Annotated in this window: 102 protein-coding genes, 1 tRNA gene, 3 rRNA genes, 3 pseudogenes and 2 riboswitches (2 of these 111 cut by a window edge); of the genes and pseudogenes, 33 read left to right on the forward strand and 76 right to left on the reverse strand. The window is 69.5% G+C overall.

The genetic code is table 11. The annotated features are described in order from the left end of the window. Positions 1-242, forward strand: the final stretch of a protein-coding gene (locus QE392_RS13580; protein WP_307452614.1) for an Mrp/NBP35 family ATP-binding protein. It extends 907 nt beyond the left edge of the window; only the last 242 of its 1,149 coding nucleotides appear in the window; the start codon falls outside the window, past its left edge; its stop codon occupies positions 240-242. Positions 243-288: 46 nt separating this feature from the next. Here the strand turns inward: QE392_RS13580 and QE392_RS13585 are convergent, their stop codons facing one another. Then, positions 289-660, reverse strand: a complete 372-nt coding sequence (locus QE392_RS13585; protein ID WP_307452615.1) for a Sec-independent protein translocase TatB — start codon at positions 658-660, stop codon at positions 289-291. 72 nt (positions 661-732) lie between these two features. Here QE392_RS13585 and QE392_RS13590 point away from each other — a divergent pair, with 72 nt between their 5' ends. Beyond that, positions 733-1,371, forward strand: a complete 639-nt coding sequence (locus QE392_RS13590; protein WP_307452618.1) for an O-methyltransferase — start codon at positions 733-735, stop codon at positions 1,369-1,371. A 130-nt stretch (positions 1,372-1,501) separates the two neighbouring features. Here the strand turns inward: QE392_RS13590 and QE392_RS13595 are convergent, their stop codons facing one another. From QE392_RS13595 to dapE, 3 genes are all read right to left on the reverse strand, one after another. Further along, entirely contained in the window at positions 1,502-1,672 is a 171-nt protein-coding gene (locus QE392_RS13595; protein ID WP_074615842.1) for a DUF3117 domain-containing protein, read from the reverse strand. Between the two features lie 90 nt (positions 1,673-1,762). Continuing rightward, entirely contained in the window at positions 1,763-2,998 is a 1,236-nt protein-coding gene (locus QE392_RS13600; protein WP_307452620.1) for a hypothetical protein, read from the reverse strand. After that, positions 2,980-4,056: a succinyl-diaminopimelate desuccinylase gene (dapE, locus tag QE392_RS13605; protein ID WP_307452622.1), complete on the reverse strand. Its 1,077-nt coding sequence runs from the start codon at positions 4,054-4,056 to the stop codon at positions 2,980-2,982. Before dapE ends, QE392_RS13600 begins: the two co-directional genes overlap by 19 nt. A 44-nt stretch (positions 4,057-4,100) precedes the next feature. On the opposite strand from dapE, the gene dapD reads away from it, so the two are divergent. Continuing rightward, a complete protein-coding gene (gene dapD, locus QE392_RS13610; RefSeq protein ID WP_307452624.1) occupies positions 4,101-5,021 on the forward strand; it encodes a 2,3,4,5-tetrahydropyridine-2,6-dicarboxylate N-succinyltransferase in 921 nt (306 codons plus the stop codon). A 70-nt stretch (positions 5,022-5,091) separates the two neighbouring features. Here the strand turns inward: dapD and QE392_RS13615 are convergent, their stop codons facing one another. The 8 genes from QE392_RS13615 to QE392_RS13650 all read right to left on the reverse strand — a co-directional run bounded on the left by QE392_RS13615 (position 5,092) and on the right by QE392_RS13650 (position 11,296). Next, positions 5,092-5,616 carry a hypothetical protein gene (locus QE392_RS13615; protein WP_307452626.1) on the reverse strand — a complete coding sequence of 175 codons (525 nt, stop codon included), beginning with the start codon at positions 5,614-5,616 and terminating at the stop codon, positions 5,092-5,094. After that, complete coding sequence (gene ddaH, locus QE392_RS13620; RefSeq protein ID WP_307452628.1) at positions 5,613-6,374, reverse strand: dimethylargininase; 762 nt, start codon at positions 6,372-6,374, stop codon at positions 5,613-5,615. Before ddaH ends, QE392_RS13615 begins: the two co-directional genes overlap by 4 nt. A gap of 372 nt (positions 6,375-6,746) precedes the next feature. Further along, positions 6,747-8,042 carry a citrate synthase gene (locus tag QE392_RS13625; RefSeq protein WP_307452630.1) on the reverse strand — a complete coding sequence of 432 codons (1,296 nt, stop codon included), beginning with the start codon at positions 8,040-8,042 and terminating at the stop codon, positions 6,747-6,749. A gap of 283 nt (positions 8,043-8,325) precedes the next feature. Then, positions 8,326-9,429 (reverse strand): succinyldiaminopimelate transaminase, encoded by a 1,104-nt coding sequence (dapC, locus tag QE392_RS13630; protein ID WP_307452633.1) that lies wholly within the window; start codon positions 9,427-9,429, stop codon positions 8,326-8,328. Positions 9,430-9,432: 3 nt separating this feature from the next. Next, positions 9,433-9,753: a ferredoxin gene (fdxA, locus tag QE392_RS13635; protein WP_307452635.1), complete on the reverse strand. Its 321-nt coding sequence runs from the start codon at positions 9,751-9,753 to the stop codon at positions 9,433-9,435. A gap of 52 nt (positions 9,754-9,805) precedes the next feature. Then, on the reverse strand, positions 9,806-10,204 hold the full coding sequence (locus QE392_RS13640) for a DUF6113 family protein (RefSeq protein WP_307452637.1): 399 nt from the start codon (positions 10,202-10,204) through the stop codon (positions 9,806-9,808). Positions 10,205-10,256: 52 nt separating this feature from the next. Beyond that, positions 10,257-10,571 carry an AzlD domain-containing protein gene (locus tag QE392_RS13645; protein WP_307452640.1) on the reverse strand — a complete coding sequence of 105 codons (315 nt, stop codon included), beginning with the start codon at positions 10,569-10,571 and terminating at the stop codon, positions 10,257-10,259. Further along, a complete protein-coding gene (locus QE392_RS13650) occupies positions 10,568-11,296 on the reverse strand; it encodes an AzlC family ABC transporter permease (RefSeq protein WP_307452642.1) in 729 nt (242 codons plus the stop codon). The genes QE392_RS13645 and QE392_RS13650 overlap by 4 nt, the downstream gene beginning before the upstream one ends. A gap of 65 nt (positions 11,297-11,361) precedes the next feature. On the opposite strand from QE392_RS13650, the gene QE392_RS13655 reads away from it, so the two are divergent. Further along, positions 11,362-11,913: a helix-turn-helix domain-containing protein gene (locus QE392_RS13655; RefSeq protein ID WP_307452644.1), complete on the forward strand. Its 552-nt coding sequence runs from the start codon at positions 11,362-11,364 to the stop codon at positions 11,911-11,913. Between the two features lie 181 nt (positions 11,914-12,094). On the opposite strand, the gene typA is transcribed toward QE392_RS13655, so the two are convergent. From typA to QE392_RS13705, 10 genes are all read right to left on the reverse strand, one after another. Next, the gene (gene typA / locus QE392_RS13660; protein WP_307452646.1) at positions 12,095-14,008 is read right to left on the reverse strand and encodes a translational GTPase TypA; all 1,914 of its coding nucleotides are present in this window, start codon (positions 14,006-14,008) and stop codon (positions 12,095-12,097) included. Positions 14,009-14,164: 156 nt separating this feature from the next. Next, positions 14,165-15,841, reverse strand: a complete 1,677-nt coding sequence (locus QE392_RS13665; protein WP_307452648.1) for an ABC transporter family substrate-binding protein — start codon at positions 15,839-15,841, stop codon at positions 14,165-14,167. Between the two features lie 4 nt (positions 15,842-15,845). Then, entirely contained in the window at positions 15,846-18,038 is a 2,193-nt protein-coding gene (locus tag QE392_RS13670) for an ABC transporter ATP-binding protein (protein WP_307452651.1), read from the reverse strand. After that, positions 18,031-18,954 (reverse strand): ABC transporter permease, encoded by a 924-nt coding sequence (locus QE392_RS13675; protein ID WP_307452654.1) that lies wholly within the window; start codon positions 18,952-18,954, stop codon positions 18,031-18,033. Before QE392_RS13675 ends, QE392_RS13670 begins: the two co-directional genes overlap by 8 nt. 1 nt (position 18,955) lies before the next feature. Further along, positions 18,956-19,936 carry an ABC transporter permease gene (locus tag QE392_RS13680; protein ID WP_307452656.1) on the reverse strand — a complete coding sequence of 327 codons (981 nt, stop codon included), beginning with the start codon at positions 19,934-19,936 and terminating at the stop codon, positions 18,956-18,958. Between the two features lie 222 nt (positions 19,937-20,158). Then, positions 20,159-20,707, reverse strand: coding sequence for a PH domain-containing protein (locus QE392_RS13685; protein ID WP_307452658.1), 549 nt, complete (start codon positions 20,705-20,707; stop codon positions 20,159-20,161). A 38-nt stretch (positions 20,708-20,745) separates the two neighbouring features. After that, on the reverse strand, positions 20,746-22,404 hold the full coding sequence (locus tag QE392_RS13690) for a dipeptide ABC transporter ATP-binding protein (protein WP_307452660.1): 1,659 nt from the start codon (positions 22,402-22,404) through the stop codon (positions 20,746-20,748). Then, complete coding sequence (locus QE392_RS13695; RefSeq protein ID WP_307452663.1) at positions 22,401-23,351, reverse strand: ABC transporter permease; 951 nt, start codon at positions 23,349-23,351, stop codon at positions 22,401-22,403. Before QE392_RS13695 ends, QE392_RS13690 begins: the two co-directional genes overlap by 4 nt. Next, positions 23,341-24,270 (reverse strand): ABC transporter permease, encoded by a 930-nt coding sequence (locus QE392_RS13700; RefSeq protein WP_307452665.1) that lies wholly within the window; start codon positions 24,268-24,270, stop codon positions 23,341-23,343. Before QE392_RS13700 ends, QE392_RS13695 begins: the two co-directional genes overlap by 11 nt. 146 nt (positions 24,271-24,416) lie before the next feature. After that, complete coding sequence (locus tag QE392_RS13705; protein ID WP_307452667.1) at positions 24,417-26,039, reverse strand: peptide ABC transporter substrate-binding protein; 1,623 nt, start codon at positions 26,037-26,039, stop codon at positions 24,417-24,419. 165 nt (positions 26,040-26,204) lie between these two features. Here QE392_RS13705 and QE392_RS13710 point away from each other — a divergent pair, with 165 nt between their 5' ends. Then, positions 26,205-27,071 carry a CPBP family intramembrane glutamic endopeptidase gene (locus QE392_RS13710; RefSeq protein WP_307452669.1) on the forward strand — a complete coding sequence of 289 codons (867 nt, stop codon included), beginning with the start codon at positions 26,205-26,207 and terminating at the stop codon, positions 27,069-27,071. 3 nt (positions 27,072-27,074) lie between these two features. Here QE392_RS13710 and QE392_RS13715 read toward each other — a convergent pair whose 3' ends face one another. From QE392_RS13715 to QE392_RS13735, 5 genes are all read right to left on the reverse strand, one after another. Beyond that, on the reverse strand, positions 27,075-28,916 hold the full coding sequence (locus tag QE392_RS13715) for an ABC transporter substrate-binding protein (RefSeq protein WP_307452671.1): 1,842 nt from the start codon (positions 28,914-28,916) through the stop codon (positions 27,075-27,077). 22 nt (positions 28,917-28,938) lie between these two features. Further along, positions 28,939-31,848: an aminomethyl-transferring glycine dehydrogenase gene (gene gcvP, locus QE392_RS13720; RefSeq protein WP_307452673.1), complete on the reverse strand. Its 2,910-nt coding sequence runs from the start codon at positions 31,846-31,848 to the stop codon at positions 28,939-28,941. Next, positions 31,845-32,219, reverse strand: a complete 375-nt coding sequence (gcvH, locus tag QE392_RS13725; RefSeq protein WP_307452677.1) for a glycine cleavage system protein GcvH — start codon at positions 32,217-32,219, stop codon at positions 31,845-31,847. Before gcvH ends, gcvP begins: the two co-directional genes overlap by 4 nt. Next, complete coding sequence (locus QE392_RS13730; protein WP_307452680.1) at positions 32,216-33,514, reverse strand: glycine cleavage system aminomethyltransferase GcvT; 1,299 nt, start codon at positions 33,512-33,514, stop codon at positions 32,216-32,218. Before QE392_RS13730 ends, gcvH begins: the two co-directional genes overlap by 4 nt. Positions 33,515-33,562: 48 nt before the next feature. Further along, positions 33,563-33,666: riboswitch (glycine riboswitch) on the reverse strand. Then, positions 33,667-33,761, reverse strand: a riboswitch (glycine riboswitch). It lies immediately after the preceding riboswitch. Positions 33,762-33,985: 224 nt separating this feature from the next. Then, positions 33,986-35,161: a MarP family serine protease gene (locus QE392_RS13735; RefSeq protein WP_307452682.1), complete on the reverse strand. Its 1,176-nt coding sequence runs from the start codon at positions 35,159-35,161 to the stop codon at positions 33,986-33,988. 396 nt (positions 35,162-35,557) lie between these two features. Between QE392_RS13735 and QE392_RS13740 the strand changes: the two genes are divergently transcribed. From QE392_RS13740 to QE392_RS13765, 6 genes are read left to right on the forward strand one after another with little or no spacing between them, the layout of a single operon-like run. Beyond that, positions 35,558-36,283, forward strand: coding sequence for an NUDIX hydrolase (locus QE392_RS13740; protein WP_373426475.1), 726 nt, complete (start codon positions 35,558-35,560; stop codon positions 36,281-36,283). An 11-nt stretch (positions 36,284-36,294) separates the two neighbouring features. After that, complete coding sequence (gene nadA / locus QE392_RS13745; protein WP_307452686.1) at positions 36,295-37,626, forward strand: quinolinate synthase NadA; 1,332 nt, start codon at positions 36,295-36,297, stop codon at positions 37,624-37,626. Next, on the forward strand, positions 37,623-39,311 hold the full coding sequence (nadB, locus tag QE392_RS13750) for an L-aspartate oxidase (protein ID WP_307452689.1): 1,689 nt from the start codon (positions 37,623-37,625) through the stop codon (positions 39,309-39,311). Before nadA ends, nadB begins: the two co-directional genes overlap by 4 nt. Continuing rightward, entirely contained in the window at positions 39,305-40,162 is an 858-nt protein-coding gene (gene nadC / locus QE392_RS13755; RefSeq protein WP_307452692.1) for a carboxylating nicotinate-nucleotide diphosphorylase, read from the forward strand. Before nadB ends, nadC begins: the two co-directional genes overlap by 7 nt. Then, a complete protein-coding gene (locus QE392_RS13760) occupies positions 40,159-41,289 on the forward strand; it encodes a cysteine desulfurase family protein (protein ID WP_307452694.1) in 1,131 nt (376 codons plus the stop codon). Before nadC ends, QE392_RS13760 begins: the two co-directional genes overlap by 4 nt. Then, positions 41,286-42,200 (forward strand): glycosyltransferase family 2 protein, encoded by a 915-nt coding sequence (locus QE392_RS13765; protein ID WP_307452697.1) that lies wholly within the window; start codon positions 41,286-41,288, stop codon positions 42,198-42,200. The genes QE392_RS13760 and QE392_RS13765 overlap by 4 nt, the downstream gene beginning before the upstream one ends. Before the next feature lie 282 nt (positions 42,201-42,482). On the opposite strand, the gene QE392_RS13770 is transcribed toward QE392_RS13765, so the two are convergent. Next, positions 42,483-44,426 carry an ABC transporter ATP-binding protein gene (locus QE392_RS13770; RefSeq protein ID WP_307452699.1) on the reverse strand — a complete coding sequence of 648 codons (1,944 nt, stop codon included), beginning with the start codon at positions 44,424-44,426 and terminating at the stop codon, positions 42,483-42,485. Between the two features lie 205 nt (positions 44,427-44,631). Here QE392_RS13770 and QE392_RS13775 point away from each other — a divergent pair, with 205 nt between their 5' ends. Beyond that, the gene (locus QE392_RS13775; RefSeq protein WP_307452701.1) at positions 44,632-46,113 is read left to right on the forward strand and encodes an MDR family MFS transporter; all 1,482 of its coding nucleotides are present in this window, start codon (positions 44,632-44,634) and stop codon (positions 46,111-46,113) included. 262 nt (positions 46,114-46,375) lie between these two features. Here QE392_RS13775 and QE392_RS13780 read toward each other — a convergent pair whose 3' ends face one another. Then, entirely contained in the window at positions 46,376-46,513 is a 138-nt protein-coding gene (locus tag QE392_RS13780; protein ID WP_307452703.1) for a hypothetical protein, read from the reverse strand. A 174-nt stretch (positions 46,514-46,687) separates the two neighbouring features. Between QE392_RS13780 and QE392_RS13785 the strand changes: the two genes are divergently transcribed. Continuing rightward, positions 46,688-47,236, forward strand: a complete 549-nt coding sequence (locus QE392_RS13785) for a type 1 glutamine amidotransferase domain-containing protein (protein ID WP_307452705.1) — start codon at positions 46,688-46,690, stop codon at positions 47,234-47,236. A 164-nt stretch (positions 47,237-47,400) separates the two neighbouring features. Here the strand turns inward: QE392_RS13785 and QE392_RS13790 are convergent, their stop codons facing one another. Together QE392_RS13790 and QE392_RS13795 are read right to left on the reverse strand one after the other, a co-directional pair. Then, the gene (locus QE392_RS13790) at positions 47,401-48,243 is read right to left on the reverse strand and encodes a DNA-formamidopyrimidine glycosylase family protein (RefSeq protein WP_307452707.1); all 843 of its coding nucleotides are present in this window, start codon (positions 48,241-48,243) and stop codon (positions 47,401-47,403) included. Positions 48,244-48,253: 10 nt separating this feature from the next. Then, positions 48,254-49,678: a flotillin family protein gene (locus QE392_RS13795; protein WP_307452709.1), complete on the reverse strand. Its 1,425-nt coding sequence runs from the start codon at positions 49,676-49,678 to the stop codon at positions 48,254-48,256. A gap of 166 nt (positions 49,679-49,844) precedes the next feature. Here QE392_RS13795 and QE392_RS13800 point away from each other — a divergent pair, with 166 nt between their 5' ends. Beyond that, on the forward strand, positions 49,845-50,255 hold the full coding sequence (locus tag QE392_RS13800) for a glucose-6-phosphate dehydrogenase (RefSeq protein WP_307452712.1): 411 nt from the start codon (positions 49,845-49,847) through the stop codon (positions 50,253-50,255). A gap of 63 nt (positions 50,256-50,318) precedes the next feature. Here QE392_RS13800 and QE392_RS13805 read toward each other — a convergent pair whose 3' ends face one another. Together QE392_RS13805 and QE392_RS13810 are read right to left on the reverse strand one after the other, a co-directional pair. Beyond that, a complete protein-coding gene (locus QE392_RS13805) occupies positions 50,319-51,287 on the reverse strand; it encodes an aldose 1-epimerase family protein (RefSeq protein WP_307452714.1) in 969 nt (322 codons plus the stop codon). Between the two features lie 108 nt (positions 51,288-51,395). Beyond that, complete coding sequence (locus QE392_RS13810) at positions 51,396-51,566, reverse strand: CsbD family protein (protein WP_307452715.1); 171 nt, start codon at positions 51,564-51,566, stop codon at positions 51,396-51,398. A 174-nt stretch (positions 51,567-51,740) separates the two neighbouring features. Here QE392_RS13810 and QE392_RS13815 point away from each other — a divergent pair, with 174 nt between their 5' ends. Further along, positions 51,741-53,048 carry a D-alanyl-D-alanine carboxypeptidase family protein gene (locus QE392_RS13815; RefSeq protein ID WP_307452716.1) on the forward strand — a complete coding sequence of 436 codons (1,308 nt, stop codon included), beginning with the start codon at positions 51,741-51,743 and terminating at the stop codon, positions 53,046-53,048. An 87-nt stretch (positions 53,049-53,135) separates the two neighbouring features. Here the strand turns inward: QE392_RS13815 and QE392_RS13820 are convergent, their stop codons facing one another. Next, positions 53,136-53,816, reverse strand: a complete 681-nt coding sequence (locus tag QE392_RS13820) for a hypothetical protein (protein WP_307452719.1) — start codon at positions 53,814-53,816, stop codon at positions 53,136-53,138. A gap of 228 nt (positions 53,817-54,044) precedes the next feature. On the opposite strand from QE392_RS13820, the gene QE392_RS13825 reads away from it, so the two are divergent. Beyond that, positions 54,045-54,290, forward strand: coding sequence for a hypothetical protein (locus tag QE392_RS13825; protein ID WP_307452721.1), 246 nt, complete (start codon positions 54,045-54,047; stop codon positions 54,288-54,290). 72 nt (positions 54,291-54,362) lie between these two features. Here the strand turns inward: QE392_RS13825 and QE392_RS13830 are convergent, their stop codons facing one another. The 5 genes from QE392_RS13830 to QE392_RS13850 all read right to left on the reverse strand — a co-directional run bounded on the left by QE392_RS13830 (position 54,363) and on the right by QE392_RS13850 (position 57,479). Further along, complete coding sequence (locus QE392_RS13830; protein WP_307452723.1) at positions 54,363-54,764, reverse strand: hypothetical protein; 402 nt, start codon at positions 54,762-54,764, stop codon at positions 54,363-54,365. A gap of 103 nt (positions 54,765-54,867) precedes the next feature. Then, positions 54,868-55,134 (reverse strand): hypothetical protein, encoded by a 267-nt coding sequence (locus QE392_RS13835; RefSeq protein ID WP_307452725.1) that lies wholly within the window; start codon positions 55,132-55,134, stop codon positions 54,868-54,870. A gap of 111 nt (positions 55,135-55,245) precedes the next feature. Next, complete coding sequence (locus tag QE392_RS13840; RefSeq protein WP_307452728.1) at positions 55,246-55,584, reverse strand: hypothetical protein; 339 nt, start codon at positions 55,582-55,584, stop codon at positions 55,246-55,248. Between the two features lie 32 nt (positions 55,585-55,616). Continuing rightward, positions 55,617-56,690: a redox-regulated ATPase YchF gene (gene ychF / locus QE392_RS13845; RefSeq protein ID WP_307452730.1), complete on the reverse strand. Its 1,074-nt coding sequence runs from the start codon at positions 56,688-56,690 to the stop codon at positions 55,617-55,619. Between the two features lie 39 nt (positions 56,691-56,729). Further along, positions 56,730-57,479: a class I SAM-dependent methyltransferase gene (locus QE392_RS13850; RefSeq protein ID WP_307452731.1), complete on the reverse strand. Its 750-nt coding sequence runs from the start codon at positions 57,477-57,479 to the stop codon at positions 56,730-56,732. Between the two features lie 372 nt (positions 57,480-57,851). Here QE392_RS13850 and QE392_RS13855 point away from each other — a divergent pair, with 372 nt between their 5' ends. Beyond that, on the forward strand, positions 57,852-58,445 hold the full coding sequence (locus tag QE392_RS13855; protein ID WP_307452733.1) for a 3'-5' exonuclease: 594 nt from the start codon (positions 57,852-57,854) through the stop codon (positions 58,443-58,445). 54 nt (positions 58,446-58,499) lie between these two features. Continuing rightward, complete coding sequence (locus tag QE392_RS13860; RefSeq protein ID WP_307452735.1) at positions 58,500-59,837, forward strand: DNA recombination protein RmuC; 1,338 nt, start codon at positions 58,500-58,502, stop codon at positions 59,835-59,837. A gap of 114 nt (positions 59,838-59,951) precedes the next feature. Here the strand turns inward: QE392_RS13860 and QE392_RS13865 are convergent, their stop codons facing one another. Then, on the reverse strand, positions 59,952-60,164 hold the full coding sequence (locus QE392_RS13865; RefSeq protein WP_307452737.1) for a UDP-N-acetylmuramyl pentapeptide phosphotransferase: 213 nt from the start codon (positions 60,162-60,164) through the stop codon (positions 59,952-59,954). Between the two features lie 268 nt (positions 60,165-60,432). Then, entirely contained in the window at positions 60,433-61,422 is a 990-nt protein-coding gene (gene glpX, locus QE392_RS13870; RefSeq protein WP_307452739.1) for a class II fructose-bisphosphatase, read from the reverse strand. Between the two features lie 177 nt (positions 61,423-61,599). Between glpX and fbaA the strand changes: the two genes are divergently transcribed. Next, entirely contained in the window at positions 61,600-62,628 is a 1,029-nt protein-coding gene (gene fbaA / locus QE392_RS13875) for a class II fructose-bisphosphate aldolase (protein ID WP_307452742.1), read from the forward strand. Between the two features lie 179 nt (positions 62,629-62,807). Here fbaA and QE392_RS13880 read toward each other — a convergent pair whose 3' ends face one another. From QE392_RS13880 to QE392_RS13900, 5 genes are all read right to left on the reverse strand, one after another. Beyond that, positions 62,808-63,353: an MOSC domain-containing protein gene (locus QE392_RS13880; protein ID WP_307452745.1), complete on the reverse strand. Its 546-nt coding sequence runs from the start codon at positions 63,351-63,353 to the stop codon at positions 62,808-62,810. A gap of 41 nt (positions 63,354-63,394) precedes the next feature. Next, on the reverse strand, positions 63,395-64,096 hold the full coding sequence (locus QE392_RS13885; RefSeq protein WP_307452746.1) for a zf-HC2 domain-containing protein: 702 nt from the start codon (positions 64,094-64,096) through the stop codon (positions 63,395-63,397). After that, positions 64,093-64,581, reverse strand: coding sequence for a sigma-70 family RNA polymerase sigma factor (locus QE392_RS13890; RefSeq protein WP_307452748.1), 489 nt, complete (start codon positions 64,579-64,581; stop codon positions 64,093-64,095). Before QE392_RS13890 ends, QE392_RS13885 begins: the two co-directional genes overlap by 4 nt. 79 nt (positions 64,582-64,660) lie before the next feature. Then, on the reverse strand, positions 64,661-65,230 hold the full coding sequence (locus QE392_RS13895) for a DUF6264 family protein (protein ID WP_307452750.1): 570 nt from the start codon (positions 65,228-65,230) through the stop codon (positions 64,661-64,663). After that, on the reverse strand, positions 65,227-66,288 hold the full coding sequence (locus tag QE392_RS13900; RefSeq protein ID WP_307452753.1) for a 4-hydroxy-3-methylbut-2-enyl diphosphate reductase: 1,062 nt from the start codon (positions 66,286-66,288) through the stop codon (positions 65,227-65,229). Before QE392_RS13900 ends, QE392_RS13895 begins: the two co-directional genes overlap by 4 nt. A 139-nt stretch (positions 66,289-66,427) precedes the next feature. Between QE392_RS13900 and xseA the strand changes: the two genes are divergently transcribed. The 7 genes from xseA to QE392_RS13935 are packed head-to-tail and all read left to right on the forward strand — an operon-like array spanning position 66,428 to position 72,918. Beyond that, on the forward strand, positions 66,428-67,825 hold the full coding sequence (gene xseA, locus QE392_RS13905; RefSeq protein ID WP_307452755.1) for an exodeoxyribonuclease VII large subunit: 1,398 nt from the start codon (positions 66,428-66,430) through the stop codon (positions 67,823-67,825). 10 nt (positions 67,826-67,835) lie between these two features. After that, positions 67,836-68,063, forward strand: coding sequence for an exodeoxyribonuclease VII small subunit (locus QE392_RS13910; RefSeq protein ID WP_307452758.1), 228 nt, complete (start codon positions 67,836-67,838; stop codon positions 68,061-68,063). Next, positions 68,063-68,695, forward strand: a complete 633-nt coding sequence (locus QE392_RS13915) for a DUF4245 family protein (RefSeq protein ID WP_307452761.1) — start codon at positions 68,063-68,065, stop codon at positions 68,693-68,695. Before QE392_RS13910 ends, QE392_RS13915 begins: the two co-directional genes overlap by 1 nt. Further along, a complete protein-coding gene (locus tag QE392_RS13920; protein ID WP_373426476.1) occupies positions 68,692-69,363 on the forward strand; it encodes a carbonic anhydrase in 672 nt (223 codons plus the stop codon). The genes QE392_RS13915 and QE392_RS13920 overlap by 4 nt, the downstream gene beginning before the upstream one ends. 33 nt (positions 69,364-69,396) lie before the next feature. After that, complete coding sequence (locus tag QE392_RS13925; RefSeq protein ID WP_307452765.1) at positions 69,397-70,791, forward strand: class II fumarate hydratase; 1,395 nt, start codon at positions 69,397-69,399, stop codon at positions 70,789-70,791. Positions 70,792-70,849: 58 nt separating this feature from the next. Further along, entirely contained in the window at positions 70,850-72,265 is a 1,416-nt protein-coding gene (locus QE392_RS13930) for a sensor histidine kinase (RefSeq protein WP_307452767.1), read from the forward strand. Continuing rightward, positions 72,262-72,918 carry a response regulator transcription factor gene (locus QE392_RS13935; protein WP_307452769.1) on the forward strand — a complete coding sequence of 219 codons (657 nt, stop codon included), beginning with the start codon at positions 72,262-72,264 and terminating at the stop codon, positions 72,916-72,918. Before QE392_RS13930 ends, QE392_RS13935 begins: the two co-directional genes overlap by 4 nt. Before the next feature lie 304 nt (positions 72,919-73,222). Here QE392_RS13935 and QE392_RS13940 read toward each other — a convergent pair whose 3' ends face one another. Both QE392_RS13940 and QE392_RS13945 read right to left on the reverse strand, forming a co-directional pair. Then, on the reverse strand, positions 73,223-74,584 hold the full coding sequence (locus QE392_RS13940) for a PhoH family protein (protein WP_307452771.1): 1,362 nt from the start codon (positions 74,582-74,584) through the stop codon (positions 73,223-73,225). 275 nt (positions 74,585-74,859) lie between these two features. Beyond that, positions 74,860-75,572, reverse strand: a pseudogene (locus tag QE392_RS13945) (isoprenyl transferase). A 229-nt stretch (positions 75,573-75,801) separates the two neighbouring features. Here QE392_RS13945 and trhA point away from each other — a divergent pair. Beyond that, a complete protein-coding gene (gene trhA / locus QE392_RS13950; protein WP_307454151.1) occupies positions 75,802-76,494 on the forward strand; it encodes a PAQR family membrane homeostasis protein TrhA in 693 nt (230 codons plus the stop codon). Positions 76,495-76,645: 151 nt separating this feature from the next. On the opposite strand, the gene QE392_RS13955 is transcribed toward trhA, so the two are convergent. After that, positions 76,646-76,918, reverse strand: a complete 273-nt coding sequence (locus QE392_RS13955) for a hypothetical protein (RefSeq protein ID WP_307452774.1) — start codon at positions 76,916-76,918, stop codon at positions 76,646-76,648. 63 nt (positions 76,919-76,981) lie between these two features. Between QE392_RS13955 and QE392_RS13960 the strand changes: the two genes are divergently transcribed. Continuing rightward, positions 76,982-77,377, forward strand: a complete 396-nt coding sequence (locus QE392_RS13960) for a DUF4307 domain-containing protein (protein WP_307452776.1) — start codon at positions 76,982-76,984, stop codon at positions 77,375-77,377. 98 nt (positions 77,378-77,475) lie between these two features. Further along, complete coding sequence (gene greA / locus QE392_RS13965) at positions 77,476-77,967, forward strand: transcription elongation factor GreA (RefSeq protein WP_307452778.1); 492 nt, start codon at positions 77,476-77,478, stop codon at positions 77,965-77,967. Positions 77,968-78,256: 289 nt separating this feature from the next. Here greA and ilvA read toward each other — a convergent pair whose 3' ends face one another. Both ilvA and QE392_RS13975 read right to left on the reverse strand, forming a co-directional pair. Then, positions 78,257-79,486 (reverse strand): threonine ammonia-lyase, encoded by a 1,230-nt coding sequence (gene ilvA / locus QE392_RS13970; RefSeq protein ID WP_307452780.1) that lies wholly within the window; start codon positions 79,484-79,486, stop codon positions 78,257-78,259. Then, entirely contained in the window at positions 79,483-80,673 is a 1,191-nt protein-coding gene (locus tag QE392_RS13975; RefSeq protein ID WP_307452782.1) for an AI-2E family transporter, read from the reverse strand. The genes ilvA and QE392_RS13975 overlap by 4 nt, the downstream gene beginning before the upstream one ends. Positions 80,674-80,747: 74 nt before the next feature. Between QE392_RS13975 and QE392_RS13980 the strand changes: the two genes are divergently transcribed. Then, positions 80,748-81,989 (forward strand): winged helix-turn-helix domain-containing protein, encoded by a 1,242-nt coding sequence (locus QE392_RS13980; RefSeq protein ID WP_307452784.1) that lies wholly within the window; start codon positions 80,748-80,750, stop codon positions 81,987-81,989. Positions 81,990-82,026: 37 nt separating this feature from the next. On the opposite strand, the gene QE392_RS13985 is transcribed toward QE392_RS13980, so the two are convergent. The 12 genes and pseudogenes from QE392_RS13985 to QE392_RS14040 form a co-directional block, all read right to left on the reverse strand. Further along, a complete protein-coding gene (locus QE392_RS13985) occupies positions 82,027-82,614 on the reverse strand; it encodes a LemA family protein (RefSeq protein ID WP_373426477.1) in 588 nt (195 codons plus the stop codon). A 120-nt stretch (positions 82,615-82,734) separates the two neighbouring features. Then, positions 82,735-82,808 (reverse strand) — tRNA-Leu (locus QE392_RS13990). A gap of 206 nt (positions 82,809-83,014) precedes the next feature. Continuing rightward, positions 83,015-84,415, reverse strand: coding sequence for an NAD(P)/FAD-dependent oxidoreductase (locus tag QE392_RS13995; RefSeq protein ID WP_307452786.1), 1,401 nt, complete (start codon positions 84,413-84,415; stop codon positions 83,015-83,017). Next, positions 84,412-85,768, reverse strand: a pseudogene (locus tag QE392_RS14000) (S8 family serine peptidase). The gene QE392_RS13995 and the pseudogene QE392_RS14000 overlap by 4 nt, the downstream one beginning before the upstream one ends. After that, positions 85,765-86,283 (reverse strand): DUF501 domain-containing protein, encoded by a 519-nt coding sequence (locus QE392_RS14005; protein ID WP_307452788.1) that lies wholly within the window; start codon positions 86,281-86,283, stop codon positions 85,765-85,767. Before QE392_RS14005 ends, QE392_RS14000 begins: the two are co-directional and overlap by 4 nt. A gap of 129 nt (positions 86,284-86,412) precedes the next feature. Next, complete coding sequence (locus tag QE392_RS14010) at positions 86,413-86,883, reverse strand: FtsB family cell division protein (protein ID WP_307452790.1); 471 nt, start codon at positions 86,881-86,883, stop codon at positions 86,413-86,415. 593 nt (positions 86,884-87,476) lie between these two features. Further along, positions 87,477-88,757, reverse strand: coding sequence for a phosphopyruvate hydratase (eno, locus tag QE392_RS14015; protein WP_307452792.1), 1,281 nt, complete (start codon positions 88,755-88,757; stop codon positions 87,477-87,479). A 542-nt stretch (positions 88,758-89,299) separates the two neighbouring features. Then, positions 89,300-89,980, reverse strand: coding sequence for an O-methyltransferase (locus tag QE392_RS14020; protein WP_307452794.1), 681 nt, complete (start codon positions 89,978-89,980; stop codon positions 89,300-89,302). A 55-nt stretch (positions 89,981-90,035) separates the two neighbouring features. Beyond that, on the reverse strand, positions 90,036-90,902 hold the full coding sequence (locus tag QE392_RS14025; RefSeq protein WP_307452796.1) for a cytochrome c oxidase assembly protein: 867 nt from the start codon (positions 90,900-90,902) through the stop codon (positions 90,036-90,038). 14 nt (positions 90,903-90,916) lie between these two features. Then, positions 90,917-91,240 (reverse strand): hypothetical protein, encoded by a 324-nt coding sequence (locus QE392_RS14030; protein ID WP_307452798.1) that lies wholly within the window; start codon positions 91,238-91,240, stop codon positions 90,917-90,919. Beyond that, complete coding sequence (locus QE392_RS14035; RefSeq protein WP_307452800.1) at positions 91,159-92,064, reverse strand: SGNH/GDSL hydrolase family protein; 906 nt, start codon at positions 92,062-92,064, stop codon at positions 91,159-91,161. The genes QE392_RS14030 and QE392_RS14035 overlap by 82 nt, the downstream gene beginning before the upstream one ends. Positions 92,065-92,384: 320 nt before the next feature. Then, positions 92,385-93,827, reverse strand: coding sequence for an MFS transporter (locus tag QE392_RS14040; RefSeq protein WP_307452802.1), 1,443 nt, complete (start codon positions 93,825-93,827; stop codon positions 92,385-92,387). Between the two features lie 126 nt (positions 93,828-93,953). Here QE392_RS14040 and QE392_RS14045 point away from each other — a divergent pair, with 126 nt between their 5' ends. Next, on the forward strand, positions 93,954-94,811 hold the full coding sequence (locus tag QE392_RS14045; protein WP_307452804.1) for a helix-turn-helix transcriptional regulator: 858 nt from the start codon (positions 93,954-93,956) through the stop codon (positions 94,809-94,811). Positions 94,812-94,838: 27 nt separating this feature from the next. On the opposite strand, the gene hisS is transcribed toward QE392_RS14045, so the two are convergent. Together hisS and QE392_RS14055 are read right to left on the reverse strand one after the other, a co-directional pair. After that, positions 94,839-96,086: a histidine--tRNA ligase gene (gene hisS / locus QE392_RS14050; protein ID WP_307454153.1), complete on the reverse strand. Its 1,248-nt coding sequence runs from the start codon at positions 96,084-96,086 to the stop codon at positions 94,839-94,841. Positions 96,087-96,383: 297 nt separating this feature from the next. Further along, on the reverse strand, positions 96,384-96,998 hold the full coding sequence (locus QE392_RS14055) for a MazG nucleotide pyrophosphohydrolase domain-containing protein (RefSeq protein WP_307454154.1): 615 nt from the start codon (positions 96,996-96,998) through the stop codon (positions 96,384-96,386). 462 nt (positions 96,999-97,460) lie between these two features. On the opposite strand from QE392_RS14055, the pseudogene QE392_RS14060 reads away from it, so the two are divergent. Further along, positions 97,461-100,134 (forward strand): annotated as a pseudogene (locus QE392_RS14060) (phosphoenolpyruvate carboxylase). Between the two features lie 100 nt (positions 100,135-100,234). Here QE392_RS14060 and QE392_RS14065 read toward each other — a convergent pair. From QE392_RS14065 to rpsA, 6 genes are all read right to left on the reverse strand, one after another. Beyond that, positions 100,235-100,834 (reverse strand): gamma carbonic anhydrase family protein, encoded by a 600-nt coding sequence (locus QE392_RS14065; protein ID WP_307452806.1) that lies wholly within the window; start codon positions 100,832-100,834, stop codon positions 100,235-100,237. Between the two features lie 341 nt (positions 100,835-101,175). After that, positions 101,176-101,292, reverse strand: a 5S ribosomal RNA gene (gene rrf, locus QE392_RS14070). Between the two features lie 100 nt (positions 101,293-101,392). Further along, a 23S ribosomal RNA gene (locus QE392_RS14075) occupies positions 101,393-104,507 on the reverse strand. 426 nt (positions 104,508-104,933) lie between these two features. Further along, positions 104,934-106,455: ribosomal RNA gene (locus QE392_RS14080) — 16S ribosomal RNA — on the reverse strand. Together the 16S, 23S and 5S rRNA genes form the textbook arrangement of a ribosomal RNA operon. 575 nt (positions 106,456-107,030) lie before the next feature. Next, the gene (locus QE392_RS14085; RefSeq protein WP_307452809.1) at positions 107,031-107,204 is read right to left on the reverse strand and encodes a hypothetical protein; all 174 of its coding nucleotides are present in this window, start codon (positions 107,202-107,204) and stop codon (positions 107,031-107,033) included. A 102-nt stretch (positions 107,205-107,306) separates the two neighbouring features. Continuing rightward, the gene (rpsA, locus tag QE392_RS14090) at positions 107,307-108,761 is read right to left on the reverse strand and encodes a 30S ribosomal protein S1 (RefSeq protein ID WP_307452811.1); all 1,455 of its coding nucleotides are present in this window, start codon (positions 108,759-108,761) and stop codon (positions 107,307-107,309) included. A 425-nt stretch (positions 108,762-109,186) separates the two neighbouring features. On the opposite strand from rpsA, the gene QE392_RS14095 reads away from it, so the two are divergent. Next, positions 109,187-110,179: a lytic transglycosylase domain-containing protein gene (locus QE392_RS14095; protein ID WP_307452813.1), complete on the forward strand. Its 993-nt coding sequence runs from the start codon at positions 109,187-109,189 to the stop codon at positions 110,177-110,179. A gap of 75 nt (positions 110,180-110,254) precedes the next feature. Here the strand turns inward: QE392_RS14095 and QE392_RS14100 are convergent, their stop codons facing one another. The 5 genes from QE392_RS14100 to QE392_RS14120 form a co-directional block, all read right to left on the reverse strand. Then, positions 110,255-111,847, reverse strand: a complete 1,593-nt coding sequence (locus QE392_RS14100) for an ABC transporter substrate-binding protein (protein ID WP_307452814.1) — start codon at positions 111,845-111,847, stop codon at positions 110,255-110,257. 65 nt (positions 111,848-111,912) lie between these two features. Next, positions 111,913-112,671, reverse strand: a complete 759-nt coding sequence (locus tag QE392_RS14105; RefSeq protein WP_307452816.1) for an ABC transporter ATP-binding protein — start codon at positions 112,669-112,671, stop codon at positions 111,913-111,915. After that, positions 112,668-113,636: an ABC transporter ATP-binding protein gene (locus QE392_RS14110; protein WP_307452818.1), complete on the reverse strand. Its 969-nt coding sequence runs from the start codon at positions 113,634-113,636 to the stop codon at positions 112,668-112,670. The genes QE392_RS14105 and QE392_RS14110 overlap by 4 nt, the downstream gene beginning before the upstream one ends. Beyond that, complete coding sequence (locus tag QE392_RS14115; protein WP_307452820.1) at positions 113,633-114,520, reverse strand: ABC transporter permease; 888 nt, start codon at positions 114,518-114,520, stop codon at positions 113,633-113,635. Before QE392_RS14115 ends, QE392_RS14110 begins: the two co-directional genes overlap by 4 nt. Beyond that, positions 114,517-115,343 carry the 3' portion of an ABC transporter permease gene (locus QE392_RS14120; protein ID WP_307452823.1) on the reverse strand. It continues 118 nt past the right edge of the window, so 827 of the gene's 945 nt are visible here — the last part of the coding sequence; its start codon lies beyond the right edge, outside the window; the stop codon is at positions 114,517-114,519. The genes QE392_RS14115 and QE392_RS14120 overlap by 4 nt, the downstream gene beginning before the upstream one ends.

The raw sequence follows: 115,343 nt of genomic DNA on the forward strand, positions 1-115,343 counted from the left end.
ATCTGTTCGGCGCCGGCGGCGGCCAGGAGGTCGCCCGCGCGCTGTCGAGCGAGGGTGACGACGTGCCCCTGTTGGCATCCGTTCCCCTGAGCACCGCGCTGCGCACGGGCGGTGACGACGGGCGTCCGGTGGTCATCGCCCGGCCCGACGACCCCGCCGCTCGTGCGATCGATGCCGCCGCCGCCGCGCTGGCTGTTCGCCCGCGCGGTCTCGCCGGCAAGCCGCTGCGCCTCGGCGTCTGACGCCGGCTGCGCGCCGACCCGCGGCACGCGTCCGGATTCGGCGGCGTCAGGTCGCCTCGTCGTCGAACGGGGGTCGCTCCCCCGCGACGAAGGGCGTCGTGTCCGGCTTCTCGCGGGCGGCGAGGGCCGCCGCCCCCGCCGCGCGCATCGTGGCGGTGGGGGTGTCGTCGAGCAGCGCCTCGCGGATGATGCGGCGCGGGTCGTACTGACGCGGATCGAGCTTCTTCCAGTCGACGTCGTCGAACTCGGGACCCATCTCGTCGCGCATCCGCGACCGCGCTCCCTGCAACGTCTCTTTCGCGCGTTTGGTGAACTTCGCGAGCGCCTCCGCATAACGGGGCAGGCGCTCGGGTCCGATGAGGACCGCGGCGATCACGCCGATCAGCATCAGCTTCTCGATCGTGAGGCCGAAGAACATGGCTCCAGATTACCGGCCGCGCCTGGGGGTCCCGCGCGGATGAGCCGTCTAGCCTGAAGAGTGGAGGTCCATGTGAGCGGTCAAGAGGCGAACGAGCGGTTCGTACAGGAGTCGACGGTCGAGCCCGAGCACATCGCTCGCGCGCGGGCGCACGCGCTCGAACTCGGCGCGGGGCCCATCAGCGCGGCGGTCGGCGCTCAGGCGGCCGTGATCGCGGCCGCATCCCGCGCCCTCAACATCGTCGAGGTGGGAACCGGCGGAGGCGTCTCGGGGCTCTGGCTCCTGCACGGTTCTCCCCGCGCCACCTTGACGACCATCGACAAAGAACCCGAGCACCTCGGTGCTGCGCGCTCGGCGTTCATCGACGCGCGCATTCCCGCCGCACGAGCACGCTTCATCACCGGGCGCGCGTCCGAGGTCCTGCCGCGCATGAACGAAGCCTCCTACGACATCGTCTTCATCGACGCGGACCCGGAGGGCGTGATCGAATACGTCGAGCACGGTTTGCGCCTCGTCCGCGCCGGCGGCACCGTCCTCATCCCTCGCATCCTTGCGAACGGTGCCGTCGCCGATCCGGTCCGGCGCGACGCGGTGACGACGGCCTACCGCTCGCTCATCCAGGAGGTGCAGTCTTCGCCCGCCGTCATCGGCGCTCTCTCGACCACCGGCGAAGGTCTGCTGCAGCTCACGACGCGCCCCGCCGACGCCTGAGTTCAGGACGCCACGACAGCCCGCCCCCGCGGGTCGTCACGACCTCGCAAGGCCCACCAGGCGTACGTGCGATCGCGGAGACGCAGAAGGCCGGACCCTCGCGGGACCGGCCTTCATGGCGTGATGATCGTCAGGCGGTGACGACGCCACCGAGGACGTCGTAGAGTTCTTTCGCCTCGGCATCGTTCACGGATACGACGAGTCGCCCGCCCCCCTCGAGCGGAACCCGCACGATGATCAACCGACCCTCCTTCACGGCCTCCATCGGTCCGTCACCGGTACGCGGCTTCATGGCTGCCATCGCGGCCCCCTTCTCGTGATTGCTCTGCGTCCAGTTTAGTCGGTCGTCGGAGCGGCCCGCCGTCCGGGTGACATGCGAAGGCGCGCGAGGTCAGGGAATCTGCCAGTACGTATTGCCCAGCGCGTACATGTTGTAGATCCACCACCACTGTCCGACCAGGGCGAGACCGAGCACCCCGAGACGCCACGCGAGCGAACGGGGAACCGCGAACGCTCCCCACAGGGGCGAAATCGGAACGAACAGCCGGAACACGCTCGACTGCGGGAAGAACACCAGCAGCAGGTAGATCAGATAGCTGGCGGACCATAGGCGCACCTCGATGCCGAGCCTCTTCACCTGCGGGAGCAGGAGCAACGCCGCGGCGACGGCGATCACGAGCAGGCACAACGCGATGTAGCCCATCTCGGGCCCCAGACCCCACTGCGTGAACCAGAACCCGGCGGCGGTGATCCAGCCGTCGACGGGGACGAAGCCGGTCTCGCCGCCGAGCCAGTTCCGTCGCCAGGCGAGCTCTGTGGCCAGATACGCGCCGGGGGTGCCGGTCACCGCGGCCGCGATCCCCTGCCACGAGAAGCCGACGAACGTCGCGAGCGCCCCCAGCGACACGATGTGGACGACGTCGCGGACCGGAAGCGCGTCCGTCCGCCGACGGAGGAAGCGATGGATGCCGTACAAGCCGAGGAAGAGCGCGAACGCCAGGATGCCGGGACGGGTGTAGCCCATCAGCGGTACGAGCAGGTACAGCCATCCCCACCGACGGCGTTGCACGCACCGGATCGACAAGAACAGCAGGAACAGGAAGAGCGTCTCGGCGTACCCCACCTGGAAGAGGGCGGCGAGAGGGCCGCAGGAGAAGAACACGACGGCCCACAGGGCGGCCCCCTCGCCGATGCGCTCGTGCAGCATCCGGTAGAGCACCACGCACGCACCGAAGCCCGAGAGCAGGGAGACGACCACGGCGCCCGCGCCCCACGACCCGAGAACCAGACCGAGGGCGGCCGAGACACCGGCGTACAGCGGCATGAACGCCCACGCGTTCTCGGCGACGTGTCCGGCATCCGCCAGGGGCAGCTGCGACGGGTATCCCGCGACCGCGACGGTCCAGTACCACTGGGCGTCCCACCCGACGGCGAGGTCCGACAGCGACGGCGCGAGCCCGAAACGCGATCCCTCCGCCGACAGCGACGCGGCGAAGAGGAAGAACGTCGTCGTGATCAGGCGAGCGATCACGTAGACGACGGCGATGCGCGCCGCGACCGGCAGACGCATCCACGCGCGTTCCGGCGCGGAAACCGCGACCGTGGCGGTCACCGCGCGCTCAGCCACGCTCGCAGTCCGCGCTCGACATCGTCGATCTGGGTGACCGGCACGCGCTCTTCGTCGTGGTGCGCGAGGTGCGGGTCGCCGGGGCCGTAGTTGACGGCCGGGATGCCGAGCGCAGAGAACCGCGCCACGTCGGTCCAGCCGTACTTGGGCTTGGGCGTGGCGCCCACGGCATCCACGAACTCCCTCGCCAGCTCGGCGTCGAGCCCCGGGCGAGCGCCCTCCGCGACGTCGACGATGTCGATCTCGAACCCGGTGAAGACATCGCGCACCACGCGCACGGCGGCCTCGGCGTCGCGGCTGGGCGCGAAGCGGTAGTTGACCTCGACCTCGCACGCGTCGGGGATGACGTTGCCGGCCACCCCGCCCGAGATCCGCACCGCGTTGAGCCCCTCGCGGTACACGAGACCCTCGACCTCGATCTCGCGGGCACGGTACTCGGCGAGACGGGCCAGGATGGGGGCGGCCTTGTGGATGGCGTTCTCGCCGATCCAGGAGCGCGCACTGTGCGCGCGGACGCCGTCGGTGCGGATCAGCGCGCGCAGCGTGCCGTTGCAGCCGCCCTCGACCTCGCCGTTGCTGGGTTCGCCGAGGATGGCGAAGTCGCCCTCGAACAGGTCGGGGCGGTTGCGTGACAGGCGACCGAGGCCGTTGAGCGAGGAGTCGACTTCTTCGTGGTCGTACCACATCCAGGTGATGTCGACCGCGGGATCGGTGAGCTCCGCGGCGAGTTTGAGCTGCACCGCGACGCCGGCCTTCATGTCCACGGTGCCGCGCCCCCAGATGACGTCCTGCCCGTCGACCACGCGGTCTTCGACCGGGAGGTTGCGGTTGATCGGCACGGTGTCGATGTGACCCGCGATGACGACGCGGCGGCTGCGGCCGAGCCTCGTGCGCGCCACGATCGTGTCGCCGTCGCGGATCACCTCGAGGTGGTCGTAGGCCGAGACGGCAGCCTCGATGGCATCCGCAAGACGGGTCTCATCGTCGGACTCGCTGGGGATGTCGCAGATCGCCCTGGTGAGGTCGACGGACGAGGCGGTGAGGTCGAGCACGGGCATGCCCCCGATCATTCCACACACCCCCGCGCCGGTAGCCTGAAGGGGTGAGCAACGAACGACGCATCAGCGCTGCCGGCCTCTCCACGCGAACCGCAGACGGGACGGTGCTCGACGCCTGGTTCCCGAAGCCGGTCCTCGGCGCGTCCCCCGATCAGGATGCCGAGAAGTCGCACCTCGAGACCTCGACCGGCCCCGATGAGCGGCGAGGAGTCGTCGTGGAGGCGATCACGCTGACCATCGATGCCGATGAGGCGCCTGCCTCCACCGCCGACGCATACCTGCGCCTGCACGCGCTCTCCCACCTGCTGGTGCGTCCGAACGACATCAACCTCGACGGCATCTTCGGTCACCTCCCCAACGTCGCGTGGACGAACGCCGGGCCCATGCACCCCGACGACGCGGCACGCCTTCTGCCGCAGCTCAAGCGTCACGGCATCCAGCTCCAGGGTCTCGACAAGTTCCCCCGCCTCACCGACTATGTGCTCCCCGCGGGTGTGCGCATCGCCGACGCCTCCCGGGTGCGCCTGGGCGCCCACCTCTCCCCCGGCACGACCGTCATGCACGAGGGCTTCGTGAACTTCAATGCCGGCACCCTCGGGTCGTCCATGATCGAGGGCCGCGTATCGCAGGGCGTCGTGATCGGCGACGGCACCGACATCGGCGGAGGTGCCTCGATCATGGGCACCCTCTCCGGCGGCGGCACGCACCGCGTCTCCATCGGCGCGCGGACGCTCCTCGGCGCCAACGCCGGCATCGGGATCTCGCTCGGCGACGACTGCGTCGTGGAGGCGGGCCTCTACGTCACGGCCGGCACCAAGGTGCGCGTCGGCGACGAGACGGTCAAGGCGGGCGAGCTGTCGGGGCGCAACGGCATCCTGTTCCGCCGCAACTCCCTCACCGGCGCCGTCGAAGCCTCCGCACGCGCGGGCGTCGGCGTCACGCTGAACGAGGCACTGCACGCCTGAGTCCCGGCCGGCTCGAGGTCGACACTTCTCACGGACCGACACCGTTCGCGCACGACGCGGCGACGGCCGTTCACGCTCGCGCCTCCCGCTCATCGGGGTGCCCCCGGGGCTCATCGTGATCCTCGGTCGTTGCGTCGATACGCCGCCGTGCGGCAGCCAGGGCGTGCTCCGACGAGGCGCGCAACGTCGGATCGGCGTCGCGACGCAGGGCCAGGGCGCGTGCGAAGTCCGCCACCGCGGCGTGGGTCCGCCCCGCAGCGAGCAGCACCTTTCCGCGATGCTGTCGGATCACGGCTTCTCGGGAGGTCCCTGCGACCTCGTCGACCAACGCGTCGTAGACGGTCAGAGCGGCCGCGGTGTCACCGGTGGCGGCGAGACAATCGGCGTGCAGAGCGCGCATCCTGATCGTGGTCGGATCGCCCAGGAGTCGAAGAGCGCGCTCGGGTTCGCCGTTCCACAGGGCCTCGATCACGTCGGCCAGGGCGTCGCCCTCGAGCCCCGCGCGGAAGACCGCGGCATCCGTGATCCGCGGGCGAAGATCGCCGCCGATGACCCAGCCCGGCCCCCCGGCGACATCCCCGGGTTCCGGTGTCAATCGCGCACCCGCACCGACAGGCAGGTGACGCAGCCCTCGAGCTTCTCGAACTCGCTGACGTCGACGGTGACGACGTCGAGGCCGCGGGCGCGGTGTGCGTCGGCCGTTTCCGGCGCATCCGACGACATCAGCACGGTGTGCTCATCGAGCACGACGACGGCCGTTCCGTGCTCCTCGGGGACGCCCGCGAATGCCGGGAACAGGGCCGGATCGTCCACGAGCGGCTCGTACCCGATCACGGTTCCGTCGGGGAGGGCCGTCACCCCCGACTTCAGGTGCAGCACCTTCGTCACCGGGATCTCGCGCACCTCCCACCCCCGCGGCTCGAGCAGCGCCCGGAGCTGAGCGATCCCGTCCGCGTTCGTGCGGGCGGACGCCCCGACGTACACGACGCGGCCGACCTTGAGCACGTCGCCCCCGTCGAGCGTTCCCGGCTCGACGATGTCGGCGGTCTCGATCCCGGATGCCGTGACCCCGGCGCGCACGGTCTCCGCCTCGCCGCGGCGGGAGCCGGCGCCTGCCCGGCACAGCACCGCGAGATCGCCGAAGACGACCACGGCATCCTCGACGAAGACGCCGTCGGGCTGCGCATCGGCGGGCTCGATCTCGACGACATCCCAGCCGCGCGAGCGGAAGGCGTCGACGTAGGCGCGCCACTGGGCGAGCGCGAGATCGGCGTCGACCGGGACGCGATCGAGATGGGTCAACTCGCCATCGGCGAGGCGCGGAGAGGGACGACGGACGAGCAGACGCGGCATGCCCCGACCTTACTGGTTCGCTTCGTCCACGTCGGGGCGGCCACTGGCATCCATTGCCCGTCGAGCATCCCCGGCCAGGCCGTGCCGCCACACCCGAGAGGTGACGCCCCACACGAGCCGCATCGTCCGCTCCGGCACGCATAAACGCGATTCGTGACGATAAACACGTGCACGGCGTGTTTATGCGCAGAAATTGTGTTTATGCATGCGGGACATCGCGGGGCGCGCGACTCCGCACCGCGCGGCACGGACACGGCGCCGGGCGACGCAACGGCACGGCACGACGCAACGCGGCACGGCGCCGCAGGCGGGTGACCGGCGCAACGCCAAACGCCCCGCCCCAGGAAAGGGACGGGGCGTTCCGGCGCCGGCTCAGACGCCCGGGTAGTGCCGCTCGGGGGCTCCCGTGTACAGCTGCTGCGGGCGACCGATCTTGGTCTGCGGATCGGTGATGGCCTCGCGCCACTGGGCCAGCCAGCCGGGCAGACGGCCGATGGCGAACAGCACGGTGAACATGCGGGTCGGGAAGCCCATCGCCTTGTAGATCACGCCGGTGTAGAAGTCGACGTTCGGGTAGAGGCGGCGCTCCTTGAAGTAGTCGTCTTCGAGGGCGATCTGCTCGAGCTCCTTGGCGAGGTCGAGCAACGGGTCGCTGACGCCGAGGGCCTCGAGCACCTCGTCGGCGGCTTCCTTCACCAGCTTGGCGCGCGGGTCGTAGTTCTTGTAGACCCGGTGCCCGAAGCCCATGAGCTTGACGCCCTGCTCCTTGTTCTTGACGCGCTCGACGAAACGCTCGACGCTCTCGCCCGAGTCGCGGATGCGGCCGAGCATCTGCAGCACGGCCTCGTTGGCACCGCCGTGGAGCGGTCCGGACAGGGCCTGGATGCCGGCCGAGATCGACGCGAACTGGTTGGCTCCGGTGGAGCCCACGAGACGCACGGTCGAGGTGGAGGCGTTCTGCTCGTGATCCGCGTGCAGCATGAGGAGGAGGTCGAGGGCCTTGGTCATGACCGGGTTGACCTTGTAGATCTCACTCAGCACACCGAAGTTGAGCTTGAGGAAGTTGTCGACGAATCCAAGCGAGTTGTCGGGGTACAGGAACGCCTGCCCGATGCTCTTCTTGTGAGCGTAGGCCGCGATCACGGGGAGCTTGGCGAGCATGCGCACCGTGTTGAGCTCGACGTGCTCGGGGTTGTGCGGGTCGGACTCCGACTCGTAGTAGGTCGACAGCGTCGCGGTCGCCGCCGACAGCACCGACATGGGGTGCGCGGTCGGAGGCAGCGACGAGAAGAAGCGCTTGAGGTCTTCGTGCAGGAGCGTGTGACGGCGGATGCGCTCGTCGAACGACGCCAGCTCGGATGCCGAGGGCAGCTCGCCGTAGATGAGCAGCCAGGCGACCTCGAGATAGGTGCTGTTCTTCGCGAGCTGCTCGATCGGGTAGCCGCGATAACGCAGGATGCCCTGGTCACCGTCGATGTACGTGATGTCCGACTTCGTCGACGCCGTGTTGACGAATCCGTAGTCGATCGTGGTGTGGCCGGTCTGCCTCGTCAGCGAGGCGATGTCGATGCTGGGAACGCCGTCGGTCCCGTGCAGCACCGGGAATTCGGCGGTCTTGTCCCCCACCGTGAGGGTGGCCTTGTCGTGCTCGGTCCCCGCGTCGCTCACCGCGCCTCCTTGCGATTTCTGGTCGCCCGTGTGGTCGATCGCGGGTCCTGAGGCTCCCGCGGCTATTCGACCGGTGGATGCCACGGGTGTGTCATCCGGGTCGGCACGCGCACGGAGGGTGACCCGCGCACAGTGCTTCTACAGCCTAGTAGTCACGCCGATGTACAGATGACATCGCCAAAGGAGGCCCCCATCGAATGGAGGGATCCTCCTGATCACCGCCCTCGATGAGAGCGCGCGACCGCACGTCGAGTTCGGGGCCGCACGTCGACGACAGGGGTGCTCAGCGAGCGAGACGCGCCGCCGCGGCGGCGATCCGCTCGTCGGTCGCCGTCAGCGAGAACCGCACGTGGTTCGGGAAATGCGTGCCGTAGAAGTGGCCCGGACCGACCAGGATGCCGAGATCGGCGAGGCGTCCGACGCTCTCCCACGCGTCGCGGCCCTCCGTGGCCCAGAGGTACAGGCCGCCTTCGCTGCGGTCGACCGTGAAACCCGCCGCTTCGACCGCGGGCTTCAGCACAGCCCGCCGACGGGCGTAGCGTTCCCGCTGCTCCGCGACGTGCCGGTCGTCGCCGAGCGCGACGGTCATGGCCCGCTGCACGGGTGCCGGCGGCATCAGACCGAGGTGCTTGCGCCCGGTGAGCAGACGCGCGACGAGCGCCTCGTCGCCGGCGAGGAATGCCGCTCGATAGCCGGCGAGGTTCGACTGCTTGCTGAGCGAGTACACCGACAGCACGCCCGACAGGTCGTCACCGACGACCGCGGGGTCGAGCACGCTGGGCACCCGTTCGCGGTCCCAGGGGGCGTCCCATCCGAGTTCGGCGTAGCACTCGTCGGAGGCGAGGACGGCTCCGAGCTCTCGCGCCCGGGTGACGGCATCCGTCAGCCCCGCCACCGACAGCACACGACCGTCGGGGTTGCCGGGCGAGTTGACCCACACGAGCTTCGTGTTCGCGGGCCAGTCGGCCGGATCGTCGGATGCCACCGGCTCGGCGCCCACGAGACGGGCACCGACCTCGTAGGTGGGGTACGCGGCGCGCGGGTGAACGACGACGTCGCCGGGTCCGAGACCGAGCAGCAGCGGCAGAAGCGCGACGAGCTCCTTCGACCCGACGGTGGGCAGCACGTGCGCCGCCGTCAGACCCGGAACACCCCGCCGGCGGGCGTACCAGTCGGCGATCGCCTCGCGCAGCGCCGGGGTTCCCGCGGTCTGGGGATAGGCGTGCGCGTCGGTTGCGTCGGCGAGAGCCCGCGCGACCACGTCGGGCGTCGGGTCCACGGGTGAGCCGATGGACAGGTCGACGATGCCGTCAGGATGACGCCGAGCACGCTCCGCGTAGGGGGCGACGGCATCCCAGGGGTAGTCGGCGAGGTCGGCGACGCCCACGGGTCAGTGGCTCTGCGGGGGAAGCTCTGCGATGACCGGGTGATCCTTGGCGATCACGCCGACCTTGGCGGCGCCACCGGGAGAGCCGATGTCGTCGAAGAACTCGACGTTCGCCTTGTAGTAGTCGGACCACTCCTCGGGCAGGTCGTCTTCGTAGTAGATCGCCTCGACGGGGCAGACCGGTTCGCACGCACCGCAGTCGACGCATTCGTCGGGGTGGATGTAGAGCGAGCGTTCGCCCTCGTAGATGCAGTCGACGGGGCACTCGTCGATGCAGGCGCGGTCCTTCACATCGACACACGGGAGGGCGATCACGTAAGTCACCCGCTCAGTCTAATCGCGCCGGGGCACCCGGCCCTGCCGCACGGCTGGGCGGTTACGATCCGGCGGGACGCGAGGCGCGGCGCGGGGTGGAGAAGTCGGGCCACAGCGCGACGAGCACCATCAGCGCCGGCCCCACCACCGTCCACACCAACGGCACCCATTCCGTTCCCGCCGTGGGCGCGGCGACGATCGCCGACCCGCCCGGTCCGACCTGGGAGAACATGAACGTAGCCAGCGTGATCCCCAGGCCCCCGGCGAGGGCGTTCGTCCGATCGCCTGTGAGGGTGCGCAGGGCGATCAGCAGCGCGGCGCTTCCGATCGTGGCGACGACCAGACCCACCGGGATCGGGCCCAGCAGGAACGCCTGGCCGACCGTCCCGGCGGTGCCGTAGAACGCTCCGATCACGAGCGCAACGGCCCACCCGGCGATGCGAACGATCGTGGAAGTCACCGCGTCAGTCTAAAAGGGCGTAGCGATGGCAGACCTGTGAGCGGGACGACGCTCAGGCAGCCCAGCCCCACAGCCGCAGGAACGCGGCCGTGAGCGCGGCGGCGGCGACCACCACGAGGAACGGCGCACGGGCCCGCAGCAGCAGCGCCGCCACCGCGACCGCCGGCAGCCGCGCATCGACCACGATGGCGGGGCCATTCGCCAGCGTCTGCACCACGACCAGCGCCGCGAGCAGCGCCACCGTCAACAGGTCGGCGATCCGCGCGGGGCGTGGCGCCTCGAGCCACCGCGCCGGGAGCACGTACCCCACCGCTTTCAAGGCGACGCAAACGACGGATGCCAGCAGCACGGCGGTCCAGAGGGTCACGGCATCCCCTTCTCTTCCGGTGTGCCGGACGGCGCGGGTGTCGGTCGCCGCGGGTCGAACAGCCCCACGGCGACCGCGACGACCGCCGCAGCGATGACCGGGATGCCGGGCATCAGCAGCGGAGTGAGCACCGCCGCGACGACCGCCGCACCGACGGCGACCGCGACCGGCTGGCGCCCGCGCAGCCGCGGCCACAACAGAGCGAGGAACGCGGCCGCCGCCGCGGCGTCGAGGCCGTAGGCACGAGGATCACCCAGCACGTCGCCCAGCAACGCACCGACAAGCGTCGACAGATTCCACCCGACCCAGATCGCCACTCCGGTGACCCAGAACCCGGCCTGCCGCGCGCGCGGGGTGTCCTGGGACAGGCCGACGGCGACGGACTCGTCGATGGTGAATTGCGTGGCCGCGGCCTTGCGCCAGAAGCCGCCCGCGACGACGGGCGCCATCCGCATCGCGTACGCGGCGTTGCGCACCCCCAGCAAGGCCGACGACGCGATCGCGGCCGGAGCCGCCGCAAGACCGCCCGCGGCGATGACTCCGACGAAGGCGAACTGCGAGCCGCCGGTGAACATGAGCAGGCTCAAGACGCAGGTCTGCCAGACGTCGAGACCGGACGCCACCGACAGCGCACCGAACGAGATGCCGTAGGCGCTCGTCGCGAGCGCGACCGCGAGACCCTGCCGTGTCGCGACACCCTCGGGTGTTCGGTAGAACGAACGCATGGACATCATCGTGAACGGTTCACGTCTGTTCGTCAAGTCGAACGAACGGTGAGCATAATGAACGCATGACGGATCTCGGCGACCGCATCGCGACGACCCTTCGACGCGAGCGCGAGCGACGCGACCTCAGCGTCTCCGAGTTGGCGCGACGGGCCGGTGTCGCCAAAGCGACGGTCTCGCAGCTCGAGAACGGCGGGGGGAACCCTTCCGTCGAGACACTGTGGGCCCTGGCATCCGCCCTCGACATCCCGTTCGCGGTGCTCGTCGACGAGGGGGTCCGCTCCCCCACCCTGATCCGCGCGGGCGAGGCCGCCACGGCGGTGCCGTCATCGGCATCCGCCTATCTCGCCGTGCTGCTGTCCGCGAGCCCGCCGCACGCGCGCCGGGACATCTACCTGCTGTCCGCCGAGCCCGGGTCGCCGCGCCAGTCCGACCCTCACCCCCGGGGCACGGTCGAACACCTGGTGATGGTGACCGGTCGTGGCCGGGTCGGGCCGGCCGACGACCCGTACGAGCTCTCCCCCGGCGATTACCTCTCGTATCCCGGCGACGCGCCGCACGTCTTCGAGGCCCTCACCCCCGGCATGAGCGCCGTATGCGTGGTCGAGTCGCACTGAGCCCCACGACCGCCGGCTCCGCCGCGGGCGCCGGGCTGTCGCGACGAGCGCTGACACGATGCAGGAGAAGCGTCTGCGGCCGGCCGCGACGAACGGGCCGGGCGGCGCCCTGGCCACCGGACTCCACGCGGAACGGCCCCGCCGAGCGTGAGCTCAGCGGGGCCGTGACAGGCGGAAACGCTTACGCGTTGGCATCCTGACGCTTCAGGCGCGAGGCGGCACGGCCGCGCTCGGTCGCGTCGAGCACGACCTTGCGGATGCGCACCTTCTCGGGCGTGACCTCGACGCATTCGTCGTCGCGGGCGAACTCGAGCGACTCCTCCAGCGTGAGCACGCGCGGGGGCGTCATCGACTCGAAGGAGTCGGAGGTCGACGAACGCATGTTCGTCAGCTTCTTCTCCTTGGTGATGTTGACGTCCATGTCGTCGGCGCGCGAGTTCTCGCCGATGACCATGCCCTCGTAGACCTCTTCGGTGGGCTGGACGAAGAAGCTCATGCGCTCCTGCAGGGCGATCATGGCGAACGGGGTGACGACGCCCATGCGGTCGGCGACGATCGAGCCGTTCTGACGGGTCGTGATGGAGCCGGCCCAGTCGTCGTAGCCGTGCGAGATCGCGTTCGCGATGCCGGTGCCGCGCGTGATCGTGAGGAACTCGCTGCGGAAACCGATGAGACCGCGCGAGGGCACGACGAACTCCATGCGCACCCAGCCGGTGCCGTGGTTGGTCATGTTGTCCATGCGGCCCTTGCGAGCGGCCATGAGCTGCGTGATCGCGCCGAGGTGCTCCTCGGGTGCGTCGATCGTCAGGTGCTCGAAGGGCTCCTTGAGCTTGCCGTCGTCGCCGCGCTTGGTGACCACCTGGGGCTTGCCGACGGTGAGCTCGAAGCCCTCGCGGCGCATGTTCTCGACGAGGATCGCGAGCGCGAGCTCGCCGCGGCCCTGGACCTCCCAGGCATCCGGGCGTCCGATGTCGACGACCTTCAGCGAGACGTTACCGATGAGCTCGCGGTCGAGGCGGTCCTTCACCATGCGGGCGGTGAGCTTGTGGCCCTTGACCTTGCCCATGAGGGGCGAGGTGTTCGTGCCGATCGTCATCGAGATGGCGGGGTCGTCGACCGTGATGGCCGGGAGGGGCCGCACGTCTTCGGGGTCGGCGATGGTCTCGCCGATCGTGATGTCGGGGAAACCGGCGATCGCGACGATGTCGCCGGGGCCGGCGTCTTCGGCGGGGAAGCGCTCGAGGGCCCGCGTCTTCAGCAGCTCGGTGACACGCGCGTTGCTGGTGGTGCCGTCGGAGCGCACCCAGGCCACGGTCTGGCCCTTCTTCAGCGTGCCGTTGAACACGCGCAGCAGCGCGAGGCGGCCGAGGAACGGCGAGGAGTCGAGGTTGGTCACCCACGCCTGCAGCGGCGCCTCGTCGTCGTACGCGGGGGCGGGGACGTGCTCGAGGATCGCACCGAACAGCGGCTCGAGGTCATCGTTGTCGGGCAGCGCGCCATTGGCGGGACGGTTAAGGGATGCCGCCCCCGCACGGCCCGAGGCGTAGACGACCGGCACATCGAGCAGGGCGTCGACGTCGAGGTCGGGCACGTCGTCGACGAGGTCGGATGCCAGGCCCAGGAGCAGGTCGTGCGCCTCTTCTTCGACCTCGGCGATGCGCGCATCGGGGCGGTCGGTCTTGTTGACCAGCAGGATGACGGGGAGCTTGGCCTCGAGGGCCTTGCGCAGCACGAAGCGGGTCTGGGGCAGCGGGCCCTCGGACGCGTCGACCAGCAGCACGACGCCGTCGACCATCGACAGACCGCGCTCGACCTCGCCACCGAAGTCGGCGTGGCCGGGGGTGTCGATCACGTTGATCGTGACGGGCACGTCGGTGTGGGCACCGTTGTACTCGATCGCCGTGTTCTTGGCGAGGATCGTGATGCCCTTCTCGCGCTCGAGGTCGTTGGAGTCCATCGCGCGCTCTTCGACGTGCGCGTGGTCGCCGAACGAGCCGGTCTGGCGGAGCATGGCGTCGACGAGGGTCGTCTTGCCGTGGTCGACGTGCGCGACGATCGCGACGTTGCGGAGGTCAGGACGAAGGGCGTGCGCCATGGAGGGTCTCCAGGAAAATTCGGGGTGGCGCCCGGAATCGGGCCGTCACAGTCTACCGGGCGGCTGCGACACTCCCGGCAGGGGACGCTCAGGAACGGCCCGGGCACGCGAAAGGGGCGGGATCCCGCGGGATCCCGCCCCTCCGTCAGAGCGGGCTTACGCGTTCGCGAAGCCCACGATCGTCCAGTCGATGGTCTCGAACTGACGCGCGCCCCAGTTCACCAGACCCTCGGACACGGCGTAGACCTCGGGCAGGGGTGCGATCGGGATGATCGGCACGTACTCCCACAGCACCTTGTCGATCTCCTCCGCGGTCTCAAGACGCGCAGCGGGGTCGAGCTCGGTGTTGGCCTCCTCCCAGAGACCGGCGAGGCGGTCGTCGGTGATGCCGGTGTAGTTCTGCGCCGAGTCGACGGGCGAGAACAGCGACTCGCTCGACGAGATCGGGTAGGGCGTGCCGCGCCACGAGAAGGTCACCATCTCGAAGTCGCCGGGGATGACGTACTCGCTGAAGTATCCGCCCACGGGAACGGCGGTCAGCTCGACGGGAATGCCCGCCTCGCCGAGGTCGGCCTGGATCTGCTCCGCACGCTGGACGTTCGTCGCGGTGTCGGCGGGGACGGTCACGGTCAGCGTCAGCGGCGTTCCGTCCTTCACCCAGGAGTCGCCGTCCTTGGTGTAGCCGGCGTCCTCGAGGTACTGCGCCCCCGCGTCGACGTCGTAGGGCAGCGCCTCGTCGGTGTAGCCGTCCTGACCGGGCATGAAGACGTAGCTACCCTGCGTGATGGCGGGCACGCCCACGGGCGAGTTCGCCGTGTTGGCGATCTGCTCGCGGTTGACGAGGGATGCCACGGCCTTGCGCACGTTGACGTCGGCGAGCGGGCCGTCCGAGGCGCGCATGGTGATGTGCGTCCAGGTCAGACCGTTGGACGCCTGGATCTGCGCGCCCGCGACGTTCTGCGCCGTCTGGTACAGATCGGCGTTGGCCGAGATGTTCAGAGCGTCGATCTCGCCGTTGCTGAACGACGTGCCCTGCTGGTCCTGGCTCACCGCGCGGAAGACGACGGTCTCGAGCTTGGGGGTCGCACCCCACCAGTTCGGGTTGCGATCGAGCGTGGCGATGCCCGCGGTGCTGTCGAGCGAGGCGAGCTTGAACGGCCCGGACGAGGGCAGTGCCGTCGTCAGATATGCCGTGTTGAAGGTCGTCGGGTCGTTGCCCACGCTGGCGGGCAGCACCTGGCTGAGCAGGCCCTGCCAGTCGGCGTACACCGACGAGAAGGTCATGATGACGTCGAACTCGTTCTCACCCTGCTCCACGGAGGCGATCTGGTCCCAGCCCGTGGTCGAGATGACGACGTAGTCGGGGTTGGTGCCGTTGTTTGCCTTCCAGGTCGCCTGGTAGTCGGCCACCGTGATGGGCGTGCCGTCCTCCCACTTGGCATCCGGGTTCAGTGTGATCTCGACGGTCTGGGGGCTCTCGTTGGTCAGCTCGACCGAGGAGGCGTAGTTCTCGTCGACGACGGGCTTGCCCGACTCGTCGATCTTGATGGGCCCACCCTGCATCGCCGCGACGATGTCGTTGGTGTTGGCCTCGTTGCCGTCGATGTGGAAGTTGTTCCAGTTGACCGGGAGGGAGTCGACGGCGAGCACCAGGCTGCCACCGTCCTGCACGTCGGCTGCGTCGGCGCGCTGCCACGCGGTCGAGGGCAGCGAGTTCTGGTCTTCGGGATTGGCCGAGGGAGCTGCGGTGTTGCCCGGTGCGCACCCGGCGATCGCCAGGGCGGCGGCACCCAGCAGCGCGAGCGCGCTGAGGCCTTTCGCTTTGCGGATCATGTGATCATTCCTCTCGTTGGTGATCGGTGAGGGCCCCCGGCGACGTGGTGCCGTCGGTCGGGGACGTTCGGGGGGATGTGGCCGTCGCCGTCTCGAAGACGAGGTCGGACCGTTCGGCGTAGTGGCACGCCACCCGCGAGTGCGCCTGTGGGCGCAGTCCCGGGTCGTCGGAGTCGCACCGGCGCCGGTCGGCGTCGGGCAGCAGGCGGTACAGCGGGCACCGCGTGCGGAAACGGCATCCCGAGATCTCCTGCGTGGGGCTCGGCAGGTCGCCGTCGAGCAGGATGCGGGTGCGCCCCCGCTCGATGCGCGGGTCGGGGATGGGCGCGGCCGAGATGAGCGCCTTGGTGTACGGATGCCGGGGGTCGTCGAACACCGCGTCGACCGGCCCCTGCTCGACGATGCGTCCGAGGTACATGACCGAGACGTCGTCGGCGATCTGGCGTACGACGGCGAGGTCGTGCGCGACGAAGAGGAACGACAGCCCGAGACGTTCCTTGAGGTCTTCGAGCAGGTTGATGACACCGGCCTGGATGGACACGTCGAGGGCCGAGACCGGCTCGTCGAGGATGACGACGGCGGGGTCGGTGGCCAGCGCTCGGGCGATGCCGATGCGCTGGCGCTGACCGCCCGAGAACTCGTGCGGGTAGCGGTCGGACATCGCCGGGTCGAGGCCGACGAGTTCCAGCAGCTCCGTCATCTTGGCGTCGCGCTCGGCCCGCGGGACCCCCTGCACCAGAAGCGGCTCGGTGATGACCTCGCCCACCGGAAGGCGCGGGTCGATCGCGCCCATCGGGTCTTGGAACACGATCTGGATGCCGCGCCGCAGTGCGGCCTTCTCTTTCCGGCTGACGCTCGCGACGTCGGTGCCGTTGATGCGGATCGAGCCGCCTTGAGGGGCGATCATCTCCATGATCTCGAGGATCGTCGTGGTCTTGCCGCAGCCGGACTCCCCCACCAAGCCCATGGTGCGCCCGGGCTGGATGGAGAACGAGATGCCGTCGACAGCGCGGACGGTGCCGATCCGGCGCGGGAAGACGGCGCCCTTCATGAGCGGGAAGTGCTTGGTGAGGTCGGCGACCTCGACCGCGGGCGTCACGTCGGGCCGCGGCGGCGGCACCTCGCCGAGCGCCTCGGGTCGGGGGAAGATCTCGGGCCGGGCGAGAGCCCCGGAGGCGATCTCGTCGGCGCGGATGCAGGCGGCGACGTGGTCGGCCATTACCCCGTGGGCCACGAGCTCCGGCTCGACCTCGCGGCACGCGTCGATCGCGATGGGGCACCGCGCGGCGAACGGGCAGCCCGTCGGCAGGGCGGCCAGGGACGGCGGCCGACCCTCGAGAGGGACGAGGCGGTGCGAGCCCGCGGTGCGCATGTTCGGCACCGAGCGCAGCAGTCCCACGGTGTAGGGCATGTGGGGGTCGTGGAAGATCTCGTCGACCGAGCCCCGCTCGACGAGCGTGCCGGCGTACATGACTCCGACGCGGTCGGCGTGACCGGCGACGACGCCGAGGTCGTGCGTGATGAGCACGACGGCCGCTCCCGTCACCTCGCGCGCCTTCTGCAGCACCTCGAGGATCTGCGCCTGGATCGTCACGTCGAGGGCGGTCGTGGGCTCGTCGGCGATGATCACGCGCGGATCGTTGGCGATCGCCATCGCGATCATGGCCCGCTGGCGCATCCCACCCGAGAACTCGTGCGGATACGCACGCGCCCGCCGCTCGGCATCCGGGATCCCGACGAGCTTGAGCAGCTCGACGCTGCGCGCGTGCGCGGCCTGCGCACTCAGGGCGCGGTCGTGGAGGCGCAGCCCCTCGGAGATCTGATCGCCGACGGTGTAGACCGGGGTCAGCGCCGACAGGGGGTCTTGGAAGACCATGGCCAGTTCCGCGCCGCGGATCTTCGACAGCTGCGCGTCGTTCATCGACAGCAGCGACCGGCCGTCGTAAAGGATGTCGCCCTCGACGCGGGCGTTCGAGGGCAGCAGACCCATCACGGCGAGAGACGACACGCTCTTGCCCGAGCCGGACTCGCCCACGATGCCGAGGAACTCCCCCTCGTGCACGTCGTACGAGATGCCGCGCACCGCGCGCACCTCGCCGCCCTCGCGCTGCGGGAAGGTGACGCTGAGGTCGCGCACCGAGAGCAGCGGAGTGCGTCCGGTCGTCGACAGCAGAGTGGCGGATCGGGTGTCAGTCACGGTTCGCTCCCGAGGTGGGGTCGATGGCGTCGCGCAGGGCGTCGCCGATGAGGCTGATGGCCAGGAGCAGCACGATCAGCACCCCGGCGGGGTACACGAACAGCCACGGGCGGGTGACGGCGGCCGACGTGCCCGCCGAGAGCAGCGTGCCCAGCGACACATCGGGCGCCTGCACGCCGAAGCCGAAGTAGCTGAGTGAGGTCTCGGCCATGATCGCTGCGACGATGCCGAGGGTCGCGTCGATGATCAGCAGCGACGCGATGTTCGGGATGATGTGCTTCGCCAGGATCTTGCGGGTCGGCATCCCCATGTACCGCGCGGCGCGCACGAAGTCGCGGTTGCGGAGGGAGCGCGTCTGATTGCGCACGACCTGCGCCAGGATCATCCAGCTGAACACCGCCAGGAAGAACGTCAACGCGAGCCACGACAGGCCGCGCGTCAGCGGGCTCAGCAGCACGAGGATGAAGAACGAGGGGATGACGAGCAGCAGGTGGATGACCCACCCGATGACGGCGTCGACCTTGCCGCCGACATAACCGGCGAGAGACCCGACGGCGGCCGCGATGAGGGTGGCTCCGACACCGGCGAGGGCACCGATGATGAGGGACTTCTGCAGGCCGACAAGGGTCTGGGCGTAGATGTCCTGCCCAATGCCGTTGGTGCCGAACCAGTGCAGCTGCGTCGGCCCGAGGCCGACGTTGAGGAAGTCTCGCTGCGTGGCGTCGTAGGGATAGAGCAGCGGACCGATGAACGCCCACAGCACGATGAAGACCAGGATGCCGGCGCCCACCCAGAAGCGCGGCATCTTCTTGAGGCGCGCGCGGACGAGTGCTCCGCGCGACAGCGGCTTGCGTTCGCGGGTGACGGGGCTGGTCGCGACGAGCGTGCCGTCGAGAGCCTCTTCTTGCATTGTCATGTCAGCTCCGGACCCTCGGGTCGAGGGTGGCGTAGAGGATCTCCGACAGCGTCGAAGAAATGAGGACGAGGATGGCGACGAACAATGTCGACCCCGCCACCGCGTTGATGTCCTGCTGCGTCACCGCCTGCAATTGGAATTGCCCCATGCCGCGCCACGAGAAGACGATCTCGAGCATCGCGGACCCGGCGATCAGCGTGCCGAAGCTGTAGGCGAAGAATGTCGACATCGGAATGAGGGCGATGCGGACGCCGTGACGGAACAACGCCTTCGTGCGCGGCAGGCCCTTCGCGCGCGCGGTGCGGATGTAGTCGGCACCGAGCACGTCGAGCATCATGCTGCGCTGGTACCGCGAGAAGGAGGCGGCGCTGACCAGGACGAGCGCGATGGTCGGCAGCAGCAGGTGCACGGCCCGGTCGGCCAGCATCGGCCAGAACCCGTCGATTCCGGCGGTGTACTCACCGGTGAAGCGGATGACCTGCGTCCCGAGGACGTTGTTGAACGACGTCGCCCCGATCATCAGCAGGACGCCGACGACGAAGGTGGGTGTCGCGAAGATGAGGTACGACGAGTAGGTCGTGATCTGGTCGCTCGCACGGTACTGCCGCACAGCACCGAGCACGCCGATCAGCACGCCGAGGATGGCGCCCAGGATCGACCCGATCAGCAACAGCCGCAGGCTTGTCCCGGCGCGCACGGCGATCTCGGACATCACGTCCTGACCGCCGATGGTGGTGCCGAGCGAGAACCTCGTGAAGAGGTTCACGAGCCAGTTCCACAGGCGCACGATGATCGGCACGTCGGGGTTGGCGCCCAGCGCGTCGAGGCTGGCGATGATCGACTCCTCCGGCGGGCGCGGGTTCATGCCGTAGAAGCGATCCTGGGGGCGCAGCAGCGCGCTGCCCAGCACGTACGCGAGACACGTGGCCAGCAGGCTCAGGACGGCGTAGTTCAGGAACCGTCGCAGAACATACAGCGTCATGAGGAGCGCGAGCTCGTCCGCGTGGGGTCGGTGTTCTGCGTCATGCTGGTCCTCTCGCCGTCGAGACCCCCGCCGAATATTTCGCCTGGCTAAAGGATCTCCAGAGACCCTACGTCGCCATCTTCGCGAGTCATGCGCCGGGGGGACACACTTTTCACGACCGTAACAAAGCCCTTACATGGCGCTTTGTCTTGTGCGATGCCGTTCAGCGCAGCACTGCGCTCAGCGGACACCGCCCGAAATGAACAAAGCGATAATAACCCACAGGATCAGCGCCAGCAGGGAAACCACCGAGGGAATGTCCCAAAAACGATGAACCGCGCCGTCCGCGGGGGCGACCTCGCGCGCCGCCTCCCAGGCATCCTGGATGACGACGAGATCGCGGATCGCGGGCGGTTCACGCCTGTCGCGCTCGGCGTCGCGACGGAGCGGCGGACGACCCGGGCGTCCGGCGACCGGCCCTCCGAAGGCCCGGTACACCCGCGGCTCATCGGTGTGCACGCGCAGCTGCCACTGCAGGTCGATCTCCCGCACGCGCGCCCACGCGATGGCGGTCACGCGAAGAGGATTGTGGATGCGGACACCCTCGCCGTCGATGCGCACGTGCGGCGCGAACAGCACGGCGTAGACGGCCCACACCGCCAACAGCAGCCAGGGGGCGATCAACAGCATCTCCCCCACGCCGGCGCGCAGCGCGGCATCCCCCAGAAGAACGAGGGCCAGCGCCACCGCGACGATGAGCCCGATGACGGAAGACGGGGCGCGGAACACCCGTGGGTGTTCCGCGCCCCGGAAGCGCTCGTCGCGCGTCACACGCCCCCCAGCGACAGGGAGGCACCGGGAATGGCGTCGAGCAGGCGACGGGTGTACTCCTGCGAGGGCTGGGCGAAGATCTCGTCGACCGTGCCCTGCTCCACGAGCTTGCCCCGCTCCATCACGCACACCAGGTCGGCGGCCACGCGGACCACGGCGAGGTCGTGCGTGATGAACAGGTAGGTGAGACCGAGCTCGCCTTGCAGCTCCGCGAGCAACTGCAGGATCTGCGCCTGCACCAGCACGTCGAGCGCCGACACGGCCTCATCGAGCACGAGGATGTCGGGCTTGAGCGCGAGCGCGCGTGCGATCGCGACGCGCTGACGCTGGCCGCCCGAGAGCTCATTCGGATAGCGGGACGCCAGTTCCTGCGGAAGGGCGACCTGCTCGAGCAGCTCCTTCACACGCGCACGACGCGAGGCGGTATCGCCCACTTTGTGGATGCTCAACGGCTCGGAGATCAGGCTGCCGATGCTGCGCAGCGGATCGAGCGATCCGTAGGGGTCTTGGAAGACCGGCTGCATCCGACGGCGCAGCGCGAAGGTGTCCTTCGCATTGAGCGTCCCCGTGTCGACGCCGTCGACCTCGATGGTGCCCGCGGTGGGGTCCTCCAGCTTGAGCAGCATCTTGGCGATCGTGGACTTGCCCGACCCCGACTCGCCGACGAGGGCCAGCGTCTTGCCGCGCGGGATCTCGAACGACACCCCGTCGACGGCGCGGAACCGCTCGCTGCGGAAGCCGCCCTGACGGATCTTGTACTCCTTGACCAGGTCGGTCACCTTGACCGTCGCCGGCGCGGAGATGTCGGCTTCGTGCAGGATGCCGCGATCCTCCACGCGCGCCTGGATGCGCTTGGAGGCGATGCTCGGCGCCGCCGCGACCAGGCGCTGCGTGTACGGATGCTGCGGGTTCTCGAGGATCTCGCGGCTCGGACCCGACTCGACGATCTCGCCCTGGTTCATCACGACGATGGTGTCGGCGCGCTCCGCGGCGAGTCCCAGGTCGTGCGTGATGAGCAGCACCGAGGTACCGCGCTCCCGGGTGAGGGAGGCCATGTGGTCGAGGATGACGCGCTGCACCGTGACGTCGAGAGCCGAGGTCGGCTCGTCGGCGATCAGCAGCTTCGGATCGGCGGCCAGGCCGATGCCGATCAGCGCCCGCTGGCGCATACCGCCGGAGAACTGGTGCGGGAACTGGTGCAGACGTCGCTCGGCGTCGGCGAGACCGGCCTGCTTCAGCACCTCGATGGCGCGCTGCTCGACCTCTTTGCGGCCGGTGGCGATCCCGTTGGCGCGGATGGCCTCCTTGACCTGGAACCCGATGCTCCACACGGGGTTGAGGTTCGACATCGGGTCCTGCGGGACGTAGCCGACCTCACGACCGCGGACGGCCTCCATCTGCGTCAGCGACAGGTCGGTGAGCTCGCGACCCTCGAGGGTGATCGAGCCGCCGGTGACGTGACCGGTTCCGGGAAGGAGGTTGATGATCGCCGAGGCGGTCGTCGACTTGCCCGACCCCGACTCCCCCACGATGGCGAGGGTCTCACCGGGGTGGATGTCGAGGCTGACGCCGTGCAGCACCTCTCGCGAGGTCTTGCCCGCATCGAAGGCGACCTTGAGGTCGCGGATGCTGAGCAGGGGTGTCGTGGTGTTCATCGACGTGCCCTCGCCTTCGGGTCGAGGGCGTCGCGCAGCAGCTCGCCCAGGATGATGAACGCCAGGACCGTGACGGTCAGGGCGATCGAGGGATAGATGAGCGCCATCGGCGCCACGCGCAGCGACGACTGCGCCTGCCCGATGTCGAGGCCCCACGACATGACCTGGCTGCCCAGGCCCAGACCCAGGAACGACAGCGTCGCCTCCGCGGAGATGGCCGCGCCGAGGGTGATCGTGGTCACGACGATGACCGGCGCCAGGGCGTTCGGCAGCGCGTGCGACAGGAGCGTCCGGAAACGCGAGAGCCCGAGCGAGCGACTGGCGGTGATGTAGTCCGCCTGCCGGACGCGCAGGATCTCGGCACGCACCACACGGGCGGTCGACGCCCACGCGAAACCACCGATCGCGAACGCGAGCACGAGCGGAGTGCGGTTCTGCGAGAACACGCTCATCACGACGATGGCCGCGAGCACGTAGGGGATGGTGAAGAAGATGTCACCGACGCGCGACAGCAGCGAGTCCAGCCATCCGCCGTAGAAACCGGCGATGGAACCCATGATGGTGCCGATGATCGTGCCGATCGCGGTCGCCAGGAAGCCGACGAGCAGCGACGTCCGCGCGCCCCAGACGATGCGGGCGTAGATGTCGCAGCCCTGCAGTGTGAAACCGAGGGGGTGACCGGCGGTCGGCCCGGCGTTGCTGTTCGACAGTGCGCAGCCCGCGCCCGAGGGCTCGACCTGCGTGAACAGGGTCGGGAACAGGGCCATCAGGACCACGACGAACACGACCGCCGAGGTGATCCAGAACGTCGGGCGGCGGCGCATGTCGCGCCACGCGTCGGACCAGAGGCTGCGCGGCTTGTCGTCGACGCGGACGGCGTCGACGGTGACCACGGCGTCGCGCACGGGAGCGACGTAGTGCGGAGTGGGGAAGCGGTTACTTGGCATAGCGGATCCTCGGATCGAGCAGACCGTAGAGCAGATCGACGACGAGGTTGATCAGCACGTAGAAGACGACGAAGACCGTCACGAACGATACGACGGTCGGGCCCTCCTGACGGATGGTCGCCTGGTAGAGCGTTCCGCCCACGCCGGGGATGTTGAAGATGCCCTCGGTCACGGTGGCGCCGACCATGAGCACGCCGAAGTTGGTCGCGCTATTGGTGATGACCGGGATGAGCGAGTTGCGCAGAACGTGCACCGGGATGACGCGACGGCGCGGAAGACCCTTGCTGTAGGCGGTACGCACCCAGTCCTGGTTCAGCGTGTCGATGACGGAGGCGCGCGTCAGGCGCATGCTGGTGGCGTACAAGCTGAAACCGAGCACGAGCGCGGGCAGCCACAGGTCGCCCCAGTTGTTCTGACCGCCGACGGTGGCGCGGAACCAGCCGAACTGGATCGCCAGGAAGTACTGCGCGATGAAGGCGAGGACGAACACCGGCACGGCGACGAACACGAGGGCGATGACGAGCGAGACGTTGTCGAAGACACCGCCCTTGCGCAGTGCCGAGATGGTTCCGATGATGATCGCCAGCGAGAGTTCGATGGCGATCGCCATGACTGCCAGTCGCAGGGTGACCGGGATGGCGCGGACCAGGATGTCGTTGACCGGCTGGCCCGAGAAGCTGATGCCGAAGTCGCCCTGGAGCACGCCGGTGATGTAGTAGAAGTACTGCACGATGAACGGATCGTTCAGGTGGTACTGGTCGCGGATCTGCTCGAGCAGGGCCGGGTTGGGGGTGCGGTCGCCGAACAGCGCCAGGATCGGGTCGCCCGGCATGGCGAAGACCATGAAGTAGATCAGCAGCGTCGCACCGAAGAACACGGGTATGACCTGCAGAAGTCTTCGGAGGATGTAGTAGCCCACCCTCGTCTCCCTTCGGGGGTGAATGGGTGCCTCGGATAGGGCACCGTACGAAAGCCGCGCACGGCTGGTGAACAGTGCGCGGCCGGGACACACCACACGAGGCGGTGACTGGTGTCACCGCCTCGCGGGTGTGTGATCAGGCGATGTTAGCCGACCTTGGTGATCTCGTGGAACAGCGGGACAGAGTTCCAGCCGAACTCCACGTTCTGCACCGTCTCGGCGTATCCGCCGGTCACGTTCGAGTACCACAGCGGGATGGCCGGCAGGTCCTCGAAGAGCACGGTCTGCGCCTGGCCGAAGTACTCGTTGGCCTGGGCGAGGTCGGTGCTGGAGATGCCCTCCGCCAGCAGACGGTCGAACTCGGGGTTGGAGTAGTCGCCGTCGTTCGAGCCCGCGTTGGTGGCGTACAGCGGTCCGAGGAAGTTGTACAGACCGGGGTAGTCGGCCTGCCATCCGCTGCGGAACGGGGTCGAGATGGTGCGGTTGTTCACCTGGGCGCGCAGCTCGGCGAAGGTCGGGTAGGGAGCGCCCGACGCGTCGATGCCGAGGTTGGTGGCGAGCTGGTTCGAGATGGCGTCGACCCACTGGTCGTGGCCGCCGTCGGCGTTGTACGCGATCTGGAACGAACCGGTCCACGGCGAGATGGCATCGGCCTGGGCCCACAGTTCCTTGGCGGTGTCGACATCGAACTGCAGGACATCCGAGCCCTCGAGGGAGTCGGACCACCCGTCGATGACCGGCGAGGTGAAGTCGGTCGCCGGCGTGCGGGTGCCCTGGAAGATCGTCGAGGTGATCTCTTCGCGGTTGATGGCGTGCGAGATGGCGGCGCGACGCAGCTTGCCCTCTTCGCCCGAGAAGTGCTCGAGGCGGGCGGGGATGGTGAACGACTGGAACACCGCGGCAGGCTGGTTGACGGCACGCTCGCCCAGGTCGGCCTCAAAGGTGGCGAGGGCGGACGGGGGCACGGCGTCGAGCACGTCGAGCTGACCACCCTGGAGGGCGGCGTAGGCGGCATCCTGCGATGCGTAGAAGGAGATCGTCAGACCGCCGTTCTGCGCCTGACGCACGCCCTGGTAGTCCTCGTTCTTGACGAGGTCGATCTGCACGTTGTGCTGCCAGGCGCCCTCGCTCGCGAGCTTGTAGGGGCCGTTGCCGACGGGGTTCTCACCGAACGCGTCGAGATCGTCGAACGCGACGTCGGGCAGCGGGTAGTACGCCGAGTAGCCCAGGCGCAGCGCGAAGTCGGAAGCCGGCTTGTTCAGCGCGATCGTGAACGTGTAGTCGTCGACCTGCTTCAGGCCGGTGAGCTCGCTGTCCGCGTCGTAGCTGAAGCCCTCGATGTCCTCGAAGAAGTAGCTGTTGTACTGCTCGTTGGAGGCCAGGGCACCGTAGTTCCACGCCTTGATGAAGTTGTCGGCCGTGACCTCTTCACCATTGGTGAAGGTCTGACCCTGCTTGATCTTGACGGTGAGGTTCTGCGGGTCGTCGACCGTGATCTCTTCGGCCATGTCGTTGACCGGCGCACCATTGGCTTCGTACGACACGAGACCGGCGAAGATGGCGTCCAGGATCTTGCCGCCACCGGTCTCGTTGGTCGAGGTGGGGATCAGCGGGTTCTCGGGCTCGGATCCGTTGGTCGTGATGATCGCCGACGCGTCGGCCGATCCGTTGTCGCCCGAGTCGCCGCCACCACCGGAGCAGCCGGCGAGCGCGAGCCCGACGACGCCCAGCAGAGCGAGACTGGTCAGGGCAAGCTTGTTGCGCTTCACAGTTCCTCCAGGGAAGTGATGAATGGGCCCCGCGGGGAACACTCGGACGGCTCACACACGTGCGAACGTCTCCGGGGGCAGGATAGGAACACCCTAGGCAGAGTGAACGTCGTGCCCCTCATCGAGCACGCAAACGTTACAAAGGCTTTACTCACGAGGCGATGTATGTGGCAATCTGATCCGACACCGGCATCCACCGCCGGTCCCTTCCCCTCCCCCCTCGATCGCTCGAACGGGTACGCCCGAAGACGACTGGCGTGGGAGGTCGTCCTCGTCCTCCTGGTGAGCGTCGGCCAGTCGGCGATCTACTCGGTGGTGTCGTTCGTGCGCTCGACGACCCGGGCGCCGATCTCCCAGCAGCAGACGCAGTTGAACCCCTCCCGCAGCGCCGAGCCGCTGTGGGATGCGATCTACCAGTTCCTCGACATCTTCTTCTCGCTGACGCTCGTGGCCCTGGCGATCTACCTGCTCTGGGAATCGGCGAACAACGCGCTCCGGCGCATCGGCCTCGATTTCCGCCGCTTCGGGTCGGACGTGCTGCGCGGGGTCGCGCTCGTGCTGCTCATCGGCGTTCCGGGCATCGGGGTGTACGCCATCGGTCGGGCGATCGGCCAGAGCATCACGGTCGTTCCCGCACCGCTCGACTCGTCGTGGTGGGTGATCGCGCTGCTCGTCCTCGCGGCACTGCGGGCGGGACTGACCGAGGAGGTCATCTTCCTGGGCTTCCTGTTCGACCGCCTCCGCCGTCTGGGCTGGTCGTGGACGGGCGTCATCGTCTCGACGGCGCTGCTGCGCGGCAGCTATCACCTGTACCAGGGGTGGCCATCGGCGCTCGGCAACGTCGTCATGGGTCTGGTGTTCGGGTGGTGCTACAAGCGCTGGGGACGCGTCATGCCCCTGGTCGTGGCGCACACCGTCATCGACATCGTCGCCTTCGTCGGTTATCCGCTCGCCGCCGCGTGGTGGCCGGGGATCTTCGCCCCGCCCAGCCCGTCGGGGACACCGACCCCGTCGCCCTCGCCGACGACCTGACCCTCAGGGCGAAGGCGCGGACCAGGTCCAGAAGGCGGGCGGCACCCCGTCGGGCTCGGACGTGTAGTCCACTCCCCCGACGCCGTCGGCCGTGGCCACCGCGCCCGTGCGCTCGAGGAGCGGCACCCCCGCGAACGCCGAGAAGAGCGACCGGTCGATCTCCTTCGCCTCGGCGAGGACGTCCACGGGATCGGTGTGCACGGTGAGCTGCGCGAACAGCTCGTCGGTGTCCGGACCGTCGACGCCCTCCGCCAGCCGGTCGCGCGCCGACCGGTACAGGCTCTCGTCCTCCCCGACCCAGGACAGCGTGGCATCCGGGGTGTCCTCGGCGGTGGCGGCACGCACCGCGATGCCGGCGCGCGCCCCCATCGAGACCAGGCGCGGGAACACCTGGGACGACACCTCGTCGGTCGCGTCGTAGGCGACGCGAAGGACGGCGGCGCGGTCGCCGAGCGCGCTGCGGGCCGCGTTCACGTCGCTTCCCGTGCCTGGTGCACCGTTGCCCGCGATCAAGTCGGCGTACAACTGTCCTGTGGCCGAGGACGACAGGAACGACTGCAGCGGCTGAGCGTCGGCGCGCAGCGGACCGAGCACGTCCTGCACGATCGACGAACGATCGATGGCCAGCGTCATGGCCTGACGCAGGTCGGCGGGCGTCCCGTCGGCGTAGCGCAGGTGGAGCGTCTGGGTCGTGGGGCCGACCTGCACCTGGTAGCCCGCGTCGGTGAGCGTCTCGCGCTCCACGACGTCGAGATCGCCGACGTTGGCGATGTCCACGACGCCCGCCTCGAGAGCCGACAGCTGCGCCGCCCGGTCGGGGAAGAACCGCACGACCAGGTTCTCGAGGCTGGGATAGTGCGCCCCCTGGTAGGACTCGCGCCGGACGAGCGTCAAGGAATCGGCGTCCGATTCGCCGACCGTCCACGGGCCCGCGGACACCACGCCGGCCGGATCGACGGGAGTGTCGGCGGGAACATCGAACCCGGTGTTCCACGCTTGCGCGGCTGCGGCCAGCACAGGATTCGGCTCGACCGGGTCGAGCGGATTGCCCTCGGGGGCCGTCAGGATGGCCGTGATCAGGTCTTGCACGCTCACCCCGGCGCGCTCGGCGACGACGTGCACCGGTCGGTCGAGCAACCACTGACGGTTCCAGTCCGCGAAGGGCTGGTCGTAGACCAGGGTGAGGGTGTCGTCGGACCGGTCGATGCGGGGTCGAGACGTGCGCGCGTTGGGGTCGGCGGGCATCGCGGTGTCGAAGTAGCGCGTGCCCGAGACGATCTGCCCCGCCGCGTCGTACGTGGCGTCGTCGAAGAAATGCGACGACACCGCCCAGCCGAACAGGAGGTCGTCCAGGCTCACCGGCGTGCCGTCGGACCACACGCGATCGGGGAACAGCTCGTAGCTCACCGTCAACGGGTCGCCCTGCACGCGGGTGATGCGCCCCAGACCGTCGTTGGGGACGACCTGCAGGTCACCGTCGAGCGACCCCAGCTTCTCGTCGAGCAACGCGGCCACCGCGCGATTCGCCGGGGTGTTCCCCGCGGTGCTCGCGGGATTGAAGCTGGTCAGCGTACCGACCACGCCGACCGTCAGCGTGGTCGGCGGGGCCTCCTCCACGGTCTCGGGCGCGGGCTCCGACGCCGAGCAGCCGGCGAGGGCGACCGCGGCGGCCGCGAGCAGGCCGACGAAGCGTGTCGCGCCTCGTCGTCGTCGAGTCGGTCGAGAATCCTGATTCAGCCCGTGGTGCACACGGGGAACCCTACTAAACGCCCCCTGTGCGAATCCGGGGTGGGCGACCTCGCCGAGAAGCGCGTGGCGACCGCCCCCGAAGGGAGCGGTCGCCACGTCTCGGTATCGACCGAACGCCTCAGGCGAAGGCCTCCGGCGGGGGGCACGAGCAGACGAGGTTGCGGTCGCCGTACGCCTGATCGATGCGGCGCACGGGCGGCCAGTACTTGCCGCGGACGAGCGAACGCACCGGGTACACGGCGGTCTCGCGCGAGTACGGGTGCTCCCACTCGCCGACGACCACCGTCTCGGCCGTGTGCGGGGCGTTGACGAGCGGGTTGTCGTCAGCGGGCCACTCCCCCGCGGCGACGGCGAGCGCCTCGTGCTTGATCGCGATCATGGCATCCACGAAACGGTCGAGCTCGGCGAGGTCTTCGCTCTCTGTCGGCTCCACCATCAGGGTGCCGGCGACCGGGAACGACATCGTGGGCGCGTGGAAGCCGTAGTCGATGAGGCGCTTGGCCACGTCGTCCACGGTCACGCCCGTCTGCTCCTTCAGCGGCCGCAGGTCGAGGATGCACTCGTGCGCGACGAGCCCGCCCTCACCCGCGTAGAGCACCGGGTAGTGATCGCGCAGGCGTGCGGCGATGTAGTTGGCCGAGAGCACCGCGGCGGCGGTCGCCTGGCGAAGGCCCTCCGCGCCCATCATCCGCACGTAGGCCCACGAGATGGGCAGGATGCCGGCGGAGCCGTGCGGTGCAGCCGACACGGGGCCGCCGTCGAAGACGCCTCCCGCATGGTCGGCGCGCTGCGAGAACGGGTGCGACGGCAGGAACGGCGCCAGGTGCGCCTTCGCCGCCACCGGACCCACGCCGGGGCCGCCGCCGCCGTGCGGGATCGCGAACGTCTTGTGCAGGTTGAGGTGCGACACGTCGCCGCCGAGGTCGCCGAACCGGGCGAAGCCGAGCAGCGCGTTGAGGTTCGCACCGTCGACGTAGACCTGGCCGCCGGCGTCGTGCACGGCCTGCGTGATCTCGAGCACGTCGTGCTCGTACACCCCGTGGGTCGAGGGGTACGTGATCATCAGGGCCGACAGCGCCTCGGCGTGCTGCGCGATCTTTGCCCGCAGATCGTCGAGGTCGACGTTGCCGGCCTCGTCGCACGCGACGACGACGACCTTCATCCCCGCCAGGATCGCGGACGCGGCGTTGGTGCCGTGCGCCGACGACGGGATGAGGCACACCGTGCGCTCGGCGTCGCCGTTCGCGAGGTGGTAGCCGCGGATGGCGAGAAGGCCCGCGAGTTCGCCCTGCGAGCCCGCGTTCGGCTGCAGCGACACCGCGTCGTACCCGGTGACCTCGGCGAGCCAGCGCTCGAGCTGCTCGATCATCTCGAGGGAGCCCAGCACATCGGCCTCGGGGGCGAACGGGTGCACGCGCGAGAACTCCGGCCACGAGACCGCGGCCATCTCGGTCGCCGCGTTCAACTTCATCGTGCACGAGCCGAGCGGGATCATGCCGCGGTCGAGCGCGTAGTCACGGTCGGCGAGCGACTTGAGGTAGCGCATCATCGCCGTCTCGCTGCGGTGCGCGTGGAACACGGGGTGCGTGAGGTACTCGTCGTCGCGGTGCAGCGACTCGTCGACGCCGCGCAGGGCGACGCCCTCGGGCAGGTCCACCGCCGCCGGGCCGAAGGCCCCGGAGCCGAAGCCCGCGAGCCCGAACGCGTCGAGCACGGCGGCGATGTCGGCATCCGTCGTCGTCTCGTCGACCGAGACGCCGACCGTCGCGTCATCCACCCACAACAGCTGGTAGCCGCGCTCACGGGCACGGTCGACCACGTCTTGCGCGCGGCCCGGCACGTGCACGCGCACGGTGTCGAAGAAGGCGTCCGAGACGAGGGTCAGGTCGTACGAGCGGAGAGCGGATGCCAGGGCGTCGGCCTTCCGCGCGACGCGCGTCGCGATGCCCTTGAGCCCCTGGGGGCCGTGGTACACCGCGTACATCGCGGCCATGACGGCCAGCAGCACCTGGGCGGTGCAGATGTTGGACGTGGCCTTCTCGCGGCGGATGTGCTGCTCACGCGTCTGCAGCGACAGGCGGTAGGCGGGGGCGCCGACGGCATCCTGGGACACGCCGACGAGACGGCCCGGGAGCTGGCGCTCAAGGCCCGCGCGCACGGCCATGTAGCCCGCGTGCGGACCGCCGAAGCCGAGCGGCACGCCGAAGCGCTGGGTCGTGCCCACCGCGACGTCGGCGCCGAGCGCGCCCGGAGACCGCAGCAGGGTGAGGGCGAGCAGGTCGGCCGCGGCGACGACGAGGCCGCCCGCGGCGTGGACCGCCTCGGCGACGGCCGAGAAGTCCCACACCCGGCCGGTGGCGCCGGGGTACTGCACGAACGCGCCGAACGCCTCGGGCAGGTCGCCGTCGAACGAGGTCTCAACGATGCGGATACCTACGGCCGCGGCGCGGTGGTGCAGCAGCGCCTTGGTCTGCGGCAGGGCGTCGACGTCGACGAGGAAGACGTCGGTCTTGGCCTTCGACGCGCGGCGGGCGACGAGCATTCCCTCGACCACGGCGGTGGACTCGTCGAGCATCGAGGCGTTCGCCGTGGCGAGGCCCGTCAGGTCGGTGACCATGGTCTGGAAGTTGATGAGCGCCTCGAGGCGCCCCTGCGAGATCTCGGGCTGGTAGGGCGTGTAGGCGGTGTACCAGGAGGGGTTCTCGAGCACGTTCCGCGCGATCACCGACGGCGTGAACGTGTCGTAGTAGCCCAGACCGATGAGCGGGCGCGCCGACCGGTTGGCGGAGGCGAGCTCACGCAGCTCCGCGAGTGCCTCGGCCTCGGTCGCGGCGGGCGGAATCGAGCTCGTCGGCCGCGGCTGCACATGGATGGATGCCGGGACGGCGGTCTCGACGAGCGCCTCGACGCTGTCGTACCCGACGACCTCGAGCATGCGGGCCTGCGCTGCGGCGTCGACGCCGATGTGGCGATCCGTGAAGGCGGCCGGGGTCCCGGCATCCGTGCGGGAGGGGAGGACGGAGGTCATGCGGTGAGCTCCTCGTAGGCGGCGCGATCGAGCAGATCGCCGGGCAGGTCGCCCTCGACGCGGATCTTGATGAGCCAGCCGCCGACGAACGGCTCGGCGTTCACGAGCGACGGATCGTCGACCACGGCGTCGTTCACCTCGACGACCGTGCCGGAGAGCGGCGCGTAGAGCTCGCCCACCGACTTCGTCGACTCGATCTCGCCGCACACGTCGCCCGCGGTGACCGCGGAGTCGGCGCCGGGGAGCTCGACGAACACGACGTCGCCGAGCTTCTCGGCGGCGAAGTCGGTGATGCCGACCGTCGCGATGTCGCCGTCGAGGGCGATCCACTCGTGCTCGGAGGTGTAGCTGAGGGCGGTGAGATCGGTCATGCGTTTCTCCGGTAGAAGGGAAGGGCGGTGACGGTCGCGGGAATGCGGGTTCCGCGCACGTCGATGGTCAGTTCGGTGCCGGGGGCGGATGCCGCGGGGGCGACGAACGCCATCGCGACGGGGTGGCCGAGGGTGGGGCTCAGCGCCCCGCTGGTGATCTCGCCGACGGCGTCGTCACCCTGCAGGACGGTGTAACCGGCGCGGCCGGCGCGTCGGCCCGCGGACGCGAGCCCGACGAGCACGGGGGCGTCGGACGGGGCGGACGCGAGACCGTCCTTTCCGACGAACGCCTCTTTGTCGACGGCGACGGCGCGGCCGAGACCGGCCTGGGCGGGCACGATGTCGCGCGAGAGCTCGTGCCCGTACAGGGGCATACCGGCTTCGAGACGCAAGGTGTCGCGCGCAGCCAGGCCGCAGGGCACCAGCCCCTCGGGCTCCCCGGCGGCGAGCACGGCGTCCCAGAGCGCACCCGCCTGCACGAGCGGGATGAGCAGCTCGTACCCGTCCTCGCCGGTGTAACCGGTGCGTGCCACGAAGAGCGACGCGCCCTCGAACGTGCCGTCGGTCCAGGCGTAGTAGCCGAGCGCATCGAGGGCGGTGCCGGTGATCTCGACCCCCGGGGTGGAGCTCAGGATGCCGCGAGCCTTGGGGCCCTGGAGGGCGATGAGGGCGCAAGAGTCGGTGACGTCTTCGACGCGGAGGCCGGTGGAGCCGGCGACGACGGCGAAGGAGCGGGGCGCGGTCCCTTCGACGGGCTCAGGGACCTCGGTTGCGGCGCCAGCAGAGGTGGCGTCAGCAGCGGCCGTGGCGGAGGCGGCGGTCGCGGAGGCGGCGGTCGCTGAGGCGGCGGTCGCTGAGCCTGTCGAAGGGTCCGACGCCGGGGCCCACGTGCGCTGCGCCGCGTCGAACGCCGCCGCCACGGCATCCCGGTTCGACGCGTTCGCGATGACGAGGAAGTAGTCCTCCCCGGTGCGGTAGACGATCACGTCGTCGACGATCCCCCCGCTCTCGGCCAGGACCAAGGAGTACTTCGCCTTGCCGACCTTCATCGTCGAGATACGGCCGGCGAGCACGTAGTCGAGGAAGTCCCCGGCGCGACCGCCCTGCACCCAGAACTCCGCCATGTGCGAGATGTCGAACAGGCCGGCAGCCTGGCGCACGGCGTGGTGCTCGGCGAGGTCGGAGGTGTAGCGCACGGGCATGTTCCAGCCGCCGAAGTCGGTGAACGAGGCGCCGAGGGCCTCGTGCCGGTCGTGCAGCGGAGAAGAGCGGGGCGGAGCAGGGATGTCGGTCATGAGTTCAGCCGTTCGCGAGGACGGACAGACGCCGGGCGACGCCTGAAGAACTCCCCCTCTGTCATGAGCCTGAGAGTTTCGTCGCGCGTCGTGCGTGACTTTCACCGTCGGCGGACCCGGCGCCGTGCACCCGGATCACTTTCCAGAGTGGCCCGATCGACGCGGTACGCGTACCTGAGAGATTGGCGGGGAGGCTTGCTCCTTCGGTGCCCGGCAGTGTTCGCCGGAGCTCTCCCGCATCGATCATGGGGCCGGTGTGGACTTGTGGGGTCAGCCTACCGGAGCGGTGGGCCGGGGTGAGCATTCCGGTGCACCGGATGGGGTGCGGCTGATCCCGCTCGTCGGACCGCGCGCGGCCGGGCCGCGGGTGCGCGGCGGCGAGGCCGGGCGGCGGACTCCACCGCCGGCCGGCCGCGGGTGCGCGGCGGCGAGGCCGGGCGGCGGACTCCACCGTGCGCGCGGGGCGCGACCTCAGCCTCGCGTGCAGCTACCGGACGCCACGGGGGCGGAGAGCGCGTCGATCTGCGCCAGCACGGGCTCGAGCTCGACAGGCGTCATGGCGTACCCGACGTTGTCGTCGGTGTCCGAGCGGGCGAAGACCAGACCCGCGATCTCGCCGCTCGTCGTGAGCAGCGGGCCACCCGAGTTGCCGGGACGCACGATCGCGGCGAGCGCGTAGATGTCGCGCGGCGACGAGGAGGAGTCGTAGATGTCGGGGACGGGCACGGTGCCCTCGGAGAGCACCTGGGCGCTTCCGGAGGTGAAGGGACCACCGCCCGGGTACCCCTGCACCACGGCGGACGACCCGACGCTCAGGGTCGACGCGAGCGGAAGAGGCGCGGCATCCAGCTGATCGACGGCGATGACGGCGACGTCGTCGATCGGGTCGAAGTACACCACCCTCCCCTCGCGCGCGGGTCGACCGGGAAGCTCCACGACCGGGGTGTCCACGCCGGCGACGACGTGCGCGTTCGTGACGACGCGGTCGGCGGCGACGACGAAGCCGGACCCGCTCGAGGTCACACCGCACGCGTATGCGGTGCCCGAGATCCGGGCCACCGACTGAGCGGCCTGGGCCAGCGCGGGGTCGTCGAGCGCGATCTGCGGTGTGCTCGGCACCGGACCGATCTGGATCAGCTGGCCGAGCCGCGGGATGCCCTCGGCGAAGACGGACCCGCGCAGATCGGCGAGGGCGCTGCGCACGGGCGCCGGGGTGAGGTCGTCGATCGTGCGGACGACAGCGGACGACCCGAGGGCAGCGGACACGCCGGGGACGCCGACGGGCACGAGCGAACCGGCCGCGAACGAGATGACGAGGGCGGCGGCGGCGAGGTTGACCACTCCGCCGAGGAGACGCTCGGGCACGCGCAGCTTGATGCGATCGGCCCCGCGGCGGAAGAAGCCGCCGACGGCGCTTCCGAGGCCCGATCCGATGAGCAGCAGCACGATGCCGGTGGCGATCATGGCCGGCCCGCGCCACATGGGCGACGTCACCCACTGTCCGACGAACGGCGTGGCCCAGTACGCCGCGATCGCCCCGAGCGCGAGACCGGCGAAGAAGCCGATCGTGGCGAGGAACCCGCGGGTGAGCCCCACGATGAGTGCGACCGCCAGAAGGGCGATCAGAACGATGTCGATGACCGGCATCCGACCTCCTGAGTGCCTTCCGAGACTAAGCCGCGGATCTGGGAGAACCCTTTCGGCGCGCGGGCTCTGCTCGCGGGTGGCCCCGGGGCGGCGGAAGTGGCCCCGGGGCCACCCACGAGCACCAGCCACGAACGACCCCGGCGCCACCCCCGGACTCCGATCCCACATGGCCCCGGGGCGACAGAAGTGGCCCCGGGACCACCCAGGAGCACCAGCCACGAACGACCCCGGCGCCACCCCCGGACTCCGATCACACATGGCCCCGGGGCGACAGAAGTGGCCCCGGGGCCACCCGCGCCCATTCGCCCAGCGCATCCGCCGCGCAACGCGACGATCGGCGGGATTCGCCCTTCGGGTCGCAATGACACTAAGATCGACGGCGGAGATATGGTCACCATGACACGAACCCCTCAGCCCGAGTCCCGCGACGCCGACGTGCGCGTCGCGGTGTCGACCGTGATCTTCAGCGTCCGCCGCGACGCGCACGACGAGCCCGTGCTCTCGCTCCCCCTCGTCCGCCGCACGCGCGACCCGTTCGATGGCCGGTGGGCGCTCCCCGGCGGTTGGCTCGACGCCACCGAAGAGCTCGACGTCGCGGCATCCCGCACTCTCGCCGAGACCACCGGACTCACGCCCAGCTACCTCGAGCAGCTGTACGCGTTCGGCGCCGTCGACCGCTCCCCCACGCGCGTCGTGTCGATCGTGTACTGGGCGCTGCTGCGCTCCGACGAGGTCGACGCGCAGGTCGCCGCGCACGCCCGCGGGGGCGACGCCCCCGAGAACGTCGAGTGGTTCGACGCCACCGACCTGCCGGCGCTCGCCTTCGACCACAACGACATCGTCGAATACACGCTGTGGCGCCTGCGCAACAAGGTCGGCTACAGCCGGATCGCCCACGGCCTGCTGCCCGACGAGTTCACCCTCGCGGACCTCCGCGAGGTGAACGAGACGATCCTCGGCAAGCGCCTCGACCCGGCCAACTTCCGCCGTCAGGTCGACACGTCCGACACGCTCATCCCGACCGACCGCTTCCGCACCGGAAGCCACCGCCCCGCTCGCCTCTACCGCTACAACCGCGATGTGGAGCTCGCCGACCGCGGCCCGCTCCCCACCCGTCACTGATCGGAACGCCCATGGCCGCCACCTTCCTCACCCTGCAGCCCCGCCCCGCGATCGACCCGAGCGTCGATCACGCGATCCAGGCGATCGTCTCGGGCGCGTCGACCGACGCGACCTGCACCGCCGATCTCGCCGTCGGCCCTTGGGACTTCGACACGCGTCCCGGGTACGGGCCGGGGTCGTCGATGGGCGACGTCATCCCCACAGGCGCACCCCGCCAGGGCGAGCTGCCGCAGGAGTACCGCGACGCGTCCGACGACGCCCTCGACGCGCGCATCCGTGCCGCGAAAGAGACGCTCGGCGACCGGGTCGTCGTGCTCGGGCACTTCTACCAGCGGGAAGAGGTCGTGCGTCACGCCGACTACGTGGGCGACTCGTTCCAGCTCGCGAACGCCGCCCTCGAGCACCCCGAGGCCGAGGCGATCGTCTTCTGTGGCGTCCACTTCATGGCCGAGACCGCCGACCTGCTGTCGCAGCCCGAGCAGGCCGTGATCCTGCCGAACCTCGCCGCCGGATGCTCGATGGCCGACATGGCCGACATCGACCAGGTGGAGGAGTGCTGGGAGCAGCTCGAAGACGTGCTGGGCGACCTGGAGACCCCGGATGCCGACGGCCTCGTGCCCGTCATCCCGGTGACGTACATGAACTCCAGCGCCGCCATCAAGGGCTTCGTCGGTCGCCACGGGGGCATCGTCTGCACCTCCTCAAACGCCCGCACGGTGCTGGAGTGGGCGTTCGCACGGGGACGCCGCGTGCTGTTCTTCCCCGACCAGCACCTCGGCCGCAACACCGCCAAGGCGATGGGCGTGCCGCTCGAGCAGATGCCGATGTGGAACCCCCGCAAGCCGCTGGGTGGCAGCGACGCGCAGACGCTGCAGGACAGCCGCGTCATCCTGTGGCACGGCTTCTGCTCCGTGCACCGCCGGTTCACGGTCGACCAGATCGACAGGGCCCGCGCCGAGCACCCCGGCGTCCGCGTGATCGTGCACCCCGAGTGCCCGATGGACGTGGTGGATGCCGCCGACGAGGCCGGGTCCACCGACCTCATCCGCAAGGCCATCGCCGCCGCCACCGAGCCGACCACCTTCGCCATCGGCACCGAGATCAACCTCGTGCAGCGTCTGGCCGCCCAGTATCCGCAGCACGAGATCTTCTGCCTCGACCCGGTGGTGTGCCCGTGCTCGACGATGTACCGCATCCACCCCGGCTACCTCGCCTGGGTGCTGGAGTCGCTCGTCGCGGGTGACGTCGTCAACCGCATCACCGTGCCGGCCGACGTCGCCGATCCCGCGCGCGTCGCTCTGGAGCGCATGCTCGCGGCCAAGCCGAACGGCGCCGTGAAGTGACCACGGTCGTCGTGGTGGGCAGCGGCATCGCCGGTCTCACGGCGGCACTGCACGCGGCGGAGAACGGATGCCACGTCACCGTCGTCACCAAGGGCGCCCTGGCCGACACCAATACGCGGTGGGCGCAGGGCGGTATCGCCGCGGTCACCCACCCCGCTGACACGACGGCGTCGCACGCCGCCGACACATTCACGGCCGGGGCGGGGCTGAACGACCCCGCGGCGGTGGACGTGCTCGTGGGCGAGGGCCCGGCCCGTATCGCGGAGCTCGTCACGCGCGGTGTCGACTTCGACCGCGCGCCCGACGGCGACTTCGCCCGGGGACTCGAGGCCGCGCACGCCGTTCCCCGGGTGCTGCACGCGGGAGGCGACGCCACAGGTGCGGAGATCCAAGCCGCGCTCGGTGCGGCGGTCCGCGCGGCGGGCATCCCCGTGCGAGAGCACGCCCTGCTCGCCGACGTGATCGTGCGCGACGGCCGGGCGGCCGGCATCCGCCTCGCCGACGGCGAGCGCCTCGACGCCGACGCGGTGATCCTCGCGACCGGTGGTGCCGGCCAGCTCTACGCGCACACGACGAACCCCGCCGGGGCGACCGGCGACGGCATCGCCGCCGCGATCCGCGCCGGAGCGGAGGTCGCCGATCTCGAATTCGTGCAGTTCCACCCCACGGCCCTCGCCGTCGGAGCACCCTTCCTCGTCTCCGAGGCCGTGCGCGGTGAGGGCGCGATCCTCATCGACGACGCCGGTCGTCGCTTCGCGTTCGATGCGCATCCCGATGGCGAGCTGGCTCCCCGAGACGTCGTGGCGCGCGCCAACGCCCGTGCGATGGCCGCCCAGGGCGGGCGCCCCGTGCGCCTCGATGCCACGGCGCTGGGCTCCGAGCGGCTCGCCCGGCGCTTCCCGACGATCGACGCCGCCGTGCGCGAGCGCGGTCTCGACTGGGCGAGCGAGCCGATCCCCGTGACTCCCGCGGCGCACTACCTGATGGGCGGCGTCGTCACCGACCTCGACGGACGCACCACGGTGCCGGGCCTGTACGCGGTCGGAGAGACCGCCCGGACAGGCGTGCACGGCGCGAACCGACTGGCATCCAATTCGCTCCTCGAGGGGGCCGTCTTCGGCGCCCGCGCGGGCGAGGCGGTCTCGCGCGGTGGTGGCTGGCCCGTCGGAGCGGCTGAGACCGCGGTGCCCGGATCGGTTGCCGCCGTCGACGCCCCGCCGTTCTCCCGCGCGGCGCTGCAGCAGCTCATGTGGGCCGAGGCGGGGCTCGTCCGCAACGCCGCAGGTCTCGACCACGCGGCCGGCGTGCTGGCCGCGTGGAGCGCCGGAACCACACCCCGCTCGATCGAGGACGCGAATCTGCTGCTCGTCGCCGCCCAGGTCGTCGCCGCCGCCCGGGCGCGGGCGGGCTCGGTGGGGGCGCACCATCGATCGGATGCCCCGGATACCGGGACCCCGGTGTCGCCCGCCCCTGCTCTCACCGCCGCGGGCGCTCGAACCGCCGCGGGCGCTCGAACCGACGCGGGCACTCGAACCGCCGCGGGCACTCGAACCGACGCGGGCACTCGAACCGACGCGGGCGCGGACTCCCGCGACGGGCGCCGCGCCACCGTGCCGGCCGCCGACGACGCGAGCCCCGTCCAACCGGCATCCCGCCCCCGTCCTGAGGAGGTCCTCGCATGCTGACCCGAACCGCCATCCACCGTGTCGTCTCGGCCGCCCTGGAGGAGGATGCGCCGTGGGGTGACCTGACGAGCGAGACGCTGATCCCCGCGGGGGCCACGGCCCGTGCGGAACTCGTCGCCCGCGTCGAGGGTGTGTTCAGCGGAGCGGCGGTGTTCGCCGCGGCCTTCACGCTCACCGACCCGACGATCACGGTCGAACAGCGGGTCGCCGACGGACACCGCTTCGCACCGGGTGACACGCTCGCCGTCGTCACCGGACCCGCGCGCGCGGTCCTGACGGCCGAGCGGATCGGGCTGAACTTCGTGCAGCGGATGTCGGGGATCGCGACCCTCACCAGCCGGTACGTGGCGGAGGTCGCGCACACGGGCGCGCGCATCGCGGACACCCGCAAGACCACGCCCGGCCTGCGCGCGATCGAACGCCAGGCCGTGCGCGACGGCGGCGGTCACAACCATCGCTTCTCGCTCTCAGATGCCGTCATGGCCAAGGACAACCACCTCGCCGTTCTGACCGCGAGCGGCCTGACGGTCACGCAGGCGCTCGAGAGCGCGATCGCGCGCCTGCCGCACACGACCCACGTCGAGGTCGAGGTCGACCGCCTCGACCAGATCGACGCGGTGCTCGCCGCGGGCGTCGGCACGATCATGCTCGACAACTTCTCGCTCGACGACCTGCGCACCGGCGTGGCCCGCATCGCCGGAGCCGCCCAGATCGAAGCCTCCGGAGGGGTCACCCTCGAGACGGTGCGCGCGATCGCCGAGACGGGCGTCGACGTCATCTCCGTCGGCGCGCTCACCCACTCGGCGCCCGCGCTCGATCTGGGCCTGGACATCCAGATCGAGACCGCGTGAGCCTCTACCTCGACAACGCCGCCACGACGCCGGTGCGCCCCGAGGTGCTCGAGGCGATGGCGCCGTATCTCACGCGGTTCTTCGGCAATCCGTCGAGTCACCACGAGGTGGGCGAGGTCGCGGCATCCGCTCTCGACGACGCACGCGCGCGCGTGGCGGCGGTGCTCGGAATGCGCGCGAGCGACGTCATCTTCACCTCCGGCGGTACCGAGTCGAACAACGCGGCGATCAAAGGACTCGTGCTCGGCTCCGGGCGACGGCACCTGATCACGACGGCGATCGAGCACGAGTCCGTTCTCGCCTCGGCCGACTATCTCGCGCGACTGCACGGCGTGGCGGTGACGCACGCGCCCGTCGACGGCACCGGCACGCTGACGCCCGCGGCGCTGGGCAGCGCGCTCCGCGACGACACGGCGCTCGTCAGCATCGGATACGCCAACAACGAGATCGGCACGGTCCAGGATGCCGCCGCCCTCGCCGCCGTCGCGCACGAGCGGGGCGTCGCGGTGCACCTCGACGCCGTGCAGGCGGCCGGGTGGCTGCCCCTGTCGGGGTTGGGGGCGGATGCCGTGACCGTCGCCGGGCACAAGATCGGTGCCCCCAAGGGCACGGGAATCCTGGCCGTCCGCGGTCGGCTTCCCTTCGAACCGCTGATGCACGGCGGCGGGCAGGAGCGCGGGCGCCGCTCGGGTACGCCCGATGTCGCCGGTGCGGTCGCCATCGCCCGCGCTCTCGAGCTCGCCGAAGCGGAACGAGTCGACGAGGCCGAGCGCGTCTCCGCACTGCGCGACGCCTTCATCGCCCGGGTGCTCGCGCTGATCCCCGATGCGCGGCTGACGGGGCATCCGACCCGGCGACTGCCGGGCACAGCGAGCTTCGTGTTCCCCGGCACGAACGGCGAGACCGTCCTGCTCGAACTCGAGCGCCGCGGCGTCGTCTCGTCGAGCGGGTCCGCGTGCGCCGCGGGGAGCGAGGAGGCATCGCACGTCCTTCTCGCCATCGGCGTCGACCGCGACGAGGCGCGCACCGCGGTGCGCTTCACCCTGCCGCACGGACTCACGGCATCCCTCGACCCGGTGGCCGACGCGGCCGCAGCCGCCGTTTCGGCCGTAGGATCGCGCGGGTGAACTCCCGCGCGGTCACCGTCATCGTTCCTGGCTTCGACGTCGCCGACTACGCCGACGAGGTGCTCGACTCCCTGCGCGCGCAGACCCACGAGCACTGGACCGCCGTCCTCGTCGACGACGCCTCGACCGACGCCACGACCCGCATCTTCGCCGATGCCGCGGCCGTCGACCCGCGGTTCCGCTTCGTCCGTCACGACTCCCAGCGGGGTCTCGGCGCCGCCCGCAACACGGGCCTCGCCCTCGTCGAGACCCCCTACACCGCCTTCCTCGACGCCGACGATCGGATGCGTCCCGACGCCCTCCACCGGCTGACCGACACGCTCGAGCGCACGGGAAGCGATTTCGTCGTGGGCGCCTACGTGCGCCTGCGACCGGATGCCGAGGGCACCGGCTACACGGCCGGAGACGTGCAGCCGTGGGTCACCGCTGCCACCGACCCGGCACGCGAGCGGACGACGCTGCGGGAGCATCCCGCGGCATCCGGCAACATCGTCGCCTGGTCGAAGGTGAGCCGCACCGCCTTCTGGGGCGCGCACGACCTGCGCTTCCCCGAGGGGCGCTACTACGAGGATCAGGTGCTCGCGCAGCGGATGTACACGCTGGCCGAGACCTTCGACGTGGTGCCCGACGTGGTCGTCGAGTGGCGGCAGCGCCGTGACGGGGGCTCGATCACCCAGCGACTCGGCGAGGTGGACGTGCTGCGCGACTACCTCGACGCGCTCGGGGAGGGTGTCGCGCTGCTGCGCGCGGCCGCTGCCGACGCGGCCGTGCGCGAGCGCGGAGCGCTCATCCGCACCCTGGACCTGCCGCCGCTGCTGAGCATCGCCGAGACCCATCCCGACCCCGCGTACCGCGTCGCCCTGGAGGCGTTCGTGGAGACGCTGCCCGACGGACACGGCGGGGGCGGCTGAGCCGGTCGAGGCTCCCGGCACCGGCGCCGCCTGACCCGTCGAGAGCCCCAGCGTCCTCCCTCGACGTGCGCTGAACAGCCCGACCACGACCGCACCCTCGGTGGCCGAGCCCGTCCGCGCCCGGGCACCGGCCAGTCGCGTCGAGAGCCCCGGCGCCCTCCCTCGACGTTCGCTGTACAGCCCCACCACGACCGCGCCCTCGGTGGCCGAGCCCGTCGACGCCCGGGCACCGGCCGGTCCCGTCGACAGGCTCGGGACTCGCCCGTTGCGAAGGCTGTGCGCTTACGCCGGGGCGCCGTCCGCTCGGCGGGCGGGCATCGCCGCATGCGCCAAGCCGGCGGCGTCGTGCTGCTCCTCGGCGAGCACGAAGGACGCCGCGAGTTGTTCGGCGGCCAGGCTGGCGTAGAGCCCGCCCGCCGTAAGCAACTCGCTGTGCGTTCCCGATTCGACGATCCGACCGGCATCCACGACGTGGATCCGGTCGGCCCCGATCACCGTCGACAGCCGGTGCGCGATCGACAGGGTGGTGCGCCCGTGGGACGCCGTCTCGAGGGCCTCCTGCACGATGCGCTCCGACACCGTGTCAAGGGCGCTCGTCGCTTCGTCGAGCAGGAGCACGGGCGGATCCTTCAACAGCACGCGCGCGATGGCGATGCGCTGCTTCTCGCCACCGGAGAGGCGGTAGCCGCGCTCGCCCACGACCGTGTCGTACCCGGCCTCGAACCTCTCGATGACGTGATGGATGTTCGCGGCACGGCAGGCGTCCTCGATCTCGGCGTCCGTGGCGTCCGGTCGCGCGTAGCGCAGGTTCTCGCGCACCGTGGCGTGGAAGAGATAGGTCTCCTGCGAGACGATGCCGATCTCGTCGGTGATCGATGCGCGGTCGAGCGTGCGCACGTCGGCACCCGAGAACATCACCGCCCCGCCGGTCGCCTCGTACATGCGCGGAGTCAGGTACAGGATGGTCGTCTTGCCCGCCCCCGACGGCCCCACGAACGCCACGTGCTGCCCCGGCTCGACGACGAACGACACGCCGTCGAGGGTTGGCCGGGCGGTGGCGGGGGCATCGGGATACCGGAACTCGACATCGCGGAACTCGATCCGCCCGAGCGGACCGGGGGCGGCTGAGACCGGAAGCGCATCGGGCTGATCGACGATCGCCGGCTTGAGGTCGAGGTACTCGAAGATGCGGGCGAACAGCGCCGACGAGGTCTGGACGTCGAGCGCCACGCGCATGAGGCCCATGAGCGGCATGAGCAATCGAGCCTGCACCGTCGTGAAGGCGACGATCGTCCCCGCGGTGATGGCGTCGGCACCGCCGCCGATGAGGTAACCAGACACGAGGTAGATGATCGCCGGGACGCTCGACATGATCACCTGCACGACGGCGAAGAAGCCCTGACCGCTCATGGCCCGGCGCACCTGCAGGTGCACCTGGTTGTCGTTCTCGGCGTCGAAGCGCGCGGACTCCGTGCGCTGGCGGTTGAACGATTTCGACAGCAGGATGCCGCTGACGCTCAAGGTCTCCTGGGTGATCGCCGACAGCTCCGACAACGACTCCTGCGTCTCGCCCGCGATGCGAGCCCGCACCTGACCGACGCGACGCTGCACGAAGATGAGGAACGGCATCAGAGCGACCGCGATGAGCGTGAGCCGCCAATCGATGAGGACCATTGCGACCAGCGAGGCGATGACCGTGACGGCGTTGCCGAGGATGCTCGTCACGGTGTTCGTGAGTACGCCCGACACACCGCCGACGTCGTTCTGCAGGCGGGACTGGATGACGCCGGTCTTGGTGCGCGTGAAGAAGCCCAGTTCCATCGACTGCAGGTGATCGAACAGGCGTGTGCGCAGGTCACCCGTCACCCGGTTGCCGACGGTGGCGGTGAGCCAGGTCTGGCCGACGTTGAGCGCCGCCGACAGAAGGAACAGCACGATCATGATGCTGACGAGCATCGCGAGCAGCCGGAGGTCGGGACTCGACCCGTCCACGGGGAAGAGCGCATCGTCGAAGATCCGCTGCACGAGCAACGGGGGGATGACGGCGACCGCCGCGCCCACGACGACGAGCAGCGCGGTGAAAGCGATTCGCCACCGGTACGGGCGGAACAGCTCGACCACGCGATGGCCGAGGTTCGCGACGCGCGGTGCCTGGGCGTTCTGCCGGCGCTGCACCTCGGCGTCGACACCGCGGAACATGCTCCCGCCCACTCCACCCGCGTTCATGCGGGCCAGCCTACGTCCGACCGCCGACACCGGCTGCGCCGGGTGCCGGATGAGCGCGGTCGCTAGACTCGGGTGTTCGCCCCTCGTGGCATCCTTCCCCCGGATTTTCTCTCGACGTCGGAATACCTCGGCGTCTCGCGTCGTTGCCGACCTGTGCTGTCACTTCCGTGGCGCCGCGAAGCCCCCTGCAGAATAGGACCTCGTCATGGCCGCCACCGGCACCGTCCCCACCACGTCGCCGACCACCGCCGCAGGCGTCACCGCCGAGCAGAGCCGCGTGATCTGGCTCTTGCTCACGGCGGCGTTCGTCGCGATCCTGAACGAGACGACGATGAACGTCGCGATCCCGTTCCTCATCACCGACCTCGGCATCACGGCCGTGGCCGCCCAGTGGCTGACGACCGCGTTCATGCTGACCATGGCCGTCGTCATCCCGATCACCGGCTTCCTGCTCCAGCGCTTCACGACGCGGCAGGTCTTCGTCGCGGCGATGTCGCTGTTCTCGGCCGGAACCCTCGTGGCCTTCCTCTCCCCCGGGTTCGAGCTGCTGGTCATCGCCCGCGTCATCCAGGCATCCGGCACCGCGATCATGATGCCGCTGCTCATGACGACGATCATGACCGTCGTCCCCGCGGCGCAGCGCGGCCGCATGATGGGCCGCGTCAGCATCGTGATCGCTCTGGCGCCCGCCATCGGGCCGACGATGTCGGGCCTGGTCCTCCAATCGCTCGGCTGGCACTGGATCTTCGGCATCGTGCTGCCGATCGCGCTGGTCGCCCTCTTCGTCGGCGCCCGCTGGATCCACAACCTCGGCGAGACCCGCACCGCTCCGATCGACATCCCGAGCGTCATCCTCTCCGCCTTCGGCTTCGGCGGGCTCGTCTTCGGTCTGAGCCAGATCGGCGGCGGGCACGGCGGCGACGCCGGGGCCGCTGACGCATCGATGCTCACGCTGGTCGTCTCGCTCGCCGTCGGCGTGATCGGTCTCGCCGCCTTCGTCTGGCGTCAGCTGCGCCTGCAGCGCGGCGACTCGGCGCTGCTCGACCTCCGCGTCTTCCGTTCGCGCAACTTCACCTTGTCGGTGGCGCAGCTCGGCGTGATGTCGCTGGCGTTCTTCGGGGCCATCACGCTCCTGCCGCTGTACATGCAGACCGTGCTGGAGAAGTCACCGCTCGAGACCGGGCTCGCCGTGCTCCCCGGATCGCTGGCGATGGGGTTGGCCGGCCCCGTCATCGGACGCATCTACGACCGTTTCGGCACGCAGATCCTGCTGGTGCCCGGCGCACTCATCGTCAGCGCGAGCCTGTGGTACTACACCACCCTCGGCACCGACACGTCGTTCATCCTGCTGATCGTCGTGCAGACGATCATGATGATCGGCCTGGCCCTGTCGTTCACGCCGCTGTTCACGGCATCCCTCGGCTCGCTCGAACCGCGCTTCTACTCCTACGGTTCGGCGATCGTCGGCACGGTGCAGCAGGTCGCGGGGGCGGCGGGCATCGCCCTGCTGGTGACGATCATGTCGTCGGTGTCGGCCGCCGCGGGAACGGGCCTGGAGGCGGATGCCGCGGGCACGCGCGCCGCCTTCCTGATCGCGGCCGTCGTCTCGGTGCCGCTGATCGCCGGGGCCTTCCTCATCCGCAAGCCGGCGGACCAGCTCGACGGGGCCGCGCCGGTCGCTCACTGACGACTGCTGCGCCCCGCTCGCGCCGCGGCGCGGGTGCAGCGTCTCGCTCACGCCGCGAAGCGGGTGCGGGTCACGCCCCGACGCGGTTGCGGGTCCCGTCCCGACGCGGTTGTGGGTTACGCCCCGACGCGGGTGCGGCTCACACTCCGACGCGGGTGCGGCTCACACTCCGACGCGGTTGTGGCTCACGCCCCGACGCAGGTGCGAGCGCGGCGCGCCGTTGATCGGCACGAGTCGCAGAGGGATGCCGCGAGGCTTCGCCTCAGAGCGAGCAGGACCCGCCGCCGCAGCACTGCGACGCGGGCCGTTCACCGGACTCCGTCTCATCAGCAGGGGCGTTCAGCAGCGTGATCAGCGGCTTCTCGGCGGGCTTCGATGCGGACGCGGTGTCGGCGGACATGCGCACCATGCTACGCCCGCGTCGCGGCGAGGGGGCCGCTCGGTGGTTCCGGACGGATCGGGAACGTGAGGTACCGGGTACCCCGCATCTGTCGCGTCCGCAACCCCCGCCCGCGGTGCCGGGTCGGTTCTTAGCGTGGTCCGCGATCCCGATCGAGAAAGAGAGAGTCGAACCATGACCGATCTCAGCGGCAAGCGCATCGCCTTCCTGGCCACGAATGGATACGAGGACAGCGAACTCACCAGCCCGTGGGAGGCCGTCACCTCCGCCGGCGCCGAGGCGGTTCTCGTCTCGCCGAGCGAGGGCAGCATCAGCGGCGAGAAGGGCCACGAGCAGAAGGTCGACCTCGCGGTCTCGAGTGCTTCGGCGGGCGACTTCGACGCGCTCGTCCTGCCCGGCGGCGTGCAGAACGCCGACGACATCCGCATCGTGAAGGATGCCGTGTCGTTCGCCCGCGACTTCTTCGACCAGCACAAGCCGGTCGCCGTCATCTGCCACGGCGGGTGGATCCTCGCCGAGGCCGACGTGCTGAAGGGCCGGACCCTCACCAGCTACCCGACGCTGCAGACCGACCTGCGCAACGCCGGAGCGACCTGGGTCGATGAAGAGGTGCACGTCGACCAGGGCCTCGTCTCGAGCCGAAACCCCGACGACCTGCCGGCGTTCAACGCGAAGCTCGTCGAAGAAGTCGCCGAGGGCAAGCACTCCGGCCAGACCGTCTGACGCCCGGCCCGTTCGCGGAAGGCCCCGGACCCCCGGTCCGGGGCCTTCCGTCTGCCTCCTCTGACCCTCCCTTTCCCGCGTGAGGGGTCAGATTTTGTCGCCGAGCTGTCTCTCCAGGCGACAGAACCTGACCCCTCACGCGTCGGAGGCGGGGTGAACGGGGCCTACGCGCCTGCCGGCAGGGTCTGGCACGACGGGCACCACTGCCCGCCGCCCTTCGTGCCGGGGATGTCCTCGATGACGCCGCCGCACTCGGGGCACGGCTCCCCCGTACGCCCGTGCACACGCATCGCGGCGACCTTCGCCGCCTTCTGCTCGGCGATCGGCACGTCGCGCCGGGCGACGACCGCCGACGTGAGGGTGTCGTGCAGGGTGTGATGCAGTCGGGTGATGTCGTCGACGCTCAACGCGGCCGCGTGCGCCGTGGGCGACAGACGTGCGGCGAACAGGATCTCGTCCGAGTACGCGTTTCCGATCCCGGCGAGGGTCTCCTGCTCCTGCAGCAGTGCTTTCAGTTGCTTGCGCCGACGCCCGAGGGCGGCGGCGAGCATTTCTCGCGAGTACGACGGATCGGCGGCATCCGGTCCGAGCTTGGCGACGGACGGAACCTCCTCGGGCGCATCGACGACGTGCAGCTGCATCGACAGCCAGTCACCGGCATCGGTGAGACCCAGGATGCCGTGCGCGAGCGTGATCCGCGCGATGACCGCCGCTTGCGGCAGGGCTCCCCGTCCGTCCGCGCCATCGGTCTGAGCGCTGTCCTCGTCCCACGTCGCCCATCCCGCTCGGCCGAAGCCGATGCCGAGGTGGACGCCGTCGAGGTCGAGATCGATGTGCTTGCCGTACCGCGTCACCCCGGTCACCGCGCGGCCGACGAGTCCGTCGAGCGGACGTCCGCGCGTCTTGAGCGCCCGCCCTTCGACGAGGTCGACGTCGGTGACCTCATGGCCGATCAGCCGCTCGCGCAGGAATCCCGCGAGCGCGTCGACCTCCGGAGCTTCGGGCATGGGGGGGCTCTCAGTCCCCCGACGTGGGGGCGGAGGATGCCGCGGGCGGAGTCGTCGGAGCGGGGTAAGAGGGCTTCTCCGCGGATGCCGAGGGCCGCCGCGCCGACTCCGCGAAGGCGTCTGCGACGGCGCGGCCCTGGATGATCTGGGTCAGGTCGATGCCGGTCGCCGCGCGAACCGCCTCGAACGACGAGCGGAGGCCCGTCGCCGATTCCGCCGCGAGGTGCCCGCTGGCTCCCTCCCCGCCGAGGACGGTGACGTTGCCCACCCGGTCGTAGCCCTTGGCGAACTCGGCCATCATCGGCACAAGCGCCTCGAGCGCGCGCTGCGCGAGCAGCGCCTCCTGGTTGTGCGAGAGGGCCTCTGCCTCGGCGCGGATCGCCTCGGCGCGGGCCTCACCGGCCAGACGCACCGCCTGCGCATCGGCCTCGGCGCGCACGCGCACCGCCGCGGCCTCCTGCTCGGCGATCTGGGCGCGCGCCTGCGCCGCCTTGATCTGCGCGTACGCCTCAGCGTCGGCATCCTTCTGACGCTGGTAGAGATCGGCGTCGGCGACGCGCGAGACCTCGGACTCCAGGCGCGCTTGCGTGTTCTGCGCCTCCTGCTGCAGAACGGCCTGACGCCGCTCGGCGCGGGTAAGCGCCTCCGCCTGCTCGGCCTCGGCGTTGGCCCGACCGACCTCGGCCTTGGCCGCGGCGCTGTTCTTGTCGAGAGCGGTCTGCTCGATGAGGTTGGCCTCGTCGGTCGCGATCTGGCGCGCACGGATCTCGCGCACCGCGTTGATGCGGGCGACCTCCGCCTCGCGCTTGACGCGCTCGACCTCCGTCGCACCGAGCGCCGCGATGTAGCCGTTGCTGTCGGTGACACCCTGGATCTGGAACGAGTCGAGGATGAGTCCCTGCGACGACAGGTCGCCCTTGATGCCCTCGGCGATCTGGTCCGACAGGCGCTGCCGATCGCGCATGAGTTCTTCCACCGTCAAGGTGGCGACCACGCCGCGCAGTGCACCCTCCAGCTGCTCGGTGGTGAACTGTTCGATGGCCTTGTCCTGCGACGCGAAACGTTCCGCCGCGCGGCGCACCGACTCGGGGTCGGAGCCGATCTTCACGAGGGCGACACCGCTGACATTGACCGTCACGCCGTTGGACGACTGCGCCGTCGGCTCCATCTTGATCTGGCGCGCCCGCAGGGAGATCATCTCGCCCCGCTGCGTGAGCGGGTTCACGATCGCGCCACCGCCGGTGATGACCGTGATGCGGGAGGACTCGCCGTCGGCGCTCTTCTGCCGCTTACCGACGATGACCAGGGCTTCGTCGGCCTTCGCGACGCGGTACCAGCCGCGGATCACCAGGGCGAGCACCCCCAGGACGACGACCGCGACCACCACGACGATGGCGGCGATCAGCCCGACGGCTCCCAATGCGGCGAGTTCCATGCTTCTCCTTCGATAGGCACCGACACGCGGCGCGGGGTCCCTCCAACCTAACCGGGGGCCCCGCGGGGCTGTCCACCCTGTGCGGACACGTTCGGTGTCCCGCAGGGGTGGGGAGGAGCGTACCGTTGAGGGTGAGGCGGCCCGAACCGCCGAAGAAGGGTCCCCTATGAAGATCGTTTCGTCGCAGGACTGGCGCGACGCCATCCGCTTCGACGTCCCCGTCCTCGTCGCCGACGTCGTTCCGGGCGAAGCCACCCGCTGCGTCGCCTGCGGAACGGACGGGCCGCTCTACGAGCGCACCGAGCTGTGGGCGGTCAAGCACCGTCACCCCAAGCATCACGGCGGATTCGTGCGCTTCTACTGCGACGCGCACAAGCCGGCCGCCGCTCCCCCGCCCGTCGCCCCGGTCGCGACCGCCCGCTCCCGGGCCGCCGCGGCCCCTCGCGCCGAGCGCCGCAGCACGACGCCCAAGCCCATCCCGATCTCCGACCGCCCGACGCGCGCCATGTGCCCCGACTGCTTCGTCGAGGTGTCCGCCGGTGGCGACTGCGGAATGTGCGGCACCCAGGTCGTCTGACGCACGAGCAACGAAGAACCGCCCCGGAATTGACTCGGGGCGGTTCTTTTCGTCGGTGACCGGTCAGCGCGCGGAGATCGTCCACCCGGCCTCGTGCGAGGCACCCGGGTCGAGCGACACGACGCCGGTGTCGAAGTCGTAGGCGTCGTCGTTGAAGGCATCGGGCGCGCACGTCATCGGCTCCACCGCCAGTCCCGCGCGGTGGCCGGGGGTGCCCGGACCCGTCGGCAGATCGGCTGTGTGGATCTGCACCCACGCGCAGTCGGCGCCCCAGCTCATCGCCACACCGGTACCCGAGGGGTCGGTGACGACGACGCTCGCGCGGCCGTCGGCATCCCGGATCAGCCCGGTGTAGGCGTGATCGATCTCGACCGCCCCGAGGACACGCTCGTCGCGGAAGTCGAACCGGTCGGCGTCGACGGTGACGGATGCCAGGGCCACCGGCGCCAGCCGGTCCGGCGTCACCTCCAGCACGGTGTCGGCGGGAAGCGCCAGGCTCCATTCGTCGAGGGTGGCGGGCCCGGCGACGAGGTACGGGTGCGGCCCGGTGCCCCACGGCGCGGGGGTGTCCGACAGGTTCGTCGCGCGAACGGTCTGCGTGAGGCCGTCGGCATCCAGTCGATACGTGGTCGACACCACGAGCCACCAGGGGTACCCGGCTTGCGCGGGCACGGTCGCCGTCAGGGTGACGGCGGTGTCGGTGGCGTCCGTCACGTTCCAGTCCGCCCACGAGAGCAGACCATGCAGGGCGTGTCCGCGGTTCGGTTCGGTGAGGGGCAACTGGTGCTCCACCCCGTCGAAACGGTGGATGCCGTCGACGACGCGGTTCGGCCAGGGCGCGAGCGTCGTGCCGCGGTAGGCGGGGCGCAGTTCGTCGGCGTCGAAGGGGACGACGAGGTCGCGACCCTCGAAGGTGAGCGAGCGGAGGGAGGCGCCGACGCTCGCGATCGCGGCTTCGTAGCCGTGAGAGCGGAGGACGACGGGGGTGCCCGAGACGAGCGTGGGCGTCTCGGTGGGAACGACAGCGGTCATGTCGTCATTATCGCGGGCGGGGCGAGGCGGAAGCGGCATCCCGAGCCGACGGCGCGCGGAACGACGGATGCCCCGACCGCGAACGGTCGGGGCATCCGGGAGGGCGACTTACTTGAAGGCGTCCTTGACGTTCTCGCCGGCCTGCTTGACGTGAGCCTTGCTCTGGTCGGCCTGGCCCTCGGCTTCGAGGCGCTCGTTGTCGGTGCCCTTGCCGAAGGCTTCCTTCGCCTTGCCGGCGATGTCTTCAGCGGCATTCCTGATCTTGTCGTCGAGTCCCATGTCGGCTCCTCCCGTGTGGTCCTCGGGTATTTCCCGATGGCCTCAACGGTAGGTCGCGGCCCTCGTATGCGACGGGGGCTTGAATTTCCTCTCGGCCTGAGGCAACGCCGCGGGTTAGGTTCGAGATGTGCGCGCCTCGTCAGCTCCCGTCCCCGTCAGCGTCGAGGCCTCCGTATGAGCACCCTCGCCGACTTCCACGAGATGCTCGACGATGCTCCCCGCGAGCCGCAGAGCAATGGTCGCGCCGGCCGCATCGCCCTGATCGTCTTCCTCGTCATGACGTTCCTGGTGCTCGGCGGCAGCGGCGGCTACGTCTGGTGGGCGTCCTCGGCCGCCCTGCCGGCTCCGACCGTCACATCGCAAGCCCCGGTCGCGGCCCCGGGGCCGGCGGCATCCCTCGTCCTCCCCTCCGACGGCGAGATGCTGATGAGCGTGGAAGGCGGCGAGGCGTACCTGGGTCCGGATGCCGCGGGCGCGTTCGCCTCATCGGGCGGGAACGATCCGCGACCCATCGCCAGCATCGCGAAGCTCATCACCGCGCTCGTCATTCTGGACGCCCATCCGCTGGACGGCCCCACCGACCCCGGTCCGACGATCGCCTTCACCGAAGCCGACACCGACCTCTACGACCAGTTCTACGTGCAGGGTGCGGTCATCGCGAAGATGCCTGACGGACTGACGATGTCGCTGCACGACTCCCTCGCCACCATGCTGCTGCCGTCGGCGGCGAACTACGCCGTCGCCAACGCCCGCTGGGCGTTCGGCTCCGAGAGCGCGTACGTCCGGGCGGCGCGGTCGTGGCTGAGCGCGAACGGCCTGAATGACACCCGGATCGTGGATGCCACCGGCATCGACGACCGCAACACGAGCACGCCCACGGATCTCATCGCCCTCGGCCGTATCGCGGCGGCCAATCCCGTCGTGGCATCGATCGTCGGAACCTCTTCGATCAGCGTCGAAGGCCCCGGGTTCATCACCAACACGAACGACCTGCTGGGAACCCTCGGCATCACGGGGATGAAGACCGGTAACCTCGGTGACGGCACCTTCAACCTGCTGTTCACCTCGACTCTCGATGTCGGGGGCGAAGGATCGCTGAACATCATCGGTGTGCGACTGGGCGGCGAGACGCACGACAGCACCGACGCCGACGTCGCGCGCCTGCTCCAGAGCCTGCACGACGGCTTCCACGACGTGAGCGTCGGAACCGCGGGCGAAGACATCGGCACCATCTCGACACCGTGGGGCTCGGAGGCGGCGCTCGTACTCGCCAAGAACGCTGCCCTGCGCACGTGGTCCGACACTCCGGTCTCGGTCGACCTCGACACCACGACGCCGCAGAACTACGCCGACGGCGAAGTCGTGGGAACCGTCACGTGGACCGCGGGGCCGCAGTCGGCGGCATCCGACGTGAAGATCAAGGGCGCGATCGAAGAACCCACGCTGTGGTGGCGTCTCACGCACCCGGCCGAGCTCGGCTGAGGGCGTTCCCCGGACCCGGCAGCTCGACGTTCGCCACTCTGTGACGTCGCGATGATGGTGCGGTCCCGTGAGTGCACATTCACGGACTCACATCGGTTCGGCCGGGTCCACCTCGTACCAGTGCTTTGGATTGCGGACGCATTCGAGCGCGGGAACGCGTTCGAGAACCACTCGACGTCTCCGGCCCTGCGCGTCGATAGTGTCCCACGATCGGGTCACTTTACTCACGTAACGCAAGCGGCCTCCGCACAGGGGACAATCAGCGGCCAGCACCTTCTCGAGCGTGATGCGTCCGCCCACACCGCTAACCGCCCAGCCGAGAACGAGTGGTACCCGCAAGCGTAGTTTCACGACCCGTCTCAGGCCGAGGACTGCCGCAAAGGCCAGCGCGAGCACGACGAATGCCACCGCCCATGGCAACACCTGCTGCGTGGAGAACGGAGGAGACACTGCGAGTGGGACGCCGGACACCAGGCCGGTTGCCGCCTCGATGAGCGGGTGCACCATGTTCCAGAGTGGGGCGAGGCCCGCGAGTCCGATACCAAATCCAAGCCATGACAGGACTCCCAAGGTCAGCGGACTACGCCACATAGGGACGGGGTCGTATCTGGCCGCCGTGGGCAGCGCCGGATTCGGATTCACAAAGATGTGCCCGCCCGCCTGATAAACGCCGCCGTTGATGTCACCCCCAGCCGTGCCCACGTGGTTGCCTTCGGCCGGGCGCGTCGCGCGCCCGCAGTCTCCGCAGAATCTCGCTGAGTTGGTCACGTCAGCTCCGCAGGACGTGCATTCCATTGTTTCCCCTTGCGCCAGTCTCGGCGCGAACCTCGCGCCCTTCGTGGACTTGCGTCCGTCCTGCTTGCGTACCTGACGCGCCCACGGGAGGATATTGGAATCGCCGCTGACGAGTGCCGAAGGGGCCGAAATTCACCCGTCGACCCCACGTGGTGACATGTGCGCCGAACGAATGCGATGTCGGGCCGGTAGCCTCGACCCATGACGCAGACGAAACAGGGCCGGTCGTTCGCCAGCCGTGTCGCGTTCTTCGTGGTTTTCACGGCCCTTTTCCTCGGCGGGATGATGTTCACCCTCTTCGCCGCGCCGCTCTTCGGCCTCACACCACTTCAGTGGGGCATCGCGCTGTCGATCTCCGTCGTCATGGGGCTGTTCGCCGCGTGGGAACTGCGGTGTCTGCTGGTCGCGCGGAAGCACAACGCGAACAGCCGACTTCCTGTCGGCTGAACCCTGCGCCGGCCACGCGCCGTGCTCTTCGGACGTATCGTCGCGCCCGGTCCTCGCCGGAGGTGCGGCCACTCAGTCGCGAAAGTGTTCGACTTCGTCCTCCGAGAGGAAGCCCTCAACCGCGAAGGACACCGCCGCTCGCATCCGCAGCGCCGGGGGAAGTCGCTGCAGGTATGCCAGCGCCCACTGGTGGTTCCAAGCCGCGGGGTCCCGCTCGAACGCCCGAACTTCCTCGATCCACCGTTCGTAATGGGCGAGCACCCGAGCGCCCACGGCGGCGTCCGCGTGGGTCCAGCTCTCATGCACGTAATCGCCGAGATGCTGAAGGCCGTCGTGGGTGACCTCGTCCGTCCACGCCTGATCAGACAGCTGAAGGTGCGCCCACGCCACGGCGTCCTGGCGCGATGCCTCTCCCCGGGCCAGCGCCTGCCAGAGGGATCGCACCTGCTCCCGGACGGGGTCGAAACTCGTCATGCCTCCGCGGGCGGTGTCCTCTCGTCGGAGCGCCTCCGTCGTCGGAGCGGAACTCCAGCCGTCGCCGCCACTCACGCGCAGCTTATCGATTGATCGCGCGTGCTCACGGCCCTTCGCGGAATATGACTCGGCGGTCTGCGGTCAGGAAGGCGAAGAACCAGGTTCGATGTTCCTGCTTACCGCGCTCGAATTTGCGACGTTTGGCCCGCGTCGGGATTCCCTCCAGCACCCCGTCGGGTAAGGGAGATCCTCGTCCCTCTGTAGGAGCCGTGCGGGAGCCCGCACACCACTCAACCCTCCACGGCAGGACGTCATCGAGAAGCTTCGCCACCTCCTCGCGCGTCAGCGCACCCTCCGGCCAGGTGTTCATTCGCAGATCCTCCGGGGACTGTTCAGGGCGTCAGAACCGTCGGATCGTCATCGTCCAGGCCGTCCCGCAGTTCGACGCTCGACCACGCCACGTTGTCGATGTGCATGACACCTAGACGAGCGGAACCGTGAATCCACCGGAGAACAGCACCGCACCCAGCCCGACAAGCGCCAACCCGACCAGCACGACATAGGACAGGGTTCGCATCCACGCCCAGGATCGCCCGGTCTGAGCGGTGAGAATCAGAGCCACCGTCGGCACCAACAGAAGTCCTCCGAAGAGCAGCGCCGGAGCCACCCGCACATCTTCAGGCGGGCACGGATTCGCAAGCGCACACAAAGTCGGGATGCTCTGGGCGCGCCACATCACTATCCACGTCGCGACCAATACTCCGATCGCAGGCAACACACGCGCACGGACATTCGGACGTGTCGTGGCATCGGGATACACGGCACTACTTTGCCGCATGTGGACAGGCCTCGTCAGTTGTTGAAGCGGAACTCCACGACGTCGCCATCCTGCATGACGTAGTCCTTGCCCTCGAGGCGGGCCTTCCCCTTCGCGCGGGCCTCGGCAACGGAGCCGAGCTCCAGGAGGTCGGCGAACGAGATGACCTCGGCCTTGATGAAGCCCTTCTCGAAGTCGGTGTGGATGACACCGGCCGCCTGCGGCGCCTTCGCGCCCTGCGGGATCGTCCAGGCGCGAGCTTCCTTCGGCCCGGCGGTGAGGTAGGTCTGCAGGCCGAGTGTGTCGAACCCGATGCGGGCGAGCTGGTCGAGACCCGACTCATCCTGACCGGTGGATGCCAGCAGCTCGGCGGCATCCTCGGGGTCGAGGTCGATCAGCTCGGACTCGATCTTGGCATCCAGGAACACGGCCTTCGCGGGCGCCACGAGCGCGGACAGCTCGTCCTTCTTCGCCTGGTCGGTGAGCACGGCCTCGTCGACGTTGAAGACGAAGATGAAGGGCTTCGCGGTCAGCAGACCCAGCTCGCGGATCGGCGAGAGGTCGAGACCGGATGCCGAGAGCAGCACTCCGCGCTGCAGGGCATCCTGCGCGGCCTTGGCGGCGTCGAGCACCGAGGGGTCGAGCTTCTTGCCCTTGACCTCCTTCTCGTAGCGCGTGATCGCCTTCTCGAGGGTCTGAAGGTCGGCGAGCTGCAGCTCGGCGTTGATCGTCTCCATGTCGCTCGCGGGGTTCACCGCGCCGTCGACGTGGACCACGTCGTCGTCGGCGAAGCCGCGGACGACCTGGGCGATGGCATCCGCCTCACGGATGTTCGCGAGGAACTGGTTGCCGAGCCCCTCGCCCTCGCTCGCGCCGCGCACGATACCGGCGATGTCGACGAACGACACCGCCGCGGGCACCAGACGCTCGCTGCCGAACACGTCGGCGAGCTGCTGCAGGCGCGCATCGGGAAGGTTCACGACCCCGACATTGGGCTCGATGGTGGCGAACGGGTAGTTCGCGGCGAGCACCGAGTTCTTGGTCAGGGCGTTGAAGAGGGTCGACTTTCCGACGTTGGGAAGGCCGACGATTCCGATGGTAAGAGCCACGGGAGTCCAGGTTACCCGGCTCGACGCACCGCCACCGCGTCAGGGCCGCCGCGCGCGGAACGCATGGGTGACGTAGGGAAGGGCGACGGTGCCCCCGTCGGCGAGTTCGGGAAGGGATGCCAGCACCCCGTCGACCGCGGCATCGATGCCCGCGCGCTTCTCGGGGCTGGCCGTGATGATGTCGCTGCGCGAGACGACGAGGTCGCGCAGCTGGGGCAGCGTGATGGGCCGTTCCCACCGCCACACGCGATGCTCGAGCTCACCGAAGGGCTCAGCGACGCGCGGCCCGGTGGTCGCGAGCAGGACCTCGGCGTTGGAGCCGCCCATCGCCTCGGTGAGCCGCCGCACCCACTCGACGTCGTCGTCGCGGATGTTCCAGACGAGCCCGAGCGCTCCCCCGCTGCGCAGCACGCGCCCGATCTCGCGCGAAGCGGGCTCGACATCGACCCAGTGCCAGGCCTGCCCCATGACGACGGCGTCCAGACCCGAGTCGGGCAGGGGAAGGCTCTCCGCCGTTCCGACGAACGTGGGCACGCCGCGGACGTTCTCGCGCAGGGCCGCCAGCATGTCGGCATCCGGATCGACCGCCACGACATCGGCACCCAGCTCGACGACGGTACGGGTGAGCTTGCCGGTACCGGCGCCCACGTCGGCGACGCGCAGTGCGCGCCCCGGCTCGCGGACGGGATCCAGCAGCCACGCCACGGCCTCGGCGGGATACCCCGGGCGTCCGGACTCGTAAGCGGATGCCGCCCGCCCGAACGACGTCGACTTGTCGCGCTGGCTCATGCCCCGACCCTATGCCGGACCTCCGACACCGGCACCCGCGGCGCCGCCGCGCGACGCGACCGCCGTCGTCGAGGTCGCTGCCGGCGACACCGCTTCGCGTCGACCGGCGTCGTCGGGTTCTCCGCCCACGGCACCCTGCGCGTTGCGATCAACGGAGATCGCGACCGCCCACGGAAGCGGACACAAGGCAGGAACGCCGGCTTCGCTCCGGTGAGGCGATGCGGCCCGGGTCCCGCCGGGAACTCCTCGCGTCGTGTCCGTCCGTGTCGGCGCACATGTCCGACCGGCACCGGACGCCGCCGACCGGTACCGGATGCCGCCGACCCCGGCGCGCCTCACCGCATCGGGGCCACCGCGGTTCAGTGTGGAGCTGTGGCACTGGACTTCACCGCGATCGACTTCGAAACGGCGAACTCCAGCGGTGCCTCCGCGTGTGCGGTCGGCCTCGCCCGGGTGCGGGGCGGCCGGGTCGTCGCGACCGCCGCCTGGCTGATCAAGCCCCCGGCCGGGCACGATCACTTCGCTCCCATCAACGTGGGCATCCACGGCATCCACCCGGAACATGTCACGAACGCGCCGTCCTGGAGCGAGCAGCTCGCCCGGCTGACGGCGTTCGCCGGCGCCGACGTGCTGGTGGCGCACAATGCCGGTTTCGACATGTCGGTACTGCGCCGGGCGTGTGCCGCGACGGGCGACGAATGCCCGCCCTACCGCTATCTCTGCAGCGTGCAGGTGTCGCGCAAGACCTACGCCCTCGCCTCGTACCGGCTCCCCCTCGTCGCCGCCGAAGCGGGGTGCTCCCCCTTCGCGCACCACGACGCCCTGGCCGACGCCGTGGCCTGCGCCGAGATCACCATCGACTGCGCGCGCCGCGCCGGGGTGGACGACGTGCACGCGCTCGCGGCGCACCTCGGCGTGCGGGTCTCGCAGATCGCGACCGAGCCGGCCGAACGCGCGGTCGCCTGACGGTTCCGGAAGCGTCCTCCCGGCGATGTCGGAGGTCTGGTGCATCCTGAGGCCATGGATACCTTCGCCCTCCTCATCGTGATCCTGGCCCTCGCGCTCGGTGTCGCCGCCGGCTGGTTCGTGGGCTCGTCGCGCACCGCGGCGCGGGCCGCGATGGAACAGCAGGCGCTGGGGTCGCGTGCCGCCGCGGCCGAGACCGCGCGGGCCGGCGTGCAGGCGCAACTCGACCACCAGGTGGCCCTTTACCGCGAGCTGGTCGGTCAGTCGCGCGCCGACCAGGCGGCCCGCGAGGAGCGCGAACGGCGGGAGCAGACGGTGCTCCGGGCGCTCGACCCCGTGCGCGAGACCCTCGACGCGATGCAGCGCAAGGTCGACGGCCTCGAGCGCGAGCGCGTCGAGCAGTACTCCGCGCTGGGCGAGCAGCTGCGTCAGTCGCGCGAGGCCGACGAAGCGCTCCGGGCGACCACCGAATCGCTCGCCTCCGCCATGCGCTCGGGCGCGACGCGGGGCGTATGGGGAGAGACGCAGCTGCGGCGCGTCGTGGAAGCCGCCGGGCTGACCCGCCACGTCGACTTCGACCTTCAGACGTCGATCTCCAGCGACGCCGGCTCAGGGCGGCCCGACATGGTGGTGCGTCTGCCCGGCGGCAAAGCTCTCGCGGTGGATGCCAAGGTCCCCCTCGACGCCTATCTCCAGGCCAGCGCGATTCCCCTGACGGCAGCGGGCGACGAAGCATCCCGACGCGGGGCGCTGATGGCGAAGCACGCACGTGCCGTGCGTGCTCACGTCGACGCGCTCGCGAAGAAGGCCTACTGGGGCGGTCTGCCGACCAGTCCGGAGTTCGTGGTCTGCTTCCTCCCGAGCGAGTCGCTGCTGGCGTCCGCACTCGATGAGGATCCGTCGCTGCTCGACTACGCCTTCACACGGCGCGTCGCCCTCGCGTCGCCCGTCAATCTGTGGGCGGTGCTGAAGACGGTCGCGTTCACGTGGACGCAGCAAGACGTCTCCGATGAAGCACGTACCCTCTTCGCGCTCGGCACCGAGCTCTACGAACGGGTCGGGGTGCTCGCGGGGCACGCGGGCGACCTCCGCCGCGCGATCGAGCGGACCGTCGACAGCTACAACCGCTTCGCGGGGTCGCTCGAGACGCGGGTCCTGGTGACGGCGCGGAAGTTCCCGGGAATCGACGAGACGAAGCTCGATGCGGTCGCCGCGCCCGCCGCTCTCGACGCAGGGACTCGACGGTGGACGGCACCCGAGATGATCGAACTGGGCCCTGACGCTCCGGACACCTCGTCCGGCCCCTTACGCGAGCCGGACCGGAACAGTCCGTTCTCCAGCGCCGACCTCGGCGTGGTCCGCGAACGAGCGGGGCTTACGGAAGATGACTGAAACGACCGAACCCGGTGTACCGGTCTCGCCCGAGCACACGCCAGCGGGCGTCCCGGCGGGGCGGAGGTAATCGCAACTGAGGCGGAAGAGAGACCGGACGAGTCGAAACGCGACTCACGCGCCGCCGGGAACCCAGCTGAGCAGGCTGACGACCGCCGCAGAGACGCCGACGAAAGCGCCGACCATCCACCATGCGCTGATCTCGTGCCCCTCCGCCCGGCGCACGCGCAGCAGCACATCGGGGCGTCGCGCCGGGTCGACGGCGCTGGCGATGACCGCCTGAGCACCTGTCTGAGGTGCAGTGTGGTTCGTCTGAGCTGTAGTCACGGACGATCCCCCTTCGGGTCTCGGAAGTACACAGCGTCACCGTTGACACCACGAACGATTGTGCCAGAGTCCCTCGGCGAAGCCGGTCACGCTTGCGTCACGACACGCTCCGTTGTATCGGCCTGCGGCCTCTTGCACGGCGTACGGCACGCCGACCGGACGCCGCGACCGGGGCGATCAAGCCGTATACGGCCGAACGGACACGGAGACTTCGCGCGGACGCAGCGCGACCCCTCGATCACGACGCCGGTCGCTCAGTGGACTCGCGTCACAGCCACTTCGACGTCAGGTGCTCCGACGTGATGCGGCGGAGGGTTCCCGACGCGCCGCGCAGCACGACGCTCTCGGTGTAGAGGAAGTCGCCCTCGCGGCGAACGCCCTGCACGAGCTGACCGTCGGTCACGCCGGTGGCGACGAAGATCGTGTTCTTGCCCTTCACAAGCCCGTCTGCTTCGTAGACCTCGCCATCGACCTGGAGTCCGGCATCCCGGCCCTTCTCCTTCTCGTCGTCGCTCCGCGGGGCGAGAACGCCCTGGATGTGACCGCCGAGAGCCTTGATGGCGCACGCGGTGACGATGCCCTCCGGGCTGCCGCCGATACCGACGCACATGTCGGTGCGGGCGTTGTGCCGGGCGGCGTTGATGCCACCGGCGACGTCGCCGTCGCTCATCAGGCGGGTGCCGGCGCCCGCCTCGCGGATGTCGGCGATGAGCTTCTCGTGACGCGGGCGGTTCAGCACCGACACGACGAGCTCGTCGACCGGCTTCCCCAGGGCCTTCGCCAGCAGGCGGATGTTCTCGCCGATGGGCAGGCGGATGTCGACCACGCCGACACCGGCGGGGCCGGTGACGAGCTTGTCCATGTAGAAAACACTCGACGCGTCGAGCATGCTGCCCTGGTCGGACACGGCGATGACCGACAGCGCGTTCTGGCGGCCTGCGGCGGTCAGGGACGTGCCGTCGATCGGGTCGACGGCGACGTCGCACCGCGGTCCCCGGCCGCTTCCGACGCGCTCACCGTTGTAGAGCATGGGGGCGTTGTCCTTCTCGCCCTCGCCGATGACGATGGTCCCGTCGAAGTTGACGGTGCTGAAGAAGGCCCGCATCGCGTCGACCGCGGCGCCGTCGGCGGCCTCCTTGTCGCCTCGACCGATGAAGGGGACGGCACGAATGGATGCCGCTTCCGTCGCCCTCACCAACTCCAGAGCCAGGTTGCGGTCGGGGTGCAGAGGGCTCATGTCGGCAGTCAGGCTCACCATGGGGCCACTGTATCCAGCGAAGCGGCGACAATTGCCGGTTTTGCCCCTCCAGAGCGCGAAGGAATCGCGGTTTTTATCAATCCAGCAGAAGTGCGCGGTTCCTCTTGCGCGCGCACCATCACGATCCGACGCCTTCGCTAGGCTGACCGTGTCCCGACAACACCAAGGAGCATCTCCATGCCCGTCGCTTCCCCTGAGCAGTACGCCGACATGCTGGACCGCGCGAAGGCCGGCGGCTTCGCGTACCCCGCCATCAACGTCTCCAGCTCGCAGACCATCAACTCGGTGCTCCAGGGCCTGACCGAGGCCGGCTCGGACGGCATCCTCCAGGTCACCACCGGTGGTGCCGACTACTTCGCCGGTCACACCGTCAAGGCGCGCGCCACGGGCGCGCTCGCCTTCGCCAAGTACGTCACCGAGGTCGCGAAGAACTACCCGATCACGGTCGCCCTGCACACCGACCACTGCCCCAAGGACGCCCTGCCCGGCTTCGTGATCCCCCTCCTCGAGGCATCGGAGGAAGAGGTCAAGGCCGGCCGCAACCCCATCTTCCAGTCGCACATGTGGGACGGTTCGGCCGTTCCCCTCGACGAGAACATCGACATCGCAGCCGAGCTCCTCCCCCGCCTGAAGAACATCAACGCCATCCTCGAGATCGAGGTCGGCGTCGTCGGCGGCGAAGAAGACGGCGTGCAGCACGAGGGCTCGAACGAGGCCCTGTACACGACGGTCGCCGACGTCACCAAGGCGGTCGAGCGCCTCGGCCTCGGCGAGAACGGCCGCTACATCTCGGCCCTCACCTTCGGCAACGTGCACGGCGTGTACAAGCCCGGCGGTGTCAAGCTCCGCCCCGAGCTGCTCGGCGAGATCCAGGAGGGCATCGCCGCGAAGTTCGGCACGGGCCCCAAGCCCCTCGACCTCGTCTTCCACGGCGGCAGCGGCTCGACCGATGACGAGATCGCCCTCGCGGTTGCGAACGGCGTCGTGAAGATGAACATCGACACCGACACCCAGTACGCCTTCACCCGCTCGATCGCGGGCTACATGTTCTCGAACTACGACGGCGTCCTGAAGGTCGACGGCGAGGTCGGCAACAAGAAGCTGTACGACCCCCGCGCCTGGGGCAAGGTCGCCGAGTCGGCCATGGCCGTGCGCGTGGTCGAGGCCACCAAGCAGCTCGGCTCGTACGGCCAGTCGAAGGGCTGACCCCGACCGATCCCTCGAACGCCCCGGCTCCGGCCGGGGCGTTCGTCGTCCGCGCGTGCGATGTCGCGACACCCCGCGGACGCACGTGAGATGATCGCCCGGCAACGGGCACGGCGTGCATGCAGAACGAGTCGGCGAACCACCTCGCAGCGTTCGCCGGCCGACCGGGCACGACCGACTCAGCTGCGGTACACCTCGAGAACCGTCGGCGCGTCGAGCGGCGACGACAGCACCTCGATGGCATCCCCCGCCCGCACCTCTCCCGCCCGGCGGACGCGCAGGTACGCGCCGAGTCGGCCGGCATCCGAGAACCGCTTCACCCATCCGCGGGCGTCGCGCCCGCCGACCCAGCGCGCGAAGGTGGCACAGGGGGTGCGGGGCATGGTCACCTCGACCTCGACCGTGTCCCCGATGCGCCAGACCTCCCCGATGCGGGCGCCGTTGACGTCGAGGCCCTCGACCCGCAGGTTCTCACCGAACCATCCCGACGGCAGGTCGCGACCGAGCTCACCCTCCCAGAACGCCGCGTCCTCATGCGCGTACGCGTACACCGCCTTGTCGGGGCCGCCGTGGTGCTTTCGGCTGGCCTGCACGTCGGCACGCACGCCGAGCGTGCCGATGCGGACGGCGCCCTCGAGGGGCCGCTTGTCGATGGCGGTGACCCCGACCGAGCCGGCATCCGGATGCAGGCGGTGGACGGCGCAGACGGCGACGAGACGAGGCATGCGACGATGCTAAGGGGTCGGCACATGCCGTGCATCCGGCCTCAGGGCGCGTCGAACGTGCGCCGCATCACCACGCGGTCGCCATCGAGCGTCCGGATCTCCACCGCGTCGATGTCGGCCGCGGCGAGGTCCGTCCCCGCGCTCAGTTCCGTGGTCGATCCCGGGCCCGCGCGCCAGGTCGACAGCACGCTCGTGGCGCCCGCGTCGTCGGTGATCGCGAGGGCGTACGGCCATCCGCCCGGCGGCGCGTCCAGCACCTGCCCGGTGTACTGGCAGACGAGGTCGATCCGCGTCCCCCAGGGCACCGACGTCAGCTTGACCGAGGCCTCCAGCGGCGCCCCGCCGATGTCGTCCAGCGCGTACACCGCACCGGCGGGCTGCATCGCGCCGGAGACCGCGATGACGCTCGGAACGGCGAGCGCGACCAGAGCGACGGATGCCGCGAGTGCCCAGGCCGTGACGCGACGCGTGCGCCGTCGACGCGCGGCCCCCACGATGCGCCCGCGCAGCGCGGGATCCGGGGAGGCCAGCACGGAGGGCGCCGCGGTGTCCCCCACGGCTCGCGCCCGGTCGGCCGAGAGGCGCGACAGCAGCCCGGCCGTCGGCGCCAACTCGGCGACGGCGGCTCGGCACTCCGCGCATTCGACCAGATGAGCCTCGAATTCGGCCCGGTCGGCCGCGCCGAGAGCGCCGAGGACGTACGCGCCGTCCGAACTCGACAGTCGTTCGTGCTCGGTGGTCATCGGGTCACCCCTCTCTCCTGCAGGGCGAGCCGCAATGCCCGCACCGCGTAATGCAGCCGCGACTTGACGGTTCCCGCCGGGATACCCAGCTCGTCGGCGGTCTGCGCGACGCTGCGCCCGCCGTAATAGGCACTGACGATCACGGCGCGATGGTCGGGTGTCAGAGTTGCGAGGGCCTCCTCGACGAGCAGCGCGTCGAACATGGCATCCGTGTCGTCGCCGCGGAGCCGGTCGGGCACTTCATCGACGGGGAGCTCGTGGCGTCGACGGGCGCTGCGCGCCTCATCGATGACGATGTTGCGGGCAACCGTGTACATCCACGACCGCAGGGTCGCAGGGTCGTCGCTCATCACGCGCGGCGTCCGCCACGCGCGCAGGAGCGTCTCCTGCACGACATCGTCGGCCCCGGCGTGGTCACCGGTGAGACTGACGACGTAGCGCCAGACGGCCACGGCGTGCGCGTCGTACAGGGCCGTCAGCTGCACGTGCTCATCCCTCACCCCGCCCGCCCCCTTCCGATCTCAAGACCCTCTCCGGAGAACACGGGATGCCGGCGCGCGCGGTTCAGTCGGGAACGGCGCCGATGATCGCGGTCATGAACTGCTGGTCGCCGACGAGGGCCAACGTCACGCAGATACCGGCGATCAATGCGGTCACGACGAAGCCCGCGATCGGGATCCAGAACGCCACTCGCCCCCGCTTGAGCCGCCGCCACGAGAGCACCGCCGTCAGCAGCCAGCCGATGCCGTAGACGAGTGCGGCTGCGGCGCCCCAGACGTACCCCGCCTGCAGGTTGGTGTACGCGGCATCCGCGCCCAGCACGGTCGCGGCGGACTCCGCATAGTGCGGGAAATCGAGCAGTTGCACGATCGTCGACACCGTGGAGACGAGACCGTACGCGAGAAGGCCGCCCGTGAGGATGCGGTCCCACAGCGGCCCCCGCAGCACTCCCGGTCGAGCACCGTCCGACGCGACCGCCGCCGGTGCCGGCTGCTCGGGCCGCGGGGCGACTCCGGCGTCGAGCGCTTCGGTCACCTCGGGCCGCTGGATCCGCGCACGCTGTTCCTCGGGGGTGGCGTACTCACCGAACTGCGGGCGCGGACGAGGCTGGCCCGGGCCGGACGCCTCGCTCACGCGCGGCCCCGCCCGCCCAGCGCGCGGCTGTCGCGCTTGCCGCTGGCATCCTGACGCAGCTCCTTCGGCAGCGAGAAGATGAGGTCCTCCTCGGCGGTGCGCACCTCTTCGACGTCGCGGTAGCCGGCACCCGCGAGCTCCTCGAGCACCTCGCTCACGAGCACCTCGGGCACCGAGGCGCCGCTCGTGACGCCGACGGTCTCGACGCCTTCGAGCCACTCCTGCTTGACCTCGTCGACGTAGTCGACGCGGTACGCGGCCTTGGCGCCGTGTTCGAGGGCGACCTCGACCAGGCGGACGCTGTTGGAGGAGTTGGCCGAGCCCACGACGATCACGAGATCGGCACCCACGGCGACCTTCTTGATCGCGACCTGACGGTTCTGCGTGGCGTAGCAGATGTCGTCGGACGGCGGATCCTGCAGCTGGGGGAACCGTTCGCGCAGGCGCCGCACCGTCTCCATGGTCTCGTCGACCGACAGCGTGGTCTGCGACAGCCACACGACCTTCGACGGGTCGCGCACCTCGATGGTGTCGGCATGGTCGGGCGAGTTGACGACGGTGACGTGCTCGGGCGCCTCGCCCGCCGTTCCCTCGACCTCCTCGTGACCCTCGTGACCGATGAGCAGGATCTCGAAGTCGTCACGGGCGAAGCGCACCGCCTCGCGGTGCACCTTGGTCACGAGCGGGCAGGTGGCATCGATCGCCTGGAGTCCGCGGTCGGATGCCGCGGACACGACCGCCGGCGACACACCGTGCGCGCTGAAGACGACGTGGGCACCCGCGGGAACCTCGTCGACCTCCTCGACGAAGATCGCGCCCTTCTTCTCCAGCTCGGTCACCACGTGGATGTTGTGCACGATCTGCTTGCGCACGTAGACCGGTGCGCCGTAGCGCTCCAGCGCCTTCTCCACAGCGATGACCGCGCGATCCACACCCGCGCAGTATCCACGGGGTGCGGCCAGCAGGACCTTCTTGTGTCCGGCGACGGGGATATCCTGGAGCCGCCCGCGTCGACCCGGAATACGGGGAACGGGCAGGTGGACGGCAGGTGAGCTCACCCCTCGATTCTACCGGGGCGCCCCTGGACACCGGCCGAGCCGCGCACCCCGCACCATCTGGAGACCATGACTTCTTTCCCGGCCGAGACCCGTGCGGCTCTCACGCCTCCCGCCGCCCTCTCGGATTGCAGCGAGTGACATGACCTTCTTCCAGCCCGAGACCGTCCCGGGACAGGCACCGCCCCCCGACAGCGTCCACCCCAGGGACTCCCGCACCGACTCCCCCACCTCGGTGTCGCGACTGAACGACACCATCCGGGGGTTCATCGAGCGCTGGGGCTCGGTCTGGGTCGAGGGCGAGATCACCTCCTTCAACCGCCGGGGCGGCAATGTCTTCGGCCGCCTGAAGGATCTCGGCACCGAATCGACCGTGGCGTTCCGCATCTGGTCGAGCACACTGAACCGCCTTCCCGCAGATCTCAAGGTCGGCGACCACGTGGTGGCGTGCGTCAAGGCCGACTACTTCCCCCGTACGGGCGATTTCTCCTTCTCGATCTCGGCGATGCGCCATGTGGGACTGGGTGAGCAGCTCGAACGCCTCGAGCGCCTGCGCGTGCAGCTGCGGTCGGAGGGCTTGTTCGATCCCGTCCGCAAGAAGAAGCTCCCCTTCCTCCCCCACTGCATCGGCCTCATCACCGGCGAGAACTCGGATGCCGAGAAAGACGTGCACCGCAACGCCGAGCTGCGCTGGCCCCGTGTGCGCTTCCGCACGAAGCACGCCGCGGTGCAGGGCGAGCGATGCGTTCCCGAGACGATCGCGGCCTTGAAAGCCCTCGACGCCGACCCCGAGGTCGATGTGATCGTCATCGCCCGCGGCGGTGGGGATCCGCAGACGCTGCTCGGCTTCAGCGACGAACGCCTCCTGCGCGCGGTGGCTTCGGCATCCACCCCGGTCGTCAGCGCCATCGGCCACGAGAACGATCGCCCCCTGCTCGACGAGGTCGCAGACGTCCGGGCCTCGACGCCCACGGACGCCGCGAAACGCGTGGTGCCCGATGTCTCCGAGCAGCGCGCGCTCGTCGCACAGCTGCGAGCCCGGCTGACCGGCCGCCTGACCCAACGCGTGCTGCACGACATCGCGCAGCTCGAACAGATCCGCTCCCGCCCGGCGCTGCGCACGCCCCACTCGATGCTGACCTCCCGCGCCCAGGAGCTGTGGATGCTGTCGAACCGCGGCCGCGACGTCGTCGACCGTCGCGTCGAGCGCGAGCACCGCCGCACGATCGAGCTCGGCGCGAGCCTGCGAGCCCTCTCGCCGCTCGCGACGCTCGCGCGCGGCTACGCCATCGCACAGCTCGCCGACGGCACGGTGCTGCGCGATGCGTCACGCGCACCCGCCGGCACGGCACTGACGCTCACCGTGGAACACGGGACGCTCGCCGCGCACTCGGACGGGACCGTCGTCGACGCCGTCCCGCAGGCGGACGCCGCCGCGCCGACCGCAACCCGGGAACCGGACGCCGATGCCGCGGCATCCGCGAGCACACCGCTCGACGCCGAGGCAACCGGCGACGGGGTGTCGGCGGGTCCCGCCTAGAATGGATGCCATGACCGCGACGACCCCCGGCCCCGCTGCCGACGTCGCCTCCCTCTCGTTCGAGCAGGCCCGCGACGAGCTCGTGCGCGTCGTCGCCCAGCTCGAACAGGGCGCACCCACGCTCGAGGAGTCCCTCGCTCTGTGGGAACGCGGCGAGAAGCTCTACGCGCGCTGCGAGGAATGGCTGCTGGGCGCCAAGAAGCGGCTCGACGCGGCCCGCGGCGAGGCGGACGCCTGATGGCCCGCGTCGTCGCGCACCTCGGACGCCCCGAGACCCCGCAGGAGACCGCGGACCGCAAGGCCGAGTCATCGCGCCGCTACCGTTCGAGCAAGACGTTCCGCAACCTCATCGCGGCGATGCTGGTGACGATCGCGGTCGTCATCGTCGTGATCGCTGCCGTCCCGCGCGGCGAGCCGATCCCGCGGCCCGAGCCCGACGTGCCCGCGCTGGCCGCAGAACTCGAGGCCGATCGGGGGCGTCCGGTGCTCTCGCCCTCCCTCGGCGAAGGCTGGCGTGTCAACCAGGCCGATGTCGAGGGTGTCGGTGGCACCGAGGCGTGGACCATGGTCTACGTCCGCTCGGGCGAGTCCGGCTTCCTCCGCGTGGCGCAGGGCTTCGACGCCGACGAGGCGTGGGTGGGGCAGGTGCTCGACGGCACGCGCAGTACCGAGACCACCGAGATCGACGGCATCACGTGGGACGTCTACCGTCCGGCGAATCCCTCCGGCACGGGCAACATCGACTACGCCCTGGCGACTCCCGCCGGGCCCGACTACGTGCTCGTCTACGGCGACGCGGCGCCCGAGACGGCGGCCCTCGCGGCCGCGTCCGTCCGCACCCAGATCGAGCAGTTGAGAGAGGTCCCGTGAGCGAGCGCATGACTCCCCGTCAGGTCTGGCAGCAGATGGTGGAAGGAAACCAGCGCTTCGTCGCCGGTCAGCCGGCCCACCCCCGGCAAGACGTGGAGCGCCGCGCCGAGCTGGCCAGCTCGCAGCACCCGACGGCCGCGCTCTTCGGCTGCTCCGACTCGCGTCTCGCCGCCGAGATCATCTTCGACGAGGGCCTCGGCGACCTCTTCGTCGTGCGCAATGCCGGTCAGGTGATCTCGGACTCGGTGATCGGCAGCCTCGAATACGCGGTGGGCGTGCTCGAAGTGCCGCTCATCGTCGTGCTGGCCCACGACGCCTGCGGTGCTGTCGGCGCCGCGATCGACAGCACGGGACTCGACGCCCCGACGCTACCGGCGTACATCTGGCGTCAGATCGCCCCCATCGTCCCGGCCGTGCGTCGGGTGCAGCGCGCGAACGCCGTCGACGGCCACCTGCCCGAGCGCGTCGACCCCGAGCAGGTCGGCCGCGAGCACCTGCGCCACACCGTGGGCGAGCTGCTGCGCGCCTCGGAGCTCATCAGCGAGGCCGTGGCCGACGGTCGCACCGCCGTCGTGGGCGCCAACTACCGACTCGACGAGGGAGAAGCCTTCCCCGTCGTCATCGTGGGCGATGTCGACGACGCGCGCGTCGACGTCGTCCACAGCTGAGACCACCGAACACCGACCTGGAGGAACGACGACGTGACCGACATCGAGTACCGCATCGAACACGACACCATGGGTGAGGTGCGGGTGCCGAAGGACGCCCTCTACGCCGCGCAGACGCAGCGCGCGGTCGAGAACTTCCCCATCTCCGGGTCCGGCCTCGAATCGACGCAGATCGCCGCCCTCGCCCGCATCAAGAAGGCCGCCGCCCTCGCCAACAAAGAGCTGGGCACCCTCGACGGGCAGATCGCGGATGCCATCGCGCAGGCCGCCGACGAGGTCATCACCGGCCGTCACGACGCGCACTTCCCGGTCGACACGTACCAGACCGGCAGCGGGACCTCGTCGAACATGAACATGAACGAGGTGCTCGCGACGCTCGCGACCGGCATCCTCGGCTCGCCCGTGCACCCCAACGACCACGTCAACGCGTCGCAGTCCTCCAACGACGTCTTCCCCACCTCGGTGCACATCGCCGTCACGCAAGCGCTCATCGACGACCTCATCCCCGCCCTCGACCACCTCTCGGTCGCGCTCGAGGCGAAGGCCGAGGCGTGGAAGGGCATCGTGAAGTCGGGTCGCACGCACCTCATGGATGCCACCCCCGTCACGCTCGGCCAGGAGTTCGGCGGCTACGCCCGACAGATGCGCCTCGGCATCGAGCGCGTCCAGGCCGTCCTCCCCCGCGTCGGCGAGGTGCCCCTCGGCGGCACCGCGGTCGGAACGGGTATCAACACGCCCCTCGGCTTCCCGCAGAAGGTCATCGAGCTGCTCGCCGCCGAGACCGAGCTGCCCATCACCGAGGCCCAGGACCACTTCGAGGCCCAGGCCAACCGCGACGGCCTCGTCGAAGCCTCCGGCGCTCTGCGCACCATCGCCGTGTCGCTGACCAAGATCAACAACGACATCCGCTGGATGGGTTCGGGCCCCAACACGGGCCTCGGCGAACTCCACATCCCCGACCTGCAGCCCGGCTCCTCCATCATGCCCGGCAAGGTCAACCCGGTCGTTCCGGAGGCGACGCTCATGGTGTGCGCCCGCGTGATCGGCAACGACGCCACCGTCGCGTGGGCCGGCGCATCGGGCTCGTTCGAGCTCAACGTCGCGATCCCGGTCATGGGCACGGCGTTGCTGGAGTCGATCCGCCTGCTCTCCAACGCCATGCGGGTGCTCGCCGACAAGACCATCGACGGTCTCGAGGCGAACGTCGCGCGCGCCGAGGCGTTCGCGGGCATGTCGCCTTCGATCGTGACCCCGCTGAACAAGGTCATCGGTTACGAGGCGGCGGCGAAGATCGCCAAGCACTCGGTCGCCAAGGGCATCACCGTCCGCGAGGCCGTCATCGACCTCGGGTACGTGGAGCGCGGTGAGATCACCGAAGAGGTGCTCGACGCCAAGCTCGACCTGCTGTCGATGACCCACCCGGGCTGAGCCTGCGACTCGCATCCACGACGCCGTGCACGGCGCCGGGGCGCGCGATAATCGAGGGATGAGCCGCGCGACGAGACCCGTCTCGACGCGTGTGCGGCTCCTCGGTGCGATCCTCGGCGTCGTGCTGCTCGGCATGATCCTGGCCGGCGGTGTCACGTTCCTCGTGCAGAGCGACCGCGTCATCGCCAACGCCGAGCGTCAGCTCGACGGCTTCGTGGCGACGGTGTCGACGAGCGGTCAGGATGCCGCGGAGCTCGTCGCGGCGGCCATCCCGGGTCGCACCGACGGCACCCTCGCGCTCTCCGGCACGCGGGTGCTCGCCACGACGCCGTCGCCACCGGGCCTGGGTCTCGCCGACGACGCCGCACTGGTGGCATCCCTGTCCGAGGCGGTCGCTGACGGAGAGCTGAGGGGTCGCCTCGACAGCAGCCACGGCCCGGTCCTCTACGCGGCCGTCGAGGCCCGGGGCGGCGACGTGGTGCAGCTGATCTCCGTCGATCAGCGGATGGAGCTGGTCACGCTCTCCACCGTCACCTACGGCATCTCGGCGCTGGCCGTGCTCGTGCTGATCGGGGTCGCGGGATTCTTCGTCACGGGCCGATTGTTCTCACCGCTGCGTCGCCTCCGCGCCACGGCCGACGCCATCACCATCGACGACCTCGGGACGCGTCTGCGCGCCCACGGCAACGATGAGATCTCCGACCTCACCACCTCGGTCAACTCGATGCTCGATCGTCTCGCCATGTCGGTGGAGGCGCAACGGCAGTTGCTCGACGACGTGCGGCACGAGCTGAAGACGCCGATCACCATCGTCCGCGGGCACCTCGAGATGATGGATCCCGCCGATCCGCACGACGTGACCGAGACGCGCGATCTGGGCATCGCCGAGCTCGATCGTCTGACGCGTCTCGTCGACGACATCGACGCCCTCGCCGACATCGAGACCGGTGCGCTGTCGACGGCCGTCATCGACGTCGGGGCGCTCACCGATCGCGTCGCCGAGCTGGCGGGCGCCATCGCCGGGCACACCTGGAGCGTCGAGCAGCGCGCGCGCGTGCGCATCCGCGGCGACGCCGACCGGCTCGTGCAGGCCTGGCTGCAGCTCGCCGACAACGCCGCGAAGTACACCCCCGCCGGCAGCGCCATCGAGATCGGCAGCACGGCCGACGACACCAGCGCGCAGCTGTGGGTGCGCGACCACGGTCCCGGCATCCCCCCGGCGGCACGGCACCGCGTGTTCCGGCGCTTCGATCGCCTGTCCACCCGACGCGGCGTGGAGGGATCGGGCCTCGGGCTGTCGATCGTGGACGCCATCGCGAAGGCGCACGACGGACACTGCTCCATCGCCGACACCCCGGGCGGCGGTGCCACGGTGACGCTGCACCTCCCCGTCACTGGAGCGCCCTCGCCCACCCAGCTCCCCACGCCCGTGCGCGCGGGTGACGTCGTCATGCAGAGAGAGGCCACCGGATGACCCGCATCCTCATCGCGGAAGACGAGGAACGCATCTCCTCCTTCGTGGCGAAGGGGCTGGAATCCGCGGGCTACCAGACGGTGACCGTCGACGACGGCGCCGACGCCCTCGACACCGCGCTCTCCGGGGAGGTCGACCTCGTGCTGCTCGACGTGGGTCTGCCCTCCCTCGACGGCTTCGAGGTCCTGCGCAGTCTCCGCGGCCAGGGGTCGGCGATCCCGGTGATCATGCTCACCGCACGCACGAGCACACGCGACACCGTCGACGGGCTCGACGCCGGCGCGAACGACTACGTCGCCAAACCGTTCAAGTTCGACGAACTGCTCGCCCGGGTGCGCTCGCGCCTGCGCGAACCCGTCAGCGTCGGCACCGTGGTGATCGGGCACGGCGATGTCTCGCTGGATGTGCTCGCGCGGCGCGCCACGGTCGGCGGACGGGACATCGACCTGAGCGCGCGGGAGTTCGCCCTGGCCGAGGAGTTCCTCCGCCACGCCGGGCAGGTGCTCAGCCGGGAGCAGCTGCTCAGCCGCGTGTGGGGTCTGGACTTCGACCCGGCGTCGAACATCGTCGACGTGTACGTGCGGTACCTGCGCGCGAAGGTCGGGGCGGGGCACATCGTCACGGTGCGCGGAGCCGGTTACCGCTGGGAGTGACGCCACCGCGCGGAAACCCGAAAACCCCCGGCGGGGGGAAGCCGGGGGTTTTCAGGGAGACGCGTCCGGTGGTCTTCCGCTCACCCGAAGAACGGTGACCTGCGCGCGACGTGTTCTCTTGTTTCCATGGGGGAACCGCCGGGGCGGTGACGAGGTCTCCCTCGTCGACGGTTCTACTCTGACGTCTCTTTGTGAGAAGCCGGGGAGTCGAAGATGAGAAAGCTCTCATCTTCGAACGGTGAGGGTGCGGCCGACGAGGAAAGGGCCGGGATGCCACCGCATCCCGGCCCTTTCGCACGCGGTGTCACGACAGCTCGCCGGCCTCCAACAGCTCGGTGACCAGCGCGGCGATCGCCGAACGCTCCGACCGGGTCAGGGTGACGTGCCCGAAGAGACCGTGCCCCTTCAGCGTCTCGATCACCGAGGCGACGCCGTCGTGACGCCCGACGCGCAGGTTGTCGCGCTGTCCGACATCGTGGGTCAGGACGACGCGGGAGTTCTGACCGATGCGGCTCAGCACCGTCAGCAGCACGTTGCGCTCCAGCGACTGGGCCTCGTCGACGATCACGAACGCGTCGTGGAGCGACCGACCGCGGATGTGGGTGAGCGGCAGCACCTCGAGCATTCCGCGAGCCAGCACCTCTTCGAGCACGTTGCCCGAGACGACCGACCCGAGCGTGTCGAAGACCGCCTGGCCCCAGGGGCCCATCTTCTCGGCCTGGTCTCCGGGGAGGTATCCGAGCTCCTGACCGCCGACGGCGAAGAGGGGACGGAACACGATGATCTTCTTCTGCTGCTGGCGCTCCAGGACGGCTTCGAGGGCCGCGCACAGCGCCAACGCCGACTTGCCCGTGCCGGCCCGTCCGCCGAGCGAGACGATGCCGACCTCGGGGTCGAGCAAGAGATCGAGGGCGATGCGCTGCTCCGCCGAACGGCCGTGCAGACCGAACGCCTCGCGGTCACCGCGCACGAGCCGGTACTGGCCCTTCCCGGTCACCCGGCCGAGGGCCGAGCCGCGCTCGGAGTGGATGACCAGACCGGTGTTCACCGGCATCCCCGCCACCGCGTCGCTCACGGCGACCTCGGTCTCGTAAAGGTCGGCGAGATCATCGCCCGAGACGTCGATCGTCGCGATGCCGGTCCAGCCCGAGTCCATCGCCTGCTCGGCGAGGTACTCCTCGGTGGTGAGACCCAGGGATGCCGCCTTCACGCGCATCGGCAGGTCTTTCGACACGACGGTCACGTCGGCGCCGTCCCTGGCGATGTTCATCGCGACGGCCAGGATGCGGCTGTCGTTGCCGCCGGTGCGCATGCCCGACGGGAGGACGCTCGGGTCGGTGTTGTTCAGCTCGACGCGGAGCGTGCCGTCGTCGCCGACGGGCACGGGGAAGTCGAGACGACCGTGCTCGATACGGAGCTCGTCGAGGTGACGCAGGGCTTGCCGCGCGAAATAGCCGATCTCGGGGTCGTGGCGTTTGCCCTCAAGTTCCATGATCACCACGACGGGGATCACCACCGAGTTCTCCGCGAAGCGGAAGAACGCCCGGGGGTCGCTCAGAAGGACAGAGGTGTCCAGGACGTATGTGCGCAGCGCCTGATCGGCGCCGGCTTCCGACTCGGTGCTCTCGACGACGTGACGCTGGTCGTACGGTGCTCGTGCAGTCACAACCCACTCCCGACCCGGGTGAAACACCCGGTTGTCACGAGTCGACCTGTGGGTCACGAGTCGCAATCCGAAGGCCGACTCGATCGGACTCCGTGTCCGATGTTTTCACCGTACGACGTCCGCGCACCGCCGAAGGTCGTTAACACGCCACGAATATGACGAGTTCGTGAACAGCGTGGTCATGCCCGCCCTCGTCCCCGAATGCTTCAGGGCGACGCCGCGGTGGGCGAGACGTCCTCCCGACCGAGGCGCCCGCGGCGGGGTCCCGTAGCGGGCTACTGCCCGAACCGACGGTCGCGCGCGGAGAAGTCGCGGATGGCCCGCAGGAAATCGACTTCGCGCAGGTCGGGCCCGAGCGCCTCGACGAAGTAGAACTCCGAGTGCGCCGATTGCCACAGCAGGAAATCGCTCAGGCGCTGCTCCCCCGACGTGCGGATGACGAGGTCGGGATCGGCCTGACCCCCCGTGTAGAGATGCTCACCGATCTGCTCGGGCGTGAGGCTCGCGGCGAGCTCTTCGAGAGAACCACCCGATTCGTCGTGCTTGGCGATGATGGAGCGCACGGCATCCACGATCTCGCTGCGCCCGCCGTAGCCGACCGCCAGGTTCACGTGCAGACCCTGGTGGCCGCGCGTGCGCTCGGTGACCTCGTGGAGCACCTCGGCGAGTTCGGGCGGCAAGCCGTGGGTCCGGCCCACGTGCTTCACACGCCAGTCGGGTTCGTGCGACAGCTCGCGCGCGAGTTCGGCGATGATCTCGAGCAGGTCCTCGAGCTCTTTGCTCTCGCGCTTGACGAGGTTGTCGTTGGACAACAGGTAGAGCGAGACCACCTCGATCCCGAGGTCGTCGCACCAGCGGAGAGGAACTCGTGCATCTTGGCCGCACCCGCACGATGGCCGTGGGCCGCGCTGTCGTAGCCCAGCTGGCGCGCCCAGCGGCGGTTCCCGTCGATCATCATGGCGACATGGTGCGGGACGGTCGCCGGCATGCGGCGCCGCAGCCGCGAGATGTAGAGACGGTAGAGGGGGCCTCGCCCCTCGTTCCTCCGCACGCGCGCCACCCGCCTACGCTACCGCGTCGCGAGCGGGCGAGGAACGGCGCACTTGCGTGGTGTCGGCTGCGCGAAGCGCGAGCGAGGGCACCATGTTCCCCCGTCTGCATGGGAGCGGACGTAGTGTCGAGGAGTGACAGGTCCTACCCCCGCCGACGGCCCCGAGATGCCTCAGCTCCCGCTCATCGACGCGGGGGCGGTGGGTGCCGCGGCCGAGCTCAAGCCCACGTGGCGCGGCTGGATCCATGCCGGCACCTTCCCCGTCGCGATCGCCGCGGGGATCGTCCTGATCGCGCTCGCCCAGGGCGCTCCGGCGAAATGGGCGTCGGCGGTGTTCATGGCGACCTCCATGCTCCTGTTCGGCAATTCCGCGCTCTATCACCGCTTCCACTGGAAGCCGAAGACGCTCGCGGTCCTCAAGCGCATCGATCACGCGAACATCCTGCTGCTCATCGCCGGCACCTACACCCCGATCGCCGTGCTGGCGTTGCCGACACCCCAGACGGTGCTCCTGCTGTCGATCGTGTGGGGCGGCGCCGTACTCGGCATCCTGTTCCGGGTCTTCTGGATCAATGCGCCGCGCTGGCTCTACGTCGCGCTGTATCTCGCGCTCGGGTGGGCGGCGGTGATGTACCTCGGTGACCTGCTCGCCGCGAATGTCGCGATGATGGTGCTCGTCGTCGTGGGCGGGCTGCTCTACACAGCGGGTGCGCTCGTGTACGCCCTGAAGAAGCCGAATCCGTGGCCGGGTCACTTCGGCTTCCACGAGATCTTCCACGTCTGCACCGTGCTGGCGTTCCTCTGCCACTGGACCGCGTGCCTGCTCATCGCGCTCCAGCCGGCGTACCACGGCGGCTGAGGCGCACCGGTCGCGTCGCGGTGGCGTCCCGCTGGGGTCGCGCTCCGCACGGGGCGATGTCCGATCGCGTCGCGGGGAGGATCGCGCAGGCGGCGCGGTCCCGGCGACTCCGCCTCCGACGGCACCGGATGCCGGAACCCCGGGCCGCGACTCAGCGGCGCGACGCCGAGGGATCGCCGTCGTCGCCGATGTCCCCCGTCGCGGCGGCGTCACGCGCCCGCTCCTCGGCATCCAATTCCGCGTTCACTTCCTCGCGGTAGCGACCTCGGCGGATGCGGCGCAGCATGTCCCACACCAGCAGGAAGACGGCGACGGCGATGAAGGCGATCGCGGCGAAGCCGAGCGGCCCGGGTGTGACGATCGATTCGTCGGGGGTGACGGCCGGGGAGGGCGTGGTCGCGAGGGCGACGATCACGGGAAGCATGGAGTCCTTCGTTCCGGGCGGATGCGCGTAGCCTGGAAGTCCAGCCTAAAGCCCGGGGAGACCATGACGACGCAAGAGCTGCTCGACGATCGCTACGGTCGCACGCGCTCGCCGCGGCGGCGCCTGCTGGGCTGGTCGCTCGTCGCGGTGCTCGGGCTCGGGGCGATCGGCTATCTCGGGTGGACGACGTTCGCGAGCAGTGCCGCCTCGGTCACCGCGACCGACACGGGTTTCACCGTGAACGACGACCGCTCGGTATCGACGACGTTCCAGATCACCGCGCCCATCGGTCAGCCGGTCGCGTGCGCGCTCGAAGCCCGCGACGAGGAGCACGGCACCGTCGGCTGGCGGGTCGTGGAGTACCCGGCATCCGAGGATCATTCCCGGGCTTTCACCGAGACGATTCCGACGCTGTCGTTGGCGACGACAGGTTTTGTCAACGCCTGCTGGGTGCCGTAAACTCGCGGGATCACGACGCGCCCCGGCTCGATGCCGGGGCGTTCGACATATACCCAGCGCATCCGGCGGATGCCGCACGCCTCGACGAAGGAGTAACCGTGTCCAACGACGCTCAGGTGACGTTCCTCACGCAAGACGCCTACGACCGTCTCCACAACGAGCTGGAGCACCTCTCGACCACGGGTCGCGAAGAGATCGCGAAGCGCATCGAGGCCGCGCGCGAAGAGGGCGACCTCAAGGAGAACGGCGGCTACCACGCTGCGAAAGACGAGCAGGGCAAGCAGGAGGCGCGCATCCGCACGCTCCAGCAGCTGCTGAAGGATGCCAAGGTCGGCGAGGCCCCCGAGAGCCACGGCGTGGTCGAGTCGGGCACCGTCGTCACCGCCGTGATCGCCGGTGGTGAGGAGCGATTCCTGCTCGGCAACCGCGAGATCGCCGCCGACTCCGAACTCGACGTGTACAGCGAGGCGTCGCCCCTCGGCGCGGCGATCCTCGGCCTCAAGGAGGGCGACAAGGGGTCGTACACCGCCCCCAACGGCAAGCAGATCGCGGTCGAGATCGTCAAGGTCGAGACCTACTCGGGGCAGTAAGCCCCACCTTTTCGCGAGCCGCTCCCCCGCTTCCGGGTGGGCGGCTCGCGGTGTCTCTCCCGGACGCTGCTGCCCGCGGTTTCTCCCGGACGCTGCTGCTCGCGGCCCCGCGCCGGCGCGGCGTCGACTGCGCAGGGCCGCGGTGCACGGGGCCGGAGTTCGGGGCACGTTCCCCGCATCGGGGCGCACTCAGCACGCCCCGGAGGCACGCAACGCACCCCGAGCCGGCAGCGCAGGGCGTGCGCCGGTCGCACTCCCCTACGCCCCCGCGGTAAAGGGCCGCGCGGCGTCAGTCGGGGACGACGGTCGCCACGAACCCGGCTTCTTCGAGCGTCGCGATGACGAGCGCGCGGTGTTCGGCGCCGCGCGTCTCGACGCTCAGCTGCAGGATGACCTCGCTGATCTGCAGTCCCTGCCCATGGCGCGTGTGCAGCACCTCGATCACGTTCGCGCCCACGCCGGCCAGCAGTTCCGACACGCGGGCGAGCTGTCCAGGACGATCGGGCAGCGGGATGCGCAGCGACATGTAGCGTCCGGATGCCGAGAGGCCGTGCGCCACGACGCGCTGCAGCAGGAGCGGATCGATGTTGCCGCCCGACAGGATGGTCACGGTGGGACCCGTGGCCTTCACCTTGCCGGCGAGGATGGCCGCGACGCCCACCGCTCCCGCGGGCTCGACGACCTGTTTCGCCCGCTCGAGCAGCACGAGAAGGGCACGCGCGATGTCGTCCTCGGTGACGGTGACCACCTCGTCGACGTACTGGCGGATGAGCTCGAACGGGAGGTCGCCGGGCCGGGCCACGGCGATGCCGTCGGCGATCGTCGGCGTGGTGTCCACCTGCATCGGGTAGCCGGCGGCGAGCGATGACGGGTAGGCCGCGGAATTGTGCGCCTGCACGCCGATGATGCGGACCTCGCGCCCCTCGGCGGCGGCGCGCGCCTTGACCGCGGCGGCCACGCCGGCGGCGAGCCCTCCCCCGCCGATGCCGACGATCACCGTCTCGAGGTCGGGCAGGTCTTCGACCAGCTCGAGACCGAGCGTGCCCTGACCCACGACGATGTCGCGGTGGTCGAACGGGTGGATCAGCACCGCCCCGGTGCGCTCGGCGAATTCCGCGGCCAGGCGCAGGGGCGTCTCGACGGTCGCGCCCTCGAGGATGACCTCGGCGCCGTAGCCGCGGGTGGCCAGCAGCTTCGGCACGGGCACGCCGAGCGGCATGAAGATGGTCGCAGCGATACCGAGCTGCTGAGCCGCCAGCGCAACGCCCTGCGCGTGGTTGCCGGCCGACGCGGCCACCACCCCGCGGGCCCGCTCCTCGGCGGTCAGACGCGACAGACGGTAGGTGGCCCCGCGGATCTTGAACGAGCCGGTGCGCTGCAGGTTCTCGAGCTTGAGGTTGACGGGCGCGCCGAGCAGCTCGCTCAGGTGCAGAGAGGCGTCGAGAGGCGTGCGCGTGATGATGCCGCGCAGAGCCTGCGCGGCATCTTCGAACTCGGCCAGGGTGGGAGTGTCGTTCATGATCTCCTTGCGCGCGTGCGCGGAACGGTCTGCCAGATGAGATCTCGGGATGCCAGGGCCTCGCCCTCGTGCTGCCACGCCTTCGAGCCGAGGTAGACGGCGACGACGTTGACGAACGCCGCGAGCGGCACGGCGAACAGGGCGCCGGCGATGCCACCGACCATCGCCCCTCCCGCCACGACGAGCACGACGGCGAGGGGGTGCACCTTCACCGCGGAGCCCATCAGGATCGGCTGGAGGATGTGACTCTCGATCTGCTGGACGGCGAGCACGACGATCAGCATGATGAGCGCGATGAGCGGGCCGTTGTAGACGAGGGCGATGAACACGGCGAGGGCGCCGGTGGCGACGGCCCCGACGAAGGGGATGAAGGCGCCGAGGAACACGAGGACGCCGATCGGGATCGACAGCGGCACCCCGAGGTTGAAAGCGCCGAGCCCGATGCCGACTGCGTCGATGGTGGCGACCAGGAGCTGCGTGCGCGCGTAGCTCTTGACCGTGCGCCACCCGGCACGCCCGGCGCCGTCGACCGCGGGTCGCGCCGCACGCGGGAACAGTCGCGTGGTCCACCGCCAGATGCCGCCGCCGTCGGCGAGCAGGCACAGGAGGATGAACAGCGTCAGCAGGAGTCCCGCCCCGACGTGACCGAGTGTCGTCCCGATGGCGAGAGCGCCCGTCCACAAGACCTCGGCCTGCTGCTGCACGAACGTGCCCGCCTGCCGGAGGCCGTCGTCGATCTGCTGCGCACTGAGGTGCAGGGGTCCGTCGATCAGATACTGGCGGAACTGCTCGATGGCCTCCGTCGTGCGCACGCGCACGGAACCGAACTCACGCGTGATCTGCCACACGGCCAGCCAGACGAGACCGGTGACGATGGCGATCGTGCCCAGCACCGTCACGACGATCGCCAGCCACTTCGGCCACCGGTGACGCAGCAGGAGCGAGAACCCGGGCCAGACCAGGGCGGTCACCAGAATCGCCACGAGGAGCGGGATGACGAGCAGCTTCAGCTGGATGACGATGAAGACGATGACGGCGAGGGCGGCGGCGATGACGAGCAGGCGCCACGCGTAGGCGGTGGCTTGCCGAAGTCCCGGGGGAACAGGGGGCTGGAGGTCGCTCGAGACCGTGCGCCGCTTGAGGGCGTCGAGGAACGATCCGCGGGATTCGGGATCGGTTCCACTCACTCCGTCAGCCTACCTCTGCGCTCCGACATCCTCCGCGGCCGGCGATGTCGGAGGGCGCGGCTAGCGTGAAGATCATGACGTTGACGCTCCGTCGCGCCGAGGCGCGCCGCATCGCCCTGGCCGCTCAGGGCTTCGCCCGCCCGCGACCCGCGACGGTGGGCACCCGGCAGATCACCGCCGCTCTGCACCGCATGCGCATCCTGCAGATCGACTCGGTCAACGTCTTCGCCCGCTCGCACTACATGCCCCTCTTCGCGCGACTGGGCGCCTACGACACCGCCCTGCTCGACCGGCTCGCCTTCTCGCGTCGGCCGACGTGGGTCGAGTCGTGGGCGCACGTGGCATCCCTCGTCGCCGTCGACGACTGGCCGCTGCTGCAGTTCCGCCGAGACGCCCTGCGCGCCAAGTACGGAGCCGACGCCTGGGCGCAGGCCAATCAGTCGCTGCTGCAGTGGCTGCGCGAGGAGCTGGCCGAGCGCGGCCCCCTCCGCCCCGCCGAGATCGACCACGACGCCCGCAGCGGGTCGCGCGGTGCGTGGTGGGGCTGGGACGACGTCAAGAACGGACTCGAACGCCTGTGGTTGTTCGGCGAGGTCGCGATCGCCGGGCGGCGCGGATTCGAACGGCGGTACGCCCTGGCATCCGATGTCCTGCCCGCCTCCGCGTTGGCGACGACGGTTCCCCGCGCCGAGGCCATCGCCGAGCTGACGCGGCGTGCCGCGGTGGCCTACGGTGTGGCCACCGCAGCCGATCTCGCCGACTACTGGCGCATCCGCGACCGTCCGGCGGTTCTCGCCGCCGTCCGCGACCTCGTCGACGCGGGCGAGCTGATCCCCGTCGAGGTGGAGGGCTGGCAGACAGGCGGCCGGCCCGCGAAGGCGTGGCTGCACCGCGATGCCGCCCGGCCCCGCCGAGTGGACGCCGCAGCCATCCTCACGCCGTTCGATCCGGTGGTGTGGTTCCGCGATCGTGCCGAACGGCTGTTCGCCTTCGACTACCGCATCGAGATCTACACTCCGGCGCCGCAGCGCCGCTTCGGGTATTACTCACTGCCGGTCCTCGTCGGCGACGACATCGTCGGGCGTCTCGATCTCAAAGCCGACCGGGCGTCGAGCGCTCTGCGCGTGCAGTCGGCGTGGTGGGAGCCAGGTGCGCCTCCGGATGCCTCTGAGCGCACCGCCGAACAGCTGCTCATGGCCGCGCGGTGGCAGGGGCTGGACCGCGTCACGGTGGCGCGGTGGGGCGATGCGGCGGACGCGATCGCCGGTGCTCTGGCGGCCGAGCGGCACGAGCATCCCGATGGCCGGGCGAACTGACACGCCCCCTCCGCCGAGGCGGAGGGGGCGTGTTCCGTCAGAACTGGACGCGGGGTGGTTCGGAGATGGCAGCGCCGTCGACCACCTCGAAGAACTCCCGCTCGGTGAAGCCGAGCTGACGAGCGAAGAGGTTGTTGGGGAACACCTTGATCTTGGTGTTCAGCTCACGGACGCCACCGTTGTAGAAACGGCGCGAGGCCTGGATCTTGTCTTCCGTGTCGACGATGGAATGCTGCAACTGCAGGAAGTTCTGGCTGGCCTGCAGCTGCGGGTAGGCCTCGGCGACGGCGAACAGCGACTTCAGCGCCTGCTGCATGTGTCCCTCGGCGATGCCCGCTTCGGCAGGACTCTGCGCCGACAGCGTCTCGGCACGGGCGCGCGTGACGTTCTCGAAGACCGCCTTCTCGTGGGCGGCGTACCCCTTCACCGTCTCGATGAGGTTGGGAAGCAGATCGGCGCGACGTTTCAGCTGAACGGTGATGTCACTCCACGCCTCGTCGACGCGGACGTTGAGTGCGACCAGGGCGTTGTAGGTGGCCCAGAGGTAGATCCCCGCGATCACCAGGACGCCGACGATCACGATGACCGGTACGAGCCACTCCCACATGAGTCCCCACACTTCCATTCGAGAGATTGCCCCTCAGTCTAACGACGAGGTGCGAGCGCGACCGGCGAGTGGTATCGACTCCCAGGGGATCCGGATCGGGGTCGCGATCCGCCCCTCCATCCGGCTCACCTCTCGGCGTACCCCCGGTCAGACTCGAACTGACACCTGGAGCGATTTTAAGTCGCCTGCCTCTGCCATTGGGCTACGGGGGCCCGTGCCTCCACCGTATCGCGGGGCGGCACCCGTCCCGCGATACGCCGTCCGGAGCAGTCCGCCGGTGGCGCACCGGGCCGCAGACGGTCTCGCGGGCGGGGGCGACGCGCGCGCGACGGCGGTGCGCGAGCGCCTGCCGCTCGGCATCCCGCAACGACGAGACCCCCGCATCCGGTCGGGTGCGGGGGTCTCGGATCAAGCGGAGTTACTTCGCCGCGACGGGCTCGGCCTTCTTCTCAGCCGGAGAGGGCGCCTCGGCGGCGGGCGCCGCCGGACGGGGGCGGGCGGCGAACTCCTCGAACGCCGCGCGGGGGTGCTGCACGGCTTCGAGGTTGACGGTCTCGCGACCGTGCAGGAAGTTCTGGATCCAGTCGCCGATCACGCGGAACTTGCGCTCCCACGTCGGCATGGCCAGGCCGTGGTAGCCACGGTGGGCGAACCAGGCGATCAGACCGGTCAGGGCGATGTTGCCCGACTGGAAGGCCCCGTTGTACAGGCCCAGACCGGCGACGGCACCGAGGTTCTTGTGGAAGTACTGCTTCGGCTCCTCGCCGCGCAGCACCGCCACGATGTTCTTGGCCATGAGCTTGCCCTGACGCACGGCGTGCTGGGCGTTCGGGACGCAGAAGCCGCCCACCCCGCCGCCCGACAGGTCGGGAACGGCCGAGACGTCGCCCGCAGCCCACGCGCCCTCGACGATCTCCTCGTCGGTGCCGACGCGCAGGTCGGGACGGGTGCGGATGCGACCGCGCTCCTCGACGGGCAGGTCGCTGCCCCGGACCACCGTGGGGTTGGCCATGACACCAGCGGTCCAGATGATGAGGTCGGTGGGCAACTGCTCACCGGTCGACAGCTCGACGATGCCGTCCACGGCACCCTTGACCTGCGTGTCGAGGTGCACGAACGCACCCTTCTTCGCGAGGTCGGCGAGAACCCACTCGCTCGTCTTCTGCGACACCTCGGGCATGATGCGGCCCATCGCCTCGATGAGGTGGAAGTGCGTGTCGTCGAACGTCAGGGTCGGGTACTGCTTCAGCAGGGACGACGCGTACGCACGCAGCTCGGCGAAGACCTCGATGCCGGCGAAGCCGCCACCGACGACGACGACGGTCAGCAGGCGGTCGCGCTCGGGACCGGCCGGCAGCACCGACGCCTTGTCGAAGTTGGAGGTGAGGCGGTCGCGGATGGCGACGGCCTCTTCGATCGTCTTGAGGCCGATGGCGTTGTCGGCGATGCCCGGGATCGGGAACGTGCGCGAAACCGCGCCGGCCGTGACGACGATCTGGTCGTAGCTCTGCTCGAACGACTCGTCGCCGGCGATGGGCGTGATGGTCGCCGTCTTGGTCGCGTGCGAGATACCGGTGACCTTGCCCGCGATGACCGTGGTGCGCTTGAGGTGGCGACGAAGGCCCACCACGACGTGGCGCGGCTCGATCTCGCCGGCGGCGACCTCGGGGAGGAAGGGCTGGTACGTCATGTACGGCAGCGGGTCGACGAGCGTGACGTCGGCCTCGTGTCGGCCGAGGAGCTTCTCGAGCTTCCATGCGGTGTAGAAACCTGCATAGCCCCCGCCGACGATGAGGATTCGGGGCACGGTAGTGGTCACGATGGGAGGAACTCCTCGTTAGTGGTGCGGCTCGGCTCGCGGGAAGTGCGCGCCTGTCGGATTCGCCGGGCAGCTGCACTGACGCCGAGCGCAATCATTATAGCGGCCAGTGTGGCACCTGCGAGCGGCAGTGATCCGTACAGCACGCTATCGCGTGAGGGCAGGAGAGGCGAACTCGCCTGCGGGGCGGACTCGACGGGGGGCAGCGGCGGAATGGTGACGGGCGCGGCACTCGGTTCGGGCGACGGCTCGGTGTTCGCGCGTCGGTAGAGGCGGATCCATTCCGTGAGGCTGCCCAACGGGTTCTCGTCGACAGCGGCGACGGCGCTCGACGACACCGCCCCCGCGGCATCCACCAGTCCGTACCCGTACAGCTTGTCGGGAGTGGCCGATGCGCCCGCAGCCGGTTTCGCGGTCCGGATCAGACGGTTGAGCACGTTGTCGGCGTCGAGCTCGGGGTGGGCGGCGCGCACCAGCGCGGCGATGCCCGCCACGATCGGTGCGGCGCCGCTCGTGCCGTTCCACTGCACGAGCGTGCCGTCGGCCGAAACGCCGATCAGTCGCTCGCTGGGGGCGGAGAGGCCGATCGTGATGCCCTGCGTCGACGCGCTGTTGCTCGCCACGCCGCCGGGGTCGACGCCGCCGACGGCCAGGACGCCCGGGATGGTGGCCGGTGCGCCGACGCGGTCGGTGCCGCTGCCGCGATTGCCGGCCGCGACCACGACGACGACGTTCTTGTCGAAGGCGTACTCGAACGCCTCGTCCCACGTGCGGTCCCAGTCGAGGGTGTTCGTCGTGAGCGAGAGGTTGATGACCGTCGCGCCGTTGTCCACGGCCCACCTCATCGCCTCGGCAATCTGTTGGGTGAACGGCTTCGACGTGGTCGCGCCGAACCCGACGGAGATCGACAGCAGCTCGGCCTCGGGCGCGACGCCGATCATCCCGCGGCCGTTGCCGGTACCGCGCGCGGCAGCGAGGGAGGCGACCCAGCTGCCGTGATTCGCATCCACCGCTCCGACGGGCGTGCGGGCCGTCCGGGCTGCCGACGCCGGAGACATCGGTCCCTCCCACCACGGCGCCGCTGAACTCGGCCGGCCCGCGACCGATCCCCGTGTCGATGATCGCGATCTTCTGACCGGCGCCGCGCGTGGTCTTCCACGCCTCTCGCACGCCGTACTGATCGAGCCAGTATTCGGCGGCGCGGACCGAGTCGGTCGGGTCCTCGGCCACCGGGCCGGCTGACGCCTGGGGCGCCGACGTGTCCGTCGGCGCCGGGAACGCGGGGGTCGCCGTCGCACCCGTCAGCACCGTCACGAGGACGACGGATGCCACGACGGCGGCGACGCGCTTCATCCGCCGGTCCCGGGGCTCTCGCACTGGCAGCGTTCCGGCGACCACGTGCTGCGCGCGAGGGCCTGATCGCCGATCGGGTTGACACCCGGGCCGGCCGCGAGCGCGTGACCTGCCAGGGCGTGCAGGCACTTCACCCGGGTGGGCATGCCGCCGGCCGAGATGCCCGCGATCTCCTCGGGCTCGCCGTAGACGGCCCGGTCGCGCAGGTACGCCTCGTGGGCGGCCGCGTACTGCTGCTGAAGCTCCTCGCTCTCGGCGAGCTCCTCGGTGAACTCCTTCATGACGTGTCCGGCTTCGAGCACCGACATCGCCGCCGTCGCTGCGGGATGGGTGAGGTAGTAGAACGTGGGGAAGGGGCTGCCGTCGTCGAGTCGCGGCGAGGTCGCCACCACCGTGGGGTTGCCGCAGACGCACCGCGCGGCGATGCCGACGACACCACGGGGAACGCGTCCGAGCTGCGCCTGCAGTACGGCCAGGTCGGCGTCGGATGCGGAGGGAAGCGGTGCGGTACTCATCACTCTCAGGGTACTCGGCCGCTCCCGGCGTCGCCCGTGCGCGCGGGCGCCGCCGACGCGACCGTCGACCGGGCTCGTGCGCTCAGCCGGCGGGCGCCGCCGACGCGACCGTGGACCGGGCTCGTGCGCTCAGCCGGCGGGCGCCTCCGGCGCCGGGGTCGGATCCGGCACGCCGATCGTCGGGACGGCGACCTGAGCGGCCCCCGACGCCGTCAGGGAACGCACGAGCTGCGCCATCCAGTCGGTGCGCGTCTGACCCACGTCTTCGCTGACGTCCGCCTGCTCCTGCGGCGTCGCCGAGGCGGGGAGGTCGTTGTCGATGAGGTACACAACCTCGCCGGGGAAGGTGTAGCCCAGACGTTCGCGGGCCTGGGTGCGGATGTACGCGGGATCCGACCACCGATCTCGCTGCATCTGCAGGTCTTCGACCTCCGATCGGCTGATCTGCACCGCGCTCTGCAGCGCCTGGATCTGCTGTCTCTGGTCCATGTAGGTGCCCACCGTCGGCACGAGGACGAAAGCGCCCAACACCACGAGCCCCAGCATGATCACGACGAACCCCGAGACCCGCACCCGGCCGAGCCAGTCCTGCACATCCACGCGTCGCTGCTGCACCGCTCGCCGCGCCGTTCGGGCCGACGGCGTGGAGGAGCCGCGGCGGGGGGGTCTTCGGCGGCGTCCGGGCCTCGGATGCCACGGTGCCCCGGGGCGGCAGAGTCGGTCGTTCCACGCCCGCTCCCTTCCGTCGGCATCGGTCGTTCGGCCGCAGGCGATTCTATGTCGGGGCGTGCGGCATCTCCCGGGACGCGCCGACGCCCGGGTATCCGCTCAGCAGGGACCGCGCGCCGCGGTCTCCTCGGCGAGTACCGGTGGCTCCGCGGCGTTCACCGCGCGCTCGCGCACGCCCGGCCCGTTTCTCCAGCCGGTCCCGCACGCGCGGCCCGTCCCTCTGGCCGCTCCCGCACGCACGGGGCGGCCCTCTGCGCGCTCGCCGGCCCGTCCCTCTGGCCGCTCCCGCATGTGCGGCCCGTCCCGTCCCTCTGGCCGCTCCCGCACGCGCGGCCCGTCCCTCCGGCCGCTCCCCGACCGTCGCCCGCGTCGCCACCGACCCGCGGACGAGCAGCACTCGAGTCCACGCCCGGAAACGACAAGGAGGGGGAGCCCTGCGGCTCCCCCTCCCTCGGATCGAACGCTCAGCCCTTGAAGCGGGGGAACGCCGAGCGGCCCGCGAAGACCGCGGCGTCGCCGAGCTCTTCTTCGATGCGCAGCAGCTGGTTGTACTTCGCGACGCGCTCGCTGCGCGCGGGAGCACCGGTCTTGATCTGGCCGGCGTTCACGGCGACGGCGAGGTCGGCGATCGTGGTGTCCTCGGTCTCACCCGAGCGGTGCGACAGCATCGAGGTGTATCCCGAACGGGTGGCCAGGGCGATGGCATCCAGGGTCTCGCTCAGCGTGCCGATCTGGTTGACCTTCACCAGCAGCGAGTTGGCGACGCCGAGGTCGATGCCCTGCTGCAGGCGCTTCGGGTTGGTGACGAACAGGTCGTCGCCGACGAGCTGCACCTTGGAGCCGATGGCATCCGTCAGCTTCTTCCAGCCGTCCCAGTCGTCTTCGGCGAGTGCGTCCTCGATCGTGACGATCGGGAAGTTCGCGACGAGGTCGGCGAAGTAGTCGACGAGCGTGTCGACGCTCCACTCCTTGCCCTCGACGGTGTAGACGCCGTCCTTGTAGAACTCGGTGGCGGCGACGTCGAGGCCGACTGCGATCTCCTTGCCGGGGGTGAAGCCGGCCTTCTCGATCGCGCGGATGAGGAAGTCGAGGCCCTCGCGGTTGCTGGGCAGGTCGGGGGCGAAGCCGCCCTCGTCGCCGAGGCCGGTGTTGTAGCCCGCGGACTTCAGCTCGCCCTTCAGGACGTGGTAGACCTCGGTGCCCCAGCGCAGCGACTCGCCGTAGGTGTCGGCGCCGATGGGCGCGAGGAAGAACTCCTGGAAGTCGATGCCGTTGTCGGCGTGCTCGCCGCCGTTGATGACGTTGAACAGCGGCACGGGCAGCAGGTGCGCGTTCGGGCCGCCCAGGTAGCGGAAGAGGGGCAGGTCGGCGCTGTCGGCGGCGGCCTTGGCGACGGCGAGCGAGACGCCGAGGATGGCGTTGGCGCCGGTGCGGGACTTGTTCTCGGTGCCGTCGGTCTCGATGAGGATCTCGTCGATGATGCGCTGCTCGCTGGCCTCGACGCCCTCGATGGCGGGGCCGAGCTCGTCGACAACCGCGGCGACGGCCTTCAGCACGCCCTTGCCGCTGTAACGGCTCTTGTCGCCGTCGCGCAGCTCGTAGGCCTCGAACGCGCCGGTGGACGCGCCGGAGGGGACGGCCGCCCGCTGGACGATGCCGTCGTCGAGGAGCACCTCCACCTCGACGGTCGGGTTACCGCGCGAATCCAGGATCTCGCGCGCGTTGACAGCCTCGATAAGTGCCACGAAGGACTCCTCGTTGGTTCTGGGTGAAAGAGGGTGGAGCGTCGTCGGTCCGGGGACGAGTCTAGTGACCCCCTCCGACACCCGCGGGTCGCGATGTCATCGAGGGTCGGATGCCGCGGCCGCGCGGCCCTCCCTCGTGGGGCGGCCAGCGGTGCGGGGCGCGCAATGTGGCCCCGGGGCGACAGTCGTGACCCCGGGGCCACCACCGACGCCCGCACCCCCGACCAGCGCACGCAGCGGGGCGCGCAACGTGGCCCCGGGGCGACCCGCGTGACCCCGGGGCCACCAACGCCCGCACCCCGCGACCAGCGCACGCAGCGGGGCGCGCAACGTGGCCCCGGGGCGACCCGCGTGCCCCCGGGGCCACCACCGACGCCCGTACCCCCGACCAGCGCACGCAGCGGGGCGCGCAACGTGGCCCCGGGGCGACAGGCGTGACCCCGGGGCCACCACCCACAGCCCCCAGGCCACCCATCAGGGCGCGACCACGACCCCGCGAGCCGACCCACGACCACCGCGACAACCGGGTGGCGCCACCCCTGTCAGGGCGTCGGCCCGGATGCCGCGGAATCCACCACGATCGCCACGGCGACGCCGTCCCACCCCTTGCGGTCGAGGGTCTGCAGGGCAGTGGCGTCGAACCGGGGGTCGGCGCCGAGCATCTCGATGCCCCGGCGGGCGCCCCGCACCTTCGAATCGCCGGTGCCGGCGTCGGCGACCTCTCCCCCGCGCACGACGTTGTCGAGCACGATGACGGTTCCGGGCCGCCCGAGGCGCGCGGCCCAGTCGAGGTAGACGGTGTTCGATTCCTTGTCGGCGTCGATGAAGACGAGGTCGAACGGCTCGCCGCCCTCGAGGGACGGCAGCACGTCGGCTCCCCGACCGACGACGACCTCGACACGCTGGGCCACTCCCGCGCGCTCGAGGTTGCCCCGCGCGATCTCGGCGTTGCGCGCCTCGGCCTCGATCGTCACGACGCGGCCCGCGTCACCCACCGCGCGAGCGAACCAGATGGTGGAGTATCCGCCGAGCGTGCCGATCTCGAGCACGCGGCGGGCTCCCGCGATGCGGGTCAGCAGGTGCAGGAACTTCGCGTTCAGCGGGGCCACCTCGATCGCGGGGAGGCCGGCGTCGCTCTGCGCCCGCAGGGTGGCATCCAGAATCGGGTCGGACCCCACCAGGGTGTCGGTCAGAAAGGCGTCGACGTCGTCAGGAGTGGGCACATTGCCAGCTTGTCGAGGGCGTGGGGCTCGGGTCAACGCCCTGGCGGCGCCGCGATCACCGTTCGCCGTGCAGGTGCGCGCGCGTCATCTCCTCGTACAGCTCGTCGGAGAGGTCGTCGAACGCCTTCGCCTCGACGCGGTCGCTGCGCATCCACCGGATCATCAGGATGACGAGGATGGGCACGTCGGCGAACTCGGCGATGAACCAGATCATGTCGCCCGCGAGGTGCTGGTCGTGCACTGTCGAGGGCCACCACGACAACGCCTGCGCGGCATCCGGAACGAGATCGAGCACGGAGTCGTTCAGGCGCATCAACAGGCCCGGGACCGAGTCGATGAGCAGTTCCACGAAGGCCAGCAGGAACTCGATCGCGATGAAGGTGCCGGTGTGGACGGCGCCGAGAGCCGTCATCGGCAGCACCATCGCGAGCCCCATGAGCGGCACGACGATCCCGAGCGACGCCTCGACCACGGGGCTCACGCGCAGGATGCCGGCCAGGGGCGTGAGGAACAGGCAGAACACCGCCGCGATGACGACGGTTGCCACCATGGCGTTGCCGAAGATGCGCGTCAGCCGCGATGCCAGCAGTCGTTCGCGCACTCCCGCGGGGAGGAGGTCGAGCGGGCGGCCCGCCGCGACGCCCGCGGGGATGACGAAGATGAGCAGCGCGATGCGTGTCGAGAACGCCCACCGCAGCTCCGCCGAGAACACGCCGAGGAAGCCCAGCTCGATGACGGCGTAGGGCAGGAGCCCGAGCGCGAAGAAGCCGACCGTGCGCCGGACCGGCCACGACTCCCCGCGACGGCGCATCCGCGCGACGGCCCCCAGGTAGACGACGGATGCCACGAGGAGCGCCCCGATCGTGACCGGATCGGCGCGCCAGGTGCTCAGGAAGACATCGATGGGAGGCGTGGGTGGCACGCTAGGCCGCGGAGCTATGCGTCAGCCGAGGCGCCCGTGCTCGCGGGCTCCGTGAACGAGACGGGCTTTCCGACGCTCCGGGCGTAGGCGATCTCCCGCGCCACTGACTCTCCGACATACCCGCCGGGATCGACGATGACGACGCGGTCGGACAGGTCGATCTTCCGCCGGTGCAGCTGATCGAGCAGCGACTTGTGCTCCGCGGTCACCGTTCCGTCCGCCTCCGCCGGGGCGACGACGATCGCGCCGCCCAGGCTCAGCTCGAAGACGGTTCGGCGGATCTCCTCGACGAATCGCGTGGAACCGCAGACGCAGACGATCTCGGGGCGGTCGGACATGCGTCGAGTCTGACATCCGCAAATCCTGCCGCGACGGACTCCTCGGCGAGCGCCGCCCGCACGGCCGGAAGCAGCGCCTCGGCGGTGCGCCGGTAGCCCAGCGCGCTGGGATGGAAGCGGTCCACGCTGAACATCTCCTCGGGACGCTCGGCGAACACCGGTCCCACCGCGCGCGCGAGGGCGACGACATGCCCGCCCGCCCGCGACACCGCCGCGGCCTGCGCCGCCGCGAGCTGCCGTGACGACCGGGCGGCGAGCGCTCGCAGCGGCTGCGGGATGGCCCGGAGCGTGCCGAGGTCGGGGCACGTGCCCACGACGACGGGGATGCCGTCGGAGCGCAGCGTCCGCACGATCTCGCCGAGCTGACACGCGGCGCGCGCTGCCGGGACCCGGTGCGTCACGTCGTTGCCGCCGACGACGATGACGGCGATGTCGGCGCGGTAGCCATCGGGGAGCGAGCCGAGCTGCACGGGAAGAGCCGCCGTCTCGGAGCCGACCACGGCCGCGGTGCGCAGACGCACCGGACGCCCGCACTCGCGGGCGATGCCCTTCGCCAGCCGCGCCCCCAGCGTGTCGCGACGGCGGCCCGCGCCGAGCCCTGCGGCGATCGAATCGCCCAAGAGCAGGAGCTCCGCGGGGCGTCCCGGGTGCTTCTTCCGCCGCCACACGCGGTCAGCATCGAGCGCTTGCTCCCCCAGAGGTTTGCCGATCCGGCGTCGGGCGATCGCCGCCTGCCGTGAGATGACGGTGCGAAGACCCACCGCTCCCACACCGATCAGGGCGACCGCGGAAGCGGCGGCGAGAGTCACCGGACGACGACGCATGCATCGATGACACCCGCGGACGATGAACACCGGGTGGACGCACCGTGACCCGCCGGCGACGACGGGCTCCCGGCATCCTGTGTCCCCCGATGCCGAAGCCCGGCGACGAAGTTCACGCCGCGGATTCATGCGCAGGGCCGGAACCCGGCGACGACGGGCTCCCGGCATCCTGTGTCCGGATGCCGGAAAGGCCCGAGGGTCTGCTCCGGAGCGGGGTCCGCGCGACGGCCCACCTCCCGGACGGCTGCCGGAGCCGCGTCCCGAGGCCGCGACCCGGGTCGCCCGCTGCCCGCACGAGCCGAGCGCCCCCAGCGTCCCGCTCAGTGCGCCGTCCGCGCACTCCGCGCCCGCAGCACGAGCGCCAGCGCCAGCACCGCCGCGGCGAGCGCGGTGTCGAGGAGCAGTCCGGCGATGAGCTCGTCGCGGCCCGCGGCGCCGGTGAGGGTCACCACTCCGCCGATGACGATCACCCCGAACGACAGGGCGAGCTGCTGCGCGGTGCTGAACATGCCGCCTGAAAGGCCCGCGGCCTCGACCGGGACCTCGCGCACCACCAACTGCGTCAGGGGCGAGAAGATGAGCGCCTGACCGGCCCCGAGCACCACCAGCGCGGGCTGGAGCCACAGACCGATCTCGCTTCCCCAGGCGACTGAGAGGGTGACCGCCATGGCGACGAGGGCGACGATCTGCACCGCGACGCCGATGACGAGAGTCGTGTCGCCCCATCTGCTCTGGATGCGCCCCACCAGGAGCGACATCGCGGCGAACACCACCGCGAAAGGCAGCAACGCCAAGCCCGCCTGCAGTGAGGTGAGGCCGCCCGCCTCGACCGCCCGGGGGAAGACGTACAGCAGCGCCGAGTAGCCGGCGAAGAACAGCCCCGCCGCGAGCAGGCCGAGCTGCAGCGGTCGCAGACGCAGCACGCTCGGGGGCAGGAGGGGAACGCGGCCGGAGCGCTCGATGGCATCCTGGTGCCGCCACATGCCGACCAGGGCGATCGCGGCGATCACCAGGACGACCGCGACGGGCCACGACCAGTTCCACGCCGGCCCGAAGGTCAGGGCGACGGAGGCGGCGAGGATGCCGATCCCCAGCGCCGCCGTGCCGACCAGGTCGATCGCGACCACCTCGTGGGCCCGGGAGCGCGGGGCGAGGGGCGCGAATACGATCGCGGCGACCGCCGTCAACGCCACGACGACGAACACGGCCCGCCACCCGTCGACGGGTCCGATGGACAGCGATGCGAGCGCTCCGCCGGCTACCTGCCCGACCGCCGCGCCGATACCGCCGCTCGCGCCGAACGCGGCGATCGCGCGGGTGCGTGCTTCGCCGCGGGAGGTCGCCTGGATGGTGCCGAGCACCTGCGGGGTGCACAGCGCCGCGCCGATGCCCTGCACGACGCGGGCGGCGATCAGCGTCTCGATCGAGGGGGCGAGAGCGCACGCGATCGCGGACACGAGGAACAGCCCCATGCCGAGCGTGTACAGGCGGTGGCGGCCGAAGCGGTCGCCGAGGCGCCCTCCCAGGATGAGCAGGACCGCGAAGGGGATGCCGTACCCGGCGATGACGAGTTCGAGGGCGATGTCGCCCGCGCCGAAGCGTTCTCGCAGCGTCGGCAGGATGACCGTGACCGCGTTGAAGGCGAACGTGCCGACCCCCGGGCCGAGGAGGAACCCGAGGTACCGCCAGGTCGGCACGTCGACAGCGTCGGAGTGGATCGGCGCCGGAGCTGCGCCGGTCGAGGGGTGTGCGGAGGTGGTCATGGTGCCAGCCTGAAGAGCCCGGCATCCTGGTACCAGGAGTGCGCTCATCCTGGTAGTGGCAGCACTCCCCTCCCACCGGGCCGGTGTCGGTGGTGCGTCTTAGGATCGCCGGGAAGAAGGGATGCCATGAGTCGATCCGACGATGCCCGCGCCGAGTTCGCGGGGTTCCTCCGCAGCCGTCGCGCGCGCCTGCGCCCCGCCGATGTCGGCCTCCCCGACGGTTCGCGCCGCCGGGTGGCGGGCCTCCGGCGCGAAGAGGTGGCACAGCTCGCCGGTGTCGGGCTCACCTGGTACACCTGGCTCGAGCAGGGGCGCCCGATCGCGGCATCCGCTCAGGTCGTCACGGCGATCTCGCGCGCGCTGCGCCTCAGTGACGACGAGCGCGACCACCTGTTCGCCCTCGCCGACCTGCCCGTCCCCGATCGCGAGCCGCGCCTGTGCGTCAGCACGGCGCATCTTGACCTGCTCGAGAAACTGCTCCCCTACCCGGCGGCGGTGCAGACCGCGCGGTTCGACATCCGCGCGTACAACCGCTCGTACCGCTACCTCTTCGACGACCTCGACGCGGTGCCCGTCGACGACCGCAACTGCGCGGTGCTGCTGTTCACCGACACCGCCTGGCAGCGCTCGCACGTCGACCTCGACCACGCCCAACGCCGCATCGCGGCACGCCTTCGCGCGGCCTATGGACGGCACCACGAGGAGCCGTCATGGCAGCGCTTCATCGCCGACCTCGAAACCCGCTCGCCCCGCTTCGCCGAGCTCTGGCGTCTCGGCGATGTCGGCGGCGAGCGCAACGCGGCGAAGCATCTCGTTCATGCCGGCGTGGGCGAACTCGACCTCGAGATGTCGAGCCTGTGGATCGACGACGGCCTCGGATCGCGCGTGGTGTGGTTCGCTCCGCGCGATGCCGAGACGGGCGCCCGTCTCGAGCGGCTGGCCGCCGAGCGTCCCACTGAGGCGCTGATCAGCGCGGTCGCGTGACCCTGCGCGCGCGGCCCGTCGGTCGGGTCACGACAGCGGTCTGAACTGCAACGACTCGGCGGTGGTATCGACACCCACCGTCGCGAACTCGCCGTACCCGTCGGCCGCCGAGCGTTCCAGCAGCGCCTTCATGTTCTTCGCCCGCTGCTCGACGCGCACGCGTGCGCCGTCGGCGACGAGGCCGCTCTTCAGCGCCAGGAGGTGCGCCAGGGGCACGTCGCGGTCGTGGACGAGCACCACGGAGCGCTCGCCCTCGGCGGCGCTGTCGGGCAGCAGGTCGACGATGCGCTCGAAGCCGATGGAGAACCCCACCGCGGGCACCTGCTGGCCGAGGAAGCGTCCGATCATGCCGTCGTACCGTCCCCCGCCGCCGAGCGAGTAGTCGACGCTCGGGTGGGCCAGCTCGAAGATCGTGCCTGTGTAGTACCCCATGCCCCGCACGAGGAAGGGGTCGAAGACCAGCGGCGCGTCGACGCCGCGGGCTGCAGCGACGGTCTCGCCGAGGGCGACCAGGTGCCCGATGACCTCGTCGGGGATGCCGGAGGGCAGCGCCGCGCGGATGCCGGCGTCGTCGAAGCTCGGCATGGTCGCGGGCCGGTCGAGGTACGCCGCCAGCGCGTCGACGGCCCCCGCGTTCACCCCGCGCTCGCGGAGCTCTGCGACGACACCCGAGGCCCCGACCTTGTCGAGCTTGTCGATCGTGATGAGCACGCCCGGGCGCTCGTCGGGTGCGAAGCCGAAGACGTCGAGCATCGCGTCCAGCACGCGGCGGTCGTTCACACGGATCGAGCCGCCCTCGAGCCCCAGGGCGTCGAGCACGTCGAGACTCGCCGTCATGAGCTCCGCCTCGGCCCGCGCCGAGGCGTCTCCGATGATGTCGATGTCGCACTGCACGAACTGGCGATAGCGGCCCTTCTGCGGACGCTCGGCGCGCCAGACCGGGGCGATCTGGATGGCGCGGAACACCGTCGGCAGGCTCGCGCGGTGGGTGGCGTAGAACCTGGCCAGCGGAACCGTGAGGTCGTAGCGCAGCCCCAGGTCGGCGAGCGCCGCCTGGTCGTCGGCCGCGGCGCGGATGGCCTCGGCATCCATCCCCCGCTTGAGGATGCTGAACGAGAGCTTCTCGTTATCGCCGCCCAGGCCCGCGTGGAGGCGGTCGTAGTCCTCCATGACGGGGGTCTCGATCTCGTCGAAGCCGTGCGCGCGGTAGCGCTCGCGGATGACGGCGAGTACGCGCTCGCGACGGGCCTTGTCGGCGGGGAGGAAGTCGCGCATGCCGCGCGGCGGGTTCACGGATGCCACGGATCCATTGTTCCAGCCTCGCGGCGGCGCTTCGCGCGCAGGACGGCCGGGGGCGGGGAGCCGGGGCCGGGGCCGGGGCCGGGACCGAGGAGCCGGGACCGGGCCGGGTGCCGCGCCCGAGCCCGGGCCGGGGCCGGGCCGGGGCCGGGCCGGGGCCGGGCCGGGCCGGGGGCGAGATCACACGTTCCGCGCGAGATCACACGCCGTGGACGCACAGGGTCGTGTGACCTCGGGCCGATCGTGTGATCTCGGCCCCGCCACGTCGCGGCCTCAGCCCGCGTCGCCTCCGCTCGCCTCGGCGGCGTGCACCTCGGCGCGCAGAGTGCGGAGGCGCTCGCGGAGGGCGCGGTCGGCGTCCCACCCGCGAGAACGACCGAGCTGCACGAGCGCCAGCAACGCGTCCCCGAGTTCGGCTTCGCTCTCGGGGTCAGCGAGGCGGTGCCCGGGCGCGTCGACCCGCACCTGCGCGGCCTTGCCGAGCAGCTTCTGCGCCAGGGCGAGCGAGGGCATGTGCTCACTGACGCCGTCGAGCACGCTCGTGCGCTCGCGCTTCTCGGCGGTCTTCGCGGCGTTCCAGTGCACGAGCACCTCCTCGGGCGTGGATGCCGTCTCCCCCGCGAACACATGCGGGTGCCGCCGCACCATCTTCTCGGTCAGGCCGCGAGCGACGTCGTCGATGTCGAAGGGGTCGTCGGGGTCGCCCGCCGCGATCTCGGCGTGGAACAGCACCTGCCACAGCAGGTCGCCGAGCTCCTCCTTGAGGTCGGCACGAGTGCCCGCCTCGACGGCGTCGATGACCTCGGCGCTCTCTTCGACGAGGTAGGGCACGAGGTCGCGATGGTCGATGCGCTGCGTCCACACGCAGCGCTCCCGCACGGCCCGCATCGTCTCGGCGGCCTCTCGCAGCGCGTCCTCGCTCACGGCGTCTCCTCTCGCGGGCGGTCGGCCCGGGCGGGCCGCGGTCCGCGCCGCTGTGCCGAGTATGCCTGGCCATGCCCTCCAGCCGGACGCGACGACGAAGATCCCGCGCGTGATGACCGGCGCGGGCCGCTGACACCCCGTCCGTCCGGCAGAACACCTGCGCGGTGTCGCGACGCAGCGACCGGATGACGGAGCACCCGCCGTCGCGTCGCGACCCAGCGGCCGAAGCCGGAACCCTTCCGCAACCCGCGTCCGACGCCCTCCGCCGACACGACGCAGGACTTTTCCGCCCGCCGGGAGTCGGGCCAGCCCGATTTCGCGGCAGCTTGCCCGCGCGCCGGAGAAAGTCCCGCGAACGGTACCGGCGCAGAGCAACACACGTCACGCGTGATCTGCGCGCAATGCGACGCCGATAATCTTGGCCGTGTGCGTGAACTGACCCCGACCGAGGCCATCGACCTCGTGGGCCGCTTCGAAGCCGGCCAGGAGCTCCCCGAACAGATGCGTGCCGACGTGCGCCTGCTCGGGTCGCTGCTGGGCCGAGTTCTTCAAGAGAGCGGCTCACCCGGACTGTACGACGACGTCGAGCGGCTACGCGCGGCGACGATCCAGGCCTACACCGACGAGACGCCCGAGGCGTTCGAGAAGGCAGCGGCCATCGCCGACAGCTTCTCGATCGAGCGCGCCGACGAGGTGGCGCGCGCCTTCACGGCGTACTTCCACCTCGTCAACCTGGTCGAGGAGCACCAGCGTGTGCGCGTCCTGCGCGAGCGCGGCGACCGCCCGACGCGAAGCGGCATCCCCGACACCATCGCCACGGCGTTCGAGCGGCTGTCGAGCGAGGTCGGCGAAGAGACGGCGTTGGACCGTCTGCAGGCACTCCGCTTCCACCCGGTGTTCACCGCTCACCCCACCGAGGCCCGTCGGCGCGCGATCTCCACGAGCATCCGCCGTCTGTCCGAGCTCCTCGGCGAACGGGATGCCGCCGGCGAGAACGCCACCGAGACGCGCCGCACCGAGCGTCGCATGCTCGAAGAGATCGACACCCTGTGGCGCACCGCGCCGTTGCGCCGCGAGAAGCCGTCACCCGTCGACGAGGTGCGCTCCGTCATGGCGGTCTTCGACGAGACGCTCTACACCGCTGTCCCGCGCGTGTACCGCCGAATCGACGACATCCTCCAGGGCGAACACGCAGGCTCCCGCGCGCCCATCGTGAAGCCTTTCGTTCGCGTGGGCTCGTGGGTGGGCGGCGACCGCGACGGGAACCCCTTCGTCACGGCATCCGTCACCCGCAAGGCGGCGGCGATCGCCAGCGAGCACGTGCTGCTGGGTCTGGAGCGCACGGCTCAGCGCGTCGGGCGTGGACTGACGCTGGATGCCGAAACGACCCCGCCCAGCGACGCTCTGGTCGCGCTGTGGAACCGCCTGCGCGCCGCGGACGAAGACGCCGCGACGGAGATCGCCGCGCGTTCGCCCGAGGAACCGCACCGTCGAATCCTGCTCCTGCTGGCGCGCAAGATCGCCGCCACCCGCACGCGCAACGCCGACCTGGCCTATCGCGACCCGGAGCACCTCCTCGCCGACCTCCGCACCGTGCAGGACTCCCTCGTCGCTGCCGGCGCGGCGCGCCAGGCGTACGGTTCTCTGCAGCGGCTCGTGTGGCAGGTTGAGACCTACGGTTTCCACCTCACCGAACTCGAGGTCCGCCAGCACTCGGCCGTGCACCGAAAGGTGCTCGACGAACTGCGCGCCGGTGGGGAGCGCAGCGAGCTGACCGAAGAGGTGCTCGAGGTGTTCCGCTCGGTCGCCTCCGTGCAGCAGCGATTCGGCCCCCGGGCCGCCGGCCGTTACATCGTGTCGTTCACGCAGTCCGCTCAGGACCTCGCCAACGTGCACGAGCTCGCCGGCTATGCCATGGGCCCGGGCGAGGCTCTGCCGGTGCTCGACGTCATCCCGCTGTTCGAGACGTTCGCCGATCTGCAGGCCGCCCCCGGCATCCTCGCCGAGATCGTGTCGCACCCCTCGTTCGTCAGCCGACTGGATGCCACCGGCCGGCGCCTCGAGGTCATGCTCGGGTACTCGGACTCGTCGAAGGACGTCGGTCCCGTCGCCGCCACCCTCGCGCTCTACGAGGCACAGGCGAAGATCTCGACGTGGGCCGAGACGGAGGGCATCGAGCTCACGCTGTTCCACGGCCGTGGCGGAGCGCTCGGCCGCGGCGGTGGACCCGCCAACTCGGCGGTCCTCGCACAGCCGCCGCACTCCGTGGACGGCCGATTCAAGCTCACCGAGCAGGGCGAGGTGATCTTCGCGCGGTACGGCGACCCCGACATCGCCATGCGTCACATCGATCAGGTCGCGGCCGCCGTGCTCACGGCGTCCTCCCCCTCGATCGAGCGACGCAATCGCGGGTGCCGCCGAGGCCTTCGCCGATGTCGCCCGCACGATGGACGCCGCCTCGCGCGAACGGTTCTTCGCGTTGGTGAAGGCCCCCGGCTTCGCGCCGTGGTTCGCGACCGTGACCCCGATGGAAGAGCTCGGCCACCTCGCCCTGGGCTCCCGCCCCGCGCGCCGCGGCCTGTCGGTCGAGTCGCTCGAAGACCTCCGCGCGATCCCCTGGGTCTTCTCGTGGACCCAGGCGCGCATCAACCTCGCCGGGTGGTTCGGTCTCGGCACGGCCCTCGAGGCCGTCGGTGACGAGCAGCGGCTCCGCGATGCGTACGAGCAGTGGCCGCTGTTCCGCACCATGATCGACAACGTCGCCATGAGCCTGGCGAAGGCCGACGAGCGGATCGCCCGCCGCTACCTCGCACTCGGCGACCGCGACGACCTCGCGGGGCTGGTCATGGACGAGATGCTGCTCACCCGCTCCTGGGTGGAGCGGATCACCGGCGGAGACCTGCTGGGAAACAAGCCCGTGCTGCAGCGCGCCGTGAAGATGCGCAGCCCCTACGTCGATGCGCTCTCCCTGCTGCAGCTGCGGGCGCTGCGCGCCCTGCGGGATACGTCGACCGAGGCGGAGACCCCGGATGCCGAGCACCAGCGCCTCCTGCTGCTGTCGGTCAGCGGTGTGGCAGCGGGTCTGCAGAACACCGGCTGAGTCGGATCTCACCGTTCCGTCGCGCCGGCTCTCCGTACAGGGGGCCGGCGCGACGCGTTGAGGGCGCCGTATTCCGCTCCCCCGAACGCCCGCCTCGTCGTCAGTCGACCGGGCGGTCGTCGGCGTGGCGCGCGAGGCTCCGACCATAGCGCTCGGTGAGCTGGACCATGAGATCGGGAGTCTCCCGATCGAGGCCGAAGACGTAGCCGGGGAAGTCGAGCTCCTTCTGCGCCGCCCAGATCTCTTCATGACGGTCGGGGGGCAGGATCTGCAGCGGGTCACCCACGGCGACCCAGGCGATCGGCACAACAGTGTCGGCCGGAAGAACCGTGCGCAGATGAACGACGGCGTTGATGCGGACTTCGCTCCGGTCGCCGATCTCCGCACCGTTGAAGATCCTCGTCCCCGTGGCGAGGAAGACCTCGTCGCCGATATCGGCGCCCGCCACGCTCGCCATGGGCCCGATCAGGACATGGGCGCCGACGTGCACCGCATGCGTCGAACTCGCGCGCACGAGGGCGTTCTCCATGACGATCGTGTTCTCGCCGAGGACGATGCGGCTGCCTTCCGCGGTCAGGACGGCCCCGTGCAAGACCTGGCAGCCCGGGCCGATCGTCACGTCGCCGCTGATGACGGCCGTCGGCGCGATCACGGCGTCCGGGTGGACGCGGGGCTCCGCCCCGAGGTGGCTGAACTGCATCGTGCATCCTTCCCGTCGGTCCGGTCAGCGTAGCGCCGGCTCCCGCACCCTGGCGACCGCGGGTCGTATCGGTACGACGAGGCGTCGGCGCGCCCAGGTGAGGGCATGGGCGACGGCGCTGGTCATTCCGGGGCGCCCAGGTGAGGGCGTGGGCGACGGCGCTGGTCATTCCGGGGCGCTCAGCCGGGGTGCGCGCGGACGGCGCTCGGCGGGCCGAGGGAGTGCCCAGCTGGGGGCGCGTCCCGATGTCGCGTGCGCTCGGGTGTGGCGTGCGCCCCGGGAAAAGTGCCTGTAAATGCGAAATGGCCACCCAGCGTTGGGTGGCCATTTCGGTAAAGGAAGTCCGGCGGTGTCCTACTCTCCCACAGGGTCCCCCCTGCAGTACCATCGGCGCTGAGAGGCTTAGCTTCCGGGTTCGGAATGTGACCGGGCGTTTCCCTCTCGCTATGGCCGCCGAAACACTATTGATGTGTTCGTAAACCAACAACGATATTCATTGTTGTGTTCTCGACCGTACATCGAGAACCACTCAGTGGACGCAAGCACCAAAAACGGTGTGTTATCAAGTCATCGGCTTATTAGTACCGGTCAGCTTCACGCATTACTGCGCTTCCACATCCGGCCTATCAACCCAGTAGTCTGGCTGGGAGCCTCTCACCCACAAGGGGTATGGAAGTCTCATCTTGAGGCCGGCTTCCCGCTTAGATGCTTTCAGCGGTTATCCATCCCGAACGTAGCTAATCAGCGGTGCTCCTGGCGGAACAACTGACACACCAGAGGTTCGTCCAACCCGGTCCTCTCGTACTAGGGTCAGATCCTCTCAAACTTCCTACGCGCGCAGCGGATAGGGACCGAACTGTCTCACGACGTTCTAAACCCAGCTCGCGTACCGCTTTAATGGGCGAACAGCCCAACCCTTGGGACCTACTCCAGCCCCAGGATGCGACGAGCCGACATCGAGGTGCCAAACCATGCCGTCGATATGGACTCTTGGGCAAGATCAGCCTGTTATCCCCGAGGTACCTTTTATCCGTTGAGCGACAGCGCTTCCACAAGCCACTGCCGGATCACTAGTCCCGACTTTCGTCCCTGCTCGACCTGTCAGTCTCACAGTCAAGCTCCCTTGTGCACTTACACTCGCCACCTGATTGCCAACCAGGTTGAGGGAACCTTTGGGCGCCTCCGTTACATTTTGGGAGGCAACCGCCCCAGTTAAACTACCCACCAGGCACTGTCCCTGAACCGGATCACGGTCCGAAGTTAGATATCCAGAGTGACCAGAGTGGTATTTCAACAATGACTCCACACTCACTGGCGTGAATGCTTCACCGTCTCCCACCTATCCTACACAAGCCACACCGAACACCAATACCAAGCTGTAGTAAAGGTCACGGGGTCTTTCCGTCCTGCTGCGCGTAACGAGCATCTTTACTCGTAATGCAATTTCGCCGAGTTCGCGGTTGAGACAGTTGGGAAGTCGTTACGCCATTCGTGCAGGTCGGAACTTACCCGACAAGGAATTTCGCTACCTTAGGATGGTTATAGTTACCACCGCCGTTTACTGGGGCTTAAATTCTCAGCTTCGCCTTGCGGCTAACCGGTCCTCTTAACCTTCCAGCACCGGGCAGGCGTCAGTCCGTATACATCGTCTTGCGACTTGGCACGGACCTGTGTTTTTAGTAAACAGTCGCTACCCACTAGTCTCTGCGGCCACCACACCCTTTCGGAGCTAAGTCCTAATAAGTGGATGGCCCCCCTTCTCCCGAAGTTACGGGGGCATTTTGCCGAGTTCCTTAACCACGATTCTCTCGATCTCCTTGGTATTCTCTACCTGACCACCTGAGTCGGTTTGGGGTACGGGCAGCTAGAACCTCGCGTCGATGCTTTTCTCGGCAGCATAGGATCACCCACTTTTTATCCGCATCGTGTCTCAGCCTGCATGACTCCCGGATTTGCCTAAGAGTCGGCCTACGCACTTGCACCAGGACAACCATCGCCTGGCTTGGGCTACCTTCCTGCGTCACACCTGTTAATACGCTAGCCGCACCAGCATGGGGTCGAGCGTTCACACGGACGACCATCACCCCGAAGGGATCCGGAACATTCCGAGCTAGGACTCTTAGCACCACTGGATTGACTGGGGCGGTTCTTCGCCGGTACGGGAATATCAACCCGTTGTCCATCGACTACGCCTGTCGGCCTCGCCTTAGGTCCCGACTTACCCAGGGAAGATTAGCTTGACCCTGGAACCCTTGGTCTTTCGGAGGACGTGTTTCTCACACGTCTTTCGCTACTCATGCCTGCATTCTCACTCGTGTAGCGTCCACGGCTGGGTCACCCCGCCGCTTCACTCGCCACACGACGCTCTCCTACCCATCAACACGGCTGGACCACGAAGGCCTACCAAAAATGTCAATGCCACAACTTCGGTGGCGTGCTTGAGCCCCGTTACATTGTCGGCGCGGAATCACTTGACCAGTGAGCTATTACGCACTCTTTCAAGGGTGGCTGCTTCTAAGCCAACCTCCTGGTTGTCAAAGCAACTCCACATCCTTTCCCACTTAGCACGCGCTTAGGGACCTTAGTTGGTGGTCTGGGTTGTTTCCCTCTCGACTATGAAGCTTATCCCCCACAGTCTCACTGCTGCGCTCTCACTTACCGGCATTCGGAGTTTGGCTGACGTCAGTAACCTTGTAGGGCCCATCGGCCATCCAGTAGCTCTACCTCCGGCAAGAAACACGCAACGCTGCACCTAAATGCATTTCGGAGAGAACCAGCTATCACGAAGTTTGATTGGCCTTTCACCCCTATCCACAGCTCATCCCCTCAGTTTTCAACCTAAGTGGGTTCGGTCCTCCACGACGTCTTACCGTCGCTTCAACCTGGCCATGGATAGATCACTTCGCTTCGGGTCTAGGACACGCGACTGAAATCGCCCTATTCAGACTCGCTTTCGCTACGGCTACCCCACACGGGTTAACCTCGCCACGTATCGCTAACTCGCAGGCTCATTCTTCAAAAGGCACGCTGTCACCCCTACAAAGGAGGCTCCAACGGTTTGTAAGCAAACGGTTTCAGGTACTATTTCACTCCCCTCCCGGGGTACTTTTCACCTTTCCCTCACGGTACTTGTCCGCTATCGGTCATCTGGGAGTATTTAGGCTTATCAGGTGGTCCTGACAGATTCACACGGGATTTCTCGGGCCCCGTGCTACTTGGGATACTCTTCACGCCAAGAACAAGCATTTCGACTACGGGGTTCGCACCCTCTATGACCGGCCATTCAAAACCGTTCGTCTATACCCTCTTGTCACGTCGACTGTCCGGCAGAACAATCCGAAAAGTCCCACAACCCCCCACACGCAACCCCTGCCGGGTATCACACGCATGAGGTTTAGCCTGATCCGGTTTCGCTCGCCACTACTCACGGAATCGCTGTTGCTTTCTCTTCCTGTGGGTACTGAGATGTTTCACTTCCCCACGTTCCCTCTACCCGCCCTATATATTCAGGCGGGAGTCACCAGGTACGCACGCGCCCTGGCGGGGTTTCCCCATTCGGACACCCTCGGATCAAAACTCGCTTATCAGTTCCCCGAGGCTTATCGCAGATTGCTACGTCCTTCTTCGGCTCCAGATGCCAAGGCATCCACCGTTTGCTCTTAAAGACTTGAAATCACATGAGTTGAATCGTCAAAAAATTGACTAATGATCTTTAAGATCATCTTCACCACACAACCCCAAAGAGTTGCATGGAAGATGCTCGCGTCCACTGTGTAGTTCTCAAAGTACGGGCGGAACCCACCCCAGCCACCGGAACACCGGCACCAGAACAGGCCCAAGAGGAACAAACACCAACCACCCCAGCCTTCCGACTAGCGCGATCAGCGCCCGGCCCCTCAGGACCCAACAGCGTGCACGCCCCACCAGCGTGAGCCCCCACCGTTCCGACCACCGAAGTGATGTACTAAGCAGAAACCCCCACCAAAAAGGCCTCGTCAAATGTTCCACCCATGAGCTAACCAGCAGCACACATTCGGTGCTGACCTGGCGCCTGGACACCCACGATCCCGAAGAACCCCGAGTGCCAGATGCTCCTTAGAAAGGAGGTGATCCAGCCGCACCTTCCGGTACGGCTACCTTGTTACGACTTAGTCCTAATTACCGATCCCACCTTCGACGGCTCCCTCCACAAGGGTTGGGCCACCGGCTTCAGGTGTTACCGACTTTCATGACTTGACGGGCGGTGTGTACAAGACCCGGGAACGTATTCACCGCAGCGTTGCTGATCTGCGATTACTAGCGACTCCGACTTCATGAGGTCGAGTTGCAGACCTCAATCCGAACTGGGACCGGCTTTTTGGGATTCGCTCCACCTCACGGTATTGCAGCCCTTTGTACCGGCCATTGTAGCATGCGTGAAGCCCAAGACATAAGGGGCATGATGATTTGACGTCATCCCCACCTTCCTCCGAGTTGACCCCGGCAGTATCCCATGAGTTCCCACCATTACGTGCTGGCAACATAGAACGAGGGTTGCGCTCGTTGCGGGACTTAACCCAACATCTCACGACACGAGCTGACGACAACCATGCACCACCTGTTCACCAGTGTCCAAAGAGTCCCGTATTTCTACGGTGTTCTGGTGTATGTCAAGCCTTGGTAAGGTTCTTCGCGTTGCATCGAATTAATCCGCATGCTCCGCCGCTTGTGCGGGTCCCCGTCAATTCCTTTGAGTTTTAGCCTTGCGGCCGTACTCCCCAGGCGGGGAACTTAATGCGTTAGCTGCGTCACGGAAACCGTGGAATGGTCCCCACAACTAGTTCCCAACGTTTACGGGGTGGACTACCAGGGTATCTAAGCCTGTTTGCTCCCCACCCTTTCGCTCCTCAGCGTCAGTTACGGCCCAGAGATCTGCCTTCGCCATCGGTGTTCCTCCTGATATCTGCGCATTCCACCGCTACACCAGGAATTCCAATCTCCCCTACCGCACTCTAGTCTGCCCGTACCCACTGCAGACCCGAGGTTGAGCCTCGGGATTTCACAGCAGACGCGACAAACCGCCTACGAGCTCTTTACGCCCAATAATTCCGGATAACGCTTGCGCCCTACGTATTACCGCGGCTGCTGGCACGTAGTTAGCCGGCGCTTTTTCTGCAGGTACCGTCACTCACGCTTCTTCCCTGCTAAAAGAGGTTTACAACCCGAAGGCCGTCATCCCTCACGCGGCGTTGCTGCATCAGGCTTCCGCCCATTGTGCAATATTCCCCACTGCTGCCTCCCGTAGGAGTCTGGGCCGTGTCTCAGTCCCAGTGTGGCCGGTCACCCTCTCAGGCCGGCTACCCGTCGACGCCTTGGTGAGCCATTACCTCACCAACAAGCTGATAGGCCGCGAGCCCATCCCAGACCGAAAAATCTTTCCAAACATGACCATGCGATCACGCCTCATATCCAGTATTAGACACCGTTTCCAGCGCTTATCCCAGAGTCCAGGGCAGGTTGCTCACGTGTTACTCACCCGTTCGCCACTGATCCACCAAGCAAGCTTGGCTTCACCGTTCGACTTGCATGTGTTAAGCACGCCGCCAGCGTTCATCCTGAGCCAGGATCAAACTCTCCGTAAAAGAAAAAAACCACAACCACCGGGAAAACGGCGACCGCAGCGAGTTCGAAACTGACCAAAGAGAAACATCATTACTGACGTATCCATCGCCAACCCCCGAAAGGATTGGTCTTTGATCCAAAGGAATTTCTCGCAATCCGAAGACCGACGAGGAATAAATTGGCATTTGACAAGTGCACGCTGTTGAGTTCTCAAGGAACGGACGCACCCACAGAAACGATCTCTCGACCTACCCGTGAGGCAGTTCACTTCTATTCGATCATTCGAACCTTGTGGTTCGCACCGTGGGACCTATCAAAAAGATCAGCGTCGTGCGGACCGGTCGAAGACCAGAACCACAACCTTACACCATACGGTGGGGCTGTGGGCGGTTCACCGCTTGAGACGAGGCGGGGCCTTTCGGCCGCTTCGCTCTCCCCTGTGGGGCGAACAGATAGAACACTACGTGGGATCCACTGACGTGGCGAATCCCCGCCCTCCCGGGCGTGTCGCGCTCCCCCCACCCGCGGAAACTCGCGGAGGGATGGCGGAGGCCGGACGACGGATCCGTTCGGCGTCGTGGGCCTGGGCCCGGGCTCAGGCCGTAAGTCGGAGCGCCGAGGTCAGGGCCTCGGCATCCGTGTGTCCACCGGTGAATTCGATCCCGCCGAAGAACATCGCACCGAGGACCAGCGCGAAGACGAACGCGATCGACAGGAAGAGCACGGCGACGCCGGCGAGGGTGATCAGGAGCGGAAGTCGGTTTGCCATGACCCGATCCTCCCCCGCGGGCTCGGTCGCACGCCAGGGCTTGCGAAGAACGACCGAAGGCCGGCTCCTCCGAGGAGGAACCGGCCTTCGGTGCGAGACGGATCAGCGTCCGGAGAGCTTCTCGCGAAGCGCAGCCAGCGACTCGTCGTCGGCGAGGGTGCCCTGGGCGGGCGACTCCGACGAGAACGATCCCCCGAACGAACCGGCGTCCGTCGGGTTGGCCGCCTCGGCCTCGAGGGCCTTGGCGACGGCGGTCTTGTGAGCCTCCCAGCGACCCTGGGCAGCGGCGTACTCCTGCTCCCACTGCTCGCGCTGAGCGTCGAAGCCCTCGAGCCATGCACCCGACTCGGGGTCGAAGCCCTCGGGGTACTTGTACTCGCCGCGCTCGTCGTACTCGGTCGCCATACCGTACAGCGCCGGGTCGAACTCGGTGCCGTTGGGGTCGACCGACTCGTTGGCCTGCTTGAGCGACAGCGAGATGCGGCGACGCTCGAGGTCGATGTCGATGATCTTGACGAAGACCTCTTCGCCGACCGACACGACCTGCTCGGCGAGCTCGACGTGCTTGCCCGACAGCTCGGAGATGTGCACGAGGCCCTCGATGCCGTCTGCAACGCGGACGAACGCACCGAACGGGACGAGCTTGGTGACCTTGCCCGGAGCGATCTGGCCGATCGCGTGGGTCCGGGCGAACACCTGCCACGGGTCTTCCTGCGTCGCCTTGAGCGAGAGCGACACGCGCTCGCGGTCGAGGTCGACCTCGAGGATCTCGACGGTGACCTCCTGGCCCACCTCGACGACCTCGGAGGCGTGCTCGATGTGCTTCCAGGAAAGCTCGGAGACGTGCACGAGACCGTCCACGCCGCCCAGGTCGACGAACGCACCGAAGTTGACGATCGACGACACGGTGCCCTTGCGGACCTGGCCCTTGTGCAGGTTGTTGAGGAACGTGGTGCGCGACTCGGACTGCGTCTGCTCGAGCAGGGCACGGCGCGAGAGCACGACGTTGTTGCGGTTCTTGTCGAGCTCGAGGATCTTGGCCTCGATCTCCTGACCGAGGTACGGCGTCAGGTCGCGGACACGACGCAGCTCGATGAGCGAAGCGGGGAGGAAGCCGCGGAGGCCGATGTCGACGATGAGACCACCCTTGACGACCTCGATCACGGAGCCGGTGACGACACCGTCGTTCTCCTTGATCTTCTCGACATCGCCCCACGCACGCTCGTACTGAGCGCGCTTCTTGGACAGGATGAGGCGACCTTCCTTGTCCTCCTTCTGGAGAACGAGGGCCTCGACGTGATCGCCGACGTTGACGACCTCGTTGGGGTCGACGTCGTGCTTGATCGAAAGCTCGCGCGAGGGGATGACACCCTCGGTCTTGTAACCGACGTCGAGGAGCACCTCGTCGCGGTCGATCTTCACGACGGTGCCCTCGATGAGGTCGCCGTCGTTGAAGAACTTCAGGGTCTTCTCGACAGCGGCGAGGAAGTCCTCGGCCGAGCCGATGTCGTTGATCGCGACCTGCTTGATAGCGGGAGCGGTCGTTGCGGTAGTCATGTAGTGGGTTGTCCTAGTTGGGTGTGGTGTCGGGCTCCGACTCCTGCGCCCCTCGGTCCGGCGGACCGGGGCCATCGCGCCGCCGCCCGCCGGAGGGCGAACGGATGCCACGAGTCGAAGCGAAGCGGATTGATCGTGCAATGTCACGGAACCGCTCGGAATCGAGCAGGCCCACGTGTGACATCTCAGTCTAACCCACCGAGCCATTCACGCTCGGCCCGATGCGAAATGCACGTCATACGATGTCGCACGTTCACCACGTCACCCCGCCGATTCGCCCGGGACCGGCGCTTTTGCGGGTCCCTCCGCACCACGCGCGCCCAGGTGGCATCCAGAATCACGTGCCAGGCTCCCGGTTCCGTGCCCGCAGAACGCGGGTCGGATGGCGATACCCGCGCCGTCCCCCCTCACGTGAAACCGGTTCTATGCGCTCTTCTTCGACGCCCACGTCCAACCGCCGTGACCGCCGCCTCGCCGCGCGTCGCACCCGTCGCCGGCCCGTGGCGACCACGGGTGCGCTGATGATCGGCGCGCTCGCGGCAGCGACCCTGACCGGCACCGCTCCGGCCGCCACCGCCTCGCCGGTCGACCTGTCCACCGCGACGTTCACCCTCGCGTCAGCCACGACTCCGACCGCGCTCGTCGCCGCCCACGGCACCGAGGTCGAGGAGGCGCGCACGGCGCAGTCCGCGGCCGGCACCTCGATGCGGGCCGCCTCCACCGTGCAAGCCGACATCGCGGCATCCGGACTGGACATCGGCCAGCCGGCCACGATCGACACCAGCGCTCTCGAGCACGCCACCGAACGGCTGCAGGCGGCGTCCGCGCTGCCCGCGACGTTCCTCCCCGATCTCGCCGACGACCTCACCGCCGCGACGGCGACCGTCGATCAGCGCGTCGCGGAGCTGCGCGGCAGCCTCGACGCCGCCGTGGCGAAGAAGGCCGCGGAGGAAGCGGCGGAGAAGGCCCGCCAGGAAGCCGAAGCGGCGGCTGCTGCCGCGGCGGCGAAGGCCGCCGAAGAGGCAGCCGCGGCCGAGGAGCGTTCCGCGTCGACGAGCAGCGGCGGCGGATCGCCTGCGCCGATCGCCACCGGCGGCGGCACGGGTGACAACAGCCCCGCGGGCGCCCAGGCCACCGCGCGCGTCATGGTGGCCGAGCGCGGGTGGGGCGACGATCAGTACTCGTGCCTCGTCTCGCTGTGGAACAAGGAGTCGGGCTGGAACTACCAGGCCTACAACGCCTCGAGCGGCGCCTTCGGCATCCCGCAGGCACTCCCCGGCAGCAAGATGTCCTCGGCCGGCGCCGACTGGCAGACCAGCGCCGCGACGCAGATCTCGTGGGGCCTGGGCTACATCTCGGGCCGCTACGGCGACCCCTGCGGTGCGTGGGGACACTCGCAGTCGACCGGCTGGTACTGAGACCCGCACGAAGCCCCGGACGCCTGCGCGGTGTCCGGGGCTTCGTGGCATCCGGGAACGAGAAGGCGCCGCGGATCAGCGCTTCATCGAGATGCCCGTGAAGTCGATCCACCAGCTCTTCGGCTGCTCGAAGCCCGTCACGGCTGCGGACATCGCGCGGGGGGCCGTGTCGTTGACCACGAAGAGCCATGCGGCGTCCTGGGTGACCAGGTGGCCGACCTGGGTCAGCAGCGCGGCGCGCTCCGTGTCATCGACCGTGACCAACGCCTGATCGTAGAGCGCCTCGGCCTCGGGATTGCAGTAGCCGAAGAAGTTCCCCTCGCACCCGAACCAGAAGCCCTTCCAGCTCGAGGGCTGCTCCAGGCTGAACGCTTGGTTGGCCGCCTGCCAGCCGGTGTCGCCCGCGCCGAGCTTGGCGTACATGCCGGAGAAGTCGACCGGCTCGAGAGTGACGTCGATGCCCACGGCCGAGAGCTGCGTCTGCAGGGCTTCGTTCATGGCCTTGGCCTGCATCGAGCCCGACCCCGCGGTGATGTAGCCGACCTTGACCGCCACGCCGTCGGGGTACCCCGCCTCGGCGAGCAGAGCCTTCGCCTTCGCGGGGTCGTAGTCGTACAGGTCATCGTCGGCGGTGTAGTACAGGCTCGCGCCGGCGAACATCTGGTGCGCAGGGACGGCCGTACCGTGCAGCAGGTCGTCGGCGATGGCATCCCGATCGATCGCGTAGTTCATCGCCTGACGGACCCGGATGTCGTCGAAGGGCTTCTCGCCCGTCATGAGCTGCCAGGACCACTCCCAATCGAAGGCGTTGCCGGTGGCGACGAACCCGGCCGACTCGAGACTGGCGAGATCATCGGGCTGGGCCGCCTCGATCCAATCCACACGTCCCGAACGCAGCGCCGCGGTGCGCGCCGACGGGTCGGGGATGAGTTCGACCGTGAGACGGTCGAGCGTGGGGACGCGACCCCAGTAGTCGTCGTTTCGCACGAACGAGATCGACTGGTTCTGCTGCAGTTCGTCGAATCGGAAGGGTCCGGTTCCGACCGGATGGGTCGCCTGGCCGGCGGATCCTGACTCCTCGAGCGAGGCGGGGCTGGCGAAGTAGACGTTGTACAGGTCGGCGAGGAAGAACGCGAACGGCTGGTTCAGCGTGAACGTCACCGTCATGTCGTCGACCTTCTCGACCGAGTCGACGAAGTTCAACACCGTGTAGTAGGTGATGAGCACCGGGTCGTAGTTCGGATCGTTCTCATCCATGTAACGGTCGATGTTGAAGATGAGGGCATCGGCGTTCCACGCGGTTCCGTCATGGAAGGTCACACCCTCTTGGAGGGCGAAGGTGTAGGTGAGGCCGTCATCGGAGACCTCCCACGAGGAGGCGAGCGCCGGGGCGACGCCGGCCGGGGCGTTCGGGTCGGACACGTCGCGTTTGGTGAGGCCCTCGTAGATGAGGTTTCCGATCAACCGCTGCCCCTCATAGCCGGCGGTCGTGATGGCCCCGGTGTCCAGGCTCGGGAAGGACGCCATCTGGGAGCCGACGACGAGCGTCTGATCGTCGCCGGCCGACGGCGTCGTGCTGCCTGCGCACGCCGACAACGTGAGCGCCGCAGCGAGAGCGACGGCGGCGCCGAGCAGCGCCCGACGCGGTGGGGAGGTGAGGGATCGCATGGTTCTCCTGTGGGTGGAAGCCACGTGACGACGCGGCCGGGCGGGTGATGTGGGGTGTGGTGCCTTCAGGCGGCGGGGATCGGGTGCCGCGCCGCCAGAAGCTCTCGGGTGTACGGATCCGACGGCGCGTGGAGCACGTCGACGGTGGGGCCCTCCTCCACCGCGCGGCCGCGGTTGAGGACGAGGAGGTCGTCGGCGATGTGTTCGACGACGGCGAGATCGTGGGTGATGAAGAACAGCGCGACGCCGAGCCCCGACTGCAGTTCGGCGAAGGTGTTGAGCACCTGTGCCTGGACCGACTTGTCGAGGGCGGAGACGGCCTCATCGCAGACGAGGAGTCGGGGGCGACCGGCAATGGCCCGGGCGATCGCGACGCGCTGCGCCTGCCCGCCGGACAGCTCGTGCGGGTATGCGTGGGCGTAGTCGCCCGACAGGCTGACCGTCTGCAGGAGGTCGTCGATCCGCGTCCGCCACTCCCGGCGAGCCACCCCCTGCGCCGCGAGCTGGAACATCAGGCTCTCCCCCACGGTGGCCGTGGGGTTCAACGCGTTGCGGGGGTCCTGGGGCACGAGTTGGAAGTCGCGCCGCGCCCGCCGCAGTTGCGACCTGCTGAGGGCGAACAGGTCGCGTCCGCCGAGCAGCACTGTTCCCGCGTCGGGCTTCATCAACCGCATGACGATGCGTCCGAGCGTCGACTTCCCGCTGCCCGACTCTCCGACCACGCCGAGGGTACGCCCGGGTTCGAGACGCAGATCGATGCCGTGGAGGGCGGTGAAGTCACCGAACGTCTTGACGATGCCGCGACCTTCGAGAATGGTGTTCACGACAGGAGCTCGCTTTCTGCGGTGACCGCGTGGCCCGGGGCTACGTCGACGAGGGGTCCCCACTCCCGACGAGATCGCACCGACTCGGGCACCACGGCCAGCTGGCCGCGCGGCACCTCGACGGACGGCTCCGCAGCCAGCAGCGCACGGGTGTACGCGTGACGAGGCGCGGCGAGAACGGACGGGGCGAAGCCGAGTTCGACGATCTGTCCGCCGAGCATGACGGCGACACGATCGTGCGGCTGTGACGCGATGCGCGCCGCGATGCCGATGTCGTGCGTGATGAAGAGGATCGCCGTGTGCAGACGCTCCCGGAGACCGTCGAGAAGGGCCACGACGTGCGCCCCCACCGACGCGTCGAGCGCGCTCGACGGCTCGTCCGCGACGATGAGCTCCGGCCCGCAGCTGATGGCGATCGCGATCGCGATCCTCTGACGCATCCCACCCGAAACCTCGTGCGGGTAGCACCGGATGACGCGGTGGGGATCGCGGATCTGAACCTGTTCCAGCAGCTCGACGGCGCGCCGCTTCGCCTCCGCCGTCGAGGAGACCTGCCGGTGCTGGCGCAGCGTCTCGATCATCTGCGAGCCGATCCGCCGCATCGGATCGAGCGCGGCGTTCGGATCCTGCGGCACGACACCGATCCGCCGGCCGTGCAGGGCCCTCAACGCGGCACGCGATCCGGTCACGAGGTCGACACCGTCGAAGAGGGCCGTTCCTGTGACCGTCGCGCTCGCGGGCGCGAGTCCGGTGATCGCTCGCGCGAAGACGGTCTTCCCGCTGCCGGACTCCCCCAGCAGGACGGTGACCTGCCCTCGCTCGAGACCGAGCCCGATTCCGTCGATGACCGTGGATGCGGCCTTCCCGGGCCGCGGGAAGGACACGCGGATGTCGCTCGCGTCGAGCACGAGGGGTACGGATGCCGCCAGACCTCCTGCCGGCACGTGCGGTGTCGTCGCACTCATGACAGGGCTCCCTTCCCGGCGATCGCGTCGCGGAGTCCGTCACCGATCAGGGGGAACAGCATCGACAGCGCGAGGATGACGACGACGGGCTCCAGGGCCAGGGCGATGTCGGTGTAGATGGCGGCCTGCATCTCGAACAGGATCGAGCCCAGTTCGGGCTGCGGTGACGGCACGCCCAGACCGATGAAGCCGAGACCGCCGGCGATGGCCACGTTCGCGCCCACGAGTGACGTGGAGTACGCGAGGACGGCAGGCAGCGCGACCGGAATGATCTGGCGCACGAGGATCGTGGCATCCGATGCTCCGCTCGACCGCGCCGCGGTGACGAAGTCGAGGTCTCGCACCCGCGCCACCTCGGTCTCGGCGATCCGCGCCACCGGCGCGATCCACACGAGGGTCAAGGCCAGGATCAAGGTGCCCAGTCCGACTCCGAGCGAGATCGCCAGCAGGAGAGCGAGCAGCACACCCGGGAACGCGAACAGAAGGTCGACCCCGCGCATGAGGACGGTGTTGACGGTTTTGTTCGCGAGGCCGGCTATGGTGCCGATCGCGAGTCCGAGGACGGTGGCGATCACGATCGGGACGACGCCCGCCACGAGAGAGGTCCGGATGCCGGAGAGCAGGCGGCTGAGCATGTCACGGCCCTGCGTATCGGTGCCGAGGACGTGTCCGTCGGTGAACAGCGGCAGCAGGCGGCGCGAGAGCTCGCCCGTGAGGGGATCGGCGATCGGCAGTAGCGGAGCCGCGGCGGCGAGCGCGGCGAGCGCGATGACGATGGTGAGTGCGATGCGGCTGCGCAGCGGCATCCGCCGCCAGAGCGATCGGCGCCGGAAGCGCGGCGCCGCCTCGACCGGCAGCTGTCGGGGTGGGAGAACGGAGGTCACGCGCGTCCCTTTCTGATCCGCGGGTCGAGCAGGGCGTTGACGACGTCCGCGAGAAGGAGGACGACGGCGAAGATGACGGCGATCAGCAGGGCGACCGCTTGGACGAGGGTGTAGTCACGGAGTCCGACCGACTGCACGACCAGGGCCCCCAGCCCCGGGATGCTGAAGATCTGCTCGACGAAGAGCGCGCCGCCCAGCATCGTGCCCACCTGGATCCCGAGCACGGTGATCATCGGCGGAAGGGCGTTGTGGTGCGTGTGCACGGCGATCCGCCAGGGGGCCAGGCCTCGCGCTCGGAGGGTGGGGAGCAGTTCGGAAGCGGAGAGGGTCGAGATCGAGGTCTTGAGCGAACGTGCCATCTGCGCCCCCGGCGCCAGTGCCAGGGCCAGCGCCGGCAGAGCCAGGTGGGTGAGGACGTCAGCGGGCGAGCCGTCGCCGCGCGTGCTGACTCCCCCGGCGGGGAAGATCGGCACCAGCACGGCGAACACGATGAGCAGCAGCAGGGCGACCGTGTACTGCGGCGCGGAGAGGAAGAGCGCCTCGATGCCGTCCACACCTCGACGCACCCCGCGCCAGCGGGAGGTCGCCAGGTTGCCCATCGCCAGTGCGAGGAGGACGGCGATGACACTCGCCGTCGCACCGAGGAGCAGCGTGTTCTGCAACGCCGGTCCGATGATGTCGGCGACGGGGCGCCCCTGGCTGTAGGAATAGCCGAGATCGCCGGAGAGGAGATGACCGAGCCAGATCGCGAACTGGACGGGCAGCGGCTGGTCGAGCCCCATGACGACGCGCAGACGATCGCGCTCTTCGGGCGTGCTGTCGG

It is taken from the genome of Microbacterium proteolyticum (genome assembly GCF_030818075.1).
Lineage (GTDB): Bacteria > Actinomycetota > Actinomycetes > Actinomycetales > Microbacteriaceae > Microbacterium > Microbacterium proteolyticum_A.

What these genes read in the sequence shown, in the direction of transcription:
- QE392_RS13585 (WP_307452615.1), bottom strand. Translation starts at nt 660, where the DNA reads ATGTTCTTCGGCCTCACGATCGAGAAGCTGATGCTGATCGGCGTGATC.
- QE392_RS13595 (WP_074615842.1), bottom strand. Translation starts at nt 1,672, where the DNA reads ATGGCAGCCATGAAGCCGCGTACCGGTGACGGACCGATGGAGGCCGTG.
- dapE (WP_307452622.1), bottom strand. Translation starts at nt 4,056, where the DNA reads ATGCCCGTGCTCGACCTCACCGCCTCGTCCGTCGACCTCACCAGGGCG.
- ddaH (WP_307452628.1), bottom strand. Translation starts at nt 6,374, where the DNA reads ATGCCGCGTCTGCTCGTCCGTCGTCCCTCTCCGCGCCTCGCCGATGGC.
- QE392_RS13650 (WP_307452642.1), bottom strand. Translation starts at nt 11,296, where the DNA reads ATGCGTTCGTTCTACCGAACACCCGAGGGTGTCGCGACACGGCAGGGT.
- QE392_RS13655 (WP_307452644.1), top strand. Translation starts at nt 11,362, where the DNA reads ATGACGGATCTCGGCGACCGCATCGCGACGACCCTTCGACGCGAGCGC.
- typA (WP_307452646.1), bottom strand. Translation starts at nt 14,008, where the DNA reads ATGGCGCACGCCCTTCGTCCTGACCTCCGCAACGTCGCGATCGTCGCG.
- QE392_RS13665 (WP_307452648.1), bottom strand. Translation starts at nt 15,841, where the DNA reads ATGATCCGCAAAGCGAAAGGCCTCAGCGCGCTCGCGCTGCTGGGTGCC.
- QE392_RS13675 (WP_307452654.1), bottom strand. Translation starts at nt 18,954, where the DNA reads ATGACAATGCAAGAAGAGGCTCTCGACGGCACGCTCGTCGCGACCAGC.
- QE392_RS13680 (WP_307452656.1), bottom strand. Translation starts at nt 19,936, where the DNA reads ATGACGCTGTATGTTCTGCGACGGTTCCTGAACTACGCCGTCCTGAGC.
- QE392_RS13690 (WP_307452660.1), bottom strand. Translation starts at nt 22,404, where the DNA reads ATGAACACCACGACACCCCTGCTCAGCATCCGCGACCTCAAGGTCGCC.
- QE392_RS13695 (WP_307452663.1), bottom strand. Translation starts at nt 23,351, where the DNA reads ATGCCAAGTAACCGCTTCCCCACTCCGCACTACGTCGCTCCCGTGCGC.
- QE392_RS13710 (WP_307452669.1), top strand. Translation starts at nt 26,205, where the DNA reads ATGTGGCAATCTGATCCGACACCGGCATCCACCGCCGGTCCCTTCCCC.
- gcvP (WP_307452673.1), bottom strand. Translation starts at nt 31,848, where the DNA reads ATGACCTCCGTCCTCCCCTCCCGCACGGATGCCGGGACCCCGGCCGCC.
- gcvH (WP_307452677.1), bottom strand. Translation starts at nt 32,219, where the DNA reads ATGACCGATCTCACCGCCCTCAGCTACACCTCCGAGCACGAGTGGATC.
- QE392_RS13730 (WP_307452680.1), bottom strand. Translation starts at nt 33,514, where the DNA reads ATGACCGACATCCCTGCTCCGCCCCGCTCTTCTCCGCTGCACGACCGG.
- QE392_RS13735 (WP_307452682.1), bottom strand. Translation starts at nt 35,161, where the DNA reads ATGCCGGTCATCGACATCGTTCTGATCGCCCTTCTGGCGGTCGCACTC.
- QE392_RS13740 (WP_373426475.1), top strand. Translation starts at nt 35,558, where the DNA reads ATGACACGAACCCCTCAGCCCGAGTCCCGCGACGCCGACGTGCGCGTC.
- nadA (WP_307452686.1), top strand. Translation starts at nt 36,295, where the DNA reads ATGGCCGCCACCTTCCTCACCCTGCAGCCCCGCCCCGCGATCGACCCG.
- nadC (WP_307452692.1), top strand. Translation starts at nt 39,305, where the DNA reads ATGCTGACCCGAACCGCCATCCACCGTGTCGTCTCGGCCGCCCTGGAG.
- QE392_RS13770 (WP_307452699.1), bottom strand. Translation starts at nt 44,426, where the DNA reads ATGAACGCGGGTGGAGTGGGCGGGAGCATGTTCCGCGGTGTCGACGCC.
- QE392_RS13775 (WP_307452701.1), top strand. Translation starts at nt 44,632, where the DNA reads ATGGCCGCCACCGGCACCGTCCCCACCACGTCGCCGACCACCGCCGCA.
- QE392_RS13780 (WP_307452703.1), bottom strand. Translation starts at nt 46,513, where the DNA reads ATGTCCGCCGACACCGCGTCCGCATCGAAGCCCGCCGAGAAGCCGCTG.
- QE392_RS13785 (WP_307452705.1), top strand. Translation starts at nt 46,688, where the DNA reads ATGACCGATCTCAGCGGCAAGCGCATCGCCTTCCTGGCCACGAATGGA.
- QE392_RS13790 (WP_307452707.1), bottom strand. Translation starts at nt 48,243, where the DNA reads ATGCCCGAAGCTCCGGAGGTCGACGCGCTCGCGGGATTCCTGCGCGAG.
- QE392_RS13795 (WP_307452709.1), bottom strand. Translation starts at nt 49,678, where the DNA reads ATGGAACTCGCCGCATTGGGAGCCGTCGGGCTGATCGCCGCCATCGTC.
- QE392_RS13800 (WP_307452712.1), top strand. Translation starts at nt 49,845, where the DNA reads ATGAAGATCGTTTCGTCGCAGGACTGGCGCGACGCCATCCGCTTCGAC.
- QE392_RS13805 (WP_307452714.1), bottom strand. Translation starts at nt 51,287, where the DNA reads ATGACCGCTGTCGTTCCCACCGAGACGCCCACGCTCGTCTCGGGCACC.
- QE392_RS13810 (WP_307452715.1), bottom strand. Translation starts at nt 51,566, where the DNA reads ATGGGACTCGACGACAAGATCAGGAATGCCGCTGAAGACATCGCCGGC.
- QE392_RS13815 (WP_307452716.1), top strand. Translation starts at nt 51,741, where the DNA reads ATGAGCACCCTCGCCGACTTCCACGAGATGCTCGACGATGCTCCCCGC.
- QE392_RS13825 (WP_307452721.1), top strand. Translation starts at nt 54,045, where the DNA reads ATGACGCAGACGAAACAGGGCCGGTCGTTCGCCAGCCGTGTCGCGTTC.
- QE392_RS13830 (WP_307452723.1), bottom strand. Translation starts at nt 54,764, where the DNA reads ATGACGAGTTTCGACCCCGTCCGGGAGCAGGTGCGATCCCTCTGGCAG.
- QE392_RS13835 (WP_307452725.1), bottom strand. Translation starts at nt 55,134, where the DNA reads ATGAACACCTGGCCGGAGGGTGCGCTGACGCGCGAGGAGGTGGCGAAG.
- QE392_RS13850 (WP_307452731.1), bottom strand. Translation starts at nt 57,479, where the DNA reads ATGAGCCAGCGCGACAAGTCGACGTCGTTCGGGCGGGCGGCATCCGCT.
- QE392_RS13860 (WP_307452735.1), top strand. Translation starts at nt 58,500, where the DNA reads ATGGATACCTTCGCCCTCCTCATCGTGATCCTGGCCCTCGCGCTCGGT.
- glpX (WP_307452739.1), bottom strand. Translation starts at nt 61,422, where the DNA reads ATGGTGAGCCTGACTGCCGACATGAGCCCTCTGCACCCCGACCGCAAC.
- fbaA (WP_307452742.1), top strand. Translation starts at nt 61,600, where the DNA reads ATGCCCGTCGCTTCCCCTGAGCAGTACGCCGACATGCTGGACCGCGCG.
- QE392_RS13880 (WP_307452745.1), bottom strand. Translation starts at nt 63,353, where the DNA reads ATGCCTCGTCTCGTCGCCGTCTGCGCCGTCCACCGCCTGCATCCGGAT.
- QE392_RS13885 (WP_307452746.1), bottom strand. Translation starts at nt 64,096, where the DNA reads ATGACCACCGAGCACGAACGACTGTCGAGTTCGGACGGCGCGTACGTC.
- xseA (WP_307452755.1), top strand. Translation starts at nt 66,428, where the DNA reads ATGACCTTCTTCCAGCCCGAGACCGTCCCGGGACAGGCACCGCCCCCC.
- QE392_RS13910 (WP_307452758.1), top strand. Translation starts at nt 67,836, where the DNA reads ATGACCGCGACGACCCCCGGCCCCGCTGCCGACGTCGCCTCCCTCTCG.
- QE392_RS13915 (WP_307452761.1), top strand. Translation starts at nt 68,063, where the DNA reads ATGGCCCGCGTCGTCGCGCACCTCGGACGCCCCGAGACCCCGCAGGAG.
- QE392_RS13930 (WP_307452767.1), top strand. Translation starts at nt 70,850, where the DNA reads ATGAGCCGCGCGACGAGACCCGTCTCGACGCGTGTGCGGCTCCTCGGT.
- QE392_RS13935 (WP_307452769.1), top strand. Translation starts at nt 72,262, where the DNA reads ATGACCCGCATCCTCATCGCGGAAGACGAGGAACGCATCTCCTCCTTC.
- trhA (WP_307454151.1), top strand. Translation starts at nt 75,802, where the DNA reads ATGCCTCAGCTCCCGCTCATCGACGCGGGGGCGGTGGGTGCCGCGGCC.
- QE392_RS13955 (WP_307452774.1), bottom strand. Translation starts at nt 76,918, where the DNA reads ATGCTTCCCGTGATCGTCGCCCTCGCGACCACGCCCTCCCCGGCCGTC.
- QE392_RS13960 (WP_307452776.1), top strand. Translation starts at nt 76,982, where the DNA reads ATGACGACGCAAGAGCTGCTCGACGATCGCTACGGTCGCACGCGCTCG.
- ilvA (WP_307452780.1), bottom strand. Translation starts at nt 79,486, where the DNA reads ATGAACGACACTCCCACCCTGGCCGAGTTCGAAGATGCCGCGCAGGCT.
- QE392_RS13980 (WP_307452784.1), top strand. Translation starts at nt 80,748, where the DNA reads ATGACGTTGACGCTCCGTCGCGCCGAGGCGCGCCGCATCGCCCTGGCC.
- QE392_RS13985 (WP_373426477.1), bottom strand. Translation starts at nt 82,614, where the DNA reads ATGGAAGTGTGGGGACTCATGTGGGAGTGGCTCGTACCGGTCATCGTG.
- QE392_RS14005 (WP_307452788.1), bottom strand. Translation starts at nt 86,283, where the DNA reads ATGAGTACCGCACCGCTTCCCTCCGCATCCGACGCCGACCTGGCCGTA.
- QE392_RS14030 (WP_307452798.1), bottom strand. Translation starts at nt 91,240, where the DNA reads ATGTCCGACCGCCCCGAGATCGTCTGCGTCTGCGGTTCCACGCGATTC.
- QE392_RS14035 (WP_307452800.1), bottom strand. Translation starts at nt 92,064, where the DNA reads ATGCGTCGTCGTCCGGTGACTCTCGCCGCCGCTTCCGCGGTCGCCCTG.
- QE392_RS14040 (WP_307452802.1), bottom strand. Translation starts at nt 93,827, where the DNA reads ATGACCACCTCCGCACACCCCTCGACCGGCGCAGCTCCGGCGCCGATC.
- QE392_RS14045 (WP_307452804.1), top strand. Translation starts at nt 93,954, where the DNA reads ATGAGTCGATCCGACGATGCCCGCGCCGAGTTCGCGGGGTTCCTCCGC.
- hisS (WP_307454153.1), bottom strand. Translation starts at nt 96,086, where the DNA reads ATGCGCGACTTCCTCCCCGCCGACAAGGCCCGTCGCGAGCGCGTACTC.
- QE392_RS14055 (WP_307454154.1), bottom strand. Translation starts at nt 96,998, where the DNA reads ATGCGGGCCGTGCGGGAGCGCTGCGTGTGGACGCAGCGCATCGACCAT.
- QE392_RS14065 (WP_307452806.1), bottom strand. Translation starts at nt 100,834, where the DNA reads ATGCAGTTCAGCCACCTCGGGGCGGAGCCCCGCGTCCACCCGGACGCC.
- QE392_RS14085 (WP_307452809.1), bottom strand. Translation starts at nt 107,204, where the DNA reads ATGGCAAACCGACTTCCGCTCCTGATCACCCTCGCCGGCGTCGCCGTG.
- rpsA (WP_307452811.1), bottom strand. Translation starts at nt 108,761, where the DNA reads ATGACTACCGCAACGACCGCTCCCGCTATCAAGCAGGTCGCGATCAAC.
- QE392_RS14095 (WP_307452813.1), top strand. Translation starts at nt 109,187, where the DNA reads ATGCGCTCTTCTTCGACGCCCACGTCCAACCGCCGTGACCGCCGCCTC.
- QE392_RS14100 (WP_307452814.1), bottom strand. Translation starts at nt 111,847, where the DNA reads ATGCGATCCCTCACCTCCCCACCGCGTCGGGCGCTGCTCGGCGCCGCC.
- QE392_RS14110 (WP_307452818.1), bottom strand. Translation starts at nt 113,636, where the DNA reads ATGAGTGCGACGACACCGCACGTGCCGGCAGGAGGTCTGGCGGCATCC.